The 115,343-nt window shown below is 72.1% G+C and carries 86 protein-coding genes and 1 pseudogene (1 of these 87 running past the window's edge); 53 read left to right on the top strand and 34 right to left on the bottom strand.

Annotated features, from left to right (window positions below):
- Together ABEB03_RS14085 and ABEB03_RS14080 are read right to left on the bottom strand one after the other, a co-directional pair.
- Window positions 1-1,058, bottom strand: the 5' portion of a protein-coding gene (locus ABEB03_RS14085) for an FAD-binding and (Fe-S)-binding domain-containing protein (protein ID WP_345647304.1). The gene continues 1,876 nt to the left of window position 1, outside the view; only the first 1,058 of its 2,934 coding nucleotides appear in the window; the start codon lies at window positions 1,056-1,058; its stop codon lies beyond the left edge, outside the window.
- Between the two features lie 25 nt (window positions 1,059-1,083).
- On the bottom strand, window positions 1,084-1,539 hold the full coding sequence (locus ABEB03_RS14080) for a MarR family winged helix-turn-helix transcriptional regulator (RefSeq protein WP_095932678.1): 456 nt from the start codon (window positions 1,537-1,539) through the stop codon (window positions 1,084-1,086).
- Window positions 1,540-1,633: 94 nt separating this feature from the next.
- On the opposite strand from ABEB03_RS14080, the gene ABEB03_RS14075 reads away from it, so the two are divergent.
- Window positions 1,634-3,433, top strand: coding sequence for an ABC transporter ATP-binding protein (locus ABEB03_RS14075; protein ID WP_345647295.1), 1,800 nt, complete (start codon window positions 1,634-1,636; stop codon window positions 3,431-3,433).
- A gap of 61 nt (window positions 3,434-3,494) precedes the next feature.
- Window positions 3,495-4,346: pseudogene (mltG, locus tag ABEB03_RS14070) on the top strand (endolytic transglycosylase MltG); the annotation flags it as partial.
- A 302-nt stretch (window positions 4,347-4,648) separates the two neighbouring features.
- On the opposite strand, the gene ABEB03_RS14065 reads toward mltG, so the two are convergent.
- Window positions 4,649-5,722, bottom strand: a complete 1,074-nt coding sequence (locus ABEB03_RS14065; RefSeq protein WP_345647292.1) for an NAD(P)-binding domain-containing protein — start codon at window positions 5,720-5,722, stop codon at window positions 4,649-4,651.
- Window positions 5,723-5,865: 143 nt separating this feature from the next.
- Between ABEB03_RS14065 and ABEB03_RS14060 the strand changes: the two genes are divergently transcribed.
- The 3 genes from ABEB03_RS14060 (at window position 5,866) to ABEB03_RS14050 (ending at window position 8,568) form a co-directional block, all read left to right on the top strand.
- Window positions 5,866-6,288: a YjbQ family protein gene (locus ABEB03_RS14060; RefSeq protein ID WP_345647289.1), complete on the top strand. Its 423-nt coding sequence runs from the start codon at window positions 5,866-5,868 to the stop codon at window positions 6,286-6,288.
- A gap of 419 nt (window positions 6,289-6,707) precedes the next feature.
- Window positions 6,708-6,911, top strand: coding sequence for a cold-shock protein (locus ABEB03_RS14055; protein WP_028800280.1), 204 nt, complete (start codon window positions 6,708-6,710; stop codon window positions 6,909-6,911).
- Between the two features lie 172 nt (window positions 6,912-7,083).
- Window positions 7,084-8,568, top strand: coding sequence for a DEAD/DEAH box helicase (locus tag ABEB03_RS14050; RefSeq protein ID WP_345647284.1), 1,485 nt, complete (start codon window positions 7,084-7,086; stop codon window positions 8,566-8,568).
- A 106-nt stretch (window positions 8,569-8,674) separates the two neighbouring features.
- Here the strand turns inward: ABEB03_RS14050 and ABEB03_RS14045 are convergent, their stop codons facing one another.
- The 5 genes from ABEB03_RS14045 to ABEB03_RS14025 all read right to left on the bottom strand — a co-directional run bounded on the left by ABEB03_RS14045 (window position 8,675) and on the right by ABEB03_RS14025 (window position 18,087).
- The gene (locus tag ABEB03_RS14045; protein ID WP_345647281.1) at window positions 8,675-9,424 is read right to left on the bottom strand and encodes a class I SAM-dependent DNA methyltransferase; all 750 of its coding nucleotides are present in this window, start codon (window positions 9,422-9,424) and stop codon (window positions 8,675-8,677) included.
- 161 nt (window positions 9,425-9,585) lie between these two features.
- On the bottom strand, window positions 9,586-10,773 hold the full coding sequence (locus tag ABEB03_RS14040) for a cytochrome P450 (protein WP_345647278.1): 1,188 nt from the start codon (window positions 10,771-10,773) through the stop codon (window positions 9,586-9,588).
- Window positions 10,774-10,925: 152 nt separating this feature from the next.
- Window positions 10,926-15,017, bottom strand: coding sequence for a molybdopterin-dependent oxidoreductase (locus ABEB03_RS14035; RefSeq protein ID WP_425589232.1), 4,092 nt, complete (start codon window positions 15,015-15,017; stop codon window positions 10,926-10,928).
- A gap of 252 nt (window positions 15,018-15,269) precedes the next feature.
- Window positions 15,270-17,342, bottom strand: coding sequence for an ATP-binding SpoIIE family protein phosphatase (locus ABEB03_RS14030; RefSeq protein WP_345647272.1), 2,073 nt, complete (start codon window positions 17,340-17,342; stop codon window positions 15,270-15,272).
- Window positions 17,343-17,406: 64 nt separating this feature from the next.
- Complete coding sequence (locus tag ABEB03_RS14025; RefSeq protein WP_345647269.1) at window positions 17,407-18,087, bottom strand: class I SAM-dependent DNA methyltransferase; 681 nt, start codon at window positions 18,085-18,087, stop codon at window positions 17,407-17,409.
- Between the two features lie 289 nt (window positions 18,088-18,376).
- On the opposite strand from ABEB03_RS14025, the gene ABEB03_RS14020 reads away from it, so the two are divergent.
- Window positions 18,377-19,342 carry an aldo/keto reductase gene (locus ABEB03_RS14020; RefSeq protein ID WP_345647266.1) on the top strand — a complete coding sequence of 322 codons (966 nt, stop codon included), beginning with the start codon at window positions 18,377-18,379 and terminating at the stop codon, window positions 19,340-19,342.
- A gap of 145 nt (window positions 19,343-19,487) precedes the next feature.
- Window positions 19,488-20,117, top strand: coding sequence for a dihydrofolate reductase family protein (locus tag ABEB03_RS14015; protein ID WP_345647263.1), 630 nt, complete (start codon window positions 19,488-19,490; stop codon window positions 20,115-20,117).
- 156 nt (window positions 20,118-20,273) lie between these two features.
- Here ABEB03_RS14015 and ABEB03_RS14010 read toward each other — a convergent pair whose 3' ends face one another.
- On the bottom strand, window positions 20,274-20,960 hold the full coding sequence (locus ABEB03_RS14010) for a TetR/AcrR family transcriptional regulator (protein WP_345647260.1): 687 nt from the start codon (window positions 20,958-20,960) through the stop codon (window positions 20,274-20,276).
- Between the two features lie 346 nt (window positions 20,961-21,306).
- Between ABEB03_RS14010 and ABEB03_RS14005 the strand changes: the two genes are divergently transcribed.
- From ABEB03_RS14005 to ABEB03_RS13990, 4 genes are read left to right on the top strand one after another with little or no spacing between them, the layout of a single operon-like run.
- Window positions 21,307-21,921, top strand: coding sequence for a (2Fe-2S)-binding protein (locus ABEB03_RS14005; RefSeq protein WP_345647257.1), 615 nt, complete (start codon window positions 21,307-21,309; stop codon window positions 21,919-21,921).
- A complete protein-coding gene (locus ABEB03_RS14000; RefSeq protein ID WP_345647253.1) occupies window positions 21,918-22,910 on the top strand; it encodes an FAD binding domain-containing protein in 993 nt (330 codons plus the stop codon). The genes ABEB03_RS14005 and ABEB03_RS14000 overlap by 4 nt, the downstream gene beginning before the upstream one ends.
- Window positions 22,907-25,030 carry a xanthine dehydrogenase family protein molybdopterin-binding subunit gene (locus tag ABEB03_RS13995; protein ID WP_345647250.1) on the top strand — a complete coding sequence of 708 codons (2,124 nt, stop codon included), beginning with the start codon at window positions 22,907-22,909 and terminating at the stop codon, window positions 25,028-25,030. Before ABEB03_RS14000 ends, ABEB03_RS13995 begins: the two co-directional genes overlap by 4 nt.
- Window positions 25,023-26,459, top strand: a complete 1,437-nt coding sequence (locus ABEB03_RS13990) for an XdhC family protein (RefSeq protein ID WP_345647248.1) — start codon at window positions 25,023-25,025, stop codon at window positions 26,457-26,459. Before ABEB03_RS13995 ends, ABEB03_RS13990 begins: the two co-directional genes overlap by 8 nt.
- 83 nt (window positions 26,460-26,542) lie before the next feature.
- On the opposite strand, the gene ABEB03_RS13985 is transcribed toward ABEB03_RS13990, so the two are convergent.
- Both ABEB03_RS13985 and ABEB03_RS13980 read right to left on the bottom strand, forming a co-directional pair.
- Window positions 26,543-27,235: an HAD family hydrolase gene (locus tag ABEB03_RS13985; protein ID WP_345647245.1), complete on the bottom strand. Its 693-nt coding sequence runs from the start codon at window positions 27,233-27,235 to the stop codon at window positions 26,543-26,545.
- 121 nt (window positions 27,236-27,356) lie between these two features.
- Window positions 27,357-27,833, bottom strand: a complete 477-nt coding sequence (locus tag ABEB03_RS13980; protein ID WP_345647242.1) for an Lrp/AsnC family transcriptional regulator — start codon at window positions 27,831-27,833, stop codon at window positions 27,357-27,359.
- Window positions 27,834-28,089: 256 nt separating this feature from the next.
- Here ABEB03_RS13980 and ABEB03_RS13975 point away from each other — a divergent pair, with 256 nt between their 5' ends.
- The 3 genes from ABEB03_RS13975 (at window position 28,090) to ABEB03_RS13965 (ending at window position 33,162) form a co-directional block, all read left to right on the top strand.
- Complete coding sequence (locus tag ABEB03_RS13975; RefSeq protein ID WP_345647239.1) at window positions 28,090-29,577, top strand: FUSC family protein; 1,488 nt, start codon at window positions 28,090-28,092, stop codon at window positions 29,575-29,577.
- A gap of 1,272 nt (window positions 29,578-30,849) precedes the next feature.
- Window positions 30,850-32,055 (top strand): nitric oxide synthase oxygenase, encoded by a 1,206-nt coding sequence (locus ABEB03_RS13970; protein ID WP_425589231.1) that lies wholly within the window; start codon window positions 30,850-30,852, stop codon window positions 32,053-32,055.
- Between the two features lie 60 nt (window positions 32,056-32,115).
- Window positions 32,116-33,162: a lactonase family protein gene (locus tag ABEB03_RS13965; RefSeq protein ID WP_345647236.1), complete on the top strand. Its 1,047-nt coding sequence runs from the start codon at window positions 32,116-32,118 to the stop codon at window positions 33,160-33,162.
- Window positions 33,163-33,363: 201 nt separating this feature from the next.
- Here the strand turns inward: ABEB03_RS13965 and ABEB03_RS13960 are convergent, their stop codons facing one another.
- From ABEB03_RS13960 to ABEB03_RS13945, 4 genes are all read right to left on the bottom strand, one after another.
- Window positions 33,364-34,284, bottom strand: coding sequence for a sirohydrochlorin chelatase (locus tag ABEB03_RS13960; protein ID WP_345647233.1), 921 nt, complete (start codon window positions 34,282-34,284; stop codon window positions 33,364-33,366).
- A 526-nt stretch (window positions 34,285-34,810) separates the two neighbouring features.
- Window positions 34,811-35,821, bottom strand: a complete 1,011-nt coding sequence (locus tag ABEB03_RS13955; RefSeq protein WP_345647230.1) for an N-acetylglucosamine kinase — start codon at window positions 35,819-35,821, stop codon at window positions 34,811-34,813.
- Complete coding sequence (locus ABEB03_RS13950; protein ID WP_345647227.1) at window positions 35,818-36,495, bottom strand: uracil-DNA glycosylase; 678 nt, start codon at window positions 36,493-36,495, stop codon at window positions 35,818-35,820. The genes ABEB03_RS13955 and ABEB03_RS13950 overlap by 4 nt, the downstream gene beginning before the upstream one ends.
- A gap of 247 nt (window positions 36,496-36,742) precedes the next feature.
- On the bottom strand, window positions 36,743-37,828 hold the full coding sequence (locus ABEB03_RS13945) for a WD40/YVTN/BNR-like repeat-containing protein (protein WP_345647225.1): 1,086 nt from the start codon (window positions 37,826-37,828) through the stop codon (window positions 36,743-36,745).
- A 271-nt stretch (window positions 37,829-38,099) separates the two neighbouring features.
- Here ABEB03_RS13945 and ABEB03_RS13940 point away from each other — a divergent pair, with 271 nt between their 5' ends.
- Window positions 38,100-38,678, top strand: a complete 579-nt coding sequence (locus tag ABEB03_RS13940) for an Rv1733c family protein (RefSeq protein WP_345647222.1) — start codon at window positions 38,100-38,102, stop codon at window positions 38,676-38,678.
- A 114-nt stretch (window positions 38,679-38,792) separates the two neighbouring features.
- Here the strand turns inward: ABEB03_RS13940 and ABEB03_RS13935 are convergent, their stop codons facing one another.
- Entirely contained in the window at window positions 38,793-40,868 is a 2,076-nt protein-coding gene (locus ABEB03_RS13935; RefSeq protein WP_345647219.1) for a HEAT repeat domain-containing protein, read from the bottom strand.
- A 168-nt stretch (window positions 40,869-41,036) separates the two neighbouring features.
- Here ABEB03_RS13935 and ABEB03_RS13930 point away from each other — a divergent pair, with 168 nt between their 5' ends.
- The 3 genes from ABEB03_RS13930 to tatA all read left to right on the top strand — a co-directional run bounded on the left by ABEB03_RS13930 (window position 41,037) and on the right by tatA (window position 44,482).
- Window positions 41,037-41,447, top strand: a complete 411-nt coding sequence (locus tag ABEB03_RS13930) for an ArsR/SmtB family transcription factor (protein WP_345647216.1) — start codon at window positions 41,037-41,039, stop codon at window positions 41,445-41,447.
- On the top strand, window positions 41,440-44,076 hold the full coding sequence (mgtA, locus tag ABEB03_RS13925; protein ID WP_425589230.1) for a magnesium-translocating P-type ATPase: 2,637 nt from the start codon (window positions 41,440-41,442) through the stop codon (window positions 44,074-44,076). Before ABEB03_RS13930 ends, mgtA begins: the two co-directional genes overlap by 8 nt.
- A gap of 148 nt (window positions 44,077-44,224) precedes the next feature.
- Window positions 44,225-44,482, top strand: a complete 258-nt coding sequence (gene tatA, locus ABEB03_RS13920; protein WP_345647213.1) for a Sec-independent protein translocase subunit TatA — start codon at window positions 44,225-44,227, stop codon at window positions 44,480-44,482.
- On the opposite strand, the gene ABEB03_RS13915 is transcribed toward tatA, so the two are convergent.
- The 3 genes from ABEB03_RS13915 to ABEB03_RS13905 form a co-directional block, all read right to left on the bottom strand.
- The gene (locus ABEB03_RS13915) at window positions 44,439-46,250 is read right to left on the bottom strand and encodes a phosphatidylglycerol lysyltransferase domain-containing protein (RefSeq protein ID WP_345647210.1); all 1,812 of its coding nucleotides are present in this window, start codon (window positions 46,248-46,250) and stop codon (window positions 44,439-44,441) included. The genes tatA and ABEB03_RS13915 overlap by 44 nt on opposite strands.
- Before the next feature lie 357 nt (window positions 46,251-46,607).
- Window positions 46,608-46,949, bottom strand: a complete 342-nt coding sequence (locus ABEB03_RS13910; RefSeq protein ID WP_345647208.1) for a hypothetical protein — start codon at window positions 46,947-46,949, stop codon at window positions 46,608-46,610.
- A 208-nt stretch (window positions 46,950-47,157) separates the two neighbouring features.
- Window positions 47,158-48,237 (bottom strand): NADH:flavin oxidoreductase/NADH oxidase, encoded by a 1,080-nt coding sequence (locus tag ABEB03_RS13905; protein WP_345647206.1) that lies wholly within the window; start codon window positions 48,235-48,237, stop codon window positions 47,158-47,160.
- A 156-nt stretch (window positions 48,238-48,393) separates the two neighbouring features.
- Between ABEB03_RS13905 and ABEB03_RS13900 the strand changes: the two genes are divergently transcribed.
- Window positions 48,394-48,750 carry an ArsR/SmtB family transcription factor gene (locus ABEB03_RS13900; protein WP_345647203.1) on the top strand — a complete coding sequence of 119 codons (357 nt, stop codon included), beginning with the start codon at window positions 48,394-48,396 and terminating at the stop codon, window positions 48,748-48,750.
- Between the two features lie 47 nt (window positions 48,751-48,797).
- Here the strand turns inward: ABEB03_RS13900 and ABEB03_RS13895 are convergent, their stop codons facing one another.
- Both ABEB03_RS13895 and ABEB03_RS13890 read right to left on the bottom strand, forming a co-directional pair.
- A complete protein-coding gene (locus ABEB03_RS13895; protein ID WP_345647200.1) occupies window positions 48,798-50,171 on the bottom strand; it encodes a nucleobase:cation symporter-2 family protein in 1,374 nt (457 codons plus the stop codon).
- Between the two features lie 169 nt (window positions 50,172-50,340).
- Complete coding sequence (locus ABEB03_RS13890) at window positions 50,341-51,690, bottom strand: FAD-dependent oxidoreductase (RefSeq protein ID WP_345647197.1); 1,350 nt, start codon at window positions 51,688-51,690, stop codon at window positions 50,341-50,343.
- A 159-nt stretch (window positions 51,691-51,849) separates the two neighbouring features.
- Here ABEB03_RS13890 and ABEB03_RS13885 point away from each other — a divergent pair, with 159 nt between their 5' ends.
- Window positions 51,850-52,473, top strand: coding sequence for a DUF6214 family protein (locus ABEB03_RS13885; RefSeq protein ID WP_345647194.1), 624 nt, complete (start codon window positions 51,850-51,852; stop codon window positions 52,471-52,473).
- Between the two features lie 34 nt (window positions 52,474-52,507).
- On the opposite strand, the gene ABEB03_RS13880 is transcribed toward ABEB03_RS13885, so the two are convergent.
- Window positions 52,508-53,212, bottom strand: a complete 705-nt coding sequence (locus ABEB03_RS13880; protein WP_345647191.1) for a DUF305 domain-containing protein — start codon at window positions 53,210-53,212, stop codon at window positions 52,508-52,510.
- A gap of 172 nt (window positions 53,213-53,384) precedes the next feature.
- On the opposite strand from ABEB03_RS13880, the gene ABEB03_RS13875 reads away from it, so the two are divergent.
- Window positions 53,385-54,887: an LVIVD repeat-containing protein gene (locus tag ABEB03_RS13875; protein WP_345647188.1), complete on the top strand. Its 1,503-nt coding sequence runs from the start codon at window positions 53,385-53,387 to the stop codon at window positions 54,885-54,887.
- Here the strand turns inward: ABEB03_RS13875 and ABEB03_RS13870 are convergent.
- From ABEB03_RS13870 to ABEB03_RS13850, 5 genes are all read right to left on the bottom strand, one after another.
- Window positions 54,875-55,657 carry a TetR/AcrR family transcriptional regulator gene (locus ABEB03_RS13870; RefSeq protein WP_345647185.1) on the bottom strand — a complete coding sequence of 261 codons (783 nt, stop codon included), beginning with the start codon at window positions 55,655-55,657 and terminating at the stop codon, window positions 54,875-54,877. The genes ABEB03_RS13875 and ABEB03_RS13870 overlap by 13 nt on opposite strands.
- A 159-nt stretch (window positions 55,658-55,816) precedes the next feature.
- Window positions 55,817-56,512: an HAD family hydrolase gene (locus tag ABEB03_RS13865; protein WP_345647182.1), complete on the bottom strand. Its 696-nt coding sequence runs from the start codon at window positions 56,510-56,512 to the stop codon at window positions 55,817-55,819.
- A 33-nt stretch (window positions 56,513-56,545) separates the two neighbouring features.
- Window positions 56,546-57,259, bottom strand: coding sequence for a phosphatase PAP2 family protein (locus tag ABEB03_RS13860; RefSeq protein WP_345647179.1), 714 nt, complete (start codon window positions 57,257-57,259; stop codon window positions 56,546-56,548).
- 184 nt (window positions 57,260-57,443) lie between these two features.
- A complete protein-coding gene (locus ABEB03_RS13855; protein ID WP_345647176.1) occupies window positions 57,444-58,379 on the bottom strand; it encodes a M56 family metallopeptidase in 936 nt (311 codons plus the stop codon).
- 151 nt (window positions 58,380-58,530) lie between these two features.
- Entirely contained in the window at window positions 58,531-59,082 is a 552-nt protein-coding gene (locus ABEB03_RS13850) for a DUF5134 domain-containing protein (RefSeq protein ID WP_345647173.1), read from the bottom strand.
- A 178-nt stretch (window positions 59,083-59,260) separates the two neighbouring features.
- On the opposite strand from ABEB03_RS13850, the gene ABEB03_RS13845 reads away from it, so the two are divergent.
- Together ABEB03_RS13845 and ABEB03_RS13840 are read left to right on the top strand one after the other, a co-directional pair.
- A complete protein-coding gene (locus ABEB03_RS13845) occupies window positions 59,261-60,916 on the top strand; it encodes an FUSC family protein (protein ID WP_345647170.1) in 1,656 nt (551 codons plus the stop codon).
- A gap of 464 nt (window positions 60,917-61,380) precedes the next feature.
- A complete protein-coding gene (locus tag ABEB03_RS13840; RefSeq protein ID WP_345647306.1) occupies window positions 61,381-61,893 on the top strand; it encodes a MarR family winged helix-turn-helix transcriptional regulator in 513 nt (170 codons plus the stop codon).
- Window positions 61,894-62,006: 113 nt separating this feature from the next.
- On the opposite strand, the gene ABEB03_RS13835 is transcribed toward ABEB03_RS13840, so the two are convergent.
- Window positions 62,007-62,771, bottom strand: a complete 765-nt coding sequence (locus tag ABEB03_RS13835) for a VOC family protein (protein WP_345647167.1) — start codon at window positions 62,769-62,771, stop codon at window positions 62,007-62,009.
- A 201-nt stretch (window positions 62,772-62,972) separates the two neighbouring features.
- Between ABEB03_RS13835 and fabG the strand changes: the two genes are divergently transcribed.
- From fabG to ABEB03_RS13745, 18 genes are all read left to right on the top strand, one after another.
- On the top strand, window positions 62,973-63,725 hold the full coding sequence (fabG, locus tag ABEB03_RS13830) for a 3-oxoacyl-[acyl-carrier-protein] reductase (protein WP_345647164.1): 753 nt from the start codon (window positions 62,973-62,975) through the stop codon (window positions 63,723-63,725).
- Window positions 63,722-64,531 (top strand): thioesterase II family protein, encoded by an 810-nt coding sequence (locus ABEB03_RS13825; RefSeq protein ID WP_345647161.1) that lies wholly within the window; start codon window positions 63,722-63,724, stop codon window positions 64,529-64,531. Before fabG ends, ABEB03_RS13825 begins: the two co-directional genes overlap by 4 nt.
- Complete coding sequence (locus ABEB03_RS13820) at window positions 64,528-65,463, top strand: TauD/TfdA family dioxygenase (protein WP_345647158.1); 936 nt, start codon at window positions 64,528-64,530, stop codon at window positions 65,461-65,463. Before ABEB03_RS13825 ends, ABEB03_RS13820 begins: the two co-directional genes overlap by 4 nt.
- A 16-nt stretch (window positions 65,464-65,479) precedes the next feature.
- Window positions 65,480-66,490 (top strand): TauD/TfdA family dioxygenase, encoded by a 1,011-nt coding sequence (locus tag ABEB03_RS13815; RefSeq protein ID WP_345647155.1) that lies wholly within the window; start codon window positions 65,480-65,482, stop codon window positions 66,488-66,490.
- 7 nt (window positions 66,491-66,497) lie between these two features.
- A complete protein-coding gene (locus tag ABEB03_RS13810) occupies window positions 66,498-67,499 on the top strand; it encodes a beta-ketoacyl-ACP synthase III (protein WP_345647152.1) in 1,002 nt (333 codons plus the stop codon).
- 51 nt (window positions 67,500-67,550) lie between these two features.
- Window positions 67,551-67,811, top strand: a complete 261-nt coding sequence (locus ABEB03_RS13805) for an acyl carrier protein (protein WP_345647149.1) — start codon at window positions 67,551-67,553, stop codon at window positions 67,809-67,811.
- A gap of 29 nt (window positions 67,812-67,840) precedes the next feature.
- Complete coding sequence (locus ABEB03_RS13800) at window positions 67,841-69,238, top strand: condensation domain-containing protein (protein WP_345647146.1); 1,398 nt, start codon at window positions 67,841-67,843, stop codon at window positions 69,236-69,238.
- Between the two features lie 160 nt (window positions 69,239-69,398).
- Window positions 69,399-70,415, top strand: coding sequence for a 2,3-diaminopropionate biosynthesis protein SbnA (gene sbnA / locus ABEB03_RS13795; RefSeq protein WP_345647143.1), 1,017 nt, complete (start codon window positions 69,399-69,401; stop codon window positions 70,413-70,415).
- A complete protein-coding gene (sbnB, locus tag ABEB03_RS13790) occupies window positions 70,409-71,425 on the top strand; it encodes a 2,3-diaminopropionate biosynthesis protein SbnB (RefSeq protein WP_345647140.1) in 1,017 nt (338 codons plus the stop codon). The genes sbnA and sbnB overlap by 7 nt, the downstream gene beginning before the upstream one ends.
- A gap of 117 nt (window positions 71,426-71,542) precedes the next feature.
- Window positions 71,543-76,411, top strand: coding sequence for an amino acid adenylation domain-containing protein (locus tag ABEB03_RS13785; protein ID WP_345647137.1), 4,869 nt, complete (start codon window positions 71,543-71,545; stop codon window positions 76,409-76,411).
- 111 nt (window positions 76,412-76,522) lie between these two features.
- Window positions 76,523-77,449: an ornithine carbamoyltransferase gene (locus ABEB03_RS13780; protein ID WP_345647134.1), complete on the top strand. Its 927-nt coding sequence runs from the start codon at window positions 76,523-76,525 to the stop codon at window positions 77,447-77,449.
- Window positions 77,446-78,759: an MFS transporter gene (locus tag ABEB03_RS13775; protein WP_345647131.1), complete on the top strand. Its 1,314-nt coding sequence runs from the start codon at window positions 77,446-77,448 to the stop codon at window positions 78,757-78,759. Before ABEB03_RS13780 ends, ABEB03_RS13775 begins: the two co-directional genes overlap by 4 nt.
- A gap of 15 nt (window positions 78,760-78,774) precedes the next feature.
- Window positions 78,775-79,545, top strand: coding sequence for an ABC transporter ATP-binding protein (locus tag ABEB03_RS13770; RefSeq protein WP_345647128.1), 771 nt, complete (start codon window positions 78,775-78,777; stop codon window positions 79,543-79,545).
- On the top strand, window positions 79,545-82,034 hold the full coding sequence (locus tag ABEB03_RS13765) for an ABC transporter permease (RefSeq protein ID WP_345647125.1): 2,490 nt from the start codon (window positions 79,545-79,547) through the stop codon (window positions 82,032-82,034). The genes ABEB03_RS13770 and ABEB03_RS13765 overlap by 1 nt, the downstream gene beginning before the upstream one ends.
- A 350-nt stretch (window positions 82,035-82,384) precedes the next feature.
- Window positions 82,385-82,600, top strand: a complete 216-nt coding sequence (locus ABEB03_RS13760) for an MbtH family protein (protein ID WP_345647121.1) — start codon at window positions 82,385-82,387, stop codon at window positions 82,598-82,600.
- Window positions 82,601-82,670: 70 nt separating this feature from the next.
- Window positions 82,671-93,626 carry an amino acid adenylation domain-containing protein gene (locus ABEB03_RS13755; RefSeq protein WP_345647118.1) on the top strand — a complete coding sequence of 3,652 codons (10,956 nt, stop codon included), beginning with the start codon at window positions 82,671-82,673 and terminating at the stop codon, window positions 93,624-93,626.
- On the top strand, window positions 93,623-96,592 hold the full coding sequence (locus tag ABEB03_RS13750) for an amino acid adenylation domain-containing protein (protein WP_345647115.1): 2,970 nt from the start codon (window positions 93,623-93,625) through the stop codon (window positions 96,590-96,592). Before ABEB03_RS13755 ends, ABEB03_RS13750 begins: the two co-directional genes overlap by 4 nt.
- 154 nt (window positions 96,593-96,746) lie before the next feature.
- Entirely contained in the window at window positions 96,747-98,552 is a 1,806-nt protein-coding gene (locus ABEB03_RS13745; protein WP_345647112.1) for an AfsR/SARP family transcriptional regulator, read from the top strand.
- An 89-nt stretch (window positions 98,553-98,641) separates the two neighbouring features.
- On the opposite strand, the gene ABEB03_RS13740 is transcribed toward ABEB03_RS13745, so the two are convergent.
- From ABEB03_RS13740 to ABEB03_RS13730, 3 genes are all read right to left on the bottom strand, one after another.
- Window positions 98,642-98,803 (bottom strand): hypothetical protein, encoded by a 162-nt coding sequence (locus tag ABEB03_RS13740; RefSeq protein WP_345647109.1) that lies wholly within the window; start codon window positions 98,801-98,803, stop codon window positions 98,642-98,644.
- A 396-nt stretch (window positions 98,804-99,199) separates the two neighbouring features.
- Window positions 99,200-102,277: an AfsR/SARP family transcriptional regulator gene (locus ABEB03_RS13735; RefSeq protein ID WP_345647107.1), complete on the bottom strand. Its 3,078-nt coding sequence runs from the start codon at window positions 102,275-102,277 to the stop codon at window positions 99,200-99,202.
- A 465-nt stretch (window positions 102,278-102,742) separates the two neighbouring features.
- Entirely contained in the window at window positions 102,743-103,129 is a 387-nt protein-coding gene (locus ABEB03_RS13730; RefSeq protein ID WP_345647104.1) for a VOC family protein, read from the bottom strand.
- 70 nt (window positions 103,130-103,199) lie between these two features.
- On the opposite strand from ABEB03_RS13730, the gene ABEB03_RS13725 reads away from it, so the two are divergent.
- On the top strand, window positions 103,200-103,742 hold the full coding sequence (locus ABEB03_RS13725; RefSeq protein WP_345647101.1) for a GNAT family N-acetyltransferase: 543 nt from the start codon (window positions 103,200-103,202) through the stop codon (window positions 103,740-103,742).
- A 108-nt stretch (window positions 103,743-103,850) separates the two neighbouring features.
- Here the strand turns inward: ABEB03_RS13725 and ABEB03_RS13720 are convergent, their stop codons facing one another.
- Window positions 103,851-104,534 carry a glycerophosphodiester phosphodiesterase gene (locus ABEB03_RS13720; RefSeq protein ID WP_345647098.1) on the bottom strand — a complete coding sequence of 228 codons (684 nt, stop codon included), beginning with the start codon at window positions 104,532-104,534 and terminating at the stop codon, window positions 103,851-103,853.
- Window positions 104,535-105,095: 561 nt separating this feature from the next.
- Here ABEB03_RS13720 and ABEB03_RS13715 point away from each other — a divergent pair.
- The 6 genes from ABEB03_RS13715 to ABEB03_RS13690 all read left to right on the top strand — a co-directional run bounded on the left by ABEB03_RS13715 (window position 105,096) and on the right by ABEB03_RS13690 (window position 110,828).
- Window positions 105,096-106,112: an alpha/beta hydrolase gene (locus ABEB03_RS13715; protein ID WP_345647095.1), complete on the top strand. Its 1,017-nt coding sequence runs from the start codon at window positions 105,096-105,098 to the stop codon at window positions 106,110-106,112.
- Between the two features lie 81 nt (window positions 106,113-106,193).
- Window positions 106,194-107,591: a DUF6421 family protein gene (locus ABEB03_RS13710; RefSeq protein WP_345647092.1), complete on the top strand. Its 1,398-nt coding sequence runs from the start codon at window positions 106,194-106,196 to the stop codon at window positions 107,589-107,591.
- A 38-nt stretch (window positions 107,592-107,629) separates the two neighbouring features.
- Window positions 107,630-108,382, top strand: coding sequence for an SDR family oxidoreductase (locus ABEB03_RS13705; protein WP_345647089.1), 753 nt, complete (start codon window positions 107,630-107,632; stop codon window positions 108,380-108,382).
- Complete coding sequence (locus ABEB03_RS13700) at window positions 108,379-109,452, top strand: threonine aldolase family protein (protein WP_345647086.1); 1,074 nt, start codon at window positions 108,379-108,381, stop codon at window positions 109,450-109,452. Before ABEB03_RS13705 ends, ABEB03_RS13700 begins: the two co-directional genes overlap by 4 nt.
- 97 nt (window positions 109,453-109,549) lie before the next feature.
- Entirely contained in the window at window positions 109,550-110,122 is a 573-nt protein-coding gene (locus tag ABEB03_RS13695; protein WP_345647084.1) for a transglutaminase domain-containing protein, read from the top strand.
- Between the two features lie 13 nt (window positions 110,123-110,135).
- Window positions 110,136-110,828 (top strand): B3/B4 domain-containing protein, encoded by a 693-nt coding sequence (locus ABEB03_RS13690; RefSeq protein WP_345647081.1) that lies wholly within the window; start codon window positions 110,136-110,138, stop codon window positions 110,826-110,828.
- Between the two features lie 4 nt (window positions 110,829-110,832).
- Here the strand turns inward: ABEB03_RS13690 and ABEB03_RS13685 are convergent, their stop codons facing one another.
- Together ABEB03_RS13685 and ABEB03_RS13680 are read right to left on the bottom strand one after the other, a co-directional pair.
- Entirely contained in the window at window positions 110,833-111,561 is a 729-nt protein-coding gene (locus ABEB03_RS13685; RefSeq protein WP_345647078.1) for a lysophospholipid acyltransferase family protein, read from the bottom strand.
- Between the two features lie 185 nt (window positions 111,562-111,746).
- Window positions 111,747-112,163: a DUF4395 domain-containing protein gene (locus tag ABEB03_RS13680; protein ID WP_345647075.1), complete on the bottom strand. Its 417-nt coding sequence runs from the start codon at window positions 112,161-112,163 to the stop codon at window positions 111,747-111,749.
- Between the two features lie 75 nt (window positions 112,164-112,238).
- On the opposite strand from ABEB03_RS13680, the gene ABEB03_RS13675 reads away from it, so the two are divergent.
- The 5 genes from ABEB03_RS13675 to ABEB03_RS13660 form a co-directional block, all read left to right on the top strand.
- On the top strand, window positions 112,239-112,652 hold the full coding sequence (locus ABEB03_RS13675; protein WP_345647072.1) for a TlpA family protein disulfide reductase: 414 nt from the start codon (window positions 112,239-112,241) through the stop codon (window positions 112,650-112,652).
- Between the two features lie 13 nt (window positions 112,653-112,665).
- A complete protein-coding gene (locus ABEB03_RS45335; protein ID WP_359504052.1) occupies window positions 112,666-112,815 on the top strand; it encodes a putative leader peptide in 150 nt (49 codons plus the stop codon).
- Between the two features lie 80 nt (window positions 112,816-112,895).
- Window positions 112,896-113,405 carry a flavin reductase family protein gene (locus ABEB03_RS13670; protein WP_345647069.1) on the top strand — a complete coding sequence of 170 codons (510 nt, stop codon included), beginning with the start codon at window positions 112,896-112,898 and terminating at the stop codon, window positions 113,403-113,405.
- Between the two features lie 240 nt (window positions 113,406-113,645).
- Window positions 113,646-114,431 (top strand): electron transfer flavoprotein subunit beta/FixA family protein, encoded by a 786-nt coding sequence (locus tag ABEB03_RS13665; RefSeq protein ID WP_028799665.1) that lies wholly within the window; start codon window positions 113,646-113,648, stop codon window positions 114,429-114,431.
- 52 nt (window positions 114,432-114,483) lie between these two features.
- Window positions 114,484-115,343: electron transfer flavoprotein subunit alpha/FixB family protein (locus tag ABEB03_RS13660; RefSeq protein ID WP_345647062.1), on the top strand; the 860-nt coding region annotated here is incomplete at its 3' end.

The following is a 115,343-nucleotide window of genomic DNA, read 5'->3' as shown; positions in this document are numbered from 1 at the left end:
CCGGGCAGTTCGGCCCAGTCCGCGGGCACGCCCGCGACGCTCACGGAGGCGCGCAGGGTGTTGCCGTCCATCAGCTCGACGGCCGAGGCGCCGGCCCGGGTGAACAGCGGCACGGCGGCCGCAGCCTCCGGGAGCGAGGGGAAGAAGAACAGCCCGGCGGTGACCCGCCGGTCCAGGGGCAGTGTGTCGAAGACGGTCTCGGAGATGAAACCCAGCGTGCCTTCGGAGCCGACCATCAGGCCCCGCAGGATCTCGACGGGGGTCTCGCCGTCCAGGAACGCGTCGAGGCGGTAGCCGTTGGTGTTCTTGATCGTGTACTTGGCGCGGATGCGGGCGACCAGCGCGGGGTCGGACGCGATCTCCTCCTTGAGCTCCAGCAGACCGGCGCACAGCGCGGGTTCGGCGTGCGCCAGCAGGTCGTCGGCCTGCGGGTCGGCCGTGTCGACGACCGTGCCGCTCGGCAGCACGAAGGTGAGCGAGGCGAGGGTGCGGTACGCGTTGCGGGTGGTGCCGGCCGTCATGCCGGAGGCGTTGTTCGCGACGACCCCGCCGAGGGTGCAGGCGATCGCGCTCGCCGGGTCGGGGCCCAGCACGCGTCCGTGACGGGCGAGCGCGGCATTGGCGCGGGCGACGGTCGTGCCGGGCGCGATGCGGGCCCGGGCGCCGCCGTCGAGGACCTCCACTCCCGTCCAGTGCCTGCGGACGTCGACGAGGATGTCCTCGCCCTGTGCCTGCCCGTTGAGCGAGGTCCCGGCCGCGCGGAACACCACCTCGCGGTTCTTGCCGTGCGCGTACGACAGCACGGTGGAGACGTCGTCGATGTCCTCGGCGATCACGACGACCCGGGGCACGAAGCGGTAGGGGCTGGCGTCGGAGGCGTAACGCACGAGGTCGGAGATCCCGGTGAGCACCTTCTCGGCGCCCAGCAGCGCGGTCAGTTCGCCCCGGAGCGGCTCGGGCGTGCCCCCGGCGCGGTCCTCCGGGACCCGGTCCGGCGCGGGCGTCTCGGGGCGCGCGACGGGGCGCAGCGTGTCGTGCCGGGGCTCCAGCAGGGGCATCGCGCACCACTCCTCACGAGCTGGTTCAGCAGCGGTGCTCCGTGTGCGGCACGCCGTCCACCAGGGTGTTCAGCAGGCCGCCGAGCACGTCGCGCTGTTCGTCCGTCAACGGAGCCAGGATCTCCTCCGCGGCCGAACGGCGCGCGGCGCGCAGCTCCCGCAGCGCCTTGCGTCCCTCGTCGGTCACCTCGATGCGGATCACGCGGCGGTTGGTGGGGTCGGGCACACGGCGCACCTTGCCGCTCGCCTCCAGACCGTCGACCAGGGTGGTGACCGCGCGCGGCACCACCTCCAGGCGCTCGGCCAGATCGGCCATGCGGGGTGGTCCGCTGTAGTGGGCGAGGGTGCGCAGCAGCCTGGACTGGGCCGGAGTGATGCCCAGCTCCCGCTGCTCCAGATGGCGCTTCTGGATGCGGTGCACGCGGCGCGTCAGCCGCAGCAACTGCTCGGCGAGCAGGCCGTCGGCATCGGGGGTGGTCATGAGGGAACAATATCAGGATGCCGTTCATTGTGAGTATAGGTAACAATGAGCTACGCTCCGTTCGTCATCGACCTCTCACCTCCCGTAGGAGCCCATGCATCCCGACCAACCCACCTGGACCCCCGCACCTGCCGACATGGAACAGCCGCGGCAGGTGCGTCGCATCCTGAAACTCTTCCGGCCCTATCGAGGCCGGCTCCTGATCGTCGGCCTGCTCGTCGGGGCGGCGTCACTCGTCTCCGTCGCGACGCCGTTCCTGCTGAAGGAGATCCTCGACGTCGCGATCCCCGAGGGCCGCACCGGCCTGCTCAGCCTGCTCGCGCTCGGCATGATCCTCAGCGCGGTCCTGACCAGTGTCTTCGGCGTGCTCCAGACCCTCATCTCCACGACGGTCGGCCAGCGCGTCATGCACGACCTGCGCACCGCCGTGTACGGCCGGCTCCAGCGCATGTCCCTCGCCTTCTTCACACGGACCCGCACGGGCGAGGTCCAGTCGCGCATCGCCAATGACATCGGCGGCATGCAGGCGACCGTCACCTCCACCGCCACGTCGCTCGTCTCCAACCTCACGAGCGTGGTCGCCACCATCGTCGCGATGGTCGCCCTGGACTGGCGCCTGACCGTCGTCTCGCTGCTCCTGCTGCCGGTGTTCGTCTGGATCAGCCGACGCGTCGGCAACGAACGCAAGAAGATCACCACGCAGCGCCAGAAGCAGATGGCCGTGATGGCCGCCACCGTCACCGAGTCGCTCTCGGTGAGCGGCATCCTGCTGGGCCGCACCATGGGCCGCGCCGACTCGCTCACCCGTTCCTTCGCGGACGAGTCCGAGCGTCTGGTCGACCTCGAAGTGCGGTCGAACATGGCGGGGCGCTGGCGCATGTCCGTCATCGGCATCGTGATGGCCGCCATGCCGGCCGTCATCTACTGGACGGCGGGCATCGCCCTGCAGATGGGCGGCCCGTCCATATCGATCGGCACGCTCGTCGCCTTCGTCTCGCTCCAGCAGGGCCTGTTCCGGCCGACGGTGAGCCTGCTCTCCACGGGCGTGCAGATCCAGACCTCGCTCGCCCTCTTCCAGCGGATCTTCGAGTACCTCGACCTGCCGATCGACATCACCGAACCCGAGCGCCCGGTCCACCTCGACCAGGTCAAGGGCGAGATCCGCTTCGAGGACGTCGTGTTCCGCTACGACGGCAGGAGCGGACCGATCCTCGACGGCATCGACATCACCGTGCCCGCCGGCGGGAGCCTCGCCGTCGTCGGCCCGACCGGCTCGGGCAAGTCCACGCTGAGCCACCTGGTGCCCCGGCTGTACGACGTGTCGGGCGGACGCGTGACCCTCGACGGCGTCGACGTGCGCGACCTGGACTTCGACACCCTCGCGCGCGCGGTCGGTGTCGTGTCGCAGGAGACCTACCTCTTCCACGCCTCGGTCGCCGAGAACCTGCGCTTCGCCAAGCCGGACGCGACCGACGAGGAGCTGTACGCGGCGGCGCGCGCGGCCCAGATACACGAGCACATCGCGTCCCTCCCCGACGGGTACGACACGATCGTCGGCGAGCGCGGCCACCGGTTCTCCGGTGGGGAGAAGCAGCGTCTGGCCATCGCCCGCACGATCCTGCGCGACCCGCCCGTACTCATCCTCGACGAGGCGACGAGCGCCCTGGACACCCGCACCGAGCACGCCGTCCAGGAGGCCATCGACGCCCTGTCGGCGAACCGCACCACGCTCACCATCGCGCACCGGCTGTCGACCGTCCGGGGCGCTGACCAGATCGTGGTTCTCGACGCCGGGCGCACGGTGGAGCGCGGCACCCACGAGGAACTCCTCGGCCTGGACGGCCGGTACGCCGCCCTTGTCCGAAGGGACGCCCAATTGGAGCCGACAACCTGACGGGAGCCGACAAAATGAAGATATGCCGGGTTTGTGGTGATCTGCGGGTTACCGTGCCCGCATGGAGACGAACACTCCGCCACGGAGCACGATCCGACTGACGCGCCGGGGCCGGGCCGCCCTCATCGCGACGGGAACCGTCGTGGCGGCCACCGCCGTGGCGGTGCCGCTGCTGACCCTGGGGGCAGGCGGTCACGAGAAGCCGAGGACCCTCGTCATCCCGGAGGGCTGGCGTGCCGGCCAGGTCTACGAGGCCGTCGACAAGGCACTCAAGGTGCCCTCCGGCACCACGAAACAGGCCATCGGGAAGGCCAAGCTCAAGCTGCCGAACGACGCCGAGGGCAACCCCGAGGGGTACCTGTTCCCGGCGACGTACCCCATCGGCGACAAGGCGACCCCGGAGTCGCTGCTGAAGTACATGGTCGACACGGCGAACCAGAAGTTCAACAAGGCGCCGATCGCCGCCGGGGCGCAGCGCAACGCCATGAACCTCTACCAGGCCATCACCATCGCGAGCATCGTCCAGGCCGAGGCGGCGACCAAGGCGGACATGGGCAAGGTGGCCAGGGTCGTCTTCAACCGCCTGGAGCGGGGCATGCCGCTGCAGATGGACTCGACGATCAACTACGGGTTGAACCGGTCCACCCTGGACACCACGCAGAACGACACCGCGGTCGACAGTCCCTACAACTCCTACCAGCGCATGGGGCTGCCGCCCACGCCGATCGCCAACCCGGGCGAGGAGGCGATGCACGCCACCGTCAGTCCGCCCGCGGGCGACTGGCTGTACTTCGTGACCGTCAAGCCGGGCGACACACGCTTCACGGCGGACTACGAGGAACACCTGAAGAACGTCGCCGAGTTCAACGCGTATCGCAGGAGCGCGGTCCCCTCGTCCCCCGCCGCGCCGTCGGCGTCCTCCGGAGCCCCCGCGTCGCCGTCGGCCTCCGCGGGCGCATCCCCCGGTGCCTCCACGAGCGCCTCCTCGGGTGCCTCCGAGGGTGCCTCGGCGGGTGACTCCTCGGGCGTCTCCGAGGGTTCCTCCACGGGTGACTCCTCGGACGGCTCCGAAGGCGCCTCGGCGGGTGACTCCTCGGATGTCTCCGAAGGCGCCTCGGCGGGTGACTCCTCGGATGTCTCCGAGGGTTCCTCCACGGGCGACTCCTCCGACGCAGCCGCGGCCACGCCCACCGAGTGAGCCGCCCCGGCGGGGCGTCAGGCGGCGACCGGCTCCTCCGCCAGCAGCCGCCTGATGTCCCGTACCGCGGAGCGCCCGGCGCGGTTGGCGCCGATGGTGCTCGCCGAGGGCCCGTATCCGACGAGATGGATCCGCGGGTCGGCGACGACGCGGGTCCCCTCGACGCGGATGCCGCCGCCCGGCTCGCGCAGCCGCAGCGGCGCCAGATGGTCGATGGCGGCCCGGAAGCCCGTCGCCCACAGGATGACGTCGGCGTCGACGCGACGGCCGTCGTCCCAGGCCACACCGTCGGGGGTGATCCGGTCGAACATCGGCTCCCGGTCCAGCACGCCGTCGGCCAGCGCCTGCCGGATCGCCTCGTTCAGGGGCAGTCCCGTCACCGAGACGACGCTCCGCGGCGGCAGCCCCCGGCGGACCCGCTCCTCCACCAGCGCGACGGCGGCCCGGCCGTACTCCTCCGTGAAGGGGCCTTCGCGGAACACCGGCGGCCGTCGCGTCACCCAGGTGGTGGCGGCCGCGTACGGGGCGATCTCCATCAAGTGCTGCGTGCCGGACGCGCCGCCGCCCACCACGATCACGCGCTTGCCGGCGAAAGCCTCCGGGCCGGGGTACTGCGCCGTGTGCAGCTGGCGCCCACGGAAGGTCTCCTGGCCCTGGTAGCGCGGCCAGAACGGCCGGTCCCAGGTACCCGTCGCGTTGATCAGTGCCCGGGTCGACCACACCCCGTCGTCGGTCTCGACGAGCAGCCGCCCGTCGGAGCCCTCCCGGACGGCCTTGACGTCGACCGGCCGCCGCACCCGCAGGTCGAAGGTCCGCTCGTAGGTGTCGAAGTACTCCGCGATGACCTCGGAGGACGGGCGAGCAGGGTCCGCGTCCGTCAGCTCCATTCCGGGCAGCGAGTGCATCCCGTGCACCTTGCCGTACGTCAGCGACGGCCAGCGGAACTGCCAGGCGCCACCCGGACGGGGGGCGTGGTCGAGGACCACGAAGTCCCGCTCGGGTTCGAAGCCGGTGCGCCGCAGATGAAAGGCGCTGGACAGGCCCGCCTGCCCGGCGCCGATCACCACCACGGCGACCTCACGCACACTCATCCCGGAATCGTTCACGCTTCCACCAACTCGGCCGGGGCCGTGGATCTTCCCGAAGGGGCCGCGGGAAGCGAGCGATCGGCGACCGGCCGGGGTGCGAAATCCGGCTCGGGCACGGAATCCGGAGCATGGGCGAGGATTGAGCCATGTCCGATGCCTTCAGCACCCGCGTCCTGAACGTCGCCACCGGTTCGTCCGAGATGATCGTCGATCTCACGCACGCCTGCGAGGCGTTCCTGCGCGAGGTCGCGGCAGGCCGTGACGGGCTCCTGAACCTCTTCGTGCCGCACGCCACCGCCGGAATCGCGATCATCGAGACCGGTGCCGGCAGCGACGACGACCTCCTCGCCGCGCTGCACTCCCTGCTTCCCGCGGACGACCGCTGGCAGCACCGTCACGGCAGCCCCGGCCACGGCCGTGACCACGTCCTCCCGGCGATCGTCCCGCCCCACGCGACGCTGCCGGTCCTGGGCGGCAGGCTGGAGCTGGGGACCTGGCAGTCGGTGTGTCTGGTGGATACGAACAAGGACAATCCGAACCGGAACGTCCGCCTGTCGTTCCTGGGTTGAGACGGCGCGGTGCGACGTCGTGGGCCGGGACGGCCTGCCGCTCCGGGTGAGCCGGCTCGTCCTCGTCCATCGTGGAGGCCTGGCGCTGGTCACTGAAGAGGAGAGTTTTCCTCGATCGCACTTTGTATCATTCGAAAATTAACCTTCCTCATTCGGTCGAGTTCACGTCGGCCGACCCGCTGCTGTGCTCCCGCCGGGCCGCTGTCGTGCGACATGGGCGAAAATGGGGCGGATGTGTGAACCGTGCTAAACTTGACCACAGTTGCAGTTGTGGTTCCCGAAACTTCAAGTGTCTTGGTGCCTGTATAGCGTCGGGCATTTCTTGTATCTCCGGTGTTTGTCCGGACGGGGCGCATTGTGACAACGAAGGGGTTCGCACGCCGTGTGTCCCCGGGTACTGCCCCCCAAGGAGATGTGACATGGCTACTGGCACCGTCAAGTGGTTCAACTCGGAAAAGGGTTTCGGCTTCATCGAGCAGGACGGTGGCGGTCCGGACGTGTTCGCCCACTACTCGAACATCGCCGCCCAGGGCTTCCGTGAGCTCCAGGAAGGCCAGCGGGTGAACTTCGACATCACGCAGGGCCAGAAGGGCCCGCAGGCGGAGAACATCACTCCCGCCTGACGTCCGAGCGGACGAGATGACTGGGGCCCCGCCTTGTGGCGGGGCCCCAGCTCACTGTTTTTCGCATTCCGCTGAAATCATTCGATATTCATATTCGGCTCGTTCTTGCAATTTATCCGGCTCATTCTTGTCGGGAATTCCTCGATGCGTGCCCTGTTGAGGAAGGTTCTCCATGAGCCGTTCAGCCCGCACGAACGACCGTCTTCAGCCAGGGGGTCAGGGTCGCCCCGATACCGGCCCGGGCGGCACCGAGCTCCGTTCCGCCCCACCGGAGGGGGAGTTGACGCCGCCGGTCACCGTCACTCCGGCGCCCCCCGCCGCTGCGACCTTCGGTGAACTGGACATGCCCGTCGCGTTGCTGGAGACGCTCACCGATCGCGGCCTGAACGAGCCGTTCCCGATCCAGGCCGCCACCTTGCCGGACTCCCTCGCGGGCCGCGACGTCCTGGGCCGCGGGCGCACCGGATCGGGCAAGACGCTCGCCTTCGGCCTGGCGCTCCTCGCGCGCACGGCCGGGCAGCGTGCGGAGCCGCGGAAGCCGCTGGCCCTGATCCTCGTCCCCACCCGCGAGCTGGCCCAGCAGGTCACCGAGGCGCTCACCCCGTACGCCCGGTCGTTGAAGGTGCGGCTGGCCACGGTGGTCGGCGGCATGTCGATCGGCCGCCAGGCCGGCGCACTGCGTGACGGGGCCGAGGTGGTCGTCGCGACGCCCGGCCGCCTCACGGACCTCGTGGAACGCAAGGACTGCCGTCTGGACCGAGTGAAGATCACCGTCCTGGACGAGGCCGACCAGATGGCGGACATGGGTTTCATGCCGCAGGTCACCGAACTGCTCGACCAGGTACGTCCCGACGGCCAGCGCATGCTGTTCTCGGCCACACTGGACCGCGACGTCGACCTTCTGGTCCAGCGGTACCTCCATGACCCGGTGGTTCATTCGGTCGACCCGTCGGCCGGCGCGGTCACCACGATGGAGCATCACGTACTGCAGGTGCACGGCGCCGACAAGTACGCCACCGCCACCGAGATCGCCGCCCGCGACGGGCGCGTGATCATGTTCCTGGACACCAAGCACGCGGTCGACCAGTTCACCCGACACCTGCTGAGCAGCGGAGTGAAGGCCGCGGCGCTGCACGGCGGCAAGTCGCAGCCCCAGCGCACCCACACCCTGGACCGGTTCAAGACAGGTGATGTCACGACGCTGGTGGCCACCAACGTCGCGGCCCGGGGCATTCACGTCGACGATCTCGATCTCGTCGTCAACGTCGATCCGCCCAGCGACCACAAGGACTACCTGCACCGTGGCGGCCGCACCGCCCGCGCCGGAGAGTCCGGCAGTGTCGTCACGCTGGTCCTGCCGGGCCAACGCCGGGACATGGCCCGTCTCCTGTCCGACGCCGGCATCAGGGCCCGGATCACGCAGGTCCGCTCGGGTGAGGCCGAGCTGAGCCGCATCACCGGCGCCCAGGCTCCCTCCGGTGTCCCCGTCGGCGGCAGCGCACCGGCCGAGCGCCCGAAGCGCGGCGGTGCCCCCTTCCGGGGCCTGGGCACGCGCCCGGGACGGGACGGCGGTGGTGAGTCCCGCCGGTCCGCCGAGGCCCGCCGCATCGCCGAGGCACGCAAGGCCGCCCGGGTCCGTCGTGGCGCAGGCGGCTGACGGTCGCCGCTTCTGGTCCTGCGCTCCACCTTCTCCGCGCGTGCGTCGAGTTGCGGCACCGCGTGCGTCTGGGTTCGACCGGCGACTTCAGGAAGCAGTCACGCCCTCACCCGGGTTGAACCGGCTTGCGCCACACGGAGATGTGCTTCGCGGAGTCCTGGTCGAACCGCGTCCCGTCCCAGTCCGCGACGCGTCGTTCCAGTTCGAGCCCCGCGATCCGTGCCATCAGGTCGAGCTCGGCCGGCCACGCGTACCGGTGCCGGGAGTTGCCCCTGCGGTAGCGGCCGTCGTCGCCGTCGCGAGTGAAGTGGTGCGAGACGAGGATCTGCTCGACCAGGTCGAACGTGTCGAAGCCGAGGTGCCGCTCGGAGACGTCGAACGGCACCGCGACCTGCCCGGGCGGCAGCAACCGCAGCGGCGGTACGCCCAGTTCGATGACGAACCGGCCGCCGGGAGCCAGGTGACGCGCGGCGTTGCGGAAGCACTCGACCTGCTCGTCCTGCGTGAGCAGGTTCGTGATCGTGTTGTAGACGAGATAGACCAGGGTGAACTCGCCGGGGACGACGGTTGTGGCCATGTCCCCGACGGCGACCGGAAGAGTGCGCTCGTCGATCTTGCGCCGCAGGACCGCAGCCATGTGCTCGGACAGTTCGATGCCCACCACGGGCACGCCGCGTTCCCGGAGCGGGACGCCCACGCGTCCGGTTCCGATGGCGAACTCCAGTGCCCGGCCGTCACCGGCGAGTTCGGCGAGGAAGGCGAGAGTCGGTCCGAGAACGGCGGCCGAGGACAGCTCGGCCTCCTCGGCGTCGTAGCGGTCGGCGGTCGCACGGGTCCATGGCTCACTGCTCGTCACGGGCGGACACTGTGCCGGGCGCGGTGGGGCGTTGTCGACGCATTTACGTTCCACGACTGAAGGAACCGCGCCGGCCGGTCACCGTCCGGTGCTGCCGCACACGGCCGGCCTGCTCCGGAGGCGCCGGCCCGGTGGCGAGGCAGGAGTGACCCGGCGTCGCGTCAGTGCTGTGCGGGCACGTCCCAGCGGACACGCAGAGCCGGAGGCTTCCGGAAGACCAGGCCCCTGGGCGCGGTGGGCGAGGCCGGGTCGAGCCGCAGGCCGGGCAGGCGGTCGAGAAGGGCGAGGAGGCAGACGCGGGTCTCCAGTCGGGCGAGGTGGGCGCCCAGACAGAAGTGCGGACCGTGCGCGAAGGCCAGCTGGAGGCGGGAGTTGCTCCGTCGCAGGTCGAAGCTGTCGGGGTCCTCGAAGACCTCGGGGTCGCGGTTCGCACCGGCGAGCGACACGACCACGAGATCACCGCGCCGCACGTCGGCGCCGCCGATCGTCACGTCGGCGGTGGCGTAGCGGTCCACGACGGCAGCGGCGGGTTCCAGGCGGAGCGATTCCTCGACCGCCGCGTCGACCAGGCCCGGATCGGCGTGCACGAGGGCGAGTTGATCGGGGTGTGCCAGCAGGTGCAGTACGGTGTTGGCGATCATGCCCTCGGTGGTCTCGATACCGCCGAACATCAGCACGGCGGCGTTGGCGACCACCTCCGGAAGTTTCAGACGCTCACTTTCGGCCGCCGCGACCAGCACCGACGCATCGGTTCCTGCCGCGACCGTCGCCTCGACGCTTCCCCGCAACCGGTCGAACGCCGCCGCCCCGTCGGGTCTCGCCGGCTGCCCGGCGGTGATGTCGGAGACCGCGCCCACGATGGCGTCGTACCAGGACAGCACCGCCTCGGCGTCCGCGTCGACCAGGCCCAGCGACTCGGCGACGACGGCGACGGCCAGAGGCCCGGCCACCGCCCGGCGCAGTTCGGCGCTGCCACGCGGCCGGATGTCTTCCACGAGCCGGGCGGCTTCCTGTTCCACGAACCCGGTGAACCGGTCGTGCACGTCCTGCGTGCGGAACGGGTCGGTGAAGGGGGCACGGTGCCGCTTGTGCTCGGCGCCCTCCACGGAGAGCATGCTCGGACCGACCACCTGGGCGGTGGAGAAGCGGGGGTCGTCCACCGTGAAGGTCGCCGCGTCACGCATCACGCGCAGTGCGAGATCACGCCGGGTCACGAGCCAGCCTCCCAGCACGGGCACCCACGACACCGGTTCGCGGGCGCGCAGCAGGGCCAGCCGGGGGTGAGGATCGTCCTCCAGTTCCGTGAGCGTCGTCGCGGAGCCGAGAGGAAACCGGCGCGCTGTCACCATGGATGTCGCCCTCTGTTCCCGTCCCTGGAATTCCGGCCGCCCCGGAGGCCACTCAGAGCCTATGCGTCTTGGGCGGTGAGTCGAGCCGGTCCCACATCGTGGGACCGGATCCTCCGGCCGGCTGCGTCCCGCACACGCACGTCACCGATGTGTCAGTACACGTCGCGCACATAGCGCTTGTCGGCGGCGAGTTGTTTGACGAAGGCGGCGGCGCCGTCCTCGTCGAGGCCGCCGTGTACGACGGCGATGTCGCGCAGCGCCCGGTCGACGTCCTTGGCCATCCGGGAGGCGTCGCCGCAGACGTAGAAGTGGGCGCCGTCCTGGAGCCAGGACCACAGCTGGGGCCCGTGTTCGCGCATGCGGTCCTGGACATACACCTTGGTGCGCTGGTCGCGCGAGAACGCGGTGTCCAGCCGGGCGAGGGTGCCGGCGTCCAGGTGGGCGGTGAGCTCGTCCTCGTAGTAGTGGTCGCCTGCGCGGCGCTGTTCGCCGAAGAACAGCCAGTTGGGGGCCCGGTGGCCGAGCGCGCGACGCTCGTCGAGGAAGCCCATGAACGGTGCGACCCCGGTCCCGGGGCCCACCATCACCATCGCTGTGGCGGGGTCGGCGGGCGGCCGGAAGTGCGGGGACCGCTGGACGAAGACCGGCACGGGGCTGTCCGGCGCGGCGTCGGCGAGGAAGGGCGAGCACACGCCCTGACGGGTGCGGCCGTGCACGTTCTCCCAGCGGACCACGGAGACCGTCAGCGAGACCAGGGCGGGATCGGTGAGCGGGCTGGACGAGATGGAGTACAGCCGCGGTTGCAGCCGCTTGAGCGTGTCGGCCCATTCCTGGGCACTGGCCCGTACGGCCAGGTCGGCGACGACGTCGACGGCCTGCCGGCCCCAGCACCACTTGGCGAGCTCGTCCTTGTTGTCGGGGCGCAGCAGCTTCTTCAGCTCGCGCGGATCGTGGACGCGTTCGCCGAGGAACCGCAGCATGTCGGTGGTGACGCGGGTGATGTCCAGGTGCTCGTGCAGGGCTTGACGGAACGTCGTCCCGCTGACGCCCGGCACCGTCACCTCGGCGTCCGCGGCGACACCGGTGACGGCGAGCCACTCCGCCACCAGCTCCGGGTCGTTGACGGGGCGTACGCCGAGCGCGTCACCCGTCTCGTACGTCAGCGGTACGGCGCTGTCGCGGGTGTCGAAGGTGAAGCGCCGTACCTCCTTGCCCGACCCCGGGCCGCTGAGCAGCCGGTTGCCGACGAGACGCGCGGTGACCGGCGCGGGTTTCCGGGTGCTCGGGAGCGTCATCGGGGCGGCGGCCGGGGCCGGGGCGGCCTCGTCGGTCAGAGCGGTGAGGACCTGGTCCAGCCAGGCCGTCGCGGAGGGTTCGTAGTCCGGCTCGCAGTCCGTGCGCGGCGCCAGACGCACCGCTCCGAGCTCGTCCAGCCGCTGGTCCAGCCGTCGGCCGTACCCGCAGAAGTCGTCGTAGGAGGAGTCGCCCAGGGCGAGGACCGCGTACGGCCGGCCCGCCAGGCTCGGGGTGTCGGACGAGGCCAGCAGGTCCCAGAACGAGGAGCCGTTGTCCGGAGCGTCTCCATCGCCGAACGTGCTGGTGATCAGCAGCAGACCGGCGGTGGGAGGGAGCGCGGAGAGGTCGACGTCGTCCATGGGGACGAGGCTGGCGCTGTGCCCGGCCGAGGAGAGCCGTTCGGTGGCGGCCGTCGCGAACTCCTCCGCGTTGCCGGTCTGCGACGCCCACAGCACGACGACCTCGCGTCCCGCGGACACGGACGCGGCGAGGACCGGGGAGGGCACGGCCGCCCTGGAGTACATCCCGGCCAGTACGCCGTTGACCCACAGCGCGTGCTCGGCACTGAACGGTGCCGCCGGCGGAAGTACCGGCACACCCGGGGTGCCCGCTTCGACACCGGCGAGGAAGCCGACGAGATAGCGGCGTTCGGTCTCGCTCAGCACGGGTGGCGGCGGGACGGGGGCCAGACCGAGGACGGCGGCCGCGGGGCCCGCGCCTGCCGTGCCCGGTGCGACCGGGGCCGCCGCGGGAGGCGGGCCGACGGGTACGGGCGGTAGCGCAGCACCGGCCCCGGGAGCCGGAGGGCCGGGCACATCCGCCACCTCCGCACCCGGTCCGGGCCCGTCCGCTCGTGCGGCAGCCGGCGCGGTCACCTTCGCCAGCGACACCGCGCACACCTTGAACTCGGGTTGGAAGGACAGCGGGTCCACGGCGTCATTGGTCACGGCGTTGACGCTGAGGTACTCGCCGAACAGGTCGTTCCAGTGGAACGGGGCGAAGCAGTTCCCCGGCCGGACCCGGTCCGTCACCAGCGCGGGCAGCACGGCCCGGCCGCGCCGCGAGGCGACCTCCACCGCGTCCCCGTCGTGCACGTCCAGAGCCAGGGCGTCGTCCGGGTGCAGCTCCACGAACGGCCCCGGGTTCAGCTTGTTGAGCTTGGCGACCCTGCCCGTCTTCGTGAGGGTGTGCCACTGGTGCTGCACGCGCCCCGTGTTCAGCACGAACGGGTAGTCGTCGTCGGGCATCTCGGCCGGCGGCACGTGCGGGCGGGCGTGGAAGACACCACGGCCGCTCGCTGTCGGGAAGGACGGCCGCCCGTCGGCTCCCAGATACCTGATCGGGTTGCGGTCCGGCCCGTCGGCCGTTGCCGCCGGCCACTGCACGGGGGTCGAGCGCAGCCTCTCGTAGGACACGCCACGCAGGTCGTAGCCGGTCCTCGGGTTCCAGGCGCGCCTGATCTCCTCGAAGACCTCCTCCGCGCTGCCGTACGAGAATCCCTCCTCGTAGCCCATCTCACGCGCGACGGCCGCGATGATGCGCCAGTCCGCCATCGCCTCGCCGGGCGGTTCCACCGCGGGCCGGGCGAGCGTGAGGTTGCGCTCGCTGTTGACCAGCACGCCCTCGGTCTCGGTCCAGAGCGCACCGGGCAGGATCACGTCGGCGTACGCGTTGGTCTCGGTGTCGGCGAAGACGTCCTGGGTGACGACGAACTCGGCCGCCTCCAGCCCTTCGATGACGGTCTTGCGGTTGGCGACCGACGCGACCGGGTTCGTGCAGATGATCCAGCAGGCCTTGATGTGGCCGTCCGCCATCCGCCGGAACATGTCCACCGTGCCCCGGCCGGACCCGTCCTCGCGGATCGAGCCGGGCGGCAGCCCCCACAACTCCTCGGTGAACGCCCGATCCTCGTCCACCAGGACCGAGCGCTGGCCCGGCAGACCGGGTCCCATGTAGCCCATCTCCCGGCCTCCCATGGCGTTGGGCTGCCCGGTCAGCGAGAACGGGCCGCTGCCCGGACGGCAGATCGCCCCGGTGGCCAGGTGGAGGTTGATCAGGGCATTGGTGTTCCAGGTGCCGTGAGTGGACTGGTTCAGGCCCATCGTCCAGCAGCTCATCCACTCCCCGGCCTCGCCGATCAGCCGGGCCGCCGTCCGCAGGTCCTCCTCGGCGATGCCGGTGATCTCGCTGACCGTGGCCGGCGGGTAGTCGGCGAGGAACCGCGGCATCGCCTCCCAGCCCTCGGTGTGGGCGGCGACGAACTTCGCGTCGGTGTGGCCGTTCTCGTGCAGGAGGTGCAACAGGCCGTTCAGGAGCGCCAGGTCGGTTCCGGGCCTGAGCTGCAGGAACAGGTCGGCCTTGGCCGCGGTGGCGGTGCGTCGCGGGTCCACCACGATCACTTTGGCGCCGGTCTTCTTGACCCGCTCCATCATCCGCAGGAACAGGATGGGATGGCAGTCGGCCATGTTGGACCCGATGACGAGGAAGACGTCCGCGTGGTCGAAGTCCTGGTACGAGCCGGGCGGGCCGTCCGCACCGAGCGACAGCTTGTAGCCGGTGCCCGCGCCGGCCATGCACAGCCGCGAGTTCGACTCGATCTGGTTGGTCCGCACGAAGCCCTTGGCCAGCTTGTTGGCCAGGTACTGCGCCTCCAGCCCCATCTGCCCGGAGACGTAGAACGCGACCGCGTCCGGGCCGTGCTCGTCGACGACCGCCCGCAGCCGACGGGCCGTCTCCTTGATCGCCGCGTGCACGCCCGTGGGCGCCGGCTCCTCCTCGCGCCGCTGCCGGACGAGAGCGGTGTCCAGCCGGCCCGGGGCGGCGAGCATCTCCGCCGTCGTGGCGCCCTTGGTGCACAGACGGCCGAAGTTCGCGGGGTGCGCCTTGTCGCCGGACGCCTTGAGGACCGTACGCCGGCCGTCGGGTCCCCTGCCGATGTCGAGCACCATCCCGCAGCCGACACCGCAGTACGAGCAGACCGTGCGCACCTGCGTCGCGGTCGTGGTCACGGGCGATCCCTCTCGTCACCGGATTCGTCCCGTCGACCGTACGAAATGCCCGTTACGCGGGTGTCACACGAGCTGATCATCGGTGGTTACGTGCACCACACACCGGCGACCGGTGATCTGTGAGACCGGCTCCGTACGCGCGTCCGGGGCCGTCGGTCCCGCGAGATCGGCCGCTGGTCGACCGGCCGGCCGCTAGTCCCGCGAGGTGGGCCGCGGGTCCCGCGGGGTCGGCTGCTCGTCCCGCGGGATCGGCTGCTCGAACCAGACGACCTTTCCGGTGCTCAGTCGTGCTGCGCCCCAGCGCCGCGCGAGCTGGCTGACCAGGAACAGGCCGCGGCCCCCCTCGTCGCCCGGTGCGGCGTGCCGCATCCGGGGCACCTCGGGAGAGTCGTCGGTCACCTCGCAGCGGAGTACGTCGGTGCGCAGCAGCCGCAGTGAGATGGGGCGCGAGGCGAAGCGCACGGCGTTGGTGACGACTTCGCTGACCATGAGCTCGGTCGTGTCCAGCAAAGACTCCAGGCCCCAGCGGTGCAGGGCCTTGCGGGCCAGCCGGCGTGCCTGTCCCGCGGTTCTCGGCCGAGGGTCCAGAAACCAGTACGCGACACTGTCCGGCGGGAATCCCTCGAACCGGGCGGCCAGCAGCGCGATGTCGTCGTCCCGTGCGGCCGGACCCAAGCTGCCCAGCACCTGGTCGCACAGCAGTTCCAGCGAGAGTGCGGGGCGTCCGTCGACGGTGGTCTCCAGCCGCCTGCGCAGCGCCTCGACGCCGGTGCCCACGTCCGTGTCTCGGGTCTCGACCAGCCCGTCGGTGTACAGCAGCAGTGTGGCTCCGGTGGGTGCGGGCATCTCCACGGACTCGAACAGCACGTCGCCGACGCCGATGGGAGGGCCCGGCGGAACGCGCAGGATCTCGGTCCGTCCGTCCGGGTGCAGCAGTACGGCCGGAGGGTGGCCCGCGTTCGCCATGAGCAGCCGGTGCGAGATCGGGTCGTAGATCGCGTAGAGGCAGGTCGCGATGTGGTCGCTGCCCAGGCGCCGGGCCTGTTCGTCCAGGTGGTGCAGGACCTCGTCCGGGGGCAGGTCGAGCCCGGCGAGGGTCTGCACGGTGGTGCGCAGCTGGCCCATGATCGCGGCCGATGTCATGGAGTGACCCATGACATCGCCGACGACCAGTGCGATCCGGTTGCCGGTGACCGGGATCGCGTCGTACCAGTCGCCGCCGACCTGGGCCGTCCGAGAGGCGGGCAGATAGCGACTGGCGAGCCGGACACCGGTGGGTTCCGGCAGCGACGACGGGAGCATGGTGCGCTGCAAGGTGTCCGCCACGGCGGCCTCGTGCCCGTACATCACGGCCTTCTGGACGCCGATCGCGGTGTGCGTCGCCAGTTGCGAGGCGACGAGCAGGTCGTCCGAGGTGAAGGCGGGGCGCTCGGGCCTGCGCAGCAGGACGACGGTGCCCATGACGTCATGACGGCCGTGCAGGGGCGCGACGATCAGCCTGCGGCCCGGTGGCAGAGCGCCCGGCTCACCCGTCACCGGGCCGAGCAGTTCGGCCACCGCGGCCCCGATGCCCGGGGCGTCGCCGAACGCCGGACGACCGGCGAGCAGCAGCTCCGCGAGACGCCCGGTGACCGTCACGTGCACCCGCTCGGCAACGTTCGCGTGCAGGGGGCGGACCGCCGGCGGCGAAGGGGCCGGGCTTCCGGTACCCGATGGATCCGGCGCCCGGTCGACGCTGTGCAGTTGGAGGACGACGGGTGCGGCGGGCTTCTCCTGTCCGACCGGCAGCGGATCGTGCAGATGGACGAAGATCGCGTCGGCGAAGGACGGAACGGCCGCCCGCCGTAATTCGCGGAGCGTCTCGTCCAGGTCCATCCCGCGGGCGATGCGCCGGGTCGCCACGTCGAGGTAGCGCAGCCGGTCCGTCTGCGGGCCGGCGCCGTCCGGGACCGCCTCGTGGGAGGGGGCGTCCGCGAGCGTGTGGTGGCGTGCCGCGGACCCGCCCTCGCCGGGGACCGCGGATCGTTCCGCGCCGGCGGGCCGGGGTCGGTTGCCGTCCGGGGAGGAGGGGCGCGCCGTGTCGGAGGATGCCGGCCGCTTCCCGTCGGACGAGGACAAGGACGAGGACGAAGGGGAGGAGTGCTCCGCGTGCCACCGGCCCGGCGACGGCTCGGGCGTGCCGGCGTGCTCGGCCCGGGTCGGCGGGGCGCCGGACCGCCTGGGCGCATCGCCCGAGCCGTCGCGGGGTGTGTGCTGCTCCGTCACGCTTCTCGTTCCGTCCAGTGGGTGCCGCGGGGGTGTCGCGGTCCGTGGTGATGGATCGTCGTGCTCAGTCCGCCCGACGGCAGCAGAGGAACACCTGTTCCTCGGGCGGGACGTCGGAGACGGCCGGGGCGTAGGTGTAGGAGGACTCCTCGACGACGTCGAAGCCCGCCGCCTCGATGACCTTGAGCAGGTCCTCCCGCAGATAGCCGGAGACCCGGATCGTGTTGCCGAGGAAGGGGATCGAGAAGTCGTCCACGTCGGCCTCGACCATCGACAGGACGAACAGCCCGCCGGGAACCAGCAGATGGCGGATCGTCGCCAGTGCGAGGGGTATCTCCGCGCGCGGCAGCATGAGGAGGGAGAAGAAGGCCGCGACGGCGTCGAACCGGCCGAGGTCGCGAGGACCACCCGGCCTCAGATCGGCGAGGTCCATCTGGTGGAACATCGCCGCCGGCACATAGCTCCGGGCCAGCTCGACCATCCCGCCGGACAGGTCGATGCCCACGACCTCGAACCCGGCGTCCGCCAGCTGGCGAGATGTCGGCACTCCGGTGCCGCAACCGAGGTCCAGGACCCGGGACCGGGCCGGCAGCTGCTCGATCAGCCACTCGCCGGCGAAGAGCTGGCCGTCCTTGTGGGGGAATGCCTCGTCGTAGCGGTCGCCGATGGCGTCGAACGCCTCGGCCTGCCCGCTGCGGTCGAGCCAGATGCTCTCGTATGCGGTCCCATGGTCGCTGTTGGCCACGAAAGTAACCTTTCATCGGACATATTGGATTATCCCACGATTGAGTCGGGGGTGGCCTTGCGCGGCCGGGCCCCGGAGGGTGCCGAGGGCCTCGGAGCCGACGTGACCGCCGCCGAGGCGCGCCGGAAGAAGGGCATGCTCACGCGCGCCGCGGCCGACGCCCGCCCGTGGCGGACCCAAGTGAAACCCACCTGACCGAATCGCTCAACTCGCCTATGGTCAACGTGACTTCCGGCGGGGCGCGCGGCCCGTCCGGGTCGCCGGCGGGGTACTGACGTGGAGGGTGATTGTGCGTTACCGGGAGCTCGGCCGCAGTGGACTGTCCGTGTCCGAGATCGGTTTCGGAGCGTGGGGGATCGGTGAGTCCAGCTGGGTGGGAGCGTCGGAGGACGAATCGGTACGTGCCCTGCACCGTGCCGTCGACCTGGGGGTCAACTTCGTCGACACCGCCCGCGGCTACGGCGAGAGCGAACGGATCGTCGGCCGGGTGGTGCGCGAGCGCGGCGCCGACGAGGTCCTCGTCGCGACCAAGGTGCCTCCGAAGAACGGCACATGGCCGGCGCCCGACGGGCTGGACCCGGCCGAGACCTTCCCGGGCGCGCACATCCGCGACAGCCTGGAGACCAGCCTGCGGGTGGCCGGCCTCGACCATTACGACGTCCTGCAGTTCCACGTCTGGTCCGACGAATGGGTCGGCCGGGGTGACTGGCTGGAGACGATCGCACAGCTGAAGCAGGAGGGGAAGATCCGTCTGTTCGGCATCTCGATCAACGACCACCAGCCCGGCAACGCCCTCGCGCTCGTGCGCAGCGGCGCGGTGGACAGTGTCCAGGTCATCTACAACGTCTTCGACCAGGCACCCGCGGACGCACTGCTGCCGGCGTGCGCCGAGCACGGCGTCGGCGTTATCGTGCGGGTGGCGCTGGACGAGGGCGGCCTGACCGGCAGGATCACCGCCGGCACGACGTTCCCCGAGGGCGACTGGCGCAACCGCTACTTCCGCGGCGACCGTCCTGCCCAGGTCGAACGCCGGGTGGCCGCGATCGTCGCGGACCTCGGCATCGAACCCGACGAGATCGCCGAGACCGCGCTGCGGTTCGTCCTGAGCGCGCCTGCCGTCTCCACGGTCATCCCGGGGATGCGCAGTGTGCGCAACGTCGAACGCAACACCGCCCTGAGCGACGGGCGGGCCCTCACCGCCGACCGGCTCGCCGCGCTGGCCGGGCACCGCTGGCAGCGCAACTTCTACTCCTGAGCGGAGCACGTCCTTGCCCCTGGCCGGCATGCCTGTCACCCCCGGGAGACGGGTGCGGAAATTCTTCGGAGCGGCTGTCGATGCGGACGGGTCCCGTTCGACGCACGGGTGAGAGAGGCCATCCATCGACCCGAGGAGAACGGTCATGCCCAAACTGCGCGTACACAACATCACGGTCTCGCTGGACGGCTACGCCGCAGGCCCCAACCAGAGGCTGGAACACCCGCTGGGCGAGGGCTTCGAAGAGATGCACGACTGGATGTTCGCCGCGATGCGGGACCACGCGGACGGCAGGACGGGGGTCGACGTCGACCATGTGGCCCGCTCCGAGGAGAACATCGGCGCCACCATCATGGGACGCAACATGTTCGGACCCCACCGCGGACCGTGGCAGGACGAGTCGTGGAAGGGCTGGTGGGGTGCCAACCCGCCGTACCACAACGACGTGTTCGTCCACACCCACCACCTTCGGCCCTCGGTCCCGATGGAGGGCGGCACCACGTTCCACTTCACGGACGAGCCCGTCGAGACGGTGCTGGCACGGGCGTTCGAGGCGGCGGACGGCAAGGACGTGCGGATCGGCGGGGGAGCGGCGACCGTACAGCAGTACCTGCGGGCAGGGCTGATCGACGAGCTGCATCTGGCCGTCTTCCCGAAGCTCCTCGGCAGTGGCGAGCGCCTGTTGGACAATCTGGGTGACGGGGTCGACGGCTACCGGGTCTCCGAGCTGGTGAGCTCGCCGGCCGTGACGCACGCCGTACTGGTACGTCGCTGAGGCGGCGCGACCGGGCCCGGGCGTCCGCCGCCGGACACCCTCCAGGGGCACCGGTGGCGGAATCGGTCGCCGTCGCCCGAGGCCGGTCGTCGTCGGTGGAGGCCGGTCGTGGTCGGTGGAGGCCGGTCGCCTTCGGTCGTCGCGGCACCGTCCGGCTCAATCGTCTCCGGCGGTGCCCGACTGCTGGGGGGCCGTGCCGGGCGCGGACCAGGCCGGTGCGGAGGAAGCGGCTGGGGGCGGCGCGCCCGAGCCGGGGGCGCCCGCGCGCAGGCCGTCCATGACCAGGTCGAGGAGACGCTCGGCGCGCGGTTGCCAGTCCCCGTGCGGGTCGATCTGCCACAGCCCCGCGATGGCGAGGATGAAGTCGTCGGGAGTCACCCCCGGGCGGATGGTGCCGGCCTCCTCGTTGGCCTTCAGCAGGAGCGTGACGGCCTGGGCCACGGGGCCGTGCCCCAGGCGTGTCAGGGTGCCGCGCGCCACGCTGGTGGCCGTCCGCAGCGCGTCGGCCAGGCCCGCCTTGGCCATCGCGTACTGGGCGAGGCGGTCCATCCACTCCCGCAGCGCCCGGTCCGGCGGCTGGGCTTCGAGGAGCTTCGCCGCCGCGTCGGCGACCTGCTGCACCTCGTAGCGGTAGACCTCCAGGACGAGGGCCTCGCGGTTGGGGAAGTTGCGGTAGAAGGTCCCCTGCCCGACGCCCGCCTTCTTCGCGATCGCGCTCAGGGGGGCGTCCGCCGAGCGGGTCAGTTCCGCCAGGGCCACTTCGAGGATGCGCTCGCGATTCCGCTGGGCGTCCGACCGCAGTGGCGTACTCGAACGGGTCGGCGTGTCCTTCTCGGGGCGCACTCGTCCTCCTTCCGGGATGTCGGCCTTCCGGGATGTCGGCCGGACTCCGTCCGGGCCCTGTGCCGGGGATCTCCCGGAACCTCGGCCGGACTCCCTCCGGAGTCATGGTGTGGCCGACCGTGGTCGTCGACCGGTCGACCTTGCTAAGCGGACAGCTGTCCGTTAGCTTTTACGGGTAGCGGACAGCTGTCCGCTTGGAGCTCACTCTAGTGGCTGACCCGCTCCGTGTGGATGGCCGGAACCGATCGCCGACAGGCATTCTGGCGCACCCGGCGGGATGACGAGCCGCCACGGACCGCCCCCGTTCGACTTCGACGCGCACGACACACGCGAAAGAAGGCTGATCATGGCCCCATCGACGTCCAGCGCCATCACCCTGAACATCAACGGCGAGAAGTACACGCTGCCCGTCGACCACCGCACCACCCTGCTCGACGCGCTGCGCGAACAGCTCGACCTCACCGGTACCAAGAAGGGCTGTGACCAGGGACAGTGCGGTGCCTGCACGGTGCTCGTCGACGGTCGCAGGGCCGTCTCCTGCCTGCAACTGGCGGTCGCCGCCGAGGGCCGCGAGATCACCACCATCGAGGGCGTGGCCGACGGTGAGCGGCTGCATCCGGTCCAGCAGGCGTTCCTCGACCTCGACGGCTACCAGTGCGGATACTGCACCCCCGGCCAGATCTGCTCGGCGATCGCGGTGATCGAGGAGCACGCGGCGGGCTGGCCGAGCGCGGTGACCGACGACGTCCGCTCCGAAGCGGGCCCGCCACCGCTCACCGCCGAGGAGATCCGGGAGCGGATGAGCGGAAACCTGTGCCGCTGCGGTGCCTACGTGTCGATCGTCCAGGCGGTCGCACGGGCTGCCGGGGCCCAAGTCCCGGCGGAGCCGGACTCCGGGCCGGGGTGCTCCGGGAAGCAGGGGTCCGGGAGCGGTTCCGACGCCGAGGAGGTCGCGGCATGAAGGAGTTCGGATACGACCGCGCCCATGACGTCCAGGGCGCCGTGGCGTTGCTCGGCGACGACCCCGAGGCCCGCTTCCTGGGCGGCGGCACCAACCTCGTCGACCTGATGAAGGCCGGCGTGGAAAGGCCCACCCGGCTCGTCGACGTACGCGAACTGCCCCTCGGCCGGATCGAGTTCTCGCCCGAGGACGGGCTGCGCATCGGCGCCACCGTCACCAACAGCGAACTCGCCGCCCATCCCGAAGTGCGCCGGCACTACCCGGCGTTGGCGCAGGCGGTGCTCGCCGGAGCCTCCGGGCAGCTGCGCAACATGGCCACGGTCGGCGGGAACCTGCTCCAGCGCACCCGCTGCGGCTACTTCACCGACCTGACCAAGCCGTGCAACAAGCGGGCTCCCGGCAGCGGTTGTCCCGCCATCGAGGGCGAACACCACAACCACGCCGTTCTCGGGGCCTCCGAGCACTGCGTGGCCACGCACCCGTCCGACATGGCGGTGGCCCTCACCGCGCTCGACGCCGTCGTCGCGTACGAAACGGCCGACGGGCCGGGCGAGTTGCCCCTCTCCGACTTCTATCTGCCCGTCGGTGACACCCCGCATCTGGAGACGGCCCTGCCGGCCGGCGCGCTGATCACCGCCGTCACCCTGCCCGCCACCCCCGTCGCCGCCACCTCGCGGTACCGGAAGGTGCGCGAGCGCGCCTCGTACGCGTTCGCGATCGGCTCGGTCGCCGCGGCCCTCGACGTCCGGGGCGACGTCGTCCGGGATGTGCGGCTCGCCTTCGGCGCGGTGGCGTCCCGGCCCTGGCGGGTCACGAAGGCCGAACGGCTGCTGACCGGGAGCCCGGTGAGCGCGGAGGCGTTCGCCGCCGCCGCGGACGCCGAACTGGCGGCCGCCCGCCCCCTGCCCCACAACCGCTACAAGGTGACCCTCATGCGCAATCTCGTCGTGGCCGTGCTGACCGAACTCGCCGAGGAGGCCACCCGATGACCACGACCACCCCGACCGCCGTGGCGAGCCGGGCCGTCGGCACCGCGCACACCCGAGTGGAGGGCCTCGCGAAGGTCACGGGTGCCGCACGCTACGCCGGAGAGGTCCCACACCCCGATCTGGCGCACGGCTGGCTCGTGCTCGCGACCGTGGCACGCGGGCGGGTCCGCACGGTGGAGGAGGCGCCCGTCCTCGGCATGCCCGGCGTCCTCGCCGTGCTGCACCACGGCAACGCCCCACGGCTCGAAGCCGGGTACATGGGCGTGTTCGGACCGCCCGACCCGGTGCTCCAGCTCTTCCAGCACGACCGCGTGCCGTACGTCGGCTGGCCGGTCGCCCTGGTCGTCGCGGAGACGCCCGAGCAGGCCCGGGAAGCGGCGGAGGCCCTCACGGTGCGCTACGACGCCGAACCTCACGACGTGGCCTTCTTCGCCGGACACCCCGGCATGTACACCCCCGAGGGCGCGGAGGAGAGCAAGGGCGACCTGGAGGCCGAACTCGCCTCGTCCGCCGTCGTGGTGGACGCGGAGTACACCACTCCCGAGGAACACCACAGCCCCATGGAACCGCACGCGGCGACCGCCCGCTGGGACGGCGGCCGCCTGGAGGTCGTCGACTCCAACCAGGGCAGCAGGTTCGTGGCGGACGAGCTCGCGAAGCTCTTCACGCTCGACCCGGAATCGGTGCGGGTGCGCTCCGAGCACGTCGGCGGCGGCTTCGGCTCCAAGGGAACCCGCCCGCACCAGGTCTCGGCGGCGATGGCCGCGACGGTCCTGCACCGTCCCGTCCGCGTCGTGCTGACCCGCCGTCAGATGTTCTCGCTCGTCGGCTACCGAAGCCCCACGTTGCAGCGGGTCAGGCTCGGCGCCGACCATGACGGCCGGCTGCGCGCCGTCGACCACGTCTCGGAGTGCCAGACCTCGACCGTCCACGAATTCGTGGAGCGGGCCGCGGACTTCGGGCATCCGCTGTACGACGCGAACGCGCACCACACGGCCAGCCGGGTCGTACGGCTCGATGTGCCCACACCGACCTGGATGCGGGCCCCCGGCGAGGCCCCCGGCTCGTTCGCGCTGGAGTCGGCGCTCGACGAGCTCGCCGAGAAGTGCGGCATCGACCCGATCGAGCTGCGGGTGCGCAACGAGCCGTCCGTGGGGCCCATGACCGGGCTGCCGTTCAGCAGCCGCAACCTCCTCGCCTGCTTCGAGGAGGGCGCCCGCCGGTTCGGCTGGGCGGACCGCGACCCGCGTCCGGGCGTCCGCCCCGAGGGACGCTGGCTGATCGGCACCGGCACGGCCGCCTCCGCCTTCCCCACGCTCTCCGCACCCTCCACGGCCGCCGTGACGGCGGAGGCCGACGGCACGTTCACCGTGCGGATCACCGCCGCCGACATCGGCACCGGCGCACGGACGGCGCTGACGCAGATCGCGGCCGACGCGCTGGAGACGACACCAGGGCGCATCCGGATGCGGATCGCGGACAGCGACTTCGGCGCCGCGATCATGGCCGGCGGCTCGATGGGGACGCGCTCCTGGGCCTGGGCGATCACCGTCGCGGCGCGCGCCCTGCGGGAACGGCTCGTCCCGGGCGTGGCCCTTCCGCCGGAGGGGATCACCGAGCGGTCCGACACCTCCGCCGCGGTCGGCGCGCTCACGGAGAAGGAACGGCACGCCTTCGGGGCCCAGTTCGCCGAGGTCGCCGTGGACGTCGGCACGGGCGAGGTACGGGTGCGCCGCATGCTGGGGATCTTCGCGGCGGGCCGGATCGTCAATCCGCTGACCGCGCGGGGGCAGTTCGTCGGCGGCATGACCTGGGGCCTGTCCATGGCCCTCCACGAGGAGGCGACCCGGGACCAGGCCTCGGGCGGTCACGTCGGCGCCGACCTGGCCGGCTACCACTTCGCCGCGCACGCCGACGTGCCGGCCATCGAGGCGGACTGGGTGGACGATCCGGACCCGGACGACCCGGTCGGGATCAAGGGCATCGGCGAGATCGGCGTCGTGGGAGCCGCGGCGGCCGTCGCCAACGCGGTCTGGCACGCGACCGGCGTGCGCCACCGGAACCTGCCGATCCGGCCGGACCGCGTCCTGAACGCCGTCGGGGGAGCGCACGGTGCTTGACCTCGCCGAGGAGTTGCACCGGTGGGTCGAGGAGGGCCGGGACTTCGCGGTCGCCACCGTCGTGGCGGTCGGCGGCAGCGCGCCGCGCGGTCCCGGTGCCGCCCTCGCCGTGGACAGCGACGGCACCGCCATCGGGTCCGTCTCCGGCGGCTGTGTCGAGGGGGCGGTGTACGACCTGTGCGTCGAGGCCCTCCAGGACGGGCGGGTGGCCCTCGAACGCTTCGGCTACAGCGACGAGGACGCCTTCGCGGTGGGCCTGACCTGCGGCGGGGTGCTCGACGTCCTCGTCATGCCGGTGCGCGCGGACACACCGGCCCTCGCGGCCTGGCTGGCCGCCGCCGCGCGGGGCGAGGCGGTGGCCCTCGCCCGGGTGATCAGGGGGCCGGCCGAGCTCATGGGCGGCGCGCTGCTCGTGCACGCCGACGGGTCGTACGCGGGAACCCTGACGGACGGCTCGCAACGGCCCGGCTCCGTCGCGGCGGCCGGGCCGTCGGGCTCCGCCCCGGAGACCGAGCCGGAGCGGGACGCGATGGGGACCGGTTCGTCGCGCTCCGCGCCGGCGGCCGAGCCGAAGCCGGACGCGACGGGGGCCGAGCCCAAGCCGGACGCGACGGGGGCCGAGCTGCATCGGGACGTGGCGGAGGCCGGGCCGGAGTGGGATGCGGTGCGGGTCGGGCCGGAGCGGGGCGCACTGAAGGTCGGGCCGGAGCGGGCGGGGGTCGCCGGGGCCTCGTGGCAACGGGCGCGGGGCGTCGGTGCCGCGCTGGAAGCGACCGCGGCAGCCGAGGCCCGGGCCATGCTCGACGCCGGACGCACCGCCACCGTCGAGATCTCCGAGGACGGGGCGAACTGCCCGGGCGGAGTGACGCTGTTCGTGGAGTCGAGCGTGCCCCCGCCGCGGATGATCGTCTTCGGTGCCGTGGACTTCGCGGCGGCACTGGTCCGGGCGGGCAAGTTCCTCGGCCACCACGTGACCGTGTGCGACGCCCGCCCCGTCTTCGCGACCCGGGACCGCTTCCCCGAGGCCGACGAGGTCGTGGTCGACTGGCCGCACCGCTACCTGCGGAACACCGCGACCGACCACCGCACGGTCCTGTGCGTCCTCACCCACGACGCCAAGTTCGACGTCCCCCTGCTGGAGACGGCACTGCGCCTGCCCGTCGCGTACGTCGGCGCCATGGGGTCACGCCGCACCCACGAGGACCGCGACCGGCGCCTGCGCGAGGTGGGCCTCACCGACCCGGAACTCGCGCGCCTGCGCTCGCCCATCGGTCTCGACCTCGGCGCCCGCACCCCCGAGGAGACGGCCTTGTCCATCGCCGCCGAGATCGTCGCGTCGCGGCGTGGGGGATCGGGCGTCCCGCTGACCGGCAACGGACTGCCGATCCACCACGACCGGGTGACCGCACCGGTGGTCCGGGCGTCCTGACCGGTCGGCGACGGGAGGAGAGCGGGCCGGATCGCCTGGCCCGTCGGCCCGTCGGCCGGCCAGTCCGCCGGCCCTGTCGGTCGTCAGCCGGCCGTGCGCGGCGCGAGCCACTCGTACGCACCGCGTGCGGTGAACTCGGACTGGCCGCCGCGCAGCAGCAGTCCGGCCGTCGCGAAAGCCGGGTCGTCGGCCTGGGCGGCGACGTAGGGGACCGCGATGCACCGCATCCCGGCGGCGTGCGCGGCGGCGACGCCCGGCGCGGCGTCCTCCAGGACCACGCAGTCGGCCGGTGCGGCGCCCAGGCGGCGAGCCGCCTCCAGGAAGACGTCGGGGGCGGGCTTGCCGTGCGCGACCTCGTCGGCCGAGACCACGGTCGGCATGTACGGGGCGAGGCCCGTGCCCGCCAGGATCGCCTCGATGGCCTCCGGCGAGGAACCGGAGGCCACCGCCATCGGGACGTCCTCGGCGGCCAGCAGCTCCACGAACTTCCGCATCTCCGGGTACACCTGCGTCGAGGCGCGGGCCAGCTCCAGATAGCGGCGGTTCTTGTCGGCGAGCAGCGTGTCGAGCGGGGCCGTCAGGCCGTAGCGCTCCTTCCAGAGGGCGAGCGTCTCCTGGGTGCTGATGCCGACGTACTGCTCGTGGTCGGCCCAGGTGAAGTCCGTGACGCCCTGCTCGGCGAGGGTCCGGCGGCCCGCCTCGAAGTAGTTCGGCTCGCTGTCCACGAGCGTTCCGTCGAGATCGAAGATGACCGCCGTGGTGCCGAGGGTGCTCATGCGGACAAGGATGCCAACCGCACGGCGGGTGGATCCGCTCGGGTCCATCGAGGCCCGGCCGCCGACCGGGCGCGGCCCCGGCCCACGGCCGGCCGGTGGTCGGCCCCCGGGCGTACGGTGCTCAGCCCCTCGTACCGCGCCCGATCGACTCCACCAGGGGCAACAGCCGGTGCGGGACGCGCTCGCGCAGCGCCACCTCGGTGCGGGTGCGGACGACGCCCGGCAGGCTGATCAGGGCCTGGATCACGTCCTCCAGATGTGCGTTGTCCCTGGCCACCACACGGGTGAGCAGATCGCCGCCGCCGGTGATCGAGAACGCCTCGACGATCTCCGGCACGGCGGCCAGGGCGTCGCCGACCTCGTCGAGGTGACCCTGCGTGACCTCGATGTGCACGAAGGCCAGGACCGGGTGTCCGAGGGCGGCGGGGGAGAGCGACGGGGCCGCTCCGGTGATCACGCCGTCGCGCTCCAGCCGGTCGAGGCGCGCCTGGAGCGTGCCGCGGGCGATGCCGAGGATGCGCGCGTACTCGCGCACGCTGGTGCGCGGTTGTTCGAGCAGCAGCCGCAGGATGCGGGTGTCGAGTTCGTCCACGGCCATGGTCCGTTGGTCTTCCTGTTGTCCTACGCGATCTCCCTCGACTGTACCAATGGCCCTCCCTGGGCTCCGCCTGTTGAGCCAGTTCCCGGCTGTTGCTTACCTTGTCTGTATTCATGGCGCTGCGCAGCGCCGGACGGCAAGGACGCCGGACCGGACCCGCGGCGCCATTCCCATGTCCTGAGGGCCGAAGCCCTCACGGACCCGTGCGCGGAAGGTGTCGATGCGAAGTGGGGGCGGGCCGCCGACGGTGAAGAAGATGTTCATGGCTCCGGACCCGGGGCTGTTCCGGCTGCGGGTCTCCCTGCGGGCCGTCCTCGGCATCGGTCTCGCGGTGACCGTGTGCGAACTGGCCGGGCTCTCGCTGCCCGCGTCCATCACGGGCGGTCTCGCGGCGCTCCTCGCACTGTTCACGGTGGGCGACCCGACCGTGCGCGGCCAGGCCGTCACCACCGCCCTGCTGCCGCTGGCCGGCTTCCCGGTCCTCGCGCTGGCGACCGCCCTGCACGGGGCGCCGGCGCTGCGCGACGCGAGCTGGCTCGCCGTGGTCTTCGCCGGTGTGTACGCCCGCCGCTGGGGTCCGCGCGGCCACGCGCTCGGCATCTTCGCGTTCATGATGTTCTTCACCACGCAGTTCCTGCACGCCGTTCCCGGTCAGCTTCCCCAGCTGTTCGGCGCCGTGGCGCTGGCGCTCACCGCGTCGTCCACCGTGCGTTTCGGCGCCTGGTGCGTCGAGCGGCGCACCCCGCTGCCGGCCGCGCCCGCGCCGCTGGACGGGCGCGGACTCGCCCGCCCCGCCACGCGCCAGGCCTTCCAGGCGACCGCCGCCTGCGCGTTCGCGCTCACCGCGGGCCAGCTGATCTCCCACGACCGCTGGTACTGGGCCGTGGGCACCGCCTGGTGGATCTTCGTCAACACCGCCTCGCGCGGTGAGACGCTCGTCCGCGGTTTCCGGCGTGTCGTCGGCACGGTCACCGGCATCGTCGCCGGTCTGCTGATCGCCGTACCGCTGCACGGCGCCCCGGCGCCCACCGCCGCGCTCGTCGCCGTCTGCGTCTTCGGGATCTTCTACACGGCGGCACCCTCGTACAGCTGGATGATGTTCTTCGTCACCGTGATGGCAGGACTGCTGTACGGGCTCCTCGGGGTGCTGCACCCCGGACTGCTCGGCCTCCGGCTGGCCGAGACCGGAGCGGGCGCCCTGGGTGCCGCGCTCGCCGTCGCGCTGGTTCTGCCCATCACGACGCACGCCGTCACCGACCGGTGGGTCGAGCGGGCCCTGCACGCCGTGCACGGCTGTACCGCCGAGGCGGCCGACCGGCTGGCGGGCGACGATCTGGCCGACCCGGCGCCGCGCGCGGGGGAGCTCGAAGCACTCCTGGGGCGCGTACGCCTCGCGCTCGCGCCCCTGGTGCATCCGCTCAACCCGATGCGTGCGCGCAAGGAGCGGGCCCGTCAGATCCTCGCCCTGCTCGACGACTGCGCCCGCGAGGTGCGGGGGCTCGCGGCCGTGGCCGCCGATCCGGACGCCTCGCACGACGCCCGTCTCACGGCGGCGTGCGGGCGGGTCGAGACCGCGATGGAGACCCTGGTCGGCGCCGTGCCGGGGCGTCCCGCGACGGCCCGTCCGGCGGCTCCGGGGCACCACCCCGGAGCCGAGCAGGCCCTCGCCCATCTCCACGGTCTTGAGCGCGCGCTCCTGGCGCTCGCCGCGCCGCTGCGCGGTTCCCGGCTCATGGGTGCCTGAGCCCTCCCGAGGTCCGGGCCGGGCGCCGGAACATCCAGTGGCCCGCGTCCGCCGTCGCCCGGTGGACGGCGCGGCCCGGAGCGAGGCACTTTTACCGGCCATGCAGAGGGTGGATCACCCCGTGAGCCGGGTAACCCCGCGGCTATCAGACGCACGGAACCCGCGGACCGTGCGGGAGGGCTCCGCGGGCGGAGCCCCTGGGGGGTGGCACCAATGCGGGACGTCCCTTGCAGAAGCGCGCACGAAGGCCGCTGCGCCGACGATCCGGACGCGGGGCACGCGGCCCCGGTGGCCGACGGTCCGGGCGGCTGGCTGGACCGGCTGGACCGCCTGGGCGCGGGTCATCGGCACGACGGCACGGACGCGGCCGGATGGCCGGAACCGGACCTGGGCGGCCGTCGGCCGGAGGGCACCGGCCCCCGGGTACCGCAGCTGCCCGGCGCCCGTCGGTCCGACGACGGCGCCCCGTTCGCTCCGGAGACGAGGGGCGGCGCCGTGACACCCGCCCGTCGGGACGCCGGCGGTCCCGTACCGGGGCTCCGGGGGCGGCTGACGCCCACCGGCCCGCCGGGCGGTGCCTCGTCCCGCCCCGCGAGGACACCGGGTCCGAACGGGTCGGCCCGGCAGCCGGATCCGGGACCACGCGCCTTGCCCGCCCGCACCACGCCGATGCAGACCACGGCTCCACAGATCACAGCTCCGCAGGCCAAGGCTCCGCAGGCCAAGGCTCCGCAGGCCAAGGCTCCGCAGGCCAAGGCTCCGTGGACCACGGCTCCGCAGGCCGAGCCCGCGCAGGCCGAGCCCGCGCAGGCCGAGCCCGCGCAGGCCGGGACCGTGCAGGCGCGGACCGGGACGGAGCCGGTCAAGGCGGCTCCGTCGAAGGCGACGCACGCCACGGCGGCGGACACCGCGACCTCGCAGACCGACCCCACCACGCGTGACAGGGCCCGTCCGACGGGCCGCGACGAGCATGGGGGGAGCGCCGCGTCCGTGCATACCTCCCGGGACGCACATGGGGGGAGCGCCGCGTCCGTGCATGCCTCCCGAGACGTGCACGGCGGGAGCGCCCCGTCCGTGCATGCCTCCCGCGACGAGCATGGCGGGAGCGCCCCGTCCGTGCCTGCCTCCCGAGACGCACATGGGGGGAGCGCCCCGTCCGCGCACGCCGCCCGCGACGCGATCGCACCGCCCGGGTGCCCCGCGGCCTCGGCGCGGAACCCGTCCGGCCTCCTGCCGTCCCCGTACGACCCCGTGCCGTCGACGTCCGCTCCCGTGTCGTCGACGTCCGCCCCCGTGTCGTCGGGGTCCGGCCCCGTGTCGTCGACGTCCGCCCCCGCACCGTCCGCGTACGGAGCGGTCCCGGCGTCCGGTCCGCACGCGCTGTTCCGGGCCGCCGTCGAGTTCCTCACCCTCCATCACGTCGAGCGACGCCTCGGTGATCCGGCCCGGAGGATCGCCGCCGTACGGGCCGAGATGGCGGACACGGGGACGTACCGGCACACCACGGAGGAACTCGTCTTCGGCGCGCGCGTGGCCTGGCGCAACGCCAACCGCTGCATAGGACGGCTCTACTGGCACTCCCTCCACGTGCGGGACCGCAGGGACGTGCAGGGCGCGCAGGACGTCGCCGACGGGGCGGCGGACCATCTGCGGGAGGCCACCCGCGACGGCGGCATCCGGGCGCTGATCACGGTGTTCGCGCCCGACGCACCGGGGCGGCCCGGCCCGAGGATCTGGAACGAGCAGCTCGTCCGGTACGCGGGCTACACGCGCCCGGACGGCAGCGTGACCGGCGACCCGCGCAACGCCGGACTCACCACGTTCGCCCGGCGGCTCGGCTGGCCCGGCGGCCCCGGCACCGCCTTCGACGTGCTGCCGCTGGTGATCGAGGGGACCGACGACAAGCCCCGCTGGTTCGCCCTGCCCGACGACGCGGTGCTCGAAGTGGAGCTCACCCACCCCGAGCACGACTGGTGGCGCACGCTCGGACTGCGCTGGCACGCGGTGCCCGCCCTCGCCAACATGTGCCTGGAGATCGGCGGCATCTGCTACCCGGCCGCGCCCTTCAACGGCTGGTACATGGGCACCGAGATCGGTGCCCGCAACCTCGCCGACACCGACCGCTACGACCTGCTGCCCCGCATCGCGGACCGCCTCGGCCTGGACACCCGCACCGACCGCTCCCTGTGGAAGGACCGCGCGCTCGTCGAACTGAACCGGTCCGTGCTGCACTCCTTCGACCTGGCGGGCGTCACGGTCACCGACCACCACACCGAGTCCCGGCGCTTCCTCACCCACCTGGGGCGCGAGGAGCGCAGGGGGCGGCGGGTGGGCGCGGACTGGTCGTGGATCGTGCCGCCGATCTCCGGGAGCGCCACCCCGGTCTTCCACCGCACCTACGAGACCGTCGAACGCCGCCCCGCCTACGTGCACCATCCCGAGGCCTTGGAGCGGGCCAAGGGCACGCCCCTGGTCTAGACCGCAGGGCCGCTGCTGCTACCGTCGCCCCGGACTACGCGGGACCGAGAGGGGACGGCAGTGGCAGAGGGCGGCAGGCGGCGACAGCGGGCGTTCATCGGCTCGTTCACGGCGGCGGGAGGGCTCGGTGTCCTCACGACGGCCGTGGACCCTGACAGCGGCGCCCTGACCGTCCTGAGCGCGGTCGACGGCGTCCCCGATCCGTCCTACCTGGCGCTGTCGCCCGCGGGCGACATGCTGTACGCGGTGAGCGAGACGGCCGACGGCGGCGTGGCCGCCTACCGGGTCCACGAGGACAAGCCGGAGCTGACGGGGCCGCCCGTGCCGGTCGGCGGCAGCGGGCCCACGCACCTCAGCGTGTTCTCCGGACATGTCCTGACCGCCAACTACGGCTCCGGCAGCGTCACGGCCGTGCCGGTCGACCCCGTCGGCGGGCTGGCGGCCGGCGCCTCCGGCGTGCTCCAGCACACCGGCTCCGGCCCGCACACCCCGCGTCAGCAGGGCCCGCACGCCCATCAGGTGCAGCCCGACCCGAGCGGCCGATGGGTGGTGAGCGTCGACCTCGGCACGGACTCCGTACGCGTGTGCGCCCTGGACGGTGGGACGCTCACCCTCCACCGCGAGATCGCCCTCCGGCCCGGCTCGGGCCCCCGCCACCTGGCCTTCCACCCGCGAGGCGAACACGCGTACGTCCTCAACGAACTCGCACCCACCGTCACCGTCTGCCGGTGGGACGCCGCCGACGGCGGGTTGCGGCCGGTCGGCGAGACTCCGGTGCTGTCCGGCGTCCCGAGCGGTGACGCGTACCCCTCGGGGATCGTCGTGTCGCCCGACGGCCGGTTCGTCTGGACCGCGACGCGGGGGCAGGACGTCGTCTCCGTGCTCGCCCCGGACGCGGTCGGCGAGGGGCTGCGACTGGTGGCGACGGTGCCCTGCGGCGGCGTGTGGCCGCGAGCGCTGGCCCTCGACCCCACCGGCCGGTTCCTGTACTGCGCGAACGAGCGCTCCGGTGACGTGACCTGGTTCGTGGTCGACCCGGACACCGGCATGCCGCGACGGGGCGGCTCGGTCGTGGCACCGGCCGCGTCCTGCGTCGTCTTCGACTGACCTGCTCTCCCCGGCCCGGCCACGGGCCTGGACGAACCCGTCCAGGGCCTCCCGCCCGTGACGTCCGGGCGCTCCGGCCCGTGACGTCCGGGCGCTCCCGTCCGTGATCTGACCGGTCGCGTGTCATGAACGGCCGCCCATGCGAAGGGGCCCGCTCCAGGAACGGAGCGGGCCCCTTCGGGGTGCTGGTGTGCCGGACGGCTAGTGGGTCGGGCTGCCCTGCGGCTGCTGCGGGGCGATGCCCAGCGCAGTCGTGTACTTGGCCAGCGCCAGCTTGCCGATCGCCGGGTACGGGCCGAGCGCCTCGGCGGCGGCGCAGCCCGCCTCCTTGGCGGCCGCGTCGAGCAGACCCGCGTCGAGCTCCGGCCCGATCAGGTACGGCGCGAGGGCCAGCTGCTGCGAACCCGAGCCGCGCAGCTGCTCGGCGGTGGCCGCGATCGCGCCCTCCACGTCGAGCGCCGCCGCCATCACCGGGACGGCGAGCCGGGCCGCGAGCAGCATGCCGGTGATCCCGGCCGCCTGCACGGCCTCCTCGCCGCCGACGGAGGCCAGGATGATGCCGTCCGCGGCCGTCGCGACGGTGAACAGCCGGGCGCGGTCGGCGCGGGCCAGACCAGCCTCGGACAGGCGTACGTGCAGCGCCTCGGCGAGCAGCGGGTGCGGGCCGAGGACATCCGTCAGGTCGGCCGCGACACGGCTCTCCATGACGGCCTGGCGGACGCGGCGGAGCAGCGCGTTGTCCGGACCGGCGAGCAGCGGCACCACGACGGCGACCGGCCCGTCGGGCTCGGCCACGTCCGCACCGGCGGCGCGGGCCTGCTCGAAGCGCGCGGTGCGCTCCTCGGCGGCGTGGGTCAGCACGGACTGCAGCGTGGGGAATTCATCGTCCCCGTCCAGGTACCCGATACGGGCGTCGAGGCCGGGGAGCTCGGAGCGCGCGATGCTCACGACCTCCTCGGCGAGGCTGCGCGTTGCGGCGCTGGGGGTGCCCGGCACCGCGAGGACGAGCGCGGGCGCGCCCTCAGGAGCCGCCAGGGGTTCCGGACGGCGGTGCCGGCCGGGCTGGCGGGGTCGCGGCATTCGTACTGGCAGGCCGGACGCGGGCCCAGTGGGGGAGCTCATGGCGCCGCATGTTACTGGCTTCTTGGGCTCCCCTGTTCGGGGAGGGTGCAGGTGAGCGGTATCCGTCCGCTTTTGTCTGATGAGTTACGTACGGATCGGAACTGATCGGTACCAACCCACTTGTGAACCGGGTGAGATGCGGGGGTGTTCGGCACACGTGTCACCCTCAGCTGTCCGGCACGGGCGAACAATCCCCCATGTCGGTCACGGAATTCAGCCGCGAGGCGCTGACCAGGCAGAGCGCTCGACGGGATGGGCGCGGCCCGGCGGATTCGCGCGCTCGTCGCGGACCGGCGCCTGTCGGGTGCGCGTGCCATGCCGGGCCGTGAATCGTCGTCGGATGCGCCCGGCCGTCCGACTCCGGCCGCCCGTTTCCGGGAGTTCGTCCGAGTGCATCCGTTTCCGGCACTTCGTCTGCCGACGTCTGTTTGCGGCATTCCGTCTACCGAGGTCTGTTTCCGGCGGAACGTCTGCCGACGTGTCTCCGGCCGCGCGTCGTGCCCCGGTCCGTCCCGGGACAGCACGGCTAGGGCCTCTCGGTCACCACGTACAGCATCCGCTCGTCCCTGGGCAGCGTGAGCCGGTCGTCGGCCAGGTCGGCGGCGATGCGCACGGCGCCGTCCAGCGGGTCGCCCGCAGCCGGTACCTGCCGGGCGTGCGGCAGCTGCCGTGCCAACTCCTCGCGCAGCGGCCCGAGCAGTGGCTCACCCATCTTGAACAGGCCACCGGTCAGGGCGACTCGGGCCTCGCCGCCGTCCGGGCAGACCGCCGCCGCGGACTCGGCCATGTGCGCCGCCGCCGAGCGCAGGATCTCGGCGGCCACCGGATCGGCCGCGGCGCAGGCCGCGACCTCTGGGGCGAAGGACGCGAGCGCGGCGGGCCGGTCCGTGCGCGGGTACAGCTGGGCCGGCAGCCCCGGCACCGGCCCGAACATCTCCTCCGCCCGTTCCAGCAGGGCCGCGGAGCCGCCCCGGCGACCGTCGAAGGCCCGTACGGCCGCCTCCAGGCCGGCGCGACCGATCCAGGCCCCGCCACCGCAGTCCCCGAGCAGATGGCCCCATCCGTCGGCCCGTCGCCAGCGGGTCAGATCGGTGCCGACCGCGATCAGCCCGGTGCCCGCGGCGATGACGGCGCCCGCACGCAGGCCGAGGGCGCCGGTGTACGCCGTCACCGCGTCGGCGACCAACGCGAGCCGCCGCACGCCCAGTTCACGCTCCAGCGCTGACGGAAGGTCGGCGCGCAACTCGTCACCGAGCGTGGCGAGTCCCGCGGCCCCGACGGCGACGGCCGCGATTCCGTCGGCGCCCGCCACCGCCAGCAACCGGCGTGCCATCGGCACCAGTTGTCCGGCCAGATGAGCCGCGTCGATGCCACGCGGTCCCGTCCGGACCGGCTCCCGGGAGGTCAGGGGCGCGCCGAGTCGCTCGGGGGGCGCGCCGGGGTCCCGACCGTGCGCGGCCAGCACCGCGCGCAGTCCCGAGCCGCCCGAGTCGACGGCGAGTACGGCGGTCGGTGCCGGTGCGGCGCCGGCCGTCACGGCAGGCGCCAGTCCACCGGCTGGGCCCCCTGGCGGGCCAACAGGTCGTTGGCCCGGCTGAAGGGCCGGGAACCGAAGAAGCCGCGGTCCGCCGACATGGGCGAGGGGTGCGCGGACTCCACCGCGGGCAGGTCGCCGAGGAGAGGGCGCAGATTCCTGGCGTCGCGGCCCCACAGGATCGACACGAGAGGCCGTCCCCGCGCGGCGAGCGCCCGTATCGCCTGCTCGGTGACCTCCTCCCAGCCCTTGCCGCGGTGTGCGGCCGGGGTGCGAGGGGCCGTGGTGAGCGCCCTGTTGAGCAAGAGCACGCCCTGCCGGGTCCAGGGGGTGAGGTCGCCGTTGGACGGCTGGGGCAGGCCCAGGTCGGTGTTGAGCTCGCGGAAGATGTTGATCAGGCTGCCGGGCAGCGGACGCACGTCCGGGGCCACCGAGAACGACAGCCCCACCGCGTGCCCCGGAGTGGGGTAGGGGTCCTGCCCGACGATGAGGACGCGTACCTCGTCGAAGGGCTGCTGGAAGGCCCGCAGGACGTTCGCCCCCGCCGGGAGGTAGGTGCGTCCGGCGGCGATCTCCGTGCGCAGGAAGTCGCCCATCCCGGCGATCTGTCCCGTCACGGGTTCGAGGGCTTTCGCCCAGCCCGGTTCGACGATTTCATGCAACGGTCGTGGTGCCACGGGCGTCACCCTACTGCCGTACACACGGCGGAGATCAAACCGGTGGGCCCGCGGCGACCGGACCTGACCGATCCGTCGACGAACCGAGTGCTCCCGGGGCAGGGCCCGCGACTTCCTGGCCCGCTCCGTTCCGGCTCGGCCTCCGACGCGACGCGCACCCCGGGACCGGCCCGGAGGCCTCCCGTCGCACGGCACTTCGCTGTCGTTTCTCCCGGGATACCCACCGGCGTCTCTCCCCCCGGTTGCCTCAGCCGATGACAGCTGCCCGTACGCACAGCACGTCCGGCAGGTGCGAGGCCAGTTGCTTCCAGCTGTCGCCGTCGTCGGCCGAGGCGAACACCTCGCCGTTGCGGTTGCCGAAGTACACGCCGGCCGGGTCGGCGTCGTCCGTGCAGAGCGCGTCGCGCAGCACCGTGCCGTAGTGGTCCTCGGCGGGCAGGCCGGCGGTCAGCGGCTCCCAGCTCTTGCCCGCGTCCGAGGTGCGGAAGACGCGACAGCGCCGGTCGGCGGGGACGCGGTCCGAGTCGGCGGTGATCGGGAAGTTGTACGCCGTGTCGCCGCGGTGCGGATGCGCGGCGACCGCGAACCCGAACGTGGACGGCAGAGCGTCGCCGATGTCCGTCCAGTTCGCGCCCGCGTCGTCGCTGCGGTACACGCCCCAGTGGTTCTGGAGATACAGCCGGTCGGGGTTCGCGGCGTCCCGCGCGACCTTGTGCACGCACTGGCCGAACTCCGGGTTCGGGTCCGGCAGGAACACCGCGGAGACACCGGAGTTGGAAGGGGTCCAGCTCGCGCCGCCGTCCTCGGTGCGGAAGACGCCCGCCGTGGAGACGGCGACCGTCACGGCGCGCGGATCACGGGCGTCGGTGAGGATGGTGTGCAGCCCCTCGCCACCGCCGCCGGGCACCCACTTCGAGCGGGTGGGGTGCTCCCACAGCGGACGGACGAGCTCGAAGGACTCGCCACGGTCCTCGGAGCGGTACAGCGCGGCTGGCTCGGTGCCCGCGTACACCACGTCCGGTTCGGCGGCCGCGGGGTGCAACTGCCAGACGCGCTCCAGCGAGGCGCCCGTGTCCTTGGGGAACTTGACGGCGGGCTGCGCCGGCTCGGTCCAGGTCCGGCCCAGGTCGTCGGAGTGGAACACGGACGGGCCCCAGTGCGCGCTGTCACCGCCGACCAGCAGCCGGGGACGCTCGCCCCGGGTGTCGATCGCGACCGAGTACACCGCCTGTGCGTTGAAGTACGGACTCTCGTCGAACTCCCAGGCGCCGCCGCGCCGTCGTCCGATGAACAGCCCCTTGCGCGTGCCTACCGTGAGCAGAACGTCGGCCATGCCGACCACCTCCGCGACGTCGTTGTCCCAGACATCGGCCAGTCTGCACCCCGCCACTGACAGTCACCCCTGAACTCGTCGTCCGCGCAGGTCGCGGACGCCGTGTCGGGCCCTGACGGCGATCCCTTCGAGCTGCCTCCCGGCACATATGCGGCGTACCGTGATTCCAGGGACGGACGAGTCGACCGACCAGGCCTGAGCATCCAGCGGGCCGAGCGCGTATGGGAGGGGGACGGGGCGTTTCCGTGCGGCTGTGAGGAGGATGCCATCGATGGCGGCATTCCGAGGTCCGAAGGTCTGGCTGTGGCGGTGGCGACGCAATCCGTTGCGGCGCCGCAGTGACGCCCTGGAGGCCTGGATCATGCTCGCCGCATGGGTGCTCGTCGTGCTCAGCGGCGTCTTCACCGGTCTGCTGACCGCGCGGACCGTCGAGCGGGGCCTCGCCGTGGAACGCGCCCAGTGGCGCTCCGTCGCGGCCCAGGTCACCGAGGACGCGGTCGGTTCCGCTGCCACGGAGTCCGCGAGCGGCCTCGTCTGGGCGAAGGTGCGCTGGACCGCACCCGACGGCTCGGCCCACACCGGCCAGGCGCGGGTCTACGCCGGGACGGAGGCGGGCACCCCGGTCACCGTGTGGACCGACCGGCAGGGGCGCCTCGTCACCAAGCCCGCCACCGCCTCGCAGGCACAGACCCGCTCCGCCATGGTCGGTGTCCTCGTGGGCGTGAGCGCGGCGGCCGTGCCCTTCGTCGGCGGCCGTCTGGTACGGGGCCGTCTGGAAAGGCACCGCATGGACCAGTGGGACCAGGAGTGGGCGCGGATAGGACCCAGATGGGGCCGGACGACGAGCTGAGCCCCGGCGACCCCCGACGAGCGTCCCCGCCGACCCCACGGGCCGCTCCGCGGACGTCGTGAGCCGCTGTCCGGGCGCCCTGCGCCGCATGGGCCGTCCGTCGGCCCGACCGCGCTACGCCGCGTCCAGCACCGTGCGGCAGTCCCGCAGCAGTCGTTCGTCCTCCAGGATGTCGTGACTGCCGTAGCCGCCGGAGCGCGCCCGGTGCCGCCGCGGAGCGGCCAGCTCCGCGTGGACCAGATCGTGGACGGGCTCCGCCGCGCCGCCCATCCGGACGAGACACGCGGCTATCGTGCCGCGCGTGTACGCGTTCTCGCGCCAGGCGGTGCGGAACACCCGCAGCACGGGCGCCGGATCCCCGGCGATGTCCCAGAGCGCGCAGGCGGCGGCCGTCCGCTCCCAGACCTCCGCCGACTCCGCGAGCCGCCGCAGCTCCGGAAGCGCGGCGGCGGCGGGCGGCCCCACGCGGCCGAGGGCATCCGCCGCAGGCCGCGCGTGGCCCGTGCCCTCCTCCGCGAGCCCCCGCATCAGCGGCGGAAGCACCGCGGTCAGGTCCCCCTCGACCGCCCAGAGCGCGGCGGCCGCCGGGACGGCGCTCGGACCGTCCAGCAGCTCGCGCAGCACCGGTGTCGCCGTCCGTGCGCCGGCCCCGAACGTCCCGAGCGTCCCCGCGAGCGCGCTCACGAGCGAGTCCCGCAGCGACAGCGTGCCGGGCACGCCGTGCAGCAGCCGGAGCACTTCCGGCACCGCGGCGTCGTGCCGCAGCCTGCCGAGCGCGGACAGCAGCGGCGCGGCCCGACCGTACGTCTCCCGGGAGTCCAGGGGCACCTCGCCGAGGCGCTGCCGCAGCAGCGGGGCCAGGGGCGCTGCGGCCGGGCCCAGGTACTCGATCGCGTGACCGACCTCGTTCGGGACGATCGGCTGGGTCAGCACCTGGGCCAGGGCGGGAACGGCCCGGGGATCCCCGGCCCTGGCCAGGGCCTTCAGCGGGCGGCCCAGGGTCGGCGTGCCGGAACCCCAGGCGTGCGGGTCCGACTCCACCAGAGCGGCGAGCCGGTCGGCGGCGGGCGCCGCGAGGGTGAAGAGGGATTCCAGGACCGACACCGCGGCGTAGCGCAGACGCTCCTCGTCCGAGGCGAGTTGCTCACCGATCAGGGCGATCGGTTCCTCGTACGAGGCGCGCCACTCCCGGAACAGTCCCGCGGACATCCACACCGCGTTGCACCGGTCGGCCGCGTCCTCGCCGGTCAACTGCCCTTCGAGCAGGGCGATCCGGTCGGCGGTGCGGGATCCGAGTGCCGTGTGGAGCGTGCGCAGCAGCTGGGAGCCCTCCTCGTCCGCGGGCCGCATGCGGCGCAGATGTCCGATGAGCGTGTCCGTGCCGGTCCGCTCGGGCTCCTCCGACCCGCGGGCGCATCGCGACCGGGCGCGGAGCAGGGCGATGACGGTGGGCACCAGGTCGGCGGGGAGGCGGTCGGGTGCACACCCCGCGAGCTGGCCGAGCGCGGCGAGCCGCAGGCCCGGCTCGTGCGGGGCGGCGCACAGCGCGGTCAGGCAGTCCACCGCCGGTGCGCCGACCCCGGCGTGCAGGCGCGCGAGCAGTCCGATGCCCTCGGCGAGGGCCAGCCGGACGCCACCCTCCTCCTCTGCGTCGAGCCGCTCCCTCAACAGGCCGAGCACGCGCTCGGGTTCGCCGAGGAAGCGGACGAGCGCGGCCGGCACCGCGCGCCGAACCTCCGGGTCCTCGTCCGCGACCAGACCCACGAAGGCCGCGGCCCCCGCCCGTATCGCCGCACGGGCCATCGCCCGATTGTCGTCGTCGTCGCCGTCGTCATCGTCGCCGTCCTCGCCGCGGACCGGCGTGGTGACGTCCTCCCCGGCGTCCCCGGCATCGTCGTCGTCCTCGGCATCGTCGTCCCCTCCGCCGATGCTGACGAGCAGTTCCACGATGCCGCCGCGGTCGGGGACCTCCGCGTGGTCGACGAGCTCGAACAGGAAGGGGATGCAAGCCAGCGTCGAGTCGTACACGTCGCCCTGGTGGTGCACCGCCCCGTACATCCCGTCGAGCGCCCGCTCGCGCTCCTCGGGGTTCGTCGAGGCCAGCCCGCGCAACAGCCCCGGCACGTCCTCGGCGCTTCCGTACGCATGCTCCATCGAAGCCCAGCCGACCTCGTCGATCCCCCTGAACACGGTGTCCTCCCCAGGCATCCGGCAACTGATCGAGAGTGTGCACCACGGCACTGACAGTGACGTCGGGAAGCGTGCCGGGCGACGGCCGCGGGCGCCATGGCCGGAGTCCTAGACTGGGGCGATTCGCACGGGCGGGCCGGCGGGTCGGTCGGACGGGAGGACACGGCGGTGGCGGCAGAGGTCGGGGGCTTCGAGGACCCGTCCGCCGAGGTGCTGGCGGAGGCGGCCGCAGCGTTCGGGCTGCTCGCGTCGCCGGCGCGGCTGCACATCGTCTGGGCGCTGGCGCAGGGCGAGAGCGACGTGACCGGCCTCGCCGAGCGGGTCGGCGGCGCGCTGCCCGCGGTGAGCCAGCATCTGACCAAGCTGAAATTGGCCGGTCTCGTACGGTCCCGGCGCGAGGGCCGGCGGCAGGTCTACTTCGTCGACGACCCGGACGTCGTGACCGTCGTACGCCTCGTGGTGGGCCAGTTGACCGACCGGGCCGCCCCAGCCGATCGCACCGGCGCCGCCGAGAGCACCGCCGCCGGCGGTCGCACCGCGCGCGGAGCGCTGCGCCGCATCCGCGGCGTCGGTGCCTGAGACCGTCTTGGCACCCGGCACGACCGCGACGTCGCCGCGGCAGGACCGCTCGCGAGCCGGTGTACCGCCCGCCACGGGCGCGTACGCGTCGGACGGCCTCGCCGCGCTGACGTCGCTCCAGCTGCTGCGGCACCTGGACACCGGCCCGCGAGGGCTGACCGAGGCCGAGGCGCAGGAGCGGCTGGTCCGCTGGGGATCGAACGAGGCTCCGGACCGGCGCGCGACGTCCTGGCCGCGCTTGTTCGTCCGCGGAACGCGCGACCCCTTCACCGCTGTGCTGCTCTGCCTCGGTCTGGTGTCGGCGGCCGTGGCGGCCTGGGGAACGGCGTGCGTGATCCTGTGCCTGGTGGTCGTCGGCTGCGCGTTGCGCGCGTCCGGGGAACACCGGGCCGACCGGTCGACGGCCGGGCTGCGCGAACTGGTCGCCGGGACCGCGACCGTGCTGCGGCGCGCCGGGCCGGGCGGCTCTCCACGGACCCGGGACATCCCCGTCGACGCCCTGGTGCCCGGCGACGTGATCCGGCTCGGGCCGGGCGACCTGGTCCCGGCGGACGTACGGCTGCTGCGGGCCGGCGGGTTGACCGTGCGGGAGGCCGCGTTGACCGGCGAGCCGACGGCGGTCGCCAAGTCCGCGCGGGACGCCCCCGCCGACGGGGAGCAGGACCATCTCTGCTTCCAGGGCGGCAGCGTGGTCTCCGGCGGCGGGACCGCGGTCGTGCTGGCGACCGGAGCGCGGACCCGCCTCGCCTCGGCCTGGAACGGCTCGGCCGCCGCTCCGGCTCCCCGCCCGCCCAGCGCGTTCGACCGTTCCGTGCGTGGCATCTCCTGGGTACTCATCCGCTTCATGCTGCTCACGCCGCCGGTGGTGCTCATGGCGAACGCGGCGCTGCGCGGGCGGGGCGTGGAGACCCTGCCCTTCGCCGTCGCGGTGGCGGTGGGGCTCACCCCCGAGATGCTGCCCGTCGTCGTCACGACCTGTCTGGCACGCGGCGCTTCGGTGCTCGCCCGGACTCACCAGGTGATCGTCAAGCGCCTGCCCGCGCTGCACGACCTCGGCGCGGTGGACGTGCTGTGCCTGGACAAGACGGGGACCCTCACCCAGGACCGGCCGGTCGTCCACCGCGCGGTCGACGGGGACGGTCGCGACGCCCCCGACGTCCTGCGCTGGGCCGGTGCGAACGCCTGGTGGACCCTTCAGCTCGCCGAACTGCCCGCGCCGGACGCCCTGGACGAGGCGCTCCTGGCCGCGACCGAGCCCGACGCGGACCCGGCGGAGGGCGTCACGGCGCTGCCCGTCTCCCCTGAGCGCCGCCTCGCGACGGCGGTCGTGCGGCATCTGTGTCGGCCGGGCGTCCACACCTTGGTGGTCAAGGGCGCCTTCGAGGACGTACTGGACAGGTGCGCCCTGGCGGAGGACGAGCGGGCCCGGCTGCTCGCCGTCGCCGCGCTGGAGGCCGGGGAGGGGCTGCGCGTGCTCGCGGTCGCCACCGCCGAAGGGCCCGCCCGTGCCCGCCGCCACACGCCGGCCGACGAACGGGGACTGACCTTCCGCGGTTTCGTCACCTTCCGGGACGCGCTCGCTCCGACCGCCGCGCACGCCTTGCGCACCCTGTCCGGCCAGGGTGTCACCGTGAAGATCCTCACGGGTGACCACCCGGGCACGGCGGCCAGGGTCTGCCGCGAACTGGGCGTCCGCCCCGGGGAGGTGACGACGGCCGACCGCCTCGACGGGCTCTCCGGCAGCGAACTGGCCGAGGCCGTCCGCCGTACGACGGTGCTCGCCCGCTGCACCCCGGAGCAGAAGGCGAGGTTCGTCGCCGCTCTGCGGGACGGCGGCCACACGGTCGGTTTCCTCGGCGACGGCATCAACGACCTGCCAGCACTGGACACCGCGGACGTCGGCATCGCCCCTCGGGACGCCGTCGACGTCGTCCGGGAGAGCGCCGACGTGGTGCTGGCCGAGAAGGATCTCGCCGCGATCGGCCACGCGGTCACGGAGGGAAGGCGCGGCAGCGTCACCGTCGCCGCCTACCTGCGCACCACGTTGTCCTCGAATCTCGGCAACGTCCTCGCGATGCTCGCCGCGGGACTGCTCCTGCCCTTCCTCCCGATGCTCCCGGCCCAGGTCCTGGCCCAGAATCTCTGCTTCGACGCGGCGCAGCTCGCCTTCGTGCACGACCGCCCCCAGCCCGACGCGCTGCGGCGCCCGGCCGTGCTCCGGCCCCGCTCCTTCCTGCGGTTCATCACCGTCTTCGGCGCGCTCAACGCGGTCGCCGACCTGGCCACGTTCGCGGTCCTCGGGTTCGCCACGGACGGGCCCGAGGGCCTCGACGACGCGACGGTGTTCCACTCGGGCTGGTTCACCGAGAACCTCATGACCCAGGCCCTCGCGATGCTGTTGCTCCGCCTCGGCCGCCGCACCGCCGAGGACCGCCGGTTCCCCGGGCCGATCGGCCTGGCCGCCTCCGCACTCGCCGCCGCCGGACTGCTGTTGCCGCTCTCGCCGCTCGGTCCCCTCCTCGGCATGACGGCACTGCCCGTCGCCTCCTACGCGCTCCTCGCCGTCGTCCTCGCGCTGTACGGGACGGCCCTCGCGGTCGTGCTGAGAATCCGCCGCCCCGGGCGTTGACTGCTCGGCGGGCGGGGCCGGGAAAGCGCTGGTCCGGGGGCACGCCGACGCCTCGGCTCATAGTTGTACAGTTGCGCAAAGCAGCAACCATCATGGGGTGTCGGCCCGTCGGACGCGCCCCGACCGACGCGAGGAAGGCGGGGGCGCGATGCTCCGCAACGGACTGGAACCCTGGCACCTGCTCATCGTGGCGATCGTGGTCGTCGTGTTGTTCGGCTCGAAGAAGCTGCCCGACACCGCCCGTGCGCTCGGCAAGTCGATGCGCATCCTCAAGAGCGAGGCGAAGGCGATGAAGCACGAGAACGTGCAGCCCGCGGCCCGGCAGGCGGTGCCGGAAGCCGCCCGGGCCGCCGACGGTCCGGCTACGCCCCGTCCGGCGCCGGAGGCGTCCGGCGCAGCGCACTGAAACCGGGCCGCGGCAGGGCGGGCGGGGCGAGGAAGCCTTCCGCGCGGGCGGCGGCGACGCCGATGCGCGGAAGGTCGCTGCTCTTCTCGAACAGCAGGTAGCGCGGTTCCCAGACGGGCCGGTACTTGGCGTTGGCACGGTAGAGGGATTCGAGCTGCCACCAGCGCGAGAGGAACGTCAGCAGCGAACACCACAGCCGCAGCACGGGGCCGGCGCCCAGCCGGCCGCCGCGCTCGAAGACGGACCGGAACATGGCGAAGTTCAGAGACACCCTGCTGACGCCGATCTCCTCGGCACGCAGCAGGAGTTCGATGACCATGAACTCCATGAGCCCGTTCTCGGAGTTCCGGTCGCGGCGCATCAGGTCCAGCGACAGCCCCCGCTCTCCCCAGGGCACGAAGCTCAGTACGGCCCTGGGCTCGCCGTCCCCGTCGTGGCACTCCAGCATGACGCAGCGCCCGTCGGCCGGGTCGCCCAGCCGGCCGAGTGCCATGGAGAACCCGCGCTCGGTCTCGCCGTCGCGCCACCGGTCCGCCAGGTCGGTCAGGGCGGCCATCTCGGCCCGGGGGATCTCGGCGTGCCGGCGGATGCGCACGGTGTGGCCGGCGCGGCGGACGCGGTTGTGCGCCTGCCGGACGCCCCGCATCGCGCGCCCCTCCAGGGTGAAGTCGGCGCGGTCCACGATCGCCTCGTCGCCGAGTTCCAGGGCGTCGAGACCGTGCCGGGCGTAGATGGTGCCGGCTTCCTCGCCGGCCCCCATCACCGCGGGCGTCCACGCGTGCCGGCGCGCCTCGCGCAGCCAGGCGTCGATCGCGCCCGGCCAGGCCTCGGGATCCCCGATCGGGTCACCGGAGGCCAGCGTCACGCCGCCGACGACCCGGTAGGCGATCGCCGCCTTGCCGGTCGGCGACCACACGACCGCCTTGTCGCGGCGCAGCGCGAAGTACCCCAGTGAGTCCCGTTCGCCGTGCTTGGCGAGCAGCTCCCGCAGGCGGTCCTCGTCGGGCGCGCCGAGGAGTTCACGGCCGCGCGGCGAGCGGAAGCAGGCGTAGAGCACGAGGAGGAAGGTCGCGGCCATCATGACGTTGATCAGGACGTCCACCCAGCGGGGCGCCGCGACGCTGTCGAAGCGGTCGGCGAGCGGTCCGACGCTGACGCCGCGCAGCAGGGTGTACGCGACGCGGTCGCTCAGCGGTGTCCCGGTGACCCGGTTGGTGGCGCTCACCAGCAGAGTGCCGAGGGTGGCGCCGACGAGCAGGCCGCCGGTGCCGACGGCCACGGCCAGCCTGGGGTTGGAGCGGTCGCCGACGGCGTGGAACTCCTTGCGTCCCACCAGCAGGGCGACGACGAAGAGCCCGGTGAGCAGGGTGGAGAGCCAGTTGAAGCCGTGCCGCTGGTACCGGTCCTGGGTCAGTGCGGCGGCGTAGAGCACGAAGAGCGGGCCGGCCAGCAGCATGTTGAAGATCCACGCCGCCCGTTTGCGGCGCCGCATCACCAGGGCGAGGAACAGGGCCAGCGCCGCCGAGACCAGTCCCGCGGTGGCGAGGTACGGGGTGAAGTACTGGCCTGCGTTGTGCTCGAGCACCTCCTGGCGGAAGGTCAGCGACACCACCGCGACCAGATTGAGCGCCGCGAGCAGGCGCAGGTACCAGACGGTGAGGGTCGCCGCCCGCAGTCGTGCGGCGGTGGCCCGCTGTTGTGGCGGGTGGGCCGGGCCTGACCTCGTGTTCCGCTGTTCCGGGACGAGCGCTGACTGTTGTACGGACACCGTGGAGCAACACCTTGGGGAGAGGCCGGGGCGAACCGGTGCGGATTGTGGCCGGGGGAGCGCAGTGGGGGCTGCGGCCGGGAACCCTACATGGTGTAGGGAAAAGATTGGTCATGGAGAGGTGAAGGGGTAAGGAGGCGGTGAGAATCGCCCCGTCGCCCNTCGCCCCGTCGCCCCGTCGCCCCGTCGCCCCGTCGCCCCGTCGCCCCGTCGCCCCGTCGCCCCGTCGCCCCGTCGCCCCGTCGCCCCGTCGCCTCCCCGGCCCGCCGGGGAGCGGCCGGGTTCCGGACGGACAGCCCCTCGCGCGTTCCTGCCCGGTCGCGGCTCCCGGTCCCTCCGGTGCTGCTGCTTCTTCGTCTACTTCTTCGTCCTGTCCGGTGCCCGCAGCCAGTCGGAGCGGCCCGGCCGCGGGTGGCCCAGGGCCCGGGGCGGGCACGGCTTCGTACCCTCCCCGGCGGGGCGGTTGCGTGTCGTCGCCCACCACAGGAGGTCACCCATGGCGGCGCCGGCCGTGACCACGGCCAGGATGACACCCGCCATGGTCAGCCCGTCGTCCAGGTGCGGGCGCCCGTGGAGGGCGTGCAGATCGAACCCGCAGAGGTGGTACACGCCCACCGCGGCGATCCCGAGACTCGGTACCAGCAGGGCCAGCACGGACATCGGCCCGCGGCCCGCGCGCCCGTCGTGGCGTTCCTTCAAGGGGTCCCCCGTCGCGTATGAGCCGGTTCACCACCGGGACCCTACTTCACGTAGGGTCCGACCGATCCTGGGGTGACGTCTTCCCCCTCATGGACCGGTGGGGAGCGGTCCTCAGTTCCCGTCGTGGGTGGGTGTCCTGGGTCACAGGTCCGTCGACGTCCGGCCGGGCACGGGTGCGGCCGGCGCCGGCCGCACCCGTGGGCGGGGCCTACACGGATCGGTGGTACTGGTCCGGCACGTGCACGTCGCCCCCCAGCTCCCGTGCGGCGAGCCGCGCGAAGGACGGGTTGCGCAGCAGCTCGCGGCCGAGCAGCACCGCGTCGGCCTCCCCGTTGGTGAGGATCTTCTCGGCCTGCTCGATCTCCGTGATGAGGCCGACGGCGGCGACGGGGAGGGAGGTCTCGTTCTTCACGCGGGCGGCGAAGGGGACCTGGTATCCGGGCTCGACGGGGATGCGGACGCCGGAGGCGTTGCCGCCGGTCGACACGTCGAGCAGGTCCACGCCGTGCTCGTGCAGCCGGGCGGCGAAGCGGACGGTGTCGTCGGCGCTCCAGCCGTCCGCCTCCAGCCAGTCGGTGGCGGAGATGCGGAAGAACAGGGGCTTGCTCTCGGGCCAGACCTCGCGCACGGCGTCCACGACGTCGAGGGCGAAGCGGGTGCGGTTCTCGTACGAGCCGCCGTACGCGTCCGTGCGGTGGTTGGAGTGCGGGGACAGGAACTCGTTCAGCAGGTAGCCGTGGGCGCCGTGGATCTCGACGACCTCGAAACCGGCGTCCAGGGCGCGGCGGGCCGCGTCGGCGAACTGCCCGACGATCTCTCGGATCTCGGCGACGGTCAGCTCGGCCGGGACCGGGTGGCCCTCGTCGAAGGGGAGCGGGCTGGGGGCGAGCGGCTGCCAGGCGAGGGCGCCGGGGGCGATCGGCGCGCCGCCCTTCCAGGGGCGCTCGGTGGCCGCCTTGCGTCCGGCGTGGGCGAGCTGGAGGGCCGGCACGGTGCCTTGTGCGGACAGGAAGCCGGTGATGCGGCGGAACGCCTCGACCTGCGCGTCGTTCCAGATGCCGAGGTCGTACGGTGAGATCCGGCCCTCGGGGGAGACGGCGGTCGCCTCGACGATGATGAGCCCGGTGCCGCCGGTGGCCCGCGCCGCGTAGTGGGCGAAGTGCCAGTCGTGGGGGACGCCCGCCTCGGCTCCTTCGGGTGCGGCGGAGTACTGGCACATGGGCGGCATCCACACCCGGTTGGGGATGGTGAGCTCGCGCAGGACGTAGGGCTCGAAGAGAGCGCTCACGGCGGACTCCATTCGTCACGGGACCGGTGTACGTCTCGTACGATAGGCATCGTAGTACGGGAGATGTCAAACTACGAGAGATCTCGTACAATGCGTGCAGGACGACAGCCCCGGAGGAAGTGCCCGGAGCGCGTTCCCGGACGAAGTGGAGCCGCCGTGACGACCGCAGCCCGTGCCAACGGCAGCCGCGACCTGCCGCACCCCGCACTCGATGAGATCCGCCTGGAGTCGGTGCTGCACGCGCTCTCCGACCCCATGCGGCTCCAGGTCGTGCGAGAGCTCGCCGCCGACGGCGACGAGCTCTCCTGTTCGCATTTCGACCTGCCGGTCACCAAGTCCACCACCACGCACCACTTCCGTGTGCTGCGCGAGAGCGGGGTCGTGCGGCAGGCCTACCGGGGCACGGCGAAGATGAACGGCCTGCGCCGGGACGATCTGGACGACCTCTTCCCCGGGCTCCTCGACTGCGTCCTCGCGGCAGCGGCCCGTCAGGCCGACCGGCTCGGCGGCTGAAACGTCCGCATCCCCGGTCGTCCGGGCGCGTGGCCGGCCGTCGGCCGCTATGCCTCGGCCGTCACCGAAGGAGGCGTGGGCCCGGCGGCGTCCCCGGCCGAATCCGTGGTGCCCGGCAGGTGGTTGAAGAGCAGGTTCAGGGCGATCGCGGTCAGGCACCCCGCGCTGATCCCGCTGTTCATCACCGTCTGGAACCAGTCCGGGAACTTCTCGTACACCGTCGGCACTCCGACCGGCAGCATGCCCACGGCGACCGAGACGGCCACCACCGTCAGGTTGTTGTTGCCCTGGAAGTCCACCTCGGCGAGGGTGCGCAGGCCGCTCGCGGCGACCGTTCCGAACATCACCAGGCCCGCGCCGCCCAGCACGGGCGCCGGGATCGCCGCGACGATCGCTCCCAGCTTCGGCAGCAGGCCCAGCAGCACGAGGATGCCGCCCGCGGCGGCGACCACCCAGCGGCTGCGCACGCGCGTCATCCCGACCAGGCCGACGTTCTGCGCGAACGCCGTGTAGGGGAAGGTGTTGAACACGCCGCCCAGGACCGTCGACAGGCCGTCCGCGCGCAGGCCGTCGGCGAGCGTGCGCGGCTCGACGGGACGGTCGGTCATCTGGCCCACGGCGATGAAGTCACCGGTGGTCTCGGTCATCGTGACGAGGGCGACGACCAGCATCGACACGATCGCGGAGACGTGGAACGTCGGCGTGCCGAAGTGGAACGGCGTGCTGATCCCGACCCAGTCGGCGTCCCCGACCCCGTCGAAGTCCGTGAATCCGAAGGGGATGGCGACCGCGAGGCCCACGGCGATGCCGATCAGTACCGCGATGCGGCCGAGGAAGGCCGGCGCGAACCGTTGCACGGCCAGCACCACGGCCAGGACGAAGCCCGCGAGCGCCAGGTTCTTCGGCGCGCCGAAGTCCTCCGCGCCCACTCCGCCGGCCGCCCAGTTCCCGGCGACCGGCAGCAACGAGACACCGATGATGAGGATGACCGTGCCCGTGACCAGAGGAGGGAAGAACCGCAGCAGTCGGCCGAAGACCGGGGCGAGCAGGACTATGGCGAGGCCCGCGACGATCACCGACCCGTAGATCGCCCGCAGCCCGCCGCCGGTCGTCCCGATCAGCACCATCGGCGACACCGCGGCGAAGGTGCACCCCTGCATGATCGGCAGTCGTACCCCGAAGCGCCAGAAACCCACGCACTGGATGAGGGTGGCGATGCCGCACACCAGCAGGTCGGCGGTGATGAGATACGCCAGATCCGCGGGCGACAGCTTCAGCGCGCCACCGACGATCAGCGGGACGGCCACCGCGCCCGCGTACATCGCGAGCACGTGCTGGAGCCCGAAGGCCGCGAGTTGGCGTACGGGTGGAACCTCGTCCACGGGATGCACGGGATGCACGGGAGCAGGGGTGGTGGCCATGGGCACTCCAGGGGCGGCGGAAAGCGGGTGAAGGTGGAGAAGGGTGAACAGCCCCCGACCGTAAGCGGCTTGAACAGTTTGTTGATGTCCGGGCTGTTGCCGATGTGTGTCATGCCCACGGAAGCCGTGTCGACTCCACCGCGCCCCGCCGTACGCCCCGACGCACCCGTCACGAACCCGTCGTACGCGCCGCCGCCAGCAGCGACGTCCAGTCGGGCAGCTTCACCACGCCCCGGCCGAGCGAGGCGCCGAGTTCCGCCTCGGCCCGCTCGATCGCCTGCCACCCGGCCCACTCGACCGGCCGTACGCCCTCCGCCCGCAGCGCCGCGAGAGGATCCCCGGCCACCTCGCGCCGTACGAGGGTGTCCGCGTCCTCCAGCAGTGAGGTCACCGTCTCCTTGGCACACGGCCGGTTGGTGCCGATGACACCCGTGGGGCCGCGCTTGATCCAGCCCGCCACGTACTCGCCCGGAGCGATCGCGTCGTCCCGCAGGATCCGGCCCGCCCGGTGCGGCACCGTGCCGTGTCCGGCGTCGAAGGGGAGCCCGTCGAGAGGCACCCCGCGATAGCCGACCGAACGCAGCACCAGCTGGGCCTCGATGTCCTCGAACCGCCCTGTTCCCGTCACACCGCCCTGTCCGTCCGGAGCGGTCCGCTCGAAGCGCACCGCTCCCACCCGCCCGCCGTCGGCCAGCAGTTCGACGGGGCGCAGGAAGAAGCGCGGCCGGATCCGTCGTGGGCGGCCCTGCGTCGGCGCGTCGGCCCAGCCCCGCAACACCTCCACGTTGCGCCGTTGCGCGGCCGGCAGGCCCGACGGATCGAAGTAGGCCGGGTCGAGCTCCAACTCGTGCGGATGCACGACGATCTCGGTGTCGGGCAGGGATCCCAGCTCACGCAGTTCCTTGGTGGTGAAGCGGGCCTGGGAGGGGCCTCGCCGCCCCACCATGCTGATCTCCGTCACCTTGCTGGCGGCCAGTGCGGCGAGCGCCGCCTGCGGCATGTCCGTGGGGCTCAGCTCGGCCGCGCCGCGGGCCAGGATCCGGGTCACGTCCACGGCCACGTTCCCGACGCCGATGACCACGGCCGAGCGCACGCCGAGCACGAACTCCTCCGCGGCGGCGTCGGGGTGCGCGCTGTACCAGGAGACGAACTCGGTGGCCGACCAGCTGCCGGGCAGGTCCTCGCCGGGCACGCCGAGATGACGGTCGGTGGCTGCGCCCACGCAGTAGACGACCGCGTGGTAGAGGTCCCGCAGACGGGCGACCGGCACCCCGTCCGGGCCGACCTCGACGCCGCCCAGGAACCGCACCCGCTCGTCCTCCAGGACGGCCCGCAGATTGTTCTGGAGCGATTTGATCTTCTCGTGGTCGGGGGCCACCCCGTAGCGCACCAGGCCGTAGGGGCACGGCAGCCGGTCCAGGACGTCCACCCGGACATCGGGCACCTGGCTCTGCTGGACGAGGCTCTGGGCGGTGTAGACCCCGCTGGGGCCCGAGCCGACGACGGCGACATGCAGCACGGCGGAACTCCTTAACCGAGGGTTCTGGAAGAACGCTGACAGGAGATCGCTGACGGTTCCAGGATCGCACCGCCGATGCTCGGCTGACAGGGTGCGACGCGTGTCGCGTCCGCGCGTGTCCGTTCGAATGGCATGTGATCATGCGGTTACGTTCCGCATGTGCTGGAAGCATCCTTTCTCGATCTGCACGGCCGCTGCCGCGCGGACGGCGTGGTGTCGGTGTGGCCCGCCTGGCAGGTGCGTGACCACCGGACCGCCACCTCGTGGTTCGACGTCCGGCTGGTCTTCGCCGACGGTGCCCAGGTCGACGTCCTCGCCGTGCTGTCCGGGGCCGGGGTGACGATCGAGGACGTACGGGCTCAGCCGCCGCTCTCCCTCGACGACCTCGCGGTGCTCTCCGACTGGATCGAGGCCCCGCTCTTCGAGGCGTGCGGCGCCGCGGCCCGGCCCGCGGGGGAGCGTGAGGGCGGGCACGGCGACGCGGGGAAGGGCGGGCACGACGACGCGGGGAAGGGCGGGCACGACGACGCGGGGAAGGGCGGGCACGACGACGAGGACGAGGGCGGGCGGTCGGGGCCGACGCGCCGGGCCCGGCGCGCCTGGCCGCGTGGCACCGAGGGTCGCAGACTGGCGGCGGAGAAGTACCGCGCCGCCCAGGAGGACGGCGTGGACCCGGTGCTGGCGGTCATGTGCGCCACCGGCCACAGCCGACGCAAGTCGCTGAGGCTCATCGCGGGGGCGCGGGAGGCCGGCTTCCTGACCCCTCGTCACGCACGGCGCTGAGCAGGCGGGTCGAGCGGCGCCCGTCGCGGCCCGGTCACTGAAGGGCGCGCATCTTGCCGATCTCGCTGGTCTGCTGCGCGATCACGTCGTCGGCCATCTCCTCGATCTGGATGTTGTTGCCCTCGGACTTCACGTCCGTGGCCATGGTGACCGCCCCGTCGTGATGCGTGATCATCAGCTTCAGGAAGAGCTCGTCGAACGCCTTCCCCTTCGCCGTGCGCAACGCCTTGAGCTGGCCCTCCGTCGCCATGCCGGGCATCGTCGCGTGCTCGTGCTCCGTGACCGCCCGCTTGCCGCCGTGCGTCTTGAGCCAGCTCTTCATGGTGGAGATCTCCGGGCCCTGCGCGGCGGCGATCCGTGCGGCGAGCCGCTTCACCTTGCCGGACTCCGCCTGCTTCGGGGCGAGTTCGGTCATCTCCAGCGCCTGGGTGTGGTGGACGATCATCATCCGGGCATAGGTGAAGTCGGCCGAGTTGGGGGAGTCGTCGTCGCTCCGCTGCTTCGCGGCCTCTTCGGCGGACAGTGTCTCGGCCGCCTCCCCGGGCTTGCCGGGCGCGATGACCGAGGGGCCCGGCGACGCCGCGGACCTGGCGCCGGAGTCCGAGTCGCAGCCCGTGAGCGCGAGTGCGGCCACGGTCAGTGCCACCGCGGCCGGCAGCGCACGCGGCGTGGGTCTCGGGGACGCGCTGGACGTACGGCGAGCGAACACGGCGACCTCCTGCGGCTCATGACGGGTCATGAAGCGATGGATACATCAGGGGTGTTGATGTCCGTCCTAGCACGCTTCCGAACGTGGCTGATCAAAAACATTCATTACGAGTACGTTGCCGTCTGTTGATCTCTGCATGGGACGGACGATACTTCAGGGGTCCGTGAACCGTTCGACCTTGAACGGCACAAGGGAGGAAACAGTGACCCTGTTGAACGATCCCCGAACGCGGCACAGACGCCTGGGAGTTGCCGCCGCCGCGGTGGGACTCCTGGCCGCGCTGCTCACAGCCGGGCCGGCGGCCGCCACCCCCGACCCCGGGGACGGCCCCGCGGCTGGGGAGAAGGTCTCCCGGAGCGACGCCGCCGAAGCGAGGGCCGCGGTGGCGAGCGGGGAGATACCCGGCCAGGACGAGATCGTCCACTCCGACAACATCAAACACCTCGCCAACATCCCCAAGGAGGCCTTCACCGGCCTCAATTCGGACCTCGCCTTCCAGGGCAAGTACGCCTTCGCCGGCAACTACGACGGCTTCCGCATCTTCGACATCAGCAACCCGAAGGCGCCCCGGACCGTCGCGCAGGTGCTCTGCCCCGGCTCGCAGAACGACGTGTCCGTCTCGGGCAACCTGCTCTTCCTGTCCACCGACTCCTCGCGCAGCGACAACTCCTGCAACAGCACGACGCAGCCCGCGACCGAGAAGTCGTCGTGGGAGGGCATGAAGGTCTTCGACATCAGCGACAAGGCGAACCCCAAGTACGTCGCCGCCGTGGAGACCGCGTGCGGTTCGCACACCCACTCGCTGGTGCCCGACGGCAAGAACGTCTACATCTACGTCTCCTCGTACTCACCGAGCGCCACCTTCCCCGACTGCCAGCCGCCGCACGACGGCATCTCGGTCATCAAGGTGCCGCGGAACGCTCCCGAGAAGGCGGCGGTCGTCAACTTCCCGGTGCTGTTCCCGGGCGAGGGGCCGGACGGCGGCGGCAACCCGGGCGGGCCCACCAACCCGGGTGTCTCCAAGACCACCGGCTGCCACGACATCACGGTCCTGCCCTCCAAGGACCTCGCCGCGGGCGCGTGCATGGGTGACGGCATCCTGTTCTCCATCAAGGACCCGGCGCACCCGAAGGTCATCGACCAGGTCGAGGACAACGTGAACTTCGCGTTCTGGCACTCGGCGACCTTCAACCAGAAGGCCGACAAGGTCGTGTTCACCGACGAACTGGGCGGCGGCGGCGCGGCCACCTGCAACGCGGCGATCGGCCCGAACCGCGGAGCCGACGGCATCTACGACATCGTCGGCAAGGGCGACAAGCGCAAGCTCGTCTTCCGGAGCTACTACAAGATCCCCCGCCACCAGGCGGACACCGAGAACTGCGTGGCCCACAACGGCTCGCTGATCCCCGTCAAGGGCAAGGACCTCATGGTCCAGGCCTGGTACCAGGGCGGCGTCTCGGTCTGGGACTTCACCGACTCGTCGGCCCCGAAGGAGATCGCCTACTTCGAGCGCGGCCCGCTGTCCACCGACACGCTCCAGGTCGGCGGATCGTGGTCGGCGTACTACTACAACGGCTACATCTACTCGAACGACATCGCCAAGGGCTTCGACGTCCTGAAGCTCGACGACCGGCGCACGGACCCGGCCAAGCGGGTCCGGCTGGGCGAGCTCAACGTCCAGACGCAGCCGGACTACTTCGACTGACCGTCCGCCCGGGCGTCCGCCTGCCGGTCCGAACTGCCCACCGGCTGTTCGTCCGTCAGGCGGTCCGGGCGGTCGCCGGTCGGGTCCTCCGGCCCGTCCGCGGCCTGTTCCTCGGGCTGCCGGCCGGTCGCGAAGAACCGTGACAGGTCCGTCTCACACGTCCCGCCGGACGCCTCGGTCTCCGGCGGGACACCCATCTCCCAGTCGAGCCGGTACCGCTTGAACAACTCGGCCCGCAGCGTCGGTATCGGCATCGGAACACCCGGCACCAGGGCCGAGTACACCGCGCCCATCAGCAGCGCCCGCAGCATCGGGTAGTCGGTCCCGGCATCCGGCGAGCCGTACCCGGCCATCGTGTCCCGCAGCAGTTGGGCGAGCCGCTGCTGCTCGGGACACTGGACGAACCCCTCGGCCTGCAACAGGCCTGCCATGTGCTGGCGCATCAGGACGGGCTGGTCGCGGGCGAGGCCGAGGATCGCGTCGATGGCGCGTGCCATCCGCTCCCGTCCGTCCTCGGTACGCGGCTCGCTCTCCAGCCGCTCCTCCAGCGTGCGGTGCATCAGCCGGTGCACGGCGGACTGCAGGAGCTGGCGCTTCCCGGGGAAGTAGTACGAGACCAGACCGCGCGCCGATCCCGCGCGGTCCGCGATGTCCCCGAGCGTCGTCGCCTCGTAGCCGCGCTCGCTCACCAGCTCCACGGCTGCCTGCAGCAGCCGCTCCCGGGAACGCCGCCGCAACTCTTCATTGACCGAGGCGCTGCGCGGGGACATGCTGTAACTCCTGCGTTGACTGGCTGCCAGCCAACTATACTCAACGCGTCCGGGGCAGACCCTTCGTGGGTCCACTCCGGCCTGCCGTCTGCCTCGGATGACACGGGGGATCATCCGAGGCGGACCGGCGGACTTGCGGGCGAACGGGCGACGTTCCCGTCAACCGACCAGACCGAGCACGGGCCGCAGTCCCTCCGGGCGCCGGACCACCGGCAGATGGTCGACGAAGAACACCTCACAACCCAGGGCAGCCGCGCCCCCGTCGGCCCGCCGGTCGTCGCCCACCATCAAGGTGTCCTCGGGCGCGATCCCCAGCGCGTCGCACGCGACCCCGAACAGCCGTGGATCGGGCTTCTGGATGCCGTGCTCGTACGAGAGCACGTACGTGCCGACGTACGGGTCGAGGCCGTGCTCCCGGAAGACGGGGCGCAGGTCCCAGCCGATGTTGCTGACCACACCGACCGCGACCCCGCTCTCGCGCAGCGCGGCCAGCACCTCGACGGCGTCCGGGTAGGGATGCCAGGCGTCCGGCACCATGTGCCGCTCGTACAGGGCGTCGTGCAGACCGGGACCGGGCAGGGGCACCTGGCGGGAGACCGCCGTGTACGCGGCACGGTGCAGTTCGGCGCTCCGGTCGCGGGTGCGCCACAACTCGTCGAGGCCCTCGGGCACGCGCCCCGGGCGTCCGCCGCCCGGCATCGCGCCCACCGCGTCCAGAGCCTGCGCCGCCGCGGTCAACTCGTCGTCGGGCAGGGTGAGTCCGGCGTCGCGAAGCACCGCGCGCAGCCAGGAATCGGTCGATTCGGCACGGAAGAGGGTTCCGGAGAAGTCGAAGAGCACACCTTTGATCCTCATGACGGAGATCCTTCGTGGCCCCGTCCACGGGGGTCAAGGGTGCCCCGGGTCGCGCCACCGCTCGTAGGACGCCACGGCGAGGGCGACCACCAGCGCGCCGATCAGCCAGCCGCCGAGGACGTCGGAGGGCCAGTGCACACCGAGCCAGACGCGGGTCCAGCCGACGCCCACGACGGTGACGACGGCCAGGGCCAGGGCCGTGCGCCGCAGCCCGCGTCCCGCGCCGTACCGGTACAGCAGCCACAGCAGCAGCCCGCACACCACCGTGGCCGTGAGGGCGTGGCCGGAGGGGAAGGCCGCATAGTGGGCCCGGTCGACGGGGTCCCGCCAGACGGGGCGTTCGCGGCCGACCGCCCACTTCAGCGTCTGCTGCACCGCCGTGCCCAGCGCGCACGCGGCCGCCACCCACAGGGCGAGCCACCGGTCCCCGTGCTTCCAGACCAGCCAGATCACCGCGACGGCGCACAGCGCGCGCATCGTCCACGGGTCCCACACCCAGTCCGTCAGCACCCGGAACACGCGGGTGAGGCCGGGCTCGTCGACGGCCCAGGTGTGGGTGGTGCGGGCGATGTCGCCGTCGAGGGCGGTCAGCGGGTGCCAGGAGAGCGCGACCAGCAGGACGAGCGCGAGGGACAGCACGGCCAGGACCACGGCGGCCGGCACGACGCCGCGAAGACGCGGGCCGCGTGGGGCGGGGGCACGAGGGTCGGATGCGTCGGGGGGAGGGCCGGCTGCCGGGGAGTGCATGCAGTGATCCTCGCCGACGCCGGGGGCACCGGGCCAACACCCGCCCGGCGACGCACCGGACGCACCCGGCGTGCGAGGGAGCCCCTGGGCTGTCGGAAGGAACCCGCCACCGAGGCAGCCCCCGGGCTGTCGGGAAGAACCCGCCGGGTGGCGCAGGCACGCGTCTGACAGGCCCTAGGCCGACCTAGCCCAGTGCCCGCAGCCCGGGCACGAACGCCACCAGGACCGGGACCACCGGGACCAGCGCGGCGGTGGCCGTCAGGCGCAGGCGCCGGGCCGCAGTGAGGCGGTCGGGGGGAGTCAGCAGGCGGTTCACGCGCTGCGGGACATGTGCCTCCGGTGTCGGGCAGGGGCCGAACACGCCCCGGTCCTCGTTGAGTTCCACCAGGGCCAGGGCGATCGTGAGGCGGCCGAAGCGGCGCGAGGCCACGTCGTCGGCGGCGAGTTCGACGAGCCGGTGCATCTCGTCGCGGAAGGCGGCGAACACCGGCACCTGGGGGAAGCCGGTGGCCAGCGCCGCCGAGGAGTGCAGCAGCCAGTCGTGCCGGGCCCGCGCGTGACCCTGCTCATGGGCGAGCACGGCATCCAACTGCCGTCCCTTGAGGCGGCGCAACGCGGCTGTGGTGATGACGAGTTGGGGCGCCGCGCCGGGCAGCCACCAGGCGTCGGGGCGCTCGCCCTCAAGCACCACCAGGCGGTCGGCGCTGGGCTCCTCACCGGGCAACAGCGGTGCGCGCAGGCGCAGTTCGGCACGGCTCTGCCGGCGCCGCGCACGGGCCCGCAGAATCTCGCGCACCAGCATCGCTCCGGTCCACACGCCACCGCAGGCGAGTGCCACGGCGGTCGTCGCGGCCCACGCGCCGCCCGTGCTCAGCGCGTACGCGTCCACGACGGAGCGTGGCGCCGGACCGAACACATGGCCCCGCACCGCCACCCAGGCGGCGGCCGCGCTGAGCGTCATCGACAGGGCGCAGCACAGCAGGACGGCCGCCACCACGCACTGCCAGACCCACAGGGCGACCACCGGTTCACGGTCCGGCCAGTCGGCCCGTGCGAGCAGTCGTGGAGCCACCACGGCGACCACGGCGCCGAGCAGCAACAGTGCCGCGGGGACCATCATGGTCCGAAGCCTATGAGCGGGGTGTCGGCGCTGGATACGGGCCGCGAGGGCAAGTGACGCACGCCACGGTTTCGTACGGCGCTCTAACGTCTCGTGTCCGGTCCCGCGGCCGGCGGGCCCGTCCGGTCGGGCGGTGTCCGACGGGCCGGTCTCAGAGCGTGACCAGCATCGCCAGCATGGCGATCCCCATGGACAGGCGGCAGGCCCGTGACAGCTCGGGCCGGTCGCCCCAGCCGACGGCGCGCGTGCTCCCGGCGGTCGCGCTCCCCAAGGGCAGCAGTCGGGCGCCGGAGCGCAGGACGTACGCGGTGAAGTACAGCAGGAGCGCGCCGGTGACCAGGGGGATGCCGGAGCCGCCGTGGTGGGCGTGGTGGCCGGGGGAGGCGGCCATCGTGACCGCCATGTAGACCATCGCCAGGGCGCCCATCAGATGGTGCACGTGGTGCGGGTCCGACCGGGCCGTCCACAGGGCGCGCACGGCGGCGGCGCCGAACACGGCGGTGTAGACGAGCCAGGCCCAGCGCGGCGGGACGGCCACGGCGGCCGGGACCGCCATCGCGGCCATGCCGAAGCCCATGAGCGCCTCGCCGCCCGCGGTCCGGCGCTGTTCCTCGACACGGCTGCGCATGCGCAGCAGGCAGTAGGCGCCGGTTGCCGCGCACAGCGCGACGAGCAGCCAGCCGGGCGAAGCCGGTCCGTGCACCCTGTACCTCCCCGCTCTCCGATGTCGGACATCGGGCAGTCGGTCTGGACATGCCCCGAGCGTCCGGTGCGCAAGCGAGCGCAAGGGTGTACGTGGGGGAGCGTGCGGGAGTGTGCGCTGGTGAGGGGTGTGACGGAGAATATGTTTTACGAGTAAAACACCTGCTAATATTGGTTCCATGAGTAGTGCGACCGCCCCCAGGACCCCCCGCGTACGGCGCCTGCCGCTGGCCGGAGTACTGCGTCTCGGCAGACCGTCCGACATCTGGTTCAAGCCCGCGCTGAGCGCCGTCGTGGCCGTCGCCCTGCCCAACCTGACGCTCCTGGCGCTCGGCCGCCTCGACCTCGCCATGTACACGATGGCCGGATCGCTGTGCGCCCTGTACGCCCACAACCGCCCCTACGCCGCGCGCGCCCGCGCCGTCGCCTGGGTGGTGCTCGGCATGCTCGGCGGCCTCGCAGTCTCCCTCGTCACGGCCTCGCTCACCACGAACGCCGTCGTGCTGGTCACCGTCGGCGCCCTGCTCGCCGCCGTGCAGAAGGTGCTCTGCGACGCCACACGCATCGGGCCGCCCGGACACGTCGTCCTCGCCTTCATCTCCTCGGCGGCCCTGTTCGCGCCGCAGTCCCTCGGTCAGGTACCCGGCCATCTCGCGCTCGGCGCGGCGGCCGGCGTGTGGGCCTGGATCGTCTGCATGGCCCCTGGCCTCGTCCGCCCGCACGGTCCCGAGCGCCGCGCCACCGCGCACGCGCTGGACGCGGCCGCCGCGTACGTCGAGGCAAGGGAGGCCGGCGCCGACGCCGCACGGGCCCGCGCCGCCGCGGCCGCCGCCGTGCACGGCGCCTGGCAGTGCCTGCTGTCCACCGGAGCCCGCTCCGCACCCCGCCGCTCCCTCGAACGACTGGTCGTGCGCGCCGAGGTCGCGCTGGCCGCGCCCGCCGACACGGACTCCGGGCGGCTGCGCGACTGGGCCCGCCAACTGCGCGGCAACCATCCCGTGCCGCGTCCCGGCGACCTCTCCGGGACCGCCGACGAACTCCTCGGTGTCGAGGCCGCGCTGTCCTTCGGGGAACCGCCGCTGTTCCGCCGTCTCGGCCCGCTCGCGCCGATCGCCCTGCGCACCGCGCTCGGCTGCGCGCTCGCCGGTTACGTCTCGCTCGCCCTCGGCGTCGGCCGCCCCTACTGGGCGCTGGTCACCGCCGCCTCGCTCTACCAGGCCAACGTCACCCTGACCTGGAACCGGGGCGTGCAGCGCGTCGTCGGCAATCTCGTCGGCGTGCTCGCCTTCGCGGCGATCGCTCCCCTCGCGCACCTCGGCCAGGCGGCCCTCGTGCTGTGCTGCCTCGCCCTCAACTTCGGCGCCGAGGCGCTGATCGGCCGCAACTACTGGCTCGGCAGCATCTGCGTGACCCCGATGGCCCTGCTGATCACCGAGTTCGCGCGGGTCCAGCAGCCCGGCGAGCTGATCACCGACCGTGTCGTGGACACCCTCGTGGGTGCGCTGGTCGGCTTCGTCGCCGCGATCGCGGTGACGAACCGCAGGGCCGGCGACCGCATCGAGCACGCGCTCGCCGCCGTCGAGGGCGCCCGGGAGCGTGCCGCCGCGCTGCTGGCCGCGGAACACCCCGGGCCCGGTGCCCTGGAGTCGGCCCGACGGGATCTGTCCGCCGCCGTGGTCGCCCTGCGTGCCGCCGCGGACGCCGCGGCGGGCGAATGGTGGCAGCGCGCCCTGCCGGAGGAGCGGGTCGTGACGGCCGAGCAGCGCGGACACCGTACGCTCGCGGCGACGGTACGACGGCAGGGACTGCACTGCTTGGAGGGCGCACAGGCATGACGACAGCGGACGGGCGGGCGGACGCGGAGGGCACTCCCGGGGGGCGGGGTCACTCGGAGGCCGCCCCCGCCGAGCGGGAGGCCGCCGGGGGAGTGCCCGTCGGCCGCGAGGACGGCGCGGCCGCGCCCGCCGGGTCCGCGGCTGCCGGGAGCGACCGCCTCGCTGCGACGGCCCCCGTCGGTCACGGGGAGAGCGAGGAGCACCGGGAGCACCGGGAGCACCGGGAGCACGGGGAGCGCCGGGAGAGGCTGGACGATTCCGCGGGTCCCGCGGGACCCGCCGGTTCGGCTGGTTCCGCCGCTCCGGCGGACGAGGAGGATGCCCCCGGCGCGCGGGCCGCGGCGCCGCGGGCCTTTGGCGGCGGTCCCGCCGGCGAGGACGCCGTCTCCGGAAGCGAAGCTTCCACGGGCGTCCCGTCCAGGAGCAGAACCTCCAAAGGCGCCCCCTCGGAGAGGGGAACCCCCATCGGCGTCCCCGCGGACACCGTCGCGGCCGTCGTCCGGCAGTGGCGGACCGTGCGCCCCGACCTCGACACCGGGCCCATGGAGGTCATCGGCCGCGTCAATCGCTGTGCCGCGCTCCTCCAGCAGGCCGAGGACGCACCGCTGCGCCGGGCCGGGCTCACCCGCCCCGAGTTCGACGTCCTCGGAACCCTGCGGCGCACCGGACACGAACTCACCCCCAGCGAGATCGCCCGCGAGACGTTCTCCTCGGGCGCCGCCGTCACCAAGCGGCTCAAGCAGCTCACCGAACGCGGGCTGGTCGAGCGCCGGGGGGACACCCGTGACCGCCGGGTCGCACATGTACGGCTGACCGACGAGGGGCGCGCTCTCGTCGACGGCATCCTGCCCGAGCAACTGGCCTACGAGACCTCGGTCCTGTCCGGCGTCGACCCCGATCGCCGACGTGAACTGGCCGGACTGCTCGGCGAGTTGCTCGGCCAGCTGGAGGGCCGCCTCGGGCTGCCGCGGGCCTGAAGCCGTCCGGGGGAGGGGCGGGAGCCGTGCCCGCCCTCCCGGGGTGCGGGAGCCATCCCCGGAACCGTCCGGCCTCGGGGGAGCAGGAGCCACCCCCTCGGACCGTCCCGCCTCTAGCCCTCCTCGTCCGCCGTGTGGATTCCGAACGGTGCCCCCTGAGGGTCCTTCAGCACCGCGATGCGCGGGCCCTCCGGCACGGTCGTGGGCTCCATCAGCATGCTGCCGCCCGCCGCCACGGCCGCGTGCGCCGTGGCGTCCACGTCCTCGACGGCGAAGTACGGCAGCCAGTGCGAGGGCACTTCCGGCGGGAACTTCTCGTCCAGCGTCAGCATGCCGCCGAAGTCGTCGCCGGCGATGCCCCATTGCGTGTACTGCTCCGAGGGGTTCACGGTCCAGCCGAAGACCCGCGTGTAGAAGTCCGTGACCGGCCCAGGGGCGCGGGTCAGCAGTTCGACCCAGCCCAGCGCGCCCGGCGCGTTGAACAGTCCCGCGCCGGGGAAGGCACGTGCCTGCCACAGCTGGAAGAAGGCACCGCCGGGATCGACCGCGACAGCGAAACGGCCCACGTCGAACACGTCCATCGGCCCGAGGGCGATCGTGCCGCCCGCGGCCCGCACCGCCTCGGCGGCCGCATCCGCGTCGGCCACGGCGAAGGAGACGTTCCAGGCGACGGGCTGGGACTCCTGGTACCGGGGCGAGATCGCCGCGACCGCGGCGTCGCCCAGGTGCGCGACGGTGTAACCGCCCGCCTCCTGGCGCGGGTCCGTCTCCGGCCGCCATCCGAACAGGTCGGCGTAGAAGCGCTTGGCCCCCTCCAGATCGCTGGTTCCCAGCTCGGTCCAGCAGGGACCACCGGTCACCGGCCCGTCCAGCTTCATGAGGTTCCTTCCGCAGCGCCCATGGCGTTCCTTCCGCAGCGAGACCCCTTCAGCACGCTATGCCCGCACCGGGACCCCGGCCACCGGGCGCCGCCCGGACCTCCCCACCGGCTGCTCGCGGGCCGTGCTGGACACCGTATAGGCCCCATATAGCGACCGAACCCACGCTCGACTCACTCGAACGGATGAGGGGGCTCGGACATGGGGCGGGACGGCAGCGCGGCTCGGGTGGCGGTCGTGACCGGTGGATCGCGGGGCATCGGCCGTGCCGTCGCCGTGCGACTGGCGCAGGACGGCTTCGACGTCGCGATCTGCTACCGGTCGGACGAGGCGGCGGCGCAGCTCGTGCGGAAGGAGATCGAGGACAGGGGGAGCCGGGCGCTGACCCGTCGTGTGGACGTGGGGGTCCGGGAGGACGTGCAGCAGTTCGTGACGGCCGTGGAGGACGAGCTCGGCACACCGGACGCCGTCGTGACCTCCGCGGGCATCACCCGCGACCGGCCGCTCGCCCTCATGGGGGACGAGGACTGGCACTCCGTCGTCGGGACCAACCTGAACGGCACGTACCACCTGCTGCGCTGCGTGATCCGTCCGATGATCCGTGAGCGTGCGGGAGCCGTCGTCACCCTCTCCTCGGTCGCCGGAGTCGCCGGCAACGCGGGCCAGGCCAACTACGCGGCCTCCAAGGCGGGCATCGTCGGCCTCACCCAGTCGCTGGCCAAGGAGGCCGGGCGCTACGGGATCCGGGCCAACGCCATAGCCCCCGGGTTCATCGAGACCGAGATGGTCGCCGACCTGCCCGAGAAGGTCGTCGAGGGAGCCCTGACCCGGATCCCGCTCGGCCGCTTCGGACAGGCCGACGAGGTCGCCTCGCTCGCCTCCTTCCTGGTCTCCCCGCAGTCCGCGTACATCACCGGTCAGGTGCTCCGCGTCGACGGGGGCATGGCGCTGTGACCGGCGACGGCCTGTGGTTCCGCCGCTATCCCGCGGCCCGCCCGCCCCGGGTGCGGCTGGTGTGCCTCCCGCACGCGGGCGGCAACGCACAGCTCTTCCACGGCTGGCCGGGCCGGCTGCCCGGCGACGTCGAGGTGCTCGCCGTGCGCTACCCCGGACGCCAGGAGCGCATGACCGAGCCGTGCGTCGAGTCCATGGACGAGCTCGCCGACGAGGTCGCCCGGGCCCTGGACACGTACCGGGACGTCCCGCTCGCGCTGTTCGGGCACAGCATGGGCGCCGCCGTGGCCTACGAGGTCGCGGCCCGCCTCGAAGCGACCGGCCCGGGCCCCGTCCAGGTGTTCCTGTCCGCACGCAACGCCCCGCACCGGGCGACCCGCACCATGCTGCACCGGGCCGCCGACGATGTGCTGCTGGCCTCCGTACGGCGCCTGGGCAGCCTCGGCGGAGACCCCTACGGCGTACCGGAACTGCGGGAACTGCTGCTGCCCGTGCTGCGCAGCGACTACCGGCTCATCGAGACCTACGCGCCCGGGAACCCGCCCGTGCTGCGCGCCCCCGTCACCGCGTACGCCGGTGCCGCCGACCCCGGCTGCGACGTCGAACGCGTCTCGGCCTGGGCCGAGTTGACCACGGGCGGGTTCGACCTGCGGTCGTTCCCCGGCGACCACTTCTATCTCGCCCCGCAGGAGGCCGAGCTGACCGCGGACATCGCCGCCCGGCTCGCCCGGCCGACCGGGGCGCCCACCGCAACCGCCATCCAGGCCGCCCAACCGGCCGCCACGACTGCGAGGACAGCTCCATGACCCACACCGAGACCTGGGCACCGCTGGAGATCAAGGCCGAGGACGGTGGCGGTGCCGGCGAACTGCTCAGCCGCCTCGACACCCTTGACCCCGGCCTGGACGAACTCCTCGTCCGCGAGAAGGCCCTGGTCTTCCGCGGGTTCGGCATCACGCCCGACACGCTCGACACGGCGCTCGACCGGCTGCTGCCGCACCGGCTCGCCTACGTCCACGGCAACTCGCCGCGCACCAAGGTCGGCGGCAACGTGTACACGTCGACGGAGTACCCGCAGGAGTACACCATCTCGATGCACAACGAGATGAGTTACGCGCACGCCTGGCCGACCCGGCTCGCCTTCTACTGCGAGGTGACACCCGGCGGCGGTGGCGCGACCCCCGTCACCGACGCCGCCCGCTGGCTGGCCGCGCTCGACGACGAGGTGCGCGAGGCCTTCGCGGGCGGCGTGCGCTACGTGCAGAACCTGCACGACGGGTACGGCCTCGGCAAGAGCTGGCAGGACACCTTCGAGACCAAGGAACGCGGCGACGTCGAGGAGTTCCTCACCGGCACCGGCGCCGAGTGGACCTGGCGGCGCGACGGCAGCCTGCGTGTCGAATCGGTCCGCCCCTCCACCACCCGGCACCCGGTCACCGGCGCCGAGGTCTGGTTCAACCAGGCCGACCAGTGGCACCCCGCCGGACTCGGCGACGACACCGCCGCCGAACTCGCCGCGATCCTCCCCGAGGACGAGCTGCCGCAGATGGTGAAGTTCGCCGACGGCGGCGCCATCCCCGCCGAGTACGTCGCCCAGATCCGGGACCGGGGCCTTGCGGCCGCCGTCGACGTCGACTGGATCCGCGGCGACCTGCTCCTCATCGACAACGTGCTGCTGGCCCACGGGCGACGGCCGTTCACCGGTGACCGCCGCGTCCTCGTCGCGATGTCCGACTGAACCGGGAACGGACGACATGACCAGCACCCACGACGTGACCCGCGCCTCAGCCGGCGTACTGCCCGGCTGGGCCGGCACCGGCACGGCGCCCCACCTGCACCGGGCCCGCACCGAGGACGCCGCCGTCCTCGCCGACATCGACACGCACCGCGACGAACTGCGCCGCTGCCTCGCACGACAGGGAGCCGTCCTGCTGCGCGGCTACGCCATCGGCGGGGTCGACGGCTTCGACGCCGTGGTCCGTGCCTTCTCCGGCACACCGCCACTGGCCTACGCGGAGCGCTCCTCGCCCCGCTCCACCATCAAGGGCCAGGTCTACACCTCGACCGACTACCCGGCGGCCGAGGAGATCTTCCTGCACAACGAGAACTCCTACCAGGCCGTGTGGCCCGGCACCCTCTACTTCCACTGCGCCGAACCGCCCACCACCCAGGGCGCCACCCCGCTCGCCGACACCCGGCGCGTGCTCGCCGCCCTCGACCCCGATGTGCGCGAGGAGTTCGAGCGGCGCGGCTGGCAGGTGGTGCGCAACTTCCACACCGGCTTCGGAGTGCCCTGGCAGGAGGCGTTCGCCACCGCGGACCGGGACGCGGTGACCGCCTACTGCGCGGAGCGCGACATCGTCGCCGAATGGCGGCCCGACGGGGGGCTGCGCACCACCGCCGCCCGTGCGGCCGTGCACCGCCATCCCGTCACCGGCGAGCGCGTCTGGTTCAACCACGCCACCTTCTTCCACGTCACCACCGTGGCCGAGGAGGTCGGGGCGGGCCTGCGGGCGATCTTCCCCGACGAGGACCTGCCCACCAACACGTACTACGGCGACGGCGGAGCCATCCCGGACGCCGTGACGGACCATCTGCGTTCCGTCTACCGGGCCAACTCCGTCCGCTTCGACTGGCAGCGCGACGACGTGCTGATCGTCGACAACATGCTCACCGCGCACGCGCGCGAGCCGTTCACCGGGCCCCGGCGGATCGCCGTGGCCATGGCCGAGCCGTCCGACGCCCCGTCGGACGGGAGGAGTTGAGGACGTCATGGCACAACCCGAGGCAGCGGGAGCTCCGTTGGAGACCTATACGACCCCGCCGACCCACGGATCCCGCATCACCGGCATCGCCGCCTACCGGCCCGCGAAGCTGCTGTCCAACGAGGAGCTGTCCCCGCGCACCACCGTCTCCCCGCAGTGGATCGAACAGCGCACCGGCATCAGGACCCGGCACCACGCGAGCGAGGCCGAGGACCTGGTCACCATGTCCGTCGCCGCCGGCGAGAAGGCCCTGGTGATGGCCGACATCGACCCCACCGAGGTGGACCTCACCATCGTGGCCACCGCGACCCGCAAGCGTCGCATGCCGGGCATCGCACCGGAGGTCGCCAGCCGCATCGGGCTGCCCAACTCGGGCGCGTACGACCTCAACGCGGTGTGCGCGGGCTTCACCTACTCGATGGCCATGGCCTCCGGCGCCGTACGGCTCGGCGAGGCACGGCACGTCCTCGTGGTCGGCGCCGAGCGCACCAGCGACTGGATCGACCCGGACGACCCCGACACCTTCGTCATCTTCGGCGACGGAGCCGGCGCGGCCGTGGTGTCGCGCTCCGAGCACACCGGGATCGGCCCCGCCGTATGGGGCAGCGACGGCGCCCGCCACAACGTCCTCGGCCTCACCGAGCGGCCCGACGGACGCGAGTACGTCGCCATGAACGGCCCGCTCGTCTACAAGTGGTCCACGGCCACCATGCCGGACGTCGCGCACCGGGCCTGCGCCGCCGCCGGAATCACCATGCGGGACATCGACTGGTTCGTGCCGCACCAGGCCAACAACCGCATCATCAAGACCCTGACCCGGGAGCTGGAACTGCCGCCCGAGCGCGTCGTCAACGACGTCGTCGACACCGGCAACACCTCCGCCGCCTCGGTGCCCCTCGCACTCAGCCGCCTCCACGACAGCGGCCGCTCCACGCCCGGCGACCACGTGCTGCTGCTCGGCTTCGGCGCCGGCCTCACCTACGCCGGACAGGTCGTCCGCATGCCCTGACCAGGGCACCGCCATCCTTCCCAGCTCACCACTCAAGAGACGGATCCACACATGACGACGCACGAGACGACCACCGACGCCCTGACCGCCGAGGTCATCGCCCTGGTCCAGCGCACCGCCCCCGACCTGGAGGGCGACATCGACGCGGACTCCAGCTTCGAGGAGCTCGGCATGGACTCGCTCACCCGGGTCGACCTGCTGGCCGCCGTGGAGAAGACCTACCGCCTGTCCGTGCCCGACGAGACGGTCGCCGAACTGCTGCGAGTGCGGGACGTCGTCGCCTTCCTCGCGACCGCGAAGGCCGAGGTCTGACGGTGGAACGCCACCACGGGGGGCCGACGGTGGACACCGTCGTCGACACACCGCTGCCGCTGTCGGTGGGCCAGGAGGGGCTGTGGCTCCTGCAGCGCCTGGCCCCCGACAGCGCGACGTACAACCTCGCAGGCGGGGCCCGCATGACGCCCGCGCCGGACCCGGAGATCCTCGGCCGCGCCGTACGCGCCCTGACGGACCGTCATCCGATGCTCCGCTCGCGCTACACCGAGACCGACGGACAGCCCTGCCGCGTCGTCGAAGCGGTCGGCACAGTGGGTGAACTGACGGTCCGTGAGGTGCCGGACGCGACGGACGAGGAGCTCGACGCACTGGTACGGGCGGAGGTCCGCCGCCCCTTCCACCTCGACACCGAGGGCCCCTTCCGGGCCGTCCTGCTGCGCCGCCGCGACGACGCCGTCGCCCTCGTCGTCACCCACCACATCGCCACCGACGCCTTCTCCCAGTGGCTGCTGTGGCGCGACCTGCTCCAGGCCTACGAGGCGTTCGCGACCGGCCAGGACGACCCCGGCTGGGAACCGCTGCCCGTCGCCTACGACGACTTCGTCGAGCGCGAACAGATGCTCCTCGACTCCTCGCGCGGCAAGCGTCAGGCCGAGTTCTGGCAGGAGGAGGCCGCCGGCGCGCAGGCCGCCGAACTGCCCACCGACCGGCCCCGCCCCGCCGTGTCCTCACAGACCGGCGCGAGCCTGCTGCGCCGGCTGCCCGACCGGCTCTCCGACAAGGTGCTGCGCACCGCCGCGCAGCGCGGAGTCTCCCCGTTCGCCCTCACGCTCGCCGCCTTCCAGTCGCTGCTCCACCGCTGGGGCGGCCAGCGGGACTTCCTCCTCGCCTGCCCGGCGTCGACCCGCCGCTCCTCCGCGGCCCAGGTCGTCGGCTACTTCGTCAACCCGGTCCTCATCCGGGGCCGTTTCGGCCGCGACACCACCCTCGCGGACGCCATGACACAGGCCGCCGACCGGGTCCGGCAGGCCACGGCACGCGTCTCCTACCCGTACCCGCTCGTCGCCCGCGACGCCGGCACCACGGGACCGCTCTACCGGATCTCGGTGACGATGGTCGCCACCGACCGGTTCGGACCGGGCATGGGCGGCGCCGCCTCCGGCGAACCGATGACCGTGGCGGGCATCGAGACGACGTACCTGGAGATCCCGCACCTGGAAGGCCAGTGCGACCTCTCGCTGGAGATCACCCGTGATGTGTACGGGCTGACGATGGCCCTGCGCTACGACACCGATCTCTTCGAACGGGCCACGGTGGAGCGGCTGTTCGACGTCCTCCTGCGGTTCGTCGAGGCGGCGGCGGACGACCCCGACCAGCGCGTCGCCCGCATCCCGCTGACCGACGACGCCGAGCGCCGGGCCCTGCTCGCCCTGGGCGGCGCGGGCTCCGGCGGCACGCCGTGACCGTCATGGCCCGGCGCCCCGCGACCGCCGTGACCGTCGTGTCCCCGTGCCGCGCGCACGCCGGGGCCGGGCGGTCCACGGCGGTCACGGCCCCGCGCCCCGTGACCGCCACGCCGGCACATACCGTGACCGCCCACGAATCCGGCAGGAGTCCGCGTCCATGACGCCACGACCGGTGCTCGACGGCATCCTCGACGCCGTCGGCGACACACATCTGGTGGAACTCGGCGGCCTGCTGCCCCGTTTCCCCTCCCGGGTCCTCGCCAAGCTCGAAGGGTTCAACCCCGGAGGCAGCGTCAAGGACAGGTCCGCGCTGTCCATGCTGCTGGGCCGGATCAGAGGAGGCGAACTGATCCCCGGCCGTTCCACGGTCGTGGAGTCCAGCTCCGGCAACCTGGCCATCGGCATCGCCCAGATCTGCCGCTACTACGGGATCGACTTCATCTGCGTCGTCGACCCCAAGACCACCCGGCAGAACCTGAAGATCCTGCGGGCCTACCAGGTCACGGTCGACATGGTCACCGAACCCGACCCCGACACCGGCGCCTACCTCCCCGCCCGGCTCGCCCGGGTGCGCGAACTGGTGGCCGCCCTGCCCGGCGCGTACTGGCCCAACCAGTACGCCAACCCGCTCAACCCGCGGGCCCACACCCGGACCATGCGGGAGATCGCCGAGGCGCTGGACGGCCGGGTCGACTACCTGTTCTGCGCCACCGGAACGGGCGGCACCCTCACCGGCTGCGCCGACTACATCCGTGACCACGGTCTGTCCACGACGCTGGTCGGCGTCGACGCGCTCGGCAGCGTGCTGTTCGGCGGCCCGGCCGGGCCCAGGCTGCTCCCCGGGCACGGCGCGGCCGTCCGCCCGGCCCTCTTCGATCCGGCGCGCGCCGACGAAGTGGTGCTCGTCTCGGACCTCGACTGCGTGGTCGGCTGCCGGACCCTGACCCAGCGTGAGGCCATCCTCGCGGGCGGCTCGTCCGGCGCCGTCACCGCCGCCCTGGGCCGGTTCGCCGACCGCATCCCCGCCGGCAGCACCTGCGTGCTGGTCTTCCCGGACCGCGGCGACCGCTATCTCGACACGATCTACGACGACGAATGGGTGCGCCGCCACTTCGGCGATGTGAGCCACCTGTGGAAGGAACCGGAGCACACCATGGCGGTGGGAACATGCTGATCATCGGCCACCAGACGGTCGCGGGCCTCCTCGAAGGCCGCGAGAAGGAGATCGTCGACCTCGTCGCCGAGGCCTACCGGCGCCACGACGAGGGCCGCACCAGCCTGCCGCACTCCGTCTTCCTGCGCTTCCCCGACCGCCCCCGGGACCGCATCATCGGACTGCCCGCCTATCTCGGCGGCAGCACCGAGACCGGCGACGACGACATCGCCGGAATGAAGTGGATCGCCTCCTTCCCCGGCAACATCGCCTCCGGGGTGCAGCGCGCCAGCGCGGCGATCCTGCTCAACTCGCTGCGCAACGGACAGCCCGAGGCGCTCATCGAGGGCTCCTTGATCTCCGCCCGGCGCACCGCCGCGTCCGCCGCGGTGGGCGCGCGCGCCCTGCTCGCCGGCCGCAGGCCCTCCGGGATCACGCTCGTCGGCTGCGGCGTCATCAACCGCGAGGTGCTCCGCTTCCTCGCCGCCGAACACCCGGGCCTCGACCGGCTCACCGTGTACGACACCGACCCCGAGCGCGCCAGGCGTTTCACCCTGGACAACGCGCGGCTGCTGCCGTCGGCCGCCGTCCGCCACTGCGACACCCTCGACGAGGCCCTGGCCGCCCACGACCTGGTGTCCATCGCCACCACCGCCGCGACCCCGCACACCTCCCTCGACGCCTGCCCGCCCGGCACGGTGGTGCTGCACCTCTCACTGCGCGACATCACCGTCCCGGCCGTCCTCGACTCCCACAACGTCGTCGACGACCCCGACCACGTGTGCCGCGAGAACACCTCGGTCCACCTCGCCGAACTCACCTCCGGCGGAAGGGACTTCATCGACGCGAGTATCGGCGCCCTGCTGCGCGGCACCGCGACGCTCGACCCGCGGCCCGGCAGACGGCTCGTGTACTCGCCGTTCGGGCTCGGTGTCCTCGACCTCGCGCTCGCCCGCTTCGTACGGGACCGGGCCCGCGCCGGCGGACTCGGCACCGACGTCACGGACTTCCTGCCGGCGCCCGCCGCGTAGGCCACCCGCCCTCCCGCACACCGCCGGCCGCGCCGCCGCGAACCACCGGACCACCGGCGGCGCCGCCGAGGGCCGTCGCACCGCCGCACGCGCTCACTTCCCTGGAGAAGAGAAGAGATGACAGTCCCGCTGCACCGACTCATCGCCCACCAGGCCGTGTCGACCCCGCTCGCCGTCGCGGTCGACGGCGCCCAGGGGCCGCTGAGCTACGAAGCGCTCGACCGGCGCGCCAACCGGATCGCGCGGCTCCTCGCGTCCCGCGGCGTCGGCGCCGAGGACCGGGTCGTCGTCTGCCTGCCGCGCGGCCACGACCTCGTCGCCGCCCTGCTCGGCGTGTGGAAGGCGGGCGCCGCCTACGTGCCGCTGGACATCGGGCACCCGCGGGAGCGCACCGCCTGGGTCGTCGCGGACAGCGGTGCGCGCACGGTGCTGACGAGCGGGACCGACGCCGACACCTTCGCGGAGCTCCTGCCCGGCGGAGTCGTGGACCTCGACCGGGAGTCCGACGCCCTGGCCGCACTGCCCGACACGGCACCCGAGACCGAGGTCACCGCCGACCACGCCGCCTACCTCACCTACACCTCGGGCTCGACCGGACGTCCCAAGGGCGTCCTCGTGCAGCACGGCGGCATCGCCGGCCGGGTCGCCTGGTCGCTCGACAACCAGGGAGTGACCAGCACGGACCGCGTGCTCCAGAAGACCGTTCTCACCTTCGACGCCGCAGGCTGGGAACTGTTCACCCCGCTCGCCGCGGGCGCCACCGTCGTCATGGCACCACCCGGCGCCGAGGCCGACCCCGCCCTGCTCGTGGCGACGGTCGCCGACGAGCACATCACCGTCCTCCAGGGCGTACCGTCCGTGCTGCGGCTGCTCGTCGCCGAGCAGCGCTGGACGGACTGCGCCGACCTGCGACTGGTGTGCTCGGCCGGCGAACCCCTCGACGGCGAACTGTGCCGGGCGCTCGCCGAACCGGGCGCCGCCCGCGTCTGGAACACCTACGGCCCCACCGAGTGCTCCATCGACGTCACCGCCCAGCTCTACGACCCTGAGCGGCACGCCGAGGCCGTCCCCATCGGGCGGCCCCTGGACCACATGCGGGTGTACGTCCTCGACGCCGAGTTCGACCCGGTGCCCGTCGGGGTGGTGGGCGAGCTGTACGCCGCCGGCGACGGCACGGCGCGCGGCTACGCGGGCCGGCCCGCGCAGACCGCCGAGCGTTTCCTGCCCGACCCGCACGGCCCCGCCGGCAGCCGCATGTACCGCACCGGCGACCTGGTGCGCTGGCGGTCCGACGGCGCCCTCGACTTCCTCGGCCGCGCCGACCACCAGGTCAAGGTCAACGGCGTCCGCATCGAACCCGCCGAGGTCGAGGCCGCGCTGAACGCCCACCCCGACGTCCGCGGAGCCGTCGTCGACGCCCGCAACCTGGGCGACGGCAAGCGGCTCGTCGCCTACCTGACCACGGCCCGCCGCATCCCGCGCGACGAACTGCGCACCTTCCTGCGCGGCAGACTGCCCGAACCGATGATCCCCTCGCTGTTCGTGCCGCTGGACGCCTTCCCGCTCACCAGCAGCGGCAAGGTCGACCGTGCCGCCCTGCCCGACCCGGCCCTGGAGCCCGCCAAGGACTCCGCCGAGTACGTCGCCCCCCGTACCCCCGCCGAACGCCTCGTGGCCCAGGTGTGGGAACAGCTCCTCCAGGTCGAACGGGTCGGCGCCCACGACGACTTCTTCTCGCTCGGCGGCTCCTCCCTGGTCCTGACCCGGTTGGCCGACGCGCTGCGCAGGGCATCCGGCGACGACATCCAACTGCGTGGCCTCTTCGGCGCGTTCACCGTCGAGGCGCAGGCGAAGCTGCTGGAGGACGCGCGGCCCGCCGTCTCTGGTGTGACGTCTGTCGGCCGCGACGAGCCGCTGCCGCTCTCCTTCGGCCAGCACCGGCTGTGGTTCCTGGACCGCATGCACCCGGGCAGCCCCGAATGGGTGGCCCCGTTCTTCCTGCGGCTGCCCGCCGGCACCACACGTGACGTCGTGCAGTCCGCCCTCGACGCGCTGGAGGCCCGCCACGAGTCCCTGCGCACCCGGTACCTGGTCCAAGGTGAGGAGCCCCGCCAGGTGATCGCCGCGCCGGGCACCGTCGAACTGCGCGTCGAGGACGCCTCGGAGGCCCACCTGGAGGGCCTGTTCGCGGAGCAGTTCGCCCGCGGCTTCGACCTCACCGAGGGCCCGCTGTGGCGCGCTCTGATGGTCCGCGTGCCGAAGGGCGGACCGGTCCTGCTGGTGACGGCCCATCACATCGCCACCGACGGCTGGTCGACCGTCCTGCTCGACCGCGAACTGCGCGAACTGTGCGCCGCGGCGACGGAGGGCCGCAGTCCCGAGCTCGGCGAACTCCAGGTGCAGTACGCCGACTTCGCGGCCTGGCAGGCGTCCCACGCCGGCGAGGTCTCCTCGTCGCGCGAACTCGACCACTGGAAGCAGGCCCTCGCGGGGTTGCCCGAACTCAGGCTCCCCACCGACCGGCCCCGGCCCGCCCGGCGCGACGCGCACGGTTCCGGCGTCAGGTTCTCCGTGCCGGCCTCCCTCGCGGACACCCTCACCGGCATCGGACGCCGGCACGGCGCGACCCCGTACGTCACCCTGCTCGCAGCCTTCGGCGCGCTGCTCGGCCGCTACAGCGGGCAGGACGACTTCGGCATCGGCAGCCCGGTCACCGGCCGGACCCGCCCGGAGACCCAGGACACGGTCGGCTTCTTCCTCAACTCGCTCGTGATGCGCTGCGACCTGACCGGCGACCCCACGTTCGCCGAGCTGCTCCAACGGGTCCGGGCCACCGTGATGGCCGGATTCGCCCATCAGGAGCTGCCCTTCGAACGTCTCGTGGACGAGCTCCAGCCCACCCGCGACCTCTCACGCACCCCGCTCTACCAGGTCGCCTTCGACCTCCAGGACGAAGGAGCGACCTCGGTCGCCGCCGACGACGTCCTGATGGACGCCTTCCAGGGCGCCTGGCGGGTCGCCAAGACCGACCTCACGCTCTTCGTGTGGCGACAGCACGACGGCTCTCTCATCGGCGCCTTCGAATACGCCACCTCGCTCTTCGACCGCGAGACGGTCGAGCGGCTGGCCCACCACTTCGTCCAGCTCCTCGAAGCCGTGGCCGCCGACGCGGACACCGCGCTGTCCGCCGTCGACATCAGCTCCGTCCAGGAACGCCGACTGCTGAAGGCGTGGAACGACACGGGGGTTGTGGTGCCGGGGGTGTCGGTGCCGGAGTTGGTTGCTGTGCGTGCGGTGGAGTCGCCGGGTGTGGTGGCGGTGGAGGCGGCTGGTCGGTCGTTGACGTTCGGTGAGCTGGATCAGCGGGCGAATCGTCTGGCGCAGGCTTTGCGTGGTGCCGGGGTTGGTGTGGGTTCGTCGGTGGCGGTGTTGCTGGATCGTTCGGTTGATCTGGTGGTGGCGTTGCTGGCGGTGTGGCGGGCTGGGGCGGGGTTTGTGCCGTTGGATCCGGTGTTGCCGGGGGAGCGGGTGGCCGGGATGTTGGCGGATGCCGGCGTCGAGGTCGCGGTCACGTCCGCTGCCTATGTCGACCGTTTCGCGGTGGATGTGGTCCGGGTGGATGTGGAGCATCCGTCGGTGAGTGTGCCGCTGCCGTCGGTGGATTTGGATGGTTTGGCGTACACGGTGTTCACGTCGGGTTCGACGGGTCGGCCGAAGGGTGTGCAGGTTTCGCATCGGGGTCTGGTCAATCATGTGGACTGGGCGGTGCGGGAGTTGGCGTCGTGTGGTTCGGGTGGTGCGCCGGTGTTCTCGTCGGTGGCGTTCGACCTGGTGGTGCCGAATGTGTGGGCTCCGTTGGTGGCGGGCCAGCGGGTGTGGCTCTATGACGGTGAGCTGACCGAGCTGGGTGCTGCCCTGGCCGAGGCCGGCCCGTTCTCCTTCCTCAAGCTCACGCCTGGTCATCTGGAGGTCATCGGCGGTCAGCTGTCCGATGATGAGATCCGTGCGCTGACCTCGCGGATCGTGGTCGCGGGTGAGGCGTTGCCGGGCGCTTTGGTGGAGCGTTGGCGGGGCTTGCTCGGGGATGGTCGGGTGTGGAACGAGTACGGTCCGACCGAGGCGACGGTGGGCACGTGCGTGTTCCCTGTCGAGACGTCGCATGAGGGTGTCGTTCCGATCGGCCGTCCGCTGCCCAACGTGCAGATGCGTGTCCTGGATGCCGAGCTGCGTCCGGTTCCTGTGGGCGTGGTGGGTGAGCTCTACGTCGGCGGGACTGGTGTGGCCCGAGGGTATGTCGGTGATCCGGCCCGCACCGCACAGCGGTTCGTCCCCGACCCGTTCGGCGGGCCTGGTGCGCGGATGTATCGGTCGGGTGATCTGGCGCGGTGGCGGTCGGACGGTGCGGTGGAGTTCCTGGGTCGTATCGACGATCAGGTGAAGGTGCGTGGTTACCGGATCGAACTGGGGGAGATCCGTGCCGCGTTGACCGCTCACGCGGACGTCTCGGACGCGGCCGTGGTCGTGACCGACGACCAACGCCTGATCGCCTACGTCGTCGGCCGCGCCGAGGAACTCGCCGGCGCTCTCGGATCCGTGTTGCCGGAGTACATGATCCCCTCCGTGTTCGTCGAGATCGACGCGATCCCGTTGACGGCGAACGGCAAGCTGGACCGGCGCGCCCTGCCCGACCCGGAGGCCGTCGCCACCGACACCTACGTCGCCCCGCGCAGCGAGATCGAAGAGGGCATCTCGGCCATCTGGGGTCAGGTGCTGGGCCTGGACAAGGTCGGTGTCGAGGACAACTTCTTCGACCTCGGCGGTCATTCGATCCTCGCCGTACGGCTCATCTCGCGGCTCCAGGCCGAGTACGACCTGGAGCTGCCGGTGCGGGTCGCGTTCGAGCGCCCCACCGTGGCACAGCTCGCCGTCGAGATCGAGGACCGGGTGCGCGCCGAGATCGACGCGCTCCTGACCGACTCCCGCTGACCGCCGCGGGCCGGCCCCACGCGCGCCGCAGACCCGACCCGAGGAGCGCCGCCGGTCACCCCGTGGGGCCCGGCGGCCTCATCATCAGCCCACCAGAAGGGACCCCACGCCATGGGATCCGCGCGACACCTCATCTCCCTGACCGACCTGACCGACGACGAACTGCGCGGCATCGTGGCCCGTGGCGTCGCATTCGCCTCCGGGACACGGGCGAGGACCATGGACGGCGCCGTCGTCGGGGTCTACTTCCGCCGTACGTCGACCCGGACCCGTACCGCCTTCACGACGGGCGCGCTCCGGCTCGGGGCGCAGACCGTGACGTTCGGGCCCGGCGACCTCCAGACCAACACCGGCGAGACCAGCGAGGACACCGGGCGGGTGTTCGCCGGAATGCTGGACCTGCTGGTGGCCCGCACGGCGGACGCCACCGCCGAGCTGCGCACCTGGGCGGCCGCCGGCACCATGTCGGTGGTCAACGCGATGAGCGCGGAGGAGCATCCGACCCAGGGGCTCACCGATCTGACCACCCTGCAACGGCACTTCGGGCGGATCGAAGGACTGCGGGTGCTGTACGTCGGTGAGGGCAACAACAGTGCCGCGGCCCTGGCGCTGGCTCTCACCCGCTTCCCCGGAACCGAGCTGGAACTGCGCACACCGCCCGGCTACGGCGTCGCGCCGGAGATCCTCGCCGAGGCCGCGGAGCAGGCGGTGCGCAGCGGGGCCAGGGTGGTCGAGCGGCACGACATGGCCGCGCTGCCCGCCGATCTCGACGCCGTCTACACCACGCGCTGGCAGACCACCGGGACCACCAAGCCGACCGAGGACTGGCGTGAGGTCTTCGCGCCGTTCCAGGTCACCGGAGCCCTGTGGGAGACCAGCCCGAAGGCGGTCTTCCTGCACGACCTGCCGGCCCACCGCGGCGAGGAGGTCACCGCAGAGGTGCTGGACGGGCCGGCGAGCATCGCCTTCACGCAGGCCACGCACAAGCTGCACAGCGCCATGGCGGTCCTGGAGTGGTGCTGGGCGGGCCGTCGATGAGCAAGGAAGTCGTGGCGCGGGACGGCGGCGGCGTGGACAACCTGCCGCCGCTGCGCAGCAACGGGCGCTTCCGGTTGCTGTGGGGCGGTTCCGCGCTGTCGGTCATGGCGGAGCGCTCCTCCACCATGGCCTTCACTCTGCTGGTGCTCTGGCACACCGGGTCGAAGAGCGCGGCCGGCCTGGTCGGTTTCGCGGCGCTGCTGCCGATGCTGGTGATGCAGTTGCCCGCCGGTGTGTTGGTGGACCGCTGGGACCGGCGGCGGGTGATGCTCGTGTGCGTGGCGGGACGGGCACTGGCCATCGGGTCGGTCGCGGTCTCGCTCGCCGGTGACGAGGTGCGTGTCTGGCACATCGCCGCCGTCGCCTTCGTCCAGGGCAGCCTCACCGTCTTCTACCAGCTGTCCGAACGGGCCGCCGTACGCGGTGTCGTGCCGCCCCAACAGGTGTCCACCGCGATGGCGCAGAACGAGGCACGCTCCCGGGCCGTGAACTTCGTCGGGCATCCGGCGAGTGGTGTGATGTTCGGGCTCTCGGCCTGGGTGCCGTTCCTGTCCAGCACCGGCCTGTACCTGATGTCGCTGCTGACGCTCACCCGGCTGCGCATCCCCGCGCAGCGTTCCGGGCCGGGCAAGAGCGCGCGCGGACTGCGCGAGGAGATCTCCAGCGGGCTGCGCTGGGTGTGGCAACGTGCCTTTTTCCGTTCGGCGTTGCTCGTGATCGCGGGCAGCAATCTCGTCTTCCAGGGGCTCATCCTCACCGTGGCCGTGCTCGTCAGGGAGCAGGGCAGACCGGCGAGCACGGTCGGTCTGATCATGGCGGCCGGGAGCATCGGGGGACTGCTCGGGGCGTTCACCGGCGGCTGGCTGAGCAGGCGGCTGCCGATGCGGCGCGTGATGATCTACGCGCATGTCGCCTGGGCCGTGATCATGCCCGGAACAGTATTTCTGCTGCACCCTGTGACACTTGGGATTCTCTTCTTCATAACGTCGCATATAGGAGCCGCTGTTACGGTCTCCGGCATGTCCCATCAGGTGCGCATCACACCCGACGCCATGCAGGGGAGGGTCGGCAGCGTCGTCATGCTCCTTGTCTCCGGGGCGAGTTCGATCGGCGCGCTCGGCACCGGCTATCTCCTCGAGGGCTTCGGGACGCGCGGGACTCTGGCCATCGCATCCGGAGTGATGGCCCTGCTCGCCGTGGTGGCGACCGTCGTGTTCACCCGCCCAGGGGCGGAGCTCGAAGACCGGAGCGCCCAGGAAGAGGCGTCCGGGCATCAGCGGGAGCTGACGGCCGGTCCCCCACCACCATGACGCTACGGAGAATCGATGGATGACGCAGTGCGGCTGGAGTCGCTCACCAAGACGTACGGCTCGGGCAGCGGCGCGGTCAGCGCGTTGCGCGAGGTCGGCCTGTCCTTCCCGCGCGGGAGCTTCACGGCCGTCATGGGTCCCTCCGGCTCGGGCAAGTCCACGTTGCTGCAGTGTGCCGCCGGACTCGACCGGCCCACCTCCGGCCGGGTGTTCATCGACGGCACGGACATCGGCGGCCTGAACGAGACCCGGCTGACCGAGTTCCGGCGGGAGTCCACCGGTTTCGTGTTCCAGGCGTTCAACCTGCTGCCCTCGCTCACGGCCGCGCAGAACGTCGGGCTGCCGTTGCGGCTCGCCGGCCGCAAACCGGGCAGGCAGACCGTACTGCGGGCACTCGCCCAGGTGGGCCTGGAGGACCAGGCGGGAAAGCGGCCCGGTCAGCTCTCCGGCGGCCAGCAACAGCGGGTGGCGGTGGCCCGTGCCCTGGTCACCCGCCCCGCCGTGCTGTTCGCCGACGAACCCACCGGAGCGCTGGACATCACGACCGGGCGTGAACTGCTCGAAGTACTGCGCAAGTTGGTGGGCAGTCCGGTCACGGGCGGCAAGGGCGCCGACGACCCCGAGCTCGACGAGCCGACCACCATCGTGATGGTCACCCACGACCCGAACGTGGCCGCGTACGCGGACCGTGTGGTGTTCCTCGCCGACGGCTCACTGGTCGGCGAACTGACCTCCCCGACGGCCGAGGCGGTCGCCGCCCGCATGACCGATCTGGCGGTGTCGTAGTGCTCGGCATCGCCTTCCAGACCCTGCGGGCGCGCTGGGTGTCCTTCCTCGGCACCGTCGTCGCACTGGTCCTGGGCGTCGCCCAGGTCGCCGCGATGGGCGTCCTGCTGATGACCATGCTCGACCTGCCCGACCGGCCGGCCGAGCGGTTCGCCCGCGCCGACGCCGTCGTCCTGCCCACCGACCCCGACTGGGACCCCGCCCACCACGACCTGGGCGTGCGGTCGCTGCCCGAGGCCGAAGGCGTCTCGCGGGACCTCCTCGACCGCGTCGCGGCCACCGGGGAGACCGTCGAGGACCGGGCGTTCTACGCGCAGCTCCGCGGCGGCCCGAAGAACCAGGTGGGCCACCCCTGGGCGGTCGCGCGCTTCGGCGGCTACGAACTGACCAGCGGCCGACAGCCGTCCGGCGACGGACAGATCGTCGTGCCGTCCGACCAGGCACGCACCGGCGACAAGGTGACGGTCATGACCGCCGCCGGGGTATCCGCGTACACGGTGTCCGGCACCGTCGCACCGGTCGACTGGGAGAACGCCGTCTTCTTCGGCGACGCCGAGGCCGCCCGCATCTCCCCGCGCATCCAGGCCCTGGTGGCCCTCGGCCCGATCGACCAGGTGCGCGCCGCGGTCGGCAAGGACGCCGAGGTCCTCACCGGCAAGGACCGTCACGAGGCGGACGCCAGCAAGGCCGAGGACCGCGAGACCCTCGACAACACCATCACCCTGGTCCCCGTGATGGCCTCCGTCGCGGGCACCACCTCCGTCTTCGTCGTGGCCTCGACCTTCGCCTTCGCCGTCATCCAGCGGCGCCGCGAGGTCGCCCTGCTGCGCACCGTCGGCGCCACCCCCAAGCAGGTCCGCCGCATGGTGCGCGGCGAAGCGCTGCTCGTGGGCGCGCTGGCCTCCGCGCTCGGCACCGCCCTCGGCCTGTACGGGGCGCAACTGCTCACCGACATGCTCATCGACCTCGACATCTCACCGCCCTGGTTCCGGGTACGGCCCTCGCTGCACTGGACGGTGACCGCCCCGCTGGCCGGCGCGTTCCTCGTCGGTGTCCTGGTGGCGCTGTGCGGAGCGGCCGCCGCCGCGCACCGCGCCGGACGGGTACGGCCCGTCGAGGCGCTGCGGGAGGCCGCGGTCGACGACTCCGGGATGACCCCGGGACGGCTGCTGCTCGGGGCGATCGGTGTCGGCGCCGGGGTGGGGCTCGCCGCGTGGATCGCGGTCGGGAAACCGGCCACGATCCTCTCGCCCAACACCTATGTGACCGAGCTCCTCGTTCCCGTCCTGGCCGCGGCCGTCATCGCGCCCCTGGCGATCGGTCCGCTGGCGCGGCTGCTGATGTGGCCGTTCCGCAACTCCGCCGGGCCCACCGCGATGCTCGTGCGCGAGAGCGTGCTCACCTCACGCCGCCGCACCGCGGCCACCGCCGCACCCATCCTGCTCACCGTCGGTCTCGCCCTGTCGCTGCTGGCCGCCACCGACTCGCTCGGCGCGGCCCGTGACCACGGACTGCGCAACCAGGTCGCCTCCCAGTACGCGCTCGCCCCCGACGGCACCCCGGGCATCAGCCCCGAGGTCGTCGACCGGGTGAAACGGATCGACGGCGTGCAGATCGCGGCGCCGCTGCTCACCACGGTCTACACCCGCGACGAGGACCGCTACGACGAGAACGACGGCATGGTCGTCGACACCTCCGCGCTCAAGAGCACCATGGACCTCACGATCACCCAGGGGGCCCTGGACCGACTCGACGACAACAGCTTCGCCGCCCCCGACCTGTGGGGCTGGGACGCCGGTACGACGCAGAAGATCCTGCTCGGCGACGGCGAGGAAGCCACGCTGAAGGTCGCCGCCGTCTACAAGGCGATGCGCGGCGAGGACGTCGCCTACCTCCCCGAACGCTTCGCCCCGTCCGCCGCCTACGCGCGCGACGGACTGGCGCGCCGCGCCTACATCACCCTGGAACCCGGCACCGACCGGGCCGCCGCCACGGCCGCCATCGACAGAGCGGTGCGGGACAGCGGAGCACGGTTCCTCACCCGCGACGAGCTCGTCGCCTCGGAGAGCGCCTACGCCCGCCATCTCATCGAGGTGCGGCAACGCTCCACCGCCGTGATCGTCGTGCTGTTCTGCTTCATCGCGATCCTCAACACCCTGCTCATGGCGACCGCGGACCGCCGCCGCGACCTGGCCGTGCTCCGCCTGGCCGGCGCCACACCCAAGCAGGTCCTGCGGTTCTTCGTCGCCGAATCACTGCTCGTGGCCGCCATCGGAGTCGTCCTCGCCCTGCTCGCCTCGGCCGTGAACATCGCGGCCCTGTGGGCGGCCCTGCTCCAGCTGTTCGGTACGACCCCGATCGTGGCGCCCTGGCTCGTGGTCGCCGGCATCGCCGCCGTCTCCGCGCTGCTCGCGGTCGTCGGCACGGTGCTGCCCGTCACGGCGGCACTGCGCTCCCGGATCGTCCAACTCGTGGGCGCCCGCGAGTAGATGCCGACACGGCTCGTGGATGCTCGCGCGCCGCTGTCCGTACGACGTGTGCGCGCCCGCGAGCCGGTGCCGGTCCGGCTCGCGGACGCCCGCGAGCCGTGACCGGCCCGGCGCGCGAGCACGGCGAGAAGTGCCGGCGCCCTCCCGAAAGACCGCGCGCGGCCTGGTCCCTCCCCCCGTGGGGACCGGGTCGCGCGCTTCGTCGTGCCCGCTCACGGACGCACAACGACCCGCACCCGTACGACAGTTCGCGTAGAGGCCCGGTATAGGCCCCCGCCGGAAGCTGACGGCGGATCCGGACACGCATCCCGATCCGATGTCCGAACAGACCTCCGAAAGGGAGAGCCGAGATGGCTGACGAGCAGACCGACGACCGCGTCTACCGGGTGGTGCTCAACGACGAGGAGCAGTACTCGATCTGGGCCGCGGACCGGGACCTGCCCGCGGGCTGGCACGCGGAAGGCACCGAGGGGACGCGCCAGGAGTGCCTGGACCGCATCGAGGAGGTCTGGACGGACCTGCGCCCGGCGAGCCTGCGCCGCCGCATGGAGCGGGCGACCGTCTGACGGGCCCACGGACACACACAGCAGCACGGCCGGAAACCGAGAAGCACAGGGTGGGGGAGGAGCGCTCAGCATGAGCACGGGCGGAGTTCGTACGGGCCAGGAAGCCGGAGACCAGCGCGAGGAACTGGTGCGCGCCCGGCTCGCCGGCGCCCGCCGTGGGCGGCGCGCCGCACTGCGGCGGGCGGACCGGGACGGCCCGCTGGCCCTCTCCCACGGCCAGCAGCAGATGTGGTTCCTCAGCCGGCTCGACCCGGACAGCTGGGAGTACAGCGTCCCCGTCGTCCTGCGCATGCGCGGCCCCCTCGACGCGGACGCACTGCGCCGGGGCTTCGAGAGCCTGCAGTCCCGGCACGAGATCCTGCGCACCCGCTACCGCCTCGACGGAGCGGAACCGGTCCAGGTCGTCGACCCGCCGGGCCCGTTCGACCTCCCGCTCGACGACCTGACGGGGTCGGGCGACCCGGCCGAACGGGAACGGCGGGCACGACAGCTCGCCGAGGCCGAACCCGGCCGCCCCTTCGAGCTGGAGCGGGGCCACCCGCTGCGCGCCCGGCTCATCCGGGTCGCGGCCGACGACCACATCCTCGCCGTGGTCCTGCACCACGTGGCCTGCGACGAGTGGTCGGTCGGCCTGATGCTCGGCGAACTCGCCTCGCTCTACACGGAGTTCGCGCAAGGGAGGCCCGACCCGCTCGCCCCCCTCGACGTCCAGTACGCCGACTACGCCGCCTGGCAGCGCTCCCGCCTCGCCGACGGCACGCTCGACGGGCAACTCGCCCACTGGCGTGAGCAGCTCGCCGGCATCACCCCGCTCGAAGTGCCCACCGACCGGCCCCGGCCCGCCACCCGCAGCTGGGCGGGCGACGCCGTGCCCGTCACCCTGCCCGCCGCGCTCACCGAACGGCTCCGCGCCCTCGGCTCCGCGCACGGCGCGACCCTCTTCACCACACTGCTCACCGGCTACCAGGCGCTGCTGGCCCGCTACACCGGACGCACCGACATCCCCGTCGGCACCGTCGTGTCCGGACGCGGACGCCCCGAACTGGAACAGCTCGTCGGCTACGCCATCAACACCCTCGTCCTGCGCGGACGCTGGCAGGGCGACCCGTCGTTCCGGACCCTGCTGGACGGCACCCGGGCAACCGTCCTGGACGCCTTCGACCACCAGGAATATCCCTTCGCCCGGCTGGTCGACGAACTCCAGCCGGAACGCGACATGTCCCGCACCCCGTTGTGCCAGGTCGCCTTCACCCTGCACCAGGAGCGCACCGACGGCTTCCTGCTGCCCGGCGTCACCGCCGAACCGCTGCGCGCCACCTCCCGCGTCTCCCGCTTCGACCTCACCCTCCAGCTCGGCGAGCGGGCCGACGGCTCCGTGCACGGCACCCTGGAGTACAGCACCGCACTGTACGACCGGACCACCGCCGAACGCCTCGCCCGGCACTACGTCCGCCTGCTGGAATCCGCGGTCGCCGACCCGGACCGCGCGCTGTCGCTGCTCGACCTGCTCGACGACACGGACCTGGCCGTCCTCGCACCCGCCCCGGACCTCATGCCGGCGCCCGACCGCTGCGTCCACGAGATCTTCGAGGAGCGGGCCGCCGCCACCCCGGACGCCCCCGCCGTCGGCTGCGGCGGCGAGTGGCTCAGCTACGCCGAACTCGACGCACGCGCCAACAAACTCGCCCACCACCTGAGCGAACTGGGAGCGAAACCAGGGGAGTTGGTCGGCGTCAGCCTGGACCGAGGCATCGACCTGATGCCCACCCTCCTCGCCGTCCTCAAGTCGGGTGCCGCCTACCTCCCGCTGGACCCCGAACACCCCGCGGAGCGCATCGCCTACACCCTCCAGGACGCCGGAGCGCGCATCGTCGTCACCTCCGACGCCCACGTCGAGCACCTCGCCGGCGCCCACGACGGCATCCTGGTGAACCTGGACGGTGAACGGGACGCCGCCGCCCTCGCCGCCGCACCCGGCACCGCCCCGGCCGGCGGAGCACGCCCCGACGACCTGATCTACACCATCTACACCTCGGGCTCGACCGGCCGTCCCAAGGGCGTCGGTCTCACCCACGCCAACGTACTGCGCCTGTTCACCGTCACCGAGGAGCACTACGGCTTCGACGAGCGCGACGTCTGGCCGCTGTTCCACTCGTACGCCTTCGACATGTCCGTCTGGGAGATGTGGGGCGCCCTCCTGTACGGAGGCCGCCTGGTCGTCGTACCGCAGGACCTGGCACGCTCACCGGAGGACTTCCTCCGACTCCTCGCCGACGAACACGTCACCGTACTGAACCAGACGCCGTCCGGCTTCCGGAGCCTGGTCGCCCTCGCCGGCGACGGGCACCCACTGATCGACGAACTCGCCCTGCGCGTCGTCACGTTCGGCGGCGAGCGCCTCGACATGCCGGCCCTGCGTCCCTGGGTCGCCCGCCGCGGCCTCGACCGTACGGCCCTGATCAACATGTACGGCATCACCGAGACCACCGTGCACACCACGTACCACCGGGTCACCGAAGCCGACCTCGCCGCCGACCACGGCAACGACGTCGGCACTCCACTGCGCGACCTCCAGGTACAACTGCTCGGCCCGCACGGCGAACTCGTACCCATCGGCGTCCCCGGTGAGATCCACGTCGCCGGACCCGGCGTCGCCCGCATGTACCTGGGCCGTCCCGCACTCACCGCCGAGCGGTTCGTGCCCGACCCGTACGGTCCGCCCGGCTCCCGGCTCTACCGCAGCGGCGACCTCGCACGCCGCCGCCCCGACGGCGGCCTCGACTACCTCGGCCGCATCGACCACCAGGTGAAGATCCGCGGCCACCGCATCGAACTCGGCGAGATCAAGGCCGCGTTGACCGCACATCCGCTGGTCCGCGACGCCGTCGTCGTCGCCCGCGAGGACACCCCGGGCGACAAACGGCTCGTCGCCTACGTGGTACCCGCCGGCGAGGCGGTCGCCGCCCCCAGCGAGCTGCGCGCCCTGCTCGCACAGACCCTGCCCGCCTACATGATCCCCACCGCGTTCCTCGCGCTCGGAAGGATCCCCCTCACCGTCAACGGCAAGCTCGACCAGACCGCCCTTCCCGCTCCCGACCGCGGAGCCCTGGCCGTCGGGACGAACCAGGTCGCCCCGCGCACAGCCGACGAGGAGCGGATGACCGAGGTGTGGCGCGACGTCCTCGGCGTCGACCGGGTCGGCGTGACCGACGGCTTCTTCGACCTGGGCGGCGATTCACTGCGCGCCGTGGCCCTCGTCGCCGCGCTGCGGGACACCGGCCACGACGTCACGGTCCGCGACGTCTTCGCCCACCGCACCCCCGCCGAACTCGTCGAGTTCCTCACCGGACGTCCCGCACCGGCCCGCCCCGAACCCGGCGTCGCCCCGTTCGCCCTGCTCGCGGACGAGGACCGTGCACGCCTCCCGGAAGGCGTCGTCGACGCCTACCCGCTCGCCCAGGTGCAGCTCGGCATGGTCGTGGAGATGCTCGCCGACGACGGCCGCAACCACTACCACAACTCGACCTGCTTCAGGATTCTCGACGAGTCGCCCTTCGTCCCCAACGCGCTCCAGCAGGCCGTACGCGTCGTCATCGGCCGCCACGAGATCCTGCGCACCTCCTTCGCCCTGGACGGGTACTCGGTGCCCCTGCAACTCGTCCACGACCCCGAGCGCGTCGACTCCCCGGTCCGCACCCGCGATCTGACGGCCCTCGACGCGCGCGCCGCCGAGGAGTCCCTGCGCGCCTTCATGGCCGAGGAACGCAACGACCTCTTCGACCTCGCACGGCCCCCGCTGATCCGCTTCACCGCGCACACCCGGGACGACGGCAGCTGGTGGCTCACGCTCACCGAGTGCCACGCCGTCCTGGAAGGCTGGAGCCACCACTCCCTCCTCATGGAGCTGGTCGCCACCTACCGCGCACTGCGCGACGGTCGGCCGCCGCAGGAGCCCGAGCCCGCCGCCGTCCGGTACGCGGACTTCGTCGCTGCCGAGCTGAAGTCGCTGGACTCCGCGGAGGACCGCGAGTACTGGCAAGGCGTCGTGGAGAACCACCCCAAGTTCGTACCGCCCGCCGGATGGGGCGACGACCCGCGGGCCACACCGCGCGGACTGCACCGCGCCTGGGTCCCCTACCACGACCTCGAAGCCGGACTCCGCGCTCTCGCGAGCGAGGCCCAGGTCCCCATCAAGAGCGTGCTGCACGCCGCCCACCTCAAGGTGATGAGCCGCCTCACCCCGGAGGAGTCCTTCCGTACCGGACTGGTCACCAACGCCCGCCCTGAGGCCGTCGGCGCCGAGCGCGTCCACGGCGTCTACCTCAACCCCCTGCCGTTCGCGTTCCGACGCGGCGCCCGCACCTGGCGCGACCTGGTCCGCCGGGTCTTCGACCAGGAGATCGAGGTCTGGCCGCACCGCCGTTACCCGCTCGGCGCCATGCAGCGCGAGTTCGGCGCCGCGGAACGCCTCGTCGACGTCCGCTTCAGCTACCAGAACTTCCGCCAGGTCGACCAGGACCTCATCGACTACGCCGCGACCATCGACGACAGCCCCACCGAGTTCCCCCTCGGCGTCTCGACCCGCGCCGGCTTCATGGTGATCACCGCCAACCGGCACGTCATCGGCCGCAAGGGCGTCGACCGGCTCGCCTCCATGTACCGCTCGGTCCTCGAAGCCATGGCCTCGGATCCCGACGGCGACGCCGAGCGACCTGTCCTCCCCTCCGGTGAGCGGGAGTTGGTGCTCTCTTCGTGGAATGACACGGGGGTTGTGGTGCCGGGGGTGTCGGTGCCGGAGTTGGTTGCTGTGCGTGCGGTGGAGTCGCCGGGTGTGGTGGCGGTGGAGGCGGCTGGTCGGTCGTTGACGTTCGGTGAGCTGGTGGATCGGGCTGATCGTCTGGCGGGCGTTTTGCGTTCGCGGGGGGTTGGTGTGGGTTCGTCGGTGGCGGTGTTGCTGGATCGTTCGGTTGATCTGGTGGTGGCGTTGCTGGCGGTGTGGCGGGCGGGGGCCGGTTATGTGCCGTTGGATCCGGTGTTGCCGGGGGAGCGGGTGGCCGGGATGTTGGCGGATGCCGGTGTGACGGTCGCGGTGACGTCTGCCGCCTATGTCGACCGTTTCGGTGTCGCGGTCGTGCGGGTGGATGTGGAGCATCCGCCGGTGGCGGGGGAGCCGCTGCCGTCGGTGGATTTGGATGGTTTGGCGTACACGGTGTTCACGTCGGGTTCGACGGGTCGGCCGAAGGGTGTGCAGGTTTCGCATCGGGGTCTGGTCAATCATGTGGACTGGGCGGTGCGGGAGTTGGCTTCCTGCGGTTCGGGTGGTGCGCCGGTGTTCTCGTCGGTGGCGTTCGATCTGGTGGTGCCGAATGTGTGGGCGCCGTTGGTGGCGGGTCAGCGGGTGTGGCTGTTCGACGGTGAGCTGACCGAGTTGGGTGCGGCCCTGGTCGAGGCCGGCCCGTTCTCCTTCCTGAAGCTCACCCCGGGTCATCTGGAGGTCATCGGCGGTCAGCTCACGGATGAGGAGATCCGTGCGTTGACGTTGCGGATCGTGGTCGCGGGTGAGGCGTTGCCGGGCGCTCTCGTAGAGCGTTGGCGCGGGTTGCTCGGGGATGGTCGGGTGTGGAACGAGTACGGTCCGACCGAGGCGACGGTGGGCACGTGTGTGTTCCCCGTCGAGACGTCGCATGAGGGTGTGGTCCCGATCGGGCGCCCGCTGCCGAACATGACCATGCGCATTCTGGACGCGCGTCAGGAGCCCGTGCCGGTCGGTGTGGTCGGTGAGCTCTACGTGGGTGGGACTGGTGTGGCCCGAGGGTATGTGGGTGATCCGGTGCGGACGGCGCAGCGGTTCGTTCCGGATCCGTTCGGTGAGCCTGGTGCGCGGATGTATCGGTCGGGTGATCTGGCGCGGTGGCGTTCGGACGGTGCGGTGGAGTTCCTGGGCCGCATTGACGATCAGGTGAAGGTGCGTGGTTACCGGATCGAACTGGGAGAGATCCGGGCTGCGTTGACCGCTCACGCGGACGTCTCGGACGCGGCCGTGATCGTCACGGACGACCAGCGCCTGATCGCCTACGTCGTCGGCCGTGCCGAGGACCTGCGTGCGGCCCTGGCCTCCGTACTTCCCGAGTACATGGTCCCGTCGGCGTTCGTGCAGCTCGACGCGATCCCGTTGACGGCGAACGGCAAGCTGGACCGGCGTGCACTGCCGGACCCGGAGGCGGTGGCCACGGACACCTATGTGGCTCCCCGCAGTGCGACGGAGGAGAGGATCGCTGAGGTCTGGGGTCAGGTGCTGGGCCTGGACAGGGTCGGTGTCGAGGACAACTTCTTCGACCTCGGTGGTCACTCGATCAAGGCGATCGCGCTGGTCGGTGCCCTGCGCGCCGAAGGGTTCGAGGCAGCCGTCAGCGACGTGTTCCGTCACCGGACTGTCGCCGGACTCGCCACAGCGCTCGGCACTAGCGAGGGCACGCCCGTGCAGGACATCCATGTCGTGGCGCCCTTCGCCCTGCTCCCGAACACCGACCGGGCCGCACTCCCCGCAGGTCTGGTGGATGCCTTCCCGCTGGCGCAGGTGCAGCTCGGCATGCTGGTGGAGATGCTCGCCGACGACGGCCGGAACAAATACCACAACACCACGACGTTCCGGATCAGGGACGGACGAGCCTTCGACGCCGACGCGCTCCGCCAGGCGGCACAGGCGCTGGTGGCGAGGCACGAGATGCTCAGGGCCTCCTTCGCCCTGGAGGGCTACTCGATGCCGCTGCAGCTCATCCACCCGAGCGCGGAGATCCCGGTCACCGTCCACGACCTGCGGGGGCAGGACGAGGAGCACCAGGCGGCAGCCCGCCGCGCGCACGTCGTGGCGGAGCGGGCCGCCGCGTTCGACCTCGAACGCCCGCCCCTCCTGAGGGTCTCGGCGCTCGTCGAGTCGGACGAGGCCTGGTGGCTCTCGGTCAGCGTCTGCCACCCCATCACCGAGGGGTGGAGCCACCGCTCGCTGCTCAGCGAGATCGTCGAGAACTACCTGCGGGTGCGGAGCGGTGGGGCACTGCCCGAGCCCGAAGCCCCCGCCGTGCGGTACGCCGACTTCGTGGCGGCCGAGCGGGCCTCGACGGAGTCGGACCGCGACCGCGCCTACTGGCGCGACGTCATCGATGGGCACGCCAAGTTCGAGCTGCCCGCGGGCTGGAGCGGTGGCGCCGCAGCCGGCCCCGCGCACACGGTCCGCGTTCCGCTCGCCGACCTCGCGCCGGCGTTGCGAGCCGCCGCGAGGGACACCGGTACTTCGCTGAAGGCCGTGCTGCACGCGGCGCACCTGAAGGTGATGAGTCTGCTCACTCGGGAGGACGCGTTCCACACCGGGCTGGTGTGCAGCGGTCGCCCGGAGATCCTGGGCGCGGAGCGCGTGTACGGCATGTACTTGAACACGGTGCCGTTCGCGTTCCGACGCGGCGCCTGCACCTGGCGCGACCTCGTCCGCCAGGTCTACGACCAGGAAGCCGCCCTCTGGCCGCACCGCCGCTTCCCGATGCCGGTGATGCAACGCGAACTGGCCGACGGGTCAAGGCTGTTGGACGTCCGCTTCAGTTATCTCGACCTCAAGGACGCCCAGGCGGAGTCGGACATCGTCGATGCGGACTCGGGCATGGGCGAGGGTGCCACGGAGTTCGGCCTCGCCGTCGCCGCCCGAGCTGCCGGCCTGCTCCTCACGGCCGATCCCGGCCGTCTCACGCATGAGGCCGTCGATCGGCTCGTCACCATGTACCGGGCCGTCCTGGAAGCCATGGCCCAGGACGTGGACGGCAGCGCCGAATCCACGTACTTGCCTTCGGGCGAGCGGGAGTTGGTGCTCTCGTCGTGGAATGACACGGGGGTTGTGGTGCCGGGGGTGTCGGTGCCGGAGTTGGTTGCTGTGCGTGCGGTGGAGTCGCCGGGTGTGGTGGCGGTGGAGGCGGCTGGTCGGTCGTTGACGTTCGGTGAGCTGGTGGATCGGGCGGATCGTCTGGCGGGCGCTTTGCGCTCGCGGGGGGTTGGTGTGGGTTCGTCGGTGGCGGTGTTGCTGGATCGTTCGGTTGATCTGGTGGTGGCGTTGTTGGGGGTGTGGCGGGCGGGTGCTGGGTTTGTGCCGTTGGATCCGGTGTTGCCGGGGGAGCGGGTGGCCGGGATGTTGGCGGATGCCGGCGTCGAGGTCGCGGTGACGTCTGCCGCCTATGTCGACCGTTTCGCGGTGGATGTGGTGCGGGTGGATGTGGAGTATCCGCCGGTGGCGGGGGAGTCGTTGCCGTCGGTGGATTTGGATGGTTTGGCGTACACGGTGTTCACGTCGGGTTCGACGGGTCGGCCGAAGGGTGTGCAGGTTTCGCATCGGAGTCTGGTCAATCATGTCGACTGGGCGGTGCGGGAGTTGGCGTCGTGCGGTTCGGGTGGTGCGCCGGTGTTCTCGTCGGTGGCGTTCGATCTGGTGGTGCCGAATGTGTGGGCGCCGTTGGTGGCGGGTCAGCGGGTGTGGCTCTATGACGGTGAGCTGACCGAGCTGGGTGCGGCCCTGGCCGAGGCCGGCCCGTTCTCCTTCCTCAAGCTCACGCCTGGTCATCTGGAGGTGATCGGGGGTCAGCTCACGGATGAGGAGATCCGTGCGTTGACGTCGCGGATCGTGGTCGCGGGTGAGGCGTTGCCGGGCGCTCTCGTAGAGCGTTGGCGGGGGCTGCTGGGGGATGGTCGGGTGTGGAACGAGTACGGTCCGACCGAGGCGACGGTGGGCACGTGCGTGTTCCCTGTCGAGACGTCGCATGAGGGTGTGGTCCCGATCGGGCGCCCGCTGCCGAACATGACCATGCGCATTCTGGACGCGCGTCAGGAGCCCGTCCCGGTCGGTGTGGTCGGTGAACTCTACGTCGGTGGGACTGGTGTGGCCCGAGGGTATGTCGGTGATCCGGCCCGCACCGCGCAGCGGTTCGTCCCCGACCCGTTCGGCGGGCCTGGTGCGCGGATGTATCGGTCGGGTGATCTGGCGCGGTGGCGGTCGGACGGTGCGGTGGAGTTCCTGGGTCGTATCGACGATCAGGTGAAGGTGCGTGGTTACCGGATCGAACTGGGGGAGATCCGGGCTGCGTTGACCGCTCACGCGGACGTCTCGGACGCGGCCGTGATCGTGACCGACGACCAACGCCTGATCGCCTACGTCGTCGGCGGAGACCCCGACGCTCTGGGGGAGTGGCTGAACGGCACGCTTCCCGAGTACATGGTCCCGTCGGCGTTCGTCGAACTCGGCGCGATCCCGTTGACGGCGAACGGCAAGCTGGACCGGCGCGCTCTGCCGGACCCGGAGGCGGTCGCCACGGACACCTACGTCGCCCCCCGCAGTGCGACGGAGGAGAGGATCGCTGAGGTCTGGGGTCAGGTGCTGGGCCTGGACAAGGTCGGTGTCGAGGACAACTTCTTCGACCTCGGTGGTCACTCGATCAAGGCGATCGCGCTGGTCGGTGCCCTGCGCGCCGAAGGGTTCGAAGCAGCCGTCAGTGACGTGTTCCGTCACCGGACCGTCGCCGGACTCGCCACAGCGCTCGGCGACGACAGCGGAGCCGGCCCCGGCGGGACGCACCGGACCGACCGCACGGTGCCGGTGGCCGTGGCTCCGTTCGCGCTGGTCTCCGAGAGCGTCAGGGAATCCCTCCCCGACGGCGTCGTCGACGCCTACCCGCTCTCGCAGGTGCAGCTCGGCATGGTCCTGGAGATGCTGGCCGACGACGGTCTGAACAAGTACCACAACACCTCGACCTTCCGGATCAAGGACGGGCGGCCCTTCGACGAGGACGCCCTGGCCCGTGCGGCACGGACCGTGGTCGAGCGGCACGAGATGCTGCGCACCTCCATCGAACTGGAGGACTTCGAGGTCCCGCTGCAACTGGTCCACGCGACCGCCGAGGCGCCGGTTTCGGTGCGGGACCTGCGCGGCGGCTCCGCCGAGGAGTTCGAGGAGGCGCGGCGGGACCACATCGTGCGGGAGCGCGGCGACCTGTTCGACCTCGGGCGCGCACCGCTGCTGCGGATCTCCGCGCTCGTCGAGTCGAACGAGGCCTGGCACCTCGGATTCACGCACTGCCATGCGATCACGGAAGGCTGGAGCCAGCAGTCCCTGCTGATGGAGGTGCTCGGCCTCTACCACGCGTACGCCGCGGGGGAGGAACCCACCAGCCCCGAGCCCGTTCCGGTCCGCTACGCGGACTTCATCGCCGCCGAACTCGCCTCGCTGGACTCCGAGGACGATCGGGCGTACTGGCGGGGCATCGTGCACGAGCACGCTCCGTGGAGCCTGCCCGCGGACTGGGGCACCGGGCCCGGCACCCCCCGGGAGGACTTCAAGCTGTCGGTGGAGTTCCGCGACCTCGAACCGGAGCTGCGCGCCCTCGCGGCGGAGACCGGCACGTCCTTCAAGGCGGTGCTGCTGGCCGCGCATCTGAAGGTGCTGAGCACGCTCACTCACGAAGAGGCCTTCCACACGGGCGTGTTGTACAGCACGCGCCCCGAAGTCCCCGGCGTCGAGCGGGTGTACGGCATGTACTTGAACACGCTGCCGTTCGCCCACCGGCGGGGAGCCCGCACGTGGGGCGAACTCGTCCGCCAGGTCTTCGACCGCGAGGCCGAGGTGTACGGGCACCGGCGGCATCCGCTGCCCGCCGTGCAGCGGCTCGCGGGCGGACGCCGGCTGTTCGACGTCATGTTCCGCTACCAGGACTTCCATCAGGTGGACACCGGAACGGTCGACGTGCGGGCAGGGGCCGGTGACAGCTCGAACGAGTTCACGCTGTCCCTCGCCAATGTGCCTGGGCGGCTCGTGCTGCGCGCGATCAGCACCGGCCTGAACCGGGCCGACGCCGAACGTCTCGCTGGGATGTACCGGGTCGTGCTCGAAGCCATGGCCGCCGGCCCGGACGGCGACGCGCAGGCGGCGGTCGTCCCGGAGGCGGAGCGCGCACAGATCCTCCAGGACTGGAACGACACCGAGGTGGAGTGGGAATGAGCAATCCGCGACAAGGGCCGCGCCGCGTGCACGAGGTGTTCGCAAGCGCCGCCGCCGCCCGCCCCGACGCCGTCGCCGTCGAGGCACGGGACGGATCACTGACGTACGGTGAACTCGACCGGCAGGCCAACCGTGTCGCGCACCGGCTGCGCGCGGCGGGCGTCGGCACGGACGCGGTGGTCGGTGTGCTGCTGCGCCGTCGCCGGGGACTCCTGCCCGTGCTGCTCGGCATCTGGAAGGCGGGCGGCTCCCACCTCCCGCTGGACCCGGCACTGCCCCGCGAACGGCTCGCCTACATGCTGCGAGCGGCCGGCGCCCGCCTGGTCGTCACGGAGACGGACCTGGCGGACCGGATCGGCGACGCCTCCACCGGCGTACCCCGGCCGGACGGGCCGTCCGAGGCACCCGAGGACGGTGTCCCGGCCGCCGACGGCGGAGCGTACGAGGGCGTGCTCCTCGACCTGGAGACGCCGGGGGAGCGGGAGGAGATCGGCAGGCAGCCGGACACCCCTCCCGACCTCGGCGCGCCGGACGCCCTGCAACTCGGCCTGGCTTACACGCTGTTCACGTCCGGTTCCACCGGGCGGCCCAAGGGTGTGCAGATCGCGCACCGTTCGCTGCTGAACCTGCTGTTCTCGATGCGTGAGCGGTTCGAGGCCGGGCCCGCGCACACCTGGCTCGCCGCCACCTCCCTGTCGTTCGACATCTCGGCGGCCGAGCTGTACCTGCCGCTGGTCACCGGCGGCCGGATCGTACTGGCCGGCGACGAGGAGACCGGTGACTCAGGGGCGCTGCTGGAACTGATCGACGGCCGGGGCGTCACCCACGTGCAGGCCACCCCCGCAGGGTGGAAGCTGTTGCGTGCCGCGGGCTTCGCGCACCGGCCGGTCACCGCGATCACGACCGGCGAGGCCTGCCCGCCGCCCCTCGCCCGGGAGTTGCACGGGCACGTGGACCGTCTCGTCGACCTGTACGGGCCGACCGAGACGACCATCTGGGCCACCGGCTGGGAGGTCGAGGGCGGCGCGGACACCGTGCCGATCGGCCGCCCGATCCACAACATGCGGGCCTACGTGCTCGACGCGGCCCTGCAACCCGTACCCGTCGGGGTGGTGGGCGAGCTGTACCTGGGCGGTGCCGGTGTGGCGCGCGGCTATGTGGGGCGGCCCGCGCTCACCGCCGAGCGGTTCCTGCCCGAACCGTTCGGCGGCCCACCCGGCTCGCGCATGTACCGGACGGGCGACCTCGCCCGCCACCGCGCGGACGGGCAGCTCGAATATCTGGGCCGCGAGGACCACCAGGTGAAGATCCGGGGCTACCGCATCGAACTCGGCGAGATCGAGGAGCGGTTGCGGCTCCGTGAAGGTGTCCGGGACGCGGTCGTCGTGGTCCGTGAGGACGCCGGTGGCGAGAAGTGGCTGGCCGCGTACGTCGCCGTGGACGGCGTATCGGGCCCGGACCAGGAGGCGTTGCGGGGCGGCCTCGCGGCGGAGCTCCCCGCGTACATGGTGCCCGCGGCCTTCGTCCTCCTCGACGAGCTCCCGCTCAGCGCCGCCGGGAAGATCGACCGCAAGGCCCTCCCGGTCCCCGGCCGTTCGGCGCTCGTCGCCGACCGCGCCTACGTGGCGCCACGCACCCCTGTCGAGCGTCTCCTGGCGGACGTCTGCACCGAGGTGCTGGGCGTGCCCGACGTGGGCGTCCGGGACCGGCTGGCGGATCTCGGCGCCGACTCCATGCGGATCGTCCACGTCCTCGCCGCCGCCCGCCGGGCGGGCCTCGCCCTGAGCCTGCGCATGCTCCTGGACAACGGGACGATCGAGGACCTCGCGACCGCGCTCGACGCCGGAGCGCCCGACGGCACGTCGTCCGGCACGGTGGACGGGGCGCCTAGGGACACCGCCCGGACGACGACCGCGGGTACGTCCACCACGACGGCGCCCACCACGAGGAAGACGACCAAGATGACGACAGCCGACGCCCGTGCCCTCTCCGCGGGCGAGGTCGAGCGGGTCATGGCGGAGCACCGCGTCCCGGGCGCGGCTGTCGCGGTCCTGCGGGACGGCGAGGCCGTGGCCGTCGGCGCTCACGGCGTGCGCTCGGTGGAGACCGGCGCTCCCGTGACGCTGCGCACCCGCTTCCAGGCGGGCTCCATCAGCAAGCACGTCACCGCGTACGCCGCCCTGCGGCTCGCCGACCGCGGTGTCCTCGACCTCGACGCGGACCTGGACACCGTGCTCATCGGCCGGACGCTGCCCCGGGCGGCCGGCGGTCGGTCCGTCACGCTGCGCCAGTGCCTGTCCAACACCTCGGGTCTCGCCGGGACCAGCGCCACCTGGTGGCGTCCCGACGAGGCGATGCCGAGCCTCACCGGGATCCTGGACGAGGTCCGGGCGGAGCACGAACCGGGCGCGCAGTTCCGCAAGGAGGGCGCCCAGTGGGCGGTCGTGGAACAGGTCCTGGCCGATGTCATGGGCCGGGACTTCGACAAGGCCGTCCAGGAGCTGGTGTTCGAACCGCTGGGCATGCGGGACAGTGCGTTCGGTGCGCCCGGAAGCCCGGACGCCGCGGCCGGACACGACCAGCACGGACGCGAACTGTCCGGCGGCCACCGGGTACGCCCGGTGCGCGCCGGCAGCGGCCTGTGGTCCACAGCCGCCGACCTGGCCGCCTTCGCGGGGGCGTTGCGCCGCGCGCACCAGGGCCTGTCCGACCTGTTGTCCGCACGGCTGGCCGGCGCGATGCTCACAGAGGCGTTCCCCGGCAGCTTCTACGGGCTGGGCACCGTCGTCGACGCGACGCCCGGGGAACCCGAGTTCGGGCACGGTGGACAGACCGCCGGTTTCCGTGCGCTCACCTCGGTGCGGCTGCGGTCCGGCACGGGCTGTGTGGTGATGACGAACTCCGACAACGGCAAGGAGGTCCACCGGGCCGTAGCCGCCGCCCTCGGAAGGATCATCTCCGCCTAGCGCAAGGTACCGGCAAGCCAAAGAGGCCGACGGATAACGCAGGAATAACGGTCCTCCATAGTTTCTCCACCGAGCCAAGTTCCGCACATGTCAGAACGGGGGGTGCCGAATGGACTTCCAAGTCCTCGGCCCGGTGGAAGCCCGCAAGGGTGGCGTGAGAATCGCATTGTCCGGATCCAAGGTGCACACGGTCCTCGCGAGCCTGTTGCTCGCACGGGGGCGGGTCGTGTCCGACGAGCGCCTGAGCTCCATGCTGTGGGGGTGGGAGCCGCCCGCCACGGCCGGAGCGCAGATCTACACCTACATGTCGCGCCTGCGCAAACTGCTCGGCGACGACGTCGAGATCGACCGGCGCCCGCCGGGCTATGTCCTGCGGGCGCCGCACAGCACGTTCGACCTCCTGGAGTTCGAGCAGCTGGACCGGGAGGGCCGCGCGGCCCTGGGCCGCGGGCGTCACGGGGAGGCCAGCACCTTGCTGAGCCGGGCGCTCGGCCTGTGGCGGGGGGCCGCACTCGGCAACGTGACCGAGTACCTGGCGGGCGCCGAGCTGGCCCGCCTCGAAGAGCAGCGGCTGCACGCCCTGGAGAGCCGCGTGGAAGCGGACCTGGAGCTCGGGAGGCACGAGCAGCTCACCTCCGAACTCACGGGTCTGGTGGCGGAGTTCCCGCTGCGCGAGAAACTCCGCGCGCAGCTCATGACGGCCTTCTTCCGCTGCGGCCAGCAGGCCGACGCGCTGCACACCTATCACGAGGGCCGCAAGGTGCTCGACGAGCAGTTGGGCATCGAGCCCGGTGAGGCGCTCGGCGCCACCTACCAGGCCGTCCTGGTCGGCAGCCTCGGCGCCAGGAGCGCGGGCCCGGCCCGGACCGCCGTCACCGTCTCCTACGGGGACGAGGAGCCGTGCGACCCGTACGAGCCGCGTCCGGTCACCCTGCCGCCGGACATCGAGGACTTCATCGGCCGGGGGGAGGAACTGAACACGCTGTGCGCGCAGTTGGCCGAATCGCGCAAGGGCGGCGGGCCGCGCGCCCTGCTGGTGACCGGCATGGCCGGCGTCGGCAAGACGGCGCTGGCCGTGCGGGCCGCGCACCGCAGCGCCGAGTACTTCCCGGACGGACAGCTCTTCGCCGAGCTGGCCCACCCGGACGGCCGTCCCAAGAAGCTGGCCGAGGTCCTGACGGTCCTGCTGCGAGCCCTGGGCGTGCCGGCCGACGGCCCGGGACGTGGCGCCGACCTGGACGAGCTGATCCGGCGCTACCGCACCCGGACGGCGCGCAGGCGGCTCCTCGTCGTCCTCGACGGCGCCGTCGACAGCCGGGAGCTCGACCTCCTGCTGCCGGGGTCGGCCGAGGCGGCGGTCCTCATCACCGGCCGGGCGAGGCTGACCCGGGTGGCCCAGGCACGGACCACCGTCCTCACCCCGTTCGGCAGGGACACGTCGTACGAGCTGCTGGCGGCCGGAGTGGGACGGCGGCGACTGCTCGCCGAGCCGGACGCCACCTACCAGGTGCTCGCGCACTGCGGAGGGCTGCCGCTCGCGGTGCGTATCGCGGGCAGCAGGCTGGCCGCCCGGCCGCACTGGCCGGTCTCCTGGCTCGCCGCCCGCCTCGCCGACCCCGACCAGCGACTGCGCGAACTCTCCTACGGGGGGCTGGACCTGCGGCGCGTACTGGTCCCGTCGGTTCGGCAGCTGCCGAGACCGGCGGGGCGGACACTGGTGCGCCTGGCGGGGATCGGCACGGAGCCCTTCCCCGCCGAGCGCGCTGCCCGGCACCTCGCCGAGCCCGAGTCGGCGGCGGAGGAGAGTCTGGAGCACCTGGTGGACGCGGCGCTGCTCGACATCTGCGGCGTCGACCGCCTGGGCCGTCCGCTGTACCGCTTCCACGAGCTGGTACTGCTCTTCGCGCGGCACCTCGCGACTGCACATCGCGAACGGGAAAGGTCGGCCGCGGCCCGCTGAGGAAGCGGGTGACGTGGTCCCCGGGCCCGGCTCGGACCGGTCCGGCGCCGCGGCGGCGGGGCGCAGCCGGTCGCTCTGCGTCGGAGCGGTCAGTGCCAGTCCTCCTCGTCGGGGCCGACGACCACCGTGCCGGCCGACCCGGTGCTGGTGGAGACGGCGGACACCAGGGAACCCGCCGCGCCGAGCGCGCAGAGCGCGATGATCCAGGCCACCAGGATGTGACCGGCCGTCGTGCTCCGGATGTTCTGCATTGCGACTCCCAGGTCTGCGCCGTAGCGGGTGCGTGAGGGGGCGGCGCCCGGCGCCGCCCCCTTCGTTCGCATTCGAAACTAGGGACCTGCGGCTTCGGACCACTATCGATCCGCCTTCGTCCCGCACTCCACGAGGATCGGCGGCGCAGCGGGGGATCAGCGGCGCAGCGCGGGATCGGCGGCCGGGACCCGGGGACGGCGACGCCCCCGGGTCCCCGGCGGCGTCGCCTCGTCGCCTCGTCCATGTGCCGTACCACCTTGGTCGTCGCCCGCTCCGTCCCGGCGCACTGAGCCATCCGCCGGTACGTCGTGGCGACACCCGTTCCACCGGCCGCGACACCCTCCCGGCGCCGTGCCGGCCGTCAGGGCATCGTTGTCGCGACCCGTGCCCCAGGCTCAGCGGCGACGCAGCGACGTCGCCGCCGCGGCCCGTGCCGTGCTCCCGCGGTCGTGCGCGCCATCGGTCCGGGGCACCTGCGCCGTGTCCAGCGCAGGTGCCCGCTCCGTGCTCAGCGCTTCGAGGGCCTGGTCGACCCGGTCCAGCCAGGGCTTCACATCGATGCGTGCGAAGCACTCGCGGGCTTCCGCGAGATGGCGCAGCGCCCGGGTGCGGTGCCCGCACTTCGCGCAGGTCTCGCCCAGCGCCAGCTTGATCTTCCCCTCCACGAGGGGATTGCTGACCTGCGACGCGGCCTCCAGCGCCTGCGTCAGCGTCATCCGGGCCTGCTCCCAGCGTCCCGCCCCGAGCCGCGCCTCACCCAGAGCCAGCAGGCCGTGCGCGAGCCCCAGCGTGTCGGAATTGTCCTGCACGATCCGCACCATGCGCAGCAGGGCCTCCTCGGCCCGGACGTAACGCCCCTGGGCCAACAGGACCCGGCCGAGCCGGTGCGTGGCCAGCGCCACGCTGCGCGAGCCGCCCTCCCCGATGGCCTCGGCGACCCGCACGGACTCCCGGCCCAGCTCGGCCGCCTCGTCCACATGACCGCGATCGAGCTCGATCTGCGCCATGTTGTTGAGCACATGGGCCTCGGAGGAGAGGTCGCCCACCTCCCGGAAGACCTCCAGGGCCTCGGTGCTGCGCCGCATCGCGCGGGTCAGTTCGCCGCGCATCTCGTCGATCATCGCCATGCTGCGCAGCACGAGTGCGCGCCCGTGCCGCTCCCCGGCCCGCGCATGCAGGGACAGCGCGGCGGCGAAGCAGTCGTCGGCCTCCGGGAACCGCCGCAGGCGCATCTCCAGCGCGCCCAGGATGTGCAGCATCGCGCCCTGCCCCCGGACGTTACCGGCGGCCCGTGTCGCGGCGAGGGCACGTTCCGCACAGGCCCGCCAGTCGTCGGTGTGGTCACGGGTCTCGAACAGCACCACCGTCGACATGGTGAGGTCCCAGGCGAGTTCGTCCATCCCGTGCTCCGCCGCCTGCTCCACCACGGCGGACAGGGCGAGCCGTTCCGCCTCCAGCCATTTCAGCGGCCGGGCGGCGAGGTCACGGGCGAGGTCGGCCGGCAGCGGACGGCGCGCGGCGGTGCCGTGGATGATGCTGAAGTCGCCCCCGTAGAAGCGGCGGTGGGCCAGCTCCGCCAGGGAGAGCGCGCTGCCGAAGGCCCGCTCACGAGAGGCCCGCCGTTCCTCGTCGGGGTCCTCCCGGTGGGCGCGCTCGTGGGCGTACAGGCGCAGCAGGTTCTGGAACCGGTAGCGGGGGCCTCCGGTGGCGTCCGCGGCGGTCACGTCGAGGAACTGCGCGTCGACGAGCTGTTCCAGGAGCCGTTCCGCGGCCGCGGGATCCGTGTCGAGCACCGCGGCCCCGAGCCAGGGAGCGAAGTCCGGCACCTCCAGTAGTCCGAGGAGCCGGTAGAGCCGTGCCGCCTCGTCGCTCAGGTACCGGTAGCTCACCGCGAAGCCCGCTCTGACCTGTGACTCGCCCTCGCTCAACTCGTCGAGGCGGCGGCGCTCGTCGCTGAGCAGCGCCACCAGCCGCGCCACCGTCCAGTGCGGTTTGGCGGCGAGTCGCGCCCCGGCGATCCGGAGGGCCAGCGGCAGCCGGTCGCACAGCTCGGCGACCCGGGCGACGGAGTCCGGGTCGTCGGCGACGCGCCGTTCCCCGACGATACGGCCCAGCAGTTCCACGGCCTCGGGTCCGGTGAGCCGGCCCAGCTGCACCCGGCACTGCGGTGGCCAGGCGACCAGCTCGGCGAGCTGCTCCCGGCTGGTGATCAGCACACAGCAGTCCGGACTGCTCGGCAGCAGCGGCACGATGTGCGGGTAGGAGTGGACGTTGTCGAGCACCACGAGCACCCGCCGCTCGGCGAGGATGCTGCGGTAGAGCGAGGCCCGCTCCTCCAGCCCCACCGGGATGCGGTCGCCGGGGACGCCGAGCGACCGCAGGAACCGGCCGAGGATCTCACCGACCGGGGCGGGCTCGTGGTGCTCGTCGTAGCCGCGCAGGTCGGCGAAGAGGTGGCCGTCGGGGAAGTGCTCGGAGACGCTGTGCGCCCAGTGCACGGCGAGGCAGGTCTTGCCCAGCCCGCCGACCCCCGTGACGAGGCCCGCCGTCGGGCCGCGGACCTCCTCCGTACGCTCCAGCAGGGCGTCCAGCAGAGCCATCTCCCGCACCCGTCCGGTGAACCCCGGTACGTCCGGGGGCAGTTCGAAGGGCTTGCCCACCGGATCGCGGGGTTCTTCGGGCTCCGCCGAGGCAGGCTCCCGCGCGCCGGCGGCCGGCTCCACCTCGTCGTGCAGGATCGCGTCGTGCAGTTCGCGCAGCGCCGGGCCCGGTTCCAGACCGAGCTCGTTGATGAACAGCCGGCGCCCCAGCCGGAACGTCTCCATCGCCTCGGCGCGGCGGCCGGAACGGTACTGCGCGGTGATCAGATGGTGCCGGGTGCGCTCGCGCATGGGGTGCGCGCGCACCGTGACGGCCAGTTCCGGGATGATTCTCTGGTGGTTACCGAGCTCCAGTTCGACTCCGATGGCGTCGTCGTAGGTGTTGAGCCGTAACTCCTCCAGGCGGCGCGCCTCGTCCTCCACGGCCGCGCCGGTCACGCCCGCCAATGCGGGGCCGTGCCACAGGCGAAGTGCCTCGGCGTAGTGCTCGGCGGCGTCGGACAGCCGTTTCTGCCGGGCGGCGTGCTCCGCGGCGGAGACCAGCGCGGAGAATTCGAGGCTGTCGAGTTGATGCTCGCTCGCCCGCAGGAGATATCCCGGGTGAGCCGTGACGATGACTTCCTCGGAGAATCCAGCTTTCCTGAATGATTTGCGCAAGGCGGCAATGCAAATCGATACCTGGGTGCGTGCCGTGGCGGGTGGTTGGTCGCCCCAGACCGCGTCGACCAGCCTGTCGACCGATACCGTGCGCTCCGGATTGAGCAACAACAGCGCCAGAATGGTCCGGTGGCGCGGCCCGCCCACCTTCACCTGTCCGTCGTCCGCGAGCACGCTCAGCGGACCGAGAATCTTGAAGCGCAACCGCTTCTCCACTTGCCCTCCCCTGCTCCGAAGTCCCTGCCGGAGCTCGCGGGTGCCCCGTGACGGGCCATGGTTGATCCATTCTATGCATCAGCCGATGTGGAATTGTTAATTCCAGCGGAAGGGCTGGATTTGGTTGTTTCTGAATACGTGTCAGTAAGTTTGATGTTGAGTAAAGGGTGTTGTTTGCGGATCAATAATTGCGGCGAAAGCCAATTCCTGAACAACGCTCAGCTTCCCCTGAACGGAGTTCAATTCCCGCGGCGCCGCCCGTCGACCCGTCCGCCGTCCGGTCCATCGACCCGTCCGCCGTCCGGTCCATCGACCGGTCCGCCGCCCGGTCTCGTCACCCGCCGTCCCGCCCCGCCGTCCCGTCCTGCCCTCCGCAGGCTCCGCGCCCCCTCAGCCCTCGGCGCCGCCCGCCCGAGCCGGCGGAGGGCGGGGCGGGCGGCGCGTACCGGGAGCGTCGTACGGCACTCAGGGCCGGTAGCGCAGCGGATGGTCCCCGGGGACCTCCACGACCACGATCTCCGTGCCGTCCGGGTCCGCGATCCACATCTCGATCAGCCCCCACGGCTCCCGGACCGGCGGGCGCGCCACCTCGACCCCGGCCGCGGTGAGCTCCTCGTGGGCCGCCGCCACGTCCGCGACCTGCAGCCACAGTTTGAGCGCGGGGGACGGCGGGGTCTCGGAGCGCCCGGCGACCTCCAGGAAGCCGCCGCCGAGGAAGTAGACGGTGCCGCGCTCGGGGCCCGTGCCGAATTCCCGGTAGACGTCCAGACCCAGCTGTTCGCCGTAGAAAGTGCGGGAGCGCTCCGGGTCGGTGGGGCGCAGGAGGGTTCGGCTGCTCAGTACATGCACCATGCAGCAGGAGCGTAGGGGAGGGTTAGGCTCGTCGGTGCCTCAGCCGCGCCACCGAACGGAGATACGTTCCATGGACACCGCCGCCTCCACCGGACTCACCTTCCGCGACGCCACCGACGGTGACGTGGACGCCCTGGTCGCGTTGATCGAGTCGGCGTACCGCGGGGAGGCCAGTCGGGGCGGCTGGACCACGGAGGCGGACATCCTCGAAGGTCAGCGGACCGACCCCGAGGGCGTGCTCGCCGTCGTCAAGGCGCCCGACAGCCGGCTGCTGACCGTGGAGCGGGACGGCGCGATCGTCGCCTGCTGCCAGCTCGAACACCGCGGTGACCACGCCTACTTCGGCATGTTCGCGGTCAGTCCCGGGCTCCAGGGCGGCGGCCTCGGCAAGGTGATCATCGCCGAGGCGGAGCGGACCGCGCGCGAGACCTGGGGGATCAGCGAGATGCACATGACGGTGATCTCGGTGCGCGACGACCTCATCGCCTGGTACGAGCGGCGCGGCTACCGCCGTACGGGGAGGATGACGCCCTTCCCGTACGGCGACGAACGCTTCGGAATCCCGCAGCGCGACGACCTCCAGTTCGAGCTGCTGGTCAAGCCGCTCGTCTGACGCGGGCCGTGTCGTGGCACGCGCGGACGGCCGGGCCGCGTCCGTCGAGCCGGAGTTTCCAGGCCCGGTCGTGACGTCACGACCGGGCCGTGGGCCGCGCGGTGGCGGTCACGCGGTGAAGCGGCCGGTGCGCTTGATCTCGGGGTAGTCCGTGGTCGCGCCGTCCAGTTCCAGCGCGCGCACCAGTCGCAGATGCTCCTGGGTGTTCACGACCCAGCCGATGATCCGCAGGTCGGCCTTGCGGGCGTGCTCGACGACCTCCAGCGTCAGCCTGCGGATGTTCAGGCACACGGTCGCGGCGCCGACGGCCGTGGCCCGCTCCACGACATCGATGCCGTACCGGCTCGCGATGAGGGCGGTACGCACGCCGGGCACGAGCCGGGCGATCTCGGCGATCGCCTCGTCGTGGAACGACGACACCTCGACCCGTCCGACCAGGTCGCGCCGGTGCATGACCTCGGCCAGCGCCCTGGCCGCCGCCACGTCCTTGATCTCGGCCTGCAGCGGTGTGGCGACCGCGTCCAGGACCTCCTCGAAGACGGGGACGCGCTCGCCGCGCCCCGCGTCCAGGGCGCGCAGCTCGTCGAGCGTCATCTCGACGATCGGCCCCGAGCCGTCGGTCGTACGGTCCACTTCGGCGTCGTGCATGACGACGAGAGCGCCGTCCTTGCTCAGATGCAGATCGAGTTCGATCAGGTCGAGGCCCGCTTGCTGGGCGGCGACGAAGGAACGGAGAGTGTTCTCGGGTTCGACACCCATCACTCCACGATGACCGATGGTGAGGAAGTTCAAGATTCGACTCGCTTCCGTCGACGGCGGCTCGGCTCGCGCGTGGTGGCGACGGGGCCGCCCACGCGACTCCGCAGCCTAATGGTCCCGCCGCCCCGTGTACCCGTTCGTACACGGGGCAATGGGGGTGGTCGGCAGGGGTACGGCCTCTTTCCGCCCGATCGGGTCACTCGCGAGTGGGCGAGTCCTCCGGTGGTTGACCGGGGACGTCTTGCGGCCCGAAGGCCTGACGACTAGTCATGTTCATTGCCAATGGAAGGCCCGGGACCGCGCAATCGGTGTCGGCCGTGCCAGTGGCGCAAGCCATGCAAGCCATGCAAGCCGTGCAAGCCGTGCAAGCCGAGTGAAAACCGTGCGAGCCGTGAAAACCGATGACAGTCGGCGACCGTCCGCGGCCGCCTGTGAACACCGGTGGGCATTCGTGAGGGCTTGCCGGTGGACGGCAGCGCGTACGGCGACTTCCCCCGGCCGCCCCGATCCTGACCGCCCGGAACCCGATCGCCGGGTACCCGACCGCCCGGTACCCGATCGGCCCGGGCCCGACCGCCCCGAAGAGGAACCGTGATGCCCACCGAACCCGCGCCCGACGTCCTCGTCCTCCTCGACGCCATCAGGCTCCACTTCCCGGACCTCGGGGGTGGCGTCACGGATGCGGCCGAGGCCCGCCGCCTGCTCGCCGCCGCGCCCGCCTGGCCGTTCGAGCCGCCGGCCGTCGGCTCGGTCGAGGACCGTGCGATACCGGGGCCGCAGGGCGCCCCGGACATCCCCGTACGGATCTACCTGCCACCGTCTCGTCGGCCCGCCCCGGCGGAGGGCCGGGCCCGGCCGTCGGCGCCCCGCCCCACCGTCGTCTTCCTGCACGGCGGGGGCTGGGTCATCGGGGATCTGGACTCCCACGACCCCGTCGCACGGGCCCTGTGCCGGGACGCCGACGCGGCCGTGGTGTCGGTCGACTACCGGCTCGCGCCCGAGGCGCGCTTCCCGGCCGCCGTGGACGACGTGTACGCCGCGCTGTGCTGGGCCGCGCGGCACGTCGGCGAACTGGGCGGTGACCCGGGCGCGCTGGTCGTCGCGGGCGACAGCGCGGGCGGGAACCTGGCGGCCGTCGCCGCGCTCGTCGCCCGCGACCGGGGCGGCCCCGCACTGGCGCTCCAGGTGCTCGTCTATCCGGCGACCGACGTCCGGCCGCGCACGGAACTGCCGGGCCGGGGCGGCCCGGGCTACTTCCTCACGCCGGCCCACGGCCGCTGGTTCGCCGAGCAGTACTTCGGGGCCGACGGCGACCGGGCGCACCCGCACGCCTCGCCCCTGGTGGCCGACCTGCACGGTCTGCCGCCCGCCCACGTCGTCACCGCGGGCTTCGACCTCCTCCACGACGAGGGCCGTGCGTACGCCGCGAAACTCCGGGCATCCGGTGTGCGGGTGACGGAGAGCGTGCACCCGGGGATGTTCCACGGGTTCTTCGGCTTCCCCGAACTCCTCGAGGACGCCCGGACCGCCCAGCGCCGCGTGGTGGAAGTAATCGCCCGCACGGTGTCCGACAGGAAAAAGAACGGTGATGATGGGGGTGGCGCAGGATAATCTCCCGAGTCTCCTCTTGCGGGAAGGAACCTCGCTTACATACGGTGTCCATACGCGAGGTTCTCCCGTGGAAGGTGGGACATGACGGAAATTCTTGTGCAGGTGGGTACGGAGGAGCGGGTTCCTCCCGTGGGCAGGGTGGTGGAGCACCCGGCATGGCCCGTGCTCAAGGATGCCGTGGAGGAGATCCGCCCCTGGCAGTCCAAGGACGGCTCCATAGACCTCGACGCCGAGGACGCCCCCGAGGCGGCCCAGGTGGAGGCGGCCGTGAGCCGTGCCACGGAGGCCATCGAGCAGCTCGCCCCGCTGCTGCCGCACGACGCCGAGTACCACGAGGCGCTCGTGAAGGACCTCCGGCGCTGGGCCGACGGCGGCTTCGAGGTGCCGGACTTCCTCGACTCGCTGCTGGCCTTCCAGCCCGCCGCGAGCCGCGAGGACGGCCTCCAGCACCTCGTCGTCTTCCCGATGTACACGCAGAACGGCAACCCGGACCGCAACTTCGAAGCGGTCGTCCTGCGCATGGTGTGGCCCGACTGGCTGGCCGAACTGGAGCGCACGCGCTACGACAATCCGCTGTTCTGCGGCATCACTTTCGAGGACTTCACCGCGGGCTACGACACCAATTCAGCCGTTCTCTTCCCCGAGACCATCGCGGTGCGCGAGGCGCCCGAGCGCTTCACCTGGGGCGGCATCTTCTGCGACCGCGAAGCCGCCCGCTTCCGCGCCGTCACCGACGCGGCCGTGGACATCCTGGGCCTGGAGCTGCCCGAGGACATCGCGGCCATGGTCCACGACCAGAAGCGCTGCGAGCAGGCCTTCGTGCTGTGGGACATGGTCCACGACCGCACCCACAGCCACGGCGACCTGCCCTTCGACCCGTTCATGATCAAGCAGCGCCAGCCGTTCTGGATGTACGGCCTGGAGGAGCTGCGCTGTGACCTCACCGCCTTCAAGGAGGCCGTGAAACTGGAGGCCGAGGGCAACGCGCACGGCCGTGACGTGCAGTACGCCGTGCTCTTCGACCGGATGTTCCGCTTCCCGGTCTCCGGCGACCGCGTCCGCAACTACGACGGCCTCGGCGGTCAGCTGCTCTTCGCCTACCTGCACAAGCACGACGTCGTGCGCTGGACCGACAACAAGCTGCACATCGACTGGCAGCGTGCCCCGCAGGTCACCAACCAGCTGTGCGCCGAGATCGAGGACCTGTACCGGGCCGGCATCGACCGCCCGAAGCTCGTCCACTGGTTCAAGGCCTACGACCTGGTCTCCACCTACCTCGCCCCGCACCCCGGCTCCCGCTGGGCCAAGGGCCCCGACGCGCTGGACCTCTCCCAGCCCCCGCGCAAGCTCGTGGACGACGTGCTTCCGGACGAGTTTCCGCTGAGCATGTTCTATGAGGCACTGTCCAAGAAGCTCAAGAACGTGATCGCCGCCACCAAGGGCATCACCGCGGACAGCGCCGAGCGGGTCGCCGCGTGAGCGACCGCGCCGGGAACATCGCTCACCAGGAGGCGAAGATGGGGAACGGGAACGGGGCACTGAGCGGTGCGGTGATCGCGGTGGCTGGCGCGGGCGGACCCGCCGGCCGGGCGACGCTGCTGAGGTTGGCCGAGGCCGGGGCGACCGTCGTCGGGGCGGACAACGACCCGGAGCGACTCGCCGAGGCCGTGGACGCGGCACGCTACGCGTCGGGCGGCGCCACCGTCACCGGTGAGCCGGTCGACCTGCTCGACCTGCAGTCCACGCGTGACTGGGCCACGCACATCGAGAAGGAGTTCGGGCGCGTCGACGGGCTCGTGCACCTCGTGGGCGGCTGGCGCGGCAGCGAGACCTTCACCAAGACGAGCCTCGACGACTGGGACTTCCTGGAGCTGCTGCTCGTCCGCACCGTGCAGCACACCTCGCTGGCCTTCCACGAGGCGCTCCAGCTCAGCGACCGCGGTCGGTACGTTCTGATCAGCGCCGCCGGCGCCACCAACCCCAGCGCGGGCAACGCCGCCTACGCCGCCGCGAAGGCCGCGGCCGAGGCGTGGACGCTGGCCATGGGCGACTTCTTCCGCAAGGCCGGGGGCGCCGAGGGGCCGACATCCGCGGCTGCGATCCTGGTGGTCAAGGCGTTGGTGCACGACGCGATGCGCGCCGAGCGTCCCAACGCGAAGTTCGCGGGCTTCACGGACGTCAAGGACCTGGCCGATGCCATCGCCGGGGTCTGGAGCAAGCCCGCCGCCGAAGTGAACGGAAAGCGTCTGTGGCTGACCGAGAAGCCGTGAACCCTCCCAGGACCGATGCGCGTCGTCACCACGACCCGGAGGTCCGCGGTTTCGCCAGTGACAACTACGCCGGGGCCCACCCGGAGGTGATGGCCGCCCTCGCCGTGGCCAACGGCGGCCATCAGGTCGCCTACGGCGAGGACGACTACACCGAGAACCTCCAGCGGATCGTCCGCAGCCACTTCGGGGCGACCGCGGAGGCCTTCCCGGTCTTCAACGGCACCGGCGCGAACGTGGTCGCGCTCCAGGCGGTCACCGACCGCTGGGGCGCGGTGATCTGCGCGGAGAGCGCGCACATCAACGTCGACGAGGGCGGCGCCCCCGAGCGCATGGGCGGCCTCAAGCTGCTCACCGTGCCCACGCCCGACGGCAAGCTCACCCCGGAACTGATCGACAAGCAGGCCTGGGGCTGGGAGGACGAGCACCGCGCCATGCCGCAGGTGGTGGCGATCACCCAGAGCACGGAGCTCGGCACGCTCTACACGCCCGACGAGATCCGCGCGATCTGTGACCACGCGCACGCCCGTGGCATGAAGGTGCACCTGGACGGGTCCCGGATAGCCAACGCGGCCGCCGCACTGGACGTCCCGATGCGGACGTTCACCAACGCGGTCGGCGTCGACATCCTGTCGCTGGGCGGCACGAAGAACGGCGCGCTGTTCGGTGAGGCCGTCGTCGTCCTGAACCAGGACGCCGTCAGCCACATGAAGCACCTGCGCAAGCTGTCCATGCAGCTCGCCTCCAAGATGCGCTTCGTCTCCGTCCAGCTGGAGGCGCTGCTCGCCAAGGACCTGTGGCTGCGCAACGCCCGTCACGCCAACGAGATGGCGCAGCGCCTGGCCGAGGGCGTGCGCGCGGTGCACGGTGTGGAGATCCTCTACCCGGTGCAGGCCAACGCGGTCTTCGCGCGCCTGCCGCACGAGGTCAGCGAGCGGCTGCAGAAGCGCTTCCGCTTCTACTTCTGGGACGAGGCGGCGGGGGACGTCCGCTGGATGTGCGCCTTCGACACGACCGAGGAGGACGTCGACCGGTTCGTGGCCGCCCTCAAGGAGGAGATGGCCCACCAGTAGGCAGCATCCGGCAGGCAGCCCCCAAGTGGTGCATAGATATGCGGTCACCCGAAAAGTCATTGACGCTCGGGTGGCCGCATTCCTATGCTCTGCGCGCATGGAGCTGATCCAGAACACCACAGATCTTTCCGCCTACTTGGCTGCCGATGATGTCGTAGACCACCATCATCCGAGGGTGCGCGAGACGGCGGCGCTACTCGCCAAGGATGCCACCGACTCGTATGACTATGCGCGATCGGCTTTCGAGTTCGTACGCGACACCATTCCGCACTCGCACGACTCGGGCGATCTCCGGGTCACCTGGCGCGCCTCCGACGTCCTGGAGCGGCGCACCGGCATCTGCTTCGCCAAGGCTCACGCCCTGGCCGCGCTGCTGCGGGCCGAGGACATCCCCACCGGGTTCTGCTATCAGCGGTTCGAGGAGGTGCACGGGCTCGTCGCCGTCCGGTTCGACGGAGCGTGGCACCGGCAGGATCCCCGGGGGAACAAGCCCGGTGTCGACGCCCAGTTCTCCCTGGACGGTGAGCGGCTTGCCTTCACGCCCGACCCCGAGTCCAATGAGTTGGACTATCCAGTGTTGTACGCTGAACCTCATCCGGTCGTGCTCGACGTCCTGAAGGCCGCACCCGACCGGCCGGCCCTGTGGAAGACGCTCCCCACCGCACTCTGAGGCAAGGCAGACGATGACTCCCACGCTCACGGTGTCCGACGAGGTGCGCGCCCTCGCGCCCGGCTTCACCCACGTCGCCGTCGAGGCCCACGGACTGGTCAACGGGCCGAGCACCGAGGCGACTTCGACGCTCCTCGACGACGCCGGCCGGCGGCTGGCCCGACGGCTGGACGGCCGATCCCCGCACGAGGACCCGCACATGGCGGCCTGGCGCGACATCTACACGGCGTTCGGCTCCAAGCCCTCCCGCACCCGCAACTCGGCGGAGGCGCTGGCGCGGCGCGCACTCGCCGACTCCGGTCTGCCCCGGATCAACGTGCTGGTGGACCTCTACAACGCCGTCAGCGTTGCTCGTCTGATTCCCGTCGGAGGCGAGGACACCGACCGCATCCGGGGCGCGATGCGTCTCGTGCGCGCCAGGGGCGACGAGGACTTCGTCACTGTGGCGGGCGGCGCGGAGGTCGTCGAACACCCCGACGCCGGTGAGGTGGTGTGGTGCGACGACGAGGGCGTGACCTGCCGCCGGTGGAACTGGCGGCAGGGGCCGCGTACCAGGCTCACCGAGGAGTCCGTCTCCGCGCTCTTCCTGCTGGAGAGCCTCGCGCCGATGCCGGTCGCCGACGTCGAGAGCGCCGGAGCCGAACTCGCCGAGCTCCTGGAGAAGTTCAGCCCCGGGGCGCGCATCACCGTGCACGCCCCGGAGTGACGATTCAGCGGGCCTCGGCCGCGCGCACCTGCTCGGGGGTCGGTGCCGTGCCGCCGAGGTGGGCGGGCATCCACCAGGTGTCGTCCGCGCCCTTGGGTCGCACGGGATAGGCGCGCTGGCCGGCCTCCAGGAGGTCCTGGACGCGCTCACGCAGCCGCCGCGTGATGGCCCCCGCGTACTGGTCCTTGGGGGCCTCCACCGCTTCGCCGACCCGGATCGTGACCGGGGTGTGGCTGCGCTTGAAGTTGCGCGGGTGGCCCTTGGTCCACAGTCGCTGAGTGCCCCACAGGGCCATCGGGATCAGCGGGACGCCGGCCTCCTGGGCCATGCGCGCGGCACCCGACTTGAAGCTCTTCAGTGTGAAGGACTGCGAGATGGTCGCCTCGGGGAAGACACCGACGATCTCGCCGGAGCGCAGCGACTCCAGCGCGTGCTGATACGCCGTCTCACCCTGCTTGCGATCGACCGGGATGTGCTTCATCCCGCGCATCAGCGGGCCGGAGATCCTGTGTCGGAAGACGGACTCCTTCGCCATGAAACGCACCAGGCGCTTCTGCGGCAACGCGGCCAGGCCGTCGAAGATGAAGTCGAGGTAGCTGATGTGATTGCTCACCAGCACGGCGCCGCCCGAGCGCGGAATGTTCTCCGATCCCTTGCAGTCGATCTTGAGATCCCAGACCTTGAACATCGTTTTGGCGAGACCGACGACGGGACGGTAGACAAGCTCTGCCATGGAGGCGGTGGACCCTTCTCTCTGCCAGGGAAGGGGTCTCCCGGCGGGAAGTTACGCAGCCGTAGGTTTACGGCATTGCGCAGATCGTGCCCGAAGAACGGGCGAGGGGCCAGTCCTGGTGCCGGAAGGCGGCGAGATTCTCGTCACGTCCATCGTCAGTTCCACCTCGGACTTTTAACCCGCCTTTACTCCGCGCGTGCCGTGACCCGCCGTATGACCAGGTACATCTCGCAGCCCAAGCAGTACCCGAATGCGGCATTGAGGAAGGCGGCCGCGAGCGCGCAACCGGTCGCCGCCTGCCCCAGCCACTCCGGTCCGATCGCGTAGCCGGCGAGTCCGACGATCGCGAAGAAGAGCCCCACCGCCTGTGCGAACCGCGGCGGTTCGGGCGACTCGAAGTCCGTCGGCGGCCCGAGCCGGGGGCGCACGGCGCGCCGGAAGAGCCAGCCGTACGGAGAGCGGCCCACCCCGCCCGCCGCCCCGAGCGCGAACGCCAGCGTCTGCCAGGCCAGCAGCCAGGCGCTCCCGGTGATCAGCACCACCGCCAGAACGACGGCCGTCACGGCCGCGCCGAAGCGCGGTCCCCTCACATCGATGTCCATGAATCAAGCATTCCGCACCGGAGGCGATCCGAGGGGCCGGGAATCTTTGCGGTCTCGTGAATGCTTGTGCAGACGATGACCGGACTTGTGGTGTGCGTGGTGGTGCTCGCGGCGGCGAGCGCGTACGGAGTGCTGCATCGGCGGCGGAGCGGGAGGGTGAGAGTGCGCGGGCGCGACGGCGGAAAGAGGCTCGGCGCGGCGGAGTTGGGGGAGGGGCTCGGTGAACGGGCCACACTCGTCCAGTTCTCCAGCGCCTTCTGCGCCCCCTGCCGGGCGACCCGCAGAGTCCTCGGCGAGGTCGCGCACATGGTCCCCGGCGTGACGCACATCGAGATCGACGCCGAGGACCACCTGGACCTCGTGCGCGAGCTCGACATCCTCAAGACCCCCACCGTGCTGGTGCTCGACGCGCAGGGGCGGATCGTCCGACGGGCCACCGGCCAGCCGCGTAAGGCCGATGTGATCGCCGCGCTGGGGGAGGCCGTCTGAGGCCGTGACGATCATGGTGACGCATCTCCCAGATGACGGGACGCACTTGACTGCACGCACCACCTATCGTCAGCCTGACCGTATGCCCCCGGAACTCCTTCTCTTCGAGCGCGTCCACGTGGACCTGGCCCGCACCGCGAGTGCGTGCTGTCCGGACTGTTGAGCAGTCACGGCCCCACCCCTCACTCCCGGCTTCGCGCGAGCGGGGGGACTCCCACGTCACTCCCGCAGAAGGACAACTCCATGACGGCCACGCCCGACCTGGGTACCGCTCGGCTCGCCTCCCCCGACCTGTTGCGCTCCGTCTTCCGGCGACACGCCGCGGGAGTGGCCGTGATCACGGCGGCCGGCGACTCGGGACCCGTCGGCTTCACCGCCACCTCGCTCACCTCGGTCTCCGCCGAGCCCCCGATCGTCTCCTTCGGGGTCGGCACCGGAGCCTCCAGTTGGCCCGCGATCTCCGAGTCCGGTCATGTCGGGGTCCATGTGCTCGGCGAACACCAGCAGGAGCTGGCGGCCACCTTCGCGAAGAGCGGCGCGGACCGTTTCGGCGCGCCCACCCGGTGGCGCGAGGGCCCGGAGGGGGTGCCCGTCCTGGACGACGTGCTCGCCTGGCTGGTGTGCCGGATCGTGGCGCGCGTGCCCGCGGGAGACCATCGCATCGTGCTGGCCGAGGTCGTCGTCGGCGACCACTCGGGCCCGGGCCGTCCGCTCGTGTACCACCAGGGTCGCTTCAACGGCCTGCGGGACTGAGCGGGCGATCCCGGGGCAGAGAGTTACCCGTTGGTGCTACTCGCCGGTTCTACCCGCCGGTTACGCAGCGTTGCCAAGGTCACAGTCCAAAGCGCTTGCTTAGTGTGCGCCCGGTGGGTGTACTGACGAGTAATATTTCGTTCGGAGCGCAGGCCGCCCCGACCGGGATCGGCCGCTTCAGGCGCCTATGCTGCCTGAAAGCAGGCAGCCCAGAAATGACGATGCAGTAGGAGAGCCGGCGTGAGCTTGAGGATCGTTGTCACTGTGAAGTACGTGCCCGACGCCACTGGCGACCGGCACTTCGCCGATGACCTGACCGTCGACCGTGACGACGTGGACGGCCTGCTGTCCGAGCTCGACGAGTACGCCGTCGAGCAGGCGCTGCAGATCGCCGAGGACGCGGACGACGCCGAGATCACCGTGCTGACCGTCGGTCCGGAGGACGCCAAGGACGCGCTGCGCAAGGCGCTGTCGATGGGCGCGGACAAGGCGATCCACGTGGAGGACGACGACCTGCACGGCACGGATGTCATCGGTACCTCGCTGGTGCTGGCCAAGGCGATCGAGAAGGCCGGTTACGACCTGGTGATCTCCGGCATGGCGTCCACGGACGGCACCGCCGGTGTGGTCCCCGCCCTGCTGGCGGAGCGCCTGGGCGTGCCGCAGGTGACGCTGCTGTCCGAGGTGAGCGTCGAGGACGGCGTGGTCAAGGGCCGCCGTGACGGCGACACCGCCTCCGAGCAGCTGGAGGCCTCGCTTCCCGCCGTCGTGTCGGTCACCGACCAGTCGGGCGAGGCTCGCTACCCCTCCTTCAAGGGCATCATGGCGGCCAAGAAGAAGCCGGTGGAGTCCTGGGACCTGGAGGACCTGGAGATCGAGGCGGACGAGGTCGGCCTCGAGGGTGCCTGGACCAAGGTCGACTCCGCTGCCGAGCGTCCGGCGCGCACCGCCGGCACGATCGTCAAGGACGAGGGCGAGGGCGGCAAGCAGCTCGCTGAGTTCCTCGCGGGCCAGAAGTTCATCTGAGCCCAGCAGTCGCTGACCGCCCCTCAACTCATCCAAGCAGGAGAGCAATCCCATGGCTGAAGTTCTCGTCTACGTCGACCACGTGGACGGTGCCGTCCGCAAGCCCACCCTGGAGCTGCTGACCCTGGCCCGCCGCATCGGCGAGCCGGTCGCCGTCGCGCTGGGTTCCGGTGCGGAGAACACCGCCGCCGCGCTCGCCGAGCACGGCGCGGTCAAGGTTCTCGCGCACGACGCCGCCGAGTACGCCGACTACCTGGTCGTGCCGAAGGTCGACGCCCTTCAGGCTGCCGTCGAGGCCGTCTCCCCGGCCGCCGTGCTGGTCCCCTCCTCCGCGGAGGGCAAGGAGATCGCCGCCCGTCTCGCCGTCCGCATCGGCTCGGGCATCATCACCGACGCGGTCGACCTGGAGGCGGGTGACGAGGGTCCGGTGGCCACGCAGTCCGCGTTCGCCGCGTCCTTCACCACCAAGTCCCGTGTCTCCAAGGGCACCCCGGTCATCACGGTCAAGCCGAACTCGGCCGCCGTGGAGGCCGCTCCGGCCGCCGGTGCGGTCGAGGCCCTCTCCGTGTCCTTCTCGGAGAAGGCGACGGGCACGAAGGTGACCGCGCGCACGCCGCGTGAGTCGACGGGCCGTCCGGAGCTGACCGAGGCCGCGATCGTGGTCTCCGGTGGCCGTGGCGTCAACGGCGCGGAGAACTTCTCGATCATCGAGGCTCTCGCCGACTCCCTCGGCGCGGCCGTCGGCGCCTCCCGCGCCGCGGTGGACGCCGGCTGGTACCCGCACACCAACCAGGTCGGCCAGACCGGCAAGTCGGTCTCGCCGCAGCTCTACATCGCGTCCGGCATCTCGGGTGCGATCCAGCACCGTGCCGGTATGCAGACCTCGAAGACGATCGTGGCGATCAACAAGGA

It is taken from the genome of Streptomyces siamensis (assembly GCF_039543605.1).
Lineage (GTDB): Bacteria > Actinomycetota > Actinomycetes > Streptomycetales > Streptomycetaceae > Streptomyces > Streptomyces siamensis.
This window is presented reverse-complemented; position numbering and strand designations above follow the sequence as displayed.

Bases quoted from the DNA above. Each gene is read 5' to 3' on its own strand.
- ABEB03_RS14055 (WP_028800280.1), top strand. From the start codon at position 6,708: ATGGCTACTGGCACCGTCAAGTGGTTCAACTCGGAAAAGGGTTTCGGC.
- ABEB03_RS13960 (WP_345647233.1), bottom strand. From the start codon at position 34,284: ATGAGCTCCCCCACTGGGCCCGCGTCCGGCCTGCCAGTACGAATGCCG.
- sbnB (WP_345647140.1), top strand. From the start codon at position 70,409: ATGCTGATCATCGGCCACCAGACGGTCGCGGGCCTCCTCGAAGGCCGC.
- ABEB03_RS13820 (WP_345647158.1), top strand. From the start codon at position 64,528: ATGACCCACACCGAGACCTGGGCACCGCTGGAGATCAAGGCCGAGGAC.
- ABEB03_RS13995 (WP_345647250.1), top strand. From the start codon at position 22,907: ATGACCACGACCACCCCGACCGCCGTGGCGAGCCGGGCCGTCGGCACC.
- ABEB03_RS13975 (WP_345647239.1), top strand. From the start codon at position 28,090: ATGTTCATGGCTCCGGACCCGGGGCTGTTCCGGCTGCGGGTCTCCCTG.
- tatA (WP_345647213.1), top strand. From the start codon at position 44,225: ATGCTCCGCAACGGACTGGAACCCTGGCACCTGCTCATCGTGGCGATC.
- ABEB03_RS13695 (WP_345647084.1), top strand. From the start codon at position 109,550: ATGGAGCTGATCCAGAACACCACAGATCTTTCCGCCTACTTGGCTGCC.
- ABEB03_RS13730 (WP_345647104.1), bottom strand. From the start codon at position 103,129: ATGGTGCATGTACTGAGCAGCCGAACCCTCCTGCGCCCCACCGACCCG.
- ABEB03_RS13690 (WP_345647081.1), top strand. From the start codon at position 110,136: ATGACTCCCACGCTCACGGTGTCCGACGAGGTGCGCGCCCTCGCGCCC.
- ABEB03_RS13805 (WP_345647149.1), top strand. From the start codon at position 67,551: ATGACGACGCACGAGACGACCACCGACGCCCTGACCGCCGAGGTCATC.
- ABEB03_RS13855 (WP_345647176.1), bottom strand. From the start codon at position 58,379: ATGATGGTCCCCGCGGCACTGTTGCTGCTCGGCGCCGTGGTCGCCGTG.
- ABEB03_RS13985 (WP_345647245.1), bottom strand. From the start codon at position 27,235: ATGAGCACCCTCGGCACCACGGCGGTCATCTTCGATCTCGACGGAACG.
- ABEB03_RS13775 (WP_345647131.1), top strand. From the start codon at position 77,446: ATGAGCAAGGAAGTCGTGGCGCGGGACGGCGGCGGCGTGGACAACCTG.
- ABEB03_RS14060 (WP_345647289.1), top strand. From the start codon at position 5,866: ATGTCCGATGCCTTCAGCACCCGCGTCCTGAACGTCGCCACCGGTTCG.
- ABEB03_RS13860 (WP_345647179.1), bottom strand. From the start codon at position 57,259: ATGCACTCCCCGGCAGCCGGCCCTCCCCCCGACGCATCCGACCCTCGT.
- ABEB03_RS14035 (WP_425589232.1), bottom strand. From the start codon at position 15,017: ATGGTGCTCGACATCGGCAGGGGACCCGACGGCCGGCGTACGGTCCTC.
- ABEB03_RS14000 (WP_345647253.1), top strand. From the start codon at position 21,918: ATGAAGGAGTTCGGATACGACCGCGCCCATGACGTCCAGGGCGCCGTG.
- ABEB03_RS13675 (WP_345647072.1), top strand. From the start codon at position 112,239: ATGACCGGACTTGTGGTGTGCGTGGTGGTGCTCGCGGCGGCGAGCGCG.
- ABEB03_RS14050 (WP_345647284.1), top strand. From the start codon at position 7,084: ATGAGCCGTTCAGCCCGCACGAACGACCGTCTTCAGCCAGGGGGTCAG.
- ABEB03_RS13670 (WP_345647069.1), top strand. From the start codon at position 112,896: ATGACGGCCACGCCCGACCTGGGTACCGCTCGGCTCGCCTCCCCCGAC.
- ABEB03_RS14080 (WP_095932678.1), bottom strand. From the start codon at position 1,539: ATGACCACCCCCGATGCCGACGGCCTGCTCGCCGAGCAGTTGCTGCGG.
- ABEB03_RS14015 (WP_345647263.1), top strand. From the start codon at position 19,488: ATGCCCAAACTGCGCGTACACAACATCACGGTCTCGCTGGACGGCTAC.
- ABEB03_RS13680 (WP_345647075.1), bottom strand. From the start codon at position 112,163: ATGGACATCGATGTGAGGGGACCGCGCTTCGGCGCGGCCGTGACGGCC.
- ABEB03_RS13865 (WP_345647182.1), bottom strand. From the start codon at position 56,512: ATGAGGATCAAAGGTGTGCTCTTCGACTTCTCCGGAACCCTCTTCCGT.
- ABEB03_RS14065 (WP_345647292.1), bottom strand. From the start codon at position 5,722: ATGAGTGTGCGTGAGGTCGCCGTGGTGGTGATCGGCGCCGGGCAGGCG.
- ABEB03_RS13980 (WP_345647242.1), bottom strand. From the start codon at position 27,833: ATGGCCGTGGACGAACTCGACACCCGCATCCTGCGGCTGCTGCTCGAA.
- ABEB03_RS13880 (WP_345647191.1), bottom strand. From the start codon at position 53,212: ATGACCCGTCATGAGCCGCAGGAGGTCGCCGTGTTCGCTCGCCGTACG.
- ABEB03_RS13715 (WP_345647095.1), top strand. From the start codon at position 105,096: ATGCCCACCGAACCCGCGCCCGACGTCCTCGTCCTCCTCGACGCCATC.
- ABEB03_RS45335 (WP_359504052.1), top strand. From the start codon at position 112,666: ATGGTGACGCATCTCCCAGATGACGGGACGCACTTGACTGCACGCACC.
- fabG (WP_345647164.1), top strand. From the start codon at position 62,973: ATGGGGCGGGACGGCAGCGCGGCTCGGGTGGCGGTCGTGACCGGTGGA.
- ABEB03_RS13780 (WP_345647134.1), top strand. From the start codon at position 76,523: ATGGGATCCGCGCGACACCTCATCTCCCTGACCGACCTGACCGACGAC.
- ABEB03_RS13755 (WP_345647118.1), top strand. From the start codon at position 82,671: ATGAGCACGGGCGGAGTTCGTACGGGCCAGGAAGCCGGAGACCAGCGC.
- ABEB03_RS13725 (WP_345647101.1), top strand. From the start codon at position 103,200: ATGGACACCGCCGCCTCCACCGGACTCACCTTCCGCGACGCCACCGAC.
- ABEB03_RS13810 (WP_345647152.1), top strand. From the start codon at position 66,498: ATGGCACAACCCGAGGCAGCGGGAGCTCCGTTGGAGACCTATACGACC.
- ABEB03_RS13740 (WP_345647109.1), bottom strand. From the start codon at position 98,803: ATGCAGAACATCCGGAGCACGACGGCCGGTCACATCCTGGTGGCCTGG.
- ABEB03_RS13710 (WP_345647092.1), top strand. From the start codon at position 106,194: ATGACGGAAATTCTTGTGCAGGTGGGTACGGAGGAGCGGGTTCCTCCC.
- ABEB03_RS13705 (WP_345647089.1), top strand. From the start codon at position 107,630: ATGGGGAACGGGAACGGGGCACTGAGCGGTGCGGTGATCGCGGTGGCT.
- ABEB03_RS13760 (WP_345647121.1), top strand. From the start codon at position 82,385: ATGGCTGACGAGCAGACCGACGACCGCGTCTACCGGGTGGTGCTCAAC.
- ABEB03_RS13750 (WP_345647115.1), top strand. From the start codon at position 93,623: ATGAGCAATCCGCGACAAGGGCCGCGCCGCGTGCACGAGGTGTTCGCA.
- ABEB03_RS14040 (WP_345647278.1), bottom strand. From the start codon at position 10,773: ATGGTGACAGCGCGCCGGTTTCCTCTCGGCTCCGCGACGACGCTCACG.
- sbnA (WP_345647143.1), top strand. From the start codon at position 69,399: ATGACGCCACGACCGGTGCTCGACGGCATCCTCGACGCCGTCGGCGAC.
- ABEB03_RS14005 (WP_345647257.1), top strand. From the start codon at position 21,307: ATGGCCCCATCGACGTCCAGCGCCATCACCCTGAACATCAACGGCGAG.
- ABEB03_RS13685 (WP_345647078.1), bottom strand. From the start codon at position 111,561: ATGGCAGAGCTTGTCTACCGTCCCGTCGTCGGTCTCGCCAAAACGATG.
- ABEB03_RS13835 (WP_345647167.1), bottom strand. From the start codon at position 62,771: ATGAAGCTGGACGGGCCGGTGACCGGTGGTCCCTGCTGGACCGAGCTG.
- ABEB03_RS13945 (WP_345647225.1), bottom strand. From the start codon at position 37,828: ATGGCCGACGTTCTGCTCACGGTAGGCACGCGCAAGGGGCTGTTCATC.
- ABEB03_RS13870 (WP_345647185.1), bottom strand. From the start codon at position 55,657: ATGTCCCCGCGCAGCGCCTCGGTCAATGAAGAGTTGCGGCGGCGTTCC.
- ABEB03_RS13940 (WP_345647222.1), top strand. From the start codon at position 38,100: ATGGCGGCATTCCGAGGTCCGAAGGTCTGGCTGTGGCGGTGGCGACGC.
- ABEB03_RS13845 (WP_345647170.1), top strand. From the start codon at position 59,261: ATGAGTAGTGCGACCGCCCCCAGGACCCCCCGCGTACGGCGCCTGCCG.
- ABEB03_RS13770 (WP_345647128.1), top strand. From the start codon at position 78,775: ATGGATGACGCAGTGCGGCTGGAGTCGCTCACCAAGACGTACGGCTCG.
- ABEB03_RS13785 (WP_345647137.1), top strand. From the start codon at position 71,543: ATGACAGTCCCGCTGCACCGACTCATCGCCCACCAGGCCGTGTCGACC.
- ABEB03_RS14075 (WP_345647295.1), top strand. From the start codon at position 1,634: ATGCATCCCGACCAACCCACCTGGACCCCCGCACCTGCCGACATGGAA.
- ABEB03_RS13895 (WP_345647200.1), bottom strand. From the start codon at position 50,171: ATGGCCACCACCCCTGCTCCCGTGCATCCCGTGCATCCCGTGGACGAG.
- ABEB03_RS13815 (WP_345647155.1), top strand. From the start codon at position 65,480: ATGACCAGCACCCACGACGTGACCCGCGCCTCAGCCGGCGTACTGCCC.